109 protein-coding genes, 3 tRNA genes and 1 other RNA gene (2 of these 113 cut by a window edge) are annotated in these 111,382 nt (G+C 70.7%); 69 read left to right on the top strand and 44 right to left on the bottom strand.

Annotation, left to right across the window (positions count from 1 at the left end; translation table 11 throughout):
• Together ACFC1W_RS02380 and ACFC1W_RS02375 are read right to left on the bottom strand one after the other, a co-directional pair.
• Positions 1 to 3,306, bottom strand: partial view of a family 43 glycosylhydrolase gene (locus ACFC1W_RS02380; protein ID WP_375988186.1) — the 5' portion only. Its footprint begins 1,050 nt before the window's first position; the window shows 3,306 of its 4,356 coding nt (coding positions 1-3,306); it begins with the start codon at positions 3,304 to 3,306; its stop codon lies beyond the left edge, outside the window.
• 188 nt (positions 3,307 to 3,494) lie between these two features.
• A complete protein-coding gene (locus ACFC1W_RS02375) occupies positions 3,495 to 4,079 on the bottom strand; it encodes a Dps family protein (protein ID WP_375988183.1) in 585 nt (194 codons plus the stop codon).
• Positions 4,080 to 4,306: 227 nt separating this feature from the next.
• Between ACFC1W_RS02375 and ACFC1W_RS02370 the strand changes: the two genes are divergently transcribed.
• Both ACFC1W_RS02370 and ACFC1W_RS02365 read left to right on the top strand, forming a co-directional pair.
• The gene (locus ACFC1W_RS02370; RefSeq protein ID WP_375988180.1) at positions 4,307 to 4,867 is read left to right on the top strand and encodes an NYN domain-containing protein; all 561 of its coding nucleotides are present in this window, start codon (positions 4,307 to 4,309) and stop codon (positions 4,865 to 4,867) included.
• Positions 4,868 to 4,955: 88 nt separating this feature from the next.
• Complete coding sequence (locus ACFC1W_RS02365; RefSeq protein WP_375988177.1) at positions 4,956 to 5,429, top strand: VanZ family protein; 474 nt, start codon at positions 4,956 to 4,958, stop codon at positions 5,427 to 5,429.
• Positions 5,430 to 5,436: 7 nt separating this feature from the next.
• On the opposite strand, the gene ACFC1W_RS02360 is transcribed toward ACFC1W_RS02365, so the two are convergent.
• Positions 5,437 to 6,567, bottom strand: coding sequence for a sensor histidine kinase (locus ACFC1W_RS02360; RefSeq protein ID WP_375988174.1), 1,131 nt, complete (start codon positions 6,565 to 6,567; stop codon positions 5,437 to 5,439).
• The gene (locus ACFC1W_RS02355) at positions 6,554 to 7,231 is read right to left on the bottom strand and encodes a response regulator transcription factor (RefSeq protein ID WP_375988171.1); all 678 of its coding nucleotides are present in this window, start codon (positions 7,229 to 7,231) and stop codon (positions 6,554 to 6,556) included. The genes ACFC1W_RS02360 and ACFC1W_RS02355 overlap by 14 nt, the downstream gene beginning before the upstream one ends.
• A gap of 87 nt (positions 7,232 to 7,318) precedes the next feature.
• On the opposite strand from ACFC1W_RS02355, the gene ACFC1W_RS02350 reads away from it, so the two are divergent.
• Positions 7,319 to 7,912 (top strand): M15 family metallopeptidase, encoded by a 594-nt coding sequence (locus tag ACFC1W_RS02350; RefSeq protein ID WP_375988168.1) that lies wholly within the window; start codon positions 7,319 to 7,321, stop codon positions 7,910 to 7,912.
• A gap of 89 nt (positions 7,913 to 8,001) precedes the next feature.
• Here the strand turns inward: ACFC1W_RS02350 and ACFC1W_RS02345 are convergent, their stop codons facing one another.
• Positions 8,002 to 9,513, bottom strand: coding sequence for a SulP family inorganic anion transporter (locus ACFC1W_RS02345; protein WP_375988165.1), 1,512 nt, complete (start codon positions 9,511 to 9,513; stop codon positions 8,002 to 8,004).
• Between the two features lie 254 nt (positions 9,514 to 9,767).
• Here ACFC1W_RS02345 and ACFC1W_RS02340 point away from each other — a divergent pair, with 254 nt between their 5' ends.
• Together ACFC1W_RS02340 and ACFC1W_RS02335 are read left to right on the top strand one after the other, a co-directional pair.
• Positions 9,768 to 10,514, top strand: a complete 747-nt coding sequence (locus ACFC1W_RS02340) for a sulfurtransferase (RefSeq protein ID WP_375988162.1) — start codon at positions 9,768 to 9,770, stop codon at positions 10,512 to 10,514.
• Positions 10,515 to 10,528: 14 nt separating this feature from the next.
• Positions 10,529 to 10,921 (top strand): DUF3054 domain-containing protein, encoded by a 393-nt coding sequence (locus ACFC1W_RS02335; protein WP_375988159.1) that lies wholly within the window; start codon positions 10,529 to 10,531, stop codon positions 10,919 to 10,921.
• Positions 10,922 to 11,085: 164 nt separating this feature from the next.
• Here the strand turns inward: ACFC1W_RS02335 and ACFC1W_RS02330 are convergent, their stop codons facing one another.
• Genes ACFC1W_RS02330 through ACFC1W_RS02315 form a run of 4 tightly spaced genes read right to left on the bottom strand, consistent with a single transcriptional unit; the run spans position 11,086 to position 14,249 of the window.
• A complete protein-coding gene (locus ACFC1W_RS02330; protein WP_375988156.1) occupies positions 11,086 to 12,000 on the bottom strand; it encodes an ABC transporter substrate-binding protein in 915 nt (304 codons plus the stop codon).
• Between the two features lie 25 nt (positions 12,001 to 12,025).
• Positions 12,026 to 12,757, bottom strand: coding sequence for an ABC transporter permease (locus ACFC1W_RS02325; protein ID WP_375988153.1), 732 nt, complete (start codon positions 12,755 to 12,757; stop codon positions 12,026 to 12,028).
• Positions 12,754 to 13,428: an ABC transporter permease gene (locus ACFC1W_RS02320; protein ID WP_375988150.1), complete on the bottom strand. Its 675-nt coding sequence runs from the start codon at positions 13,426 to 13,428 to the stop codon at positions 12,754 to 12,756. Before ACFC1W_RS02320 ends, ACFC1W_RS02325 begins: the two co-directional genes overlap by 4 nt.
• Positions 13,425 to 14,249, bottom strand: a complete 825-nt coding sequence (locus ACFC1W_RS02315; RefSeq protein WP_375988147.1) for an ABC transporter ATP-binding protein — start codon at positions 14,247 to 14,249, stop codon at positions 13,425 to 13,427. Before ACFC1W_RS02315 ends, ACFC1W_RS02320 begins: the two co-directional genes overlap by 4 nt.
• A gap of 182 nt (positions 14,250 to 14,431) precedes the next feature.
• Between ACFC1W_RS02315 and ACFC1W_RS02310 the strand changes: the two genes are divergently transcribed.
• Entirely contained in the window at positions 14,432 to 15,868 is a 1,437-nt protein-coding gene (locus ACFC1W_RS02310) for a dihydrolipoyl dehydrogenase family protein (protein ID WP_375988144.1), read from the top strand.
• Here ACFC1W_RS02310 and ACFC1W_RS02305 read toward each other — a convergent pair.
• Positions 15,853 to 16,455 (bottom strand): flavodoxin family protein, encoded by a 603-nt coding sequence (locus ACFC1W_RS02305; RefSeq protein WP_375988141.1) that lies wholly within the window; start codon positions 16,453 to 16,455, stop codon positions 15,853 to 15,855. The genes ACFC1W_RS02310 and ACFC1W_RS02305 overlap by 16 nt on opposite strands.
• 112 nt (positions 16,456 to 16,567) lie before the next feature.
• Between ACFC1W_RS02305 and ACFC1W_RS02300 the strand changes: the two genes are divergently transcribed.
• From ACFC1W_RS02300 to ACFC1W_RS02290, 3 genes are read left to right on the top strand one after another with little or no spacing between them, the layout of a single operon-like run.
• The gene (locus ACFC1W_RS02300) at positions 16,568 to 17,068 is read left to right on the top strand and encodes a DUF427 domain-containing protein (RefSeq protein WP_375988138.1); all 501 of its coding nucleotides are present in this window, start codon (positions 16,568 to 16,570) and stop codon (positions 17,066 to 17,068) included.
• 34 nt (positions 17,069 to 17,102) lie between these two features.
• Entirely contained in the window at positions 17,103 to 17,717 is a 615-nt protein-coding gene (locus tag ACFC1W_RS02295) for a GyrI-like domain-containing protein (protein WP_375988135.1), read from the top strand.
• Positions 17,714 to 18,208, top strand: coding sequence for a metallophosphoesterase family protein (locus ACFC1W_RS02290; RefSeq protein ID WP_375988132.1), 495 nt, complete (start codon positions 17,714 to 17,716; stop codon positions 18,206 to 18,208). The genes ACFC1W_RS02295 and ACFC1W_RS02290 overlap by 4 nt, the downstream gene beginning before the upstream one ends.
• Positions 18,209 to 18,456: 248 nt before the next feature.
• On the opposite strand, the gene ACFC1W_RS02285 is transcribed toward ACFC1W_RS02290, so the two are convergent.
• On the bottom strand, positions 18,457 to 18,858 hold the full coding sequence (locus ACFC1W_RS02285; RefSeq protein ID WP_375988129.1) for a gamma-glutamylcyclotransferase: 402 nt from the start codon (positions 18,856 to 18,858) through the stop codon (positions 18,457 to 18,459).
• 144 nt (positions 18,859 to 19,002) lie between these two features.
• Between ACFC1W_RS02285 and ACFC1W_RS02280 the strand changes: the two genes are divergently transcribed.
• Positions 19,003 to 20,700 (top strand): molybdopterin-dependent oxidoreductase, encoded by a 1,698-nt coding sequence (locus tag ACFC1W_RS02280; protein ID WP_375988126.1) that lies wholly within the window; start codon positions 19,003 to 19,005, stop codon positions 20,698 to 20,700.
• A gap of 26 nt (positions 20,701 to 20,726) precedes the next feature.
• Here ACFC1W_RS02280 and ACFC1W_RS02275 read toward each other — a convergent pair whose 3' ends face one another.
• From ACFC1W_RS02275 to ACFC1W_RS02265, 3 genes are all read right to left on the bottom strand, one after another.
• Entirely contained in the window at positions 20,727 to 21,257 is a 531-nt protein-coding gene (locus tag ACFC1W_RS02275) for a hypothetical protein (protein ID WP_375988123.1), read from the bottom strand.
• A gap of 86 nt (positions 21,258 to 21,343) precedes the next feature.
• Positions 21,344 to 22,423: a DNA polymerase IV gene (locus ACFC1W_RS02270; RefSeq protein WP_375988120.1), complete on the bottom strand. Its 1,080-nt coding sequence runs from the start codon at positions 22,421 to 22,423 to the stop codon at positions 21,344 to 21,346.
• Between the two features lie 106 nt (positions 22,424 to 22,529).
• Positions 22,530 to 22,733 (bottom strand): cold-shock protein, encoded by a 204-nt coding sequence (locus tag ACFC1W_RS02265; protein ID WP_241111028.1) that lies wholly within the window; start codon positions 22,731 to 22,733, stop codon positions 22,530 to 22,532.
• Between the two features lie 386 nt (positions 22,734 to 23,119).
• On the opposite strand from ACFC1W_RS02265, the gene ACFC1W_RS02260 reads away from it, so the two are divergent.
• Both ACFC1W_RS02260 and ACFC1W_RS02255 read left to right on the top strand, forming a co-directional pair.
• Positions 23,120 to 23,689, top strand: a complete 570-nt coding sequence (locus ACFC1W_RS02260; protein WP_375988116.1) for a PadR family transcriptional regulator — start codon at positions 23,120 to 23,122, stop codon at positions 23,687 to 23,689.
• Between the two features lie 52 nt (positions 23,690 to 23,741).
• Positions 23,742 to 25,415: an ABC1 kinase family protein gene (locus tag ACFC1W_RS02255; RefSeq protein WP_375988113.1), complete on the top strand. Its 1,674-nt coding sequence runs from the start codon at positions 23,742 to 23,744 to the stop codon at positions 25,413 to 25,415.
• Here ACFC1W_RS02255 and ACFC1W_RS02250 read toward each other — a convergent pair.
• From ACFC1W_RS02250 to ACFC1W_RS02240, 3 genes are read right to left on the bottom strand one after another with little or no spacing between them, the layout of a single operon-like run.
• A complete protein-coding gene (locus ACFC1W_RS02250) occupies positions 25,412 to 26,032 on the bottom strand; it encodes an LON peptidase substrate-binding domain-containing protein (RefSeq protein ID WP_375988110.1) in 621 nt (206 codons plus the stop codon). The two genes, ACFC1W_RS02255 and ACFC1W_RS02250, sit on opposite strands and share 4 nt — an antisense overlap.
• 60 nt (positions 26,033 to 26,092) lie before the next feature.
• Positions 26,093 to 26,671: a DUF2510 domain-containing protein gene (locus tag ACFC1W_RS02245; protein WP_375988107.1), complete on the bottom strand. Its 579-nt coding sequence runs from the start codon at positions 26,669 to 26,671 to the stop codon at positions 26,093 to 26,095.
• A 49-nt stretch (positions 26,672 to 26,720) separates the two neighbouring features.
• On the bottom strand, positions 26,721 to 27,242 hold the full coding sequence (locus tag ACFC1W_RS02240; RefSeq protein ID WP_375988104.1) for a winged helix-turn-helix transcriptional regulator: 522 nt from the start codon (positions 27,240 to 27,242) through the stop codon (positions 26,721 to 26,723).
• 74 nt (positions 27,243 to 27,316) lie between these two features.
• Between ACFC1W_RS02240 and ACFC1W_RS02235 the strand changes: the two genes are divergently transcribed.
• Positions 27,317 to 27,928, top strand: a complete 612-nt coding sequence (locus ACFC1W_RS02235) for a dihydrofolate reductase family protein (protein ID WP_375988101.1) — start codon at positions 27,317 to 27,319, stop codon at positions 27,926 to 27,928.
• Between the two features lie 66 nt (positions 27,929 to 27,994).
• On the opposite strand, the gene msrA is transcribed toward ACFC1W_RS02235, so the two are convergent.
• Positions 27,995 to 28,549, bottom strand: a complete 555-nt coding sequence (gene msrA / locus ACFC1W_RS02230; RefSeq protein WP_375988098.1) for a peptide-methionine (S)-S-oxide reductase MsrA — start codon at positions 28,547 to 28,549, stop codon at positions 27,995 to 27,997.
• A gap of 204 nt (positions 28,550 to 28,753) precedes the next feature.
• Here msrA and ACFC1W_RS02225 point away from each other — a divergent pair, with 204 nt between their 5' ends.
• Positions 28,754 to 29,704: an NAD(P)-dependent alcohol dehydrogenase gene (locus tag ACFC1W_RS02225; RefSeq protein ID WP_375991374.1), complete on the top strand. Its 951-nt coding sequence runs from the start codon at positions 28,754 to 28,756 to the stop codon at positions 29,702 to 29,704.
• Between the two features lie 67 nt (positions 29,705 to 29,771).
• Here ACFC1W_RS02225 and msrB read toward each other — a convergent pair whose 3' ends face one another.
• Complete coding sequence (gene msrB, locus ACFC1W_RS02220) at positions 29,772 to 30,239, bottom strand: peptide-methionine (R)-S-oxide reductase MsrB (RefSeq protein WP_375988095.1); 468 nt, start codon at positions 30,237 to 30,239, stop codon at positions 29,772 to 29,774.
• Between the two features lie 127 nt (positions 30,240 to 30,366).
• Positions 30,367 to 30,516: a hypothetical protein gene (locus ACFC1W_RS02215; RefSeq protein ID WP_375988092.1), complete on the bottom strand. Its 150-nt coding sequence runs from the start codon at positions 30,514 to 30,516 to the stop codon at positions 30,367 to 30,369.
• Between the two features lie 104 nt (positions 30,517 to 30,620).
• Here ACFC1W_RS02215 and ACFC1W_RS02210 point away from each other — a divergent pair, with 104 nt between their 5' ends.
• Positions 30,621 to 31,442 (top strand): SDR family NAD(P)-dependent oxidoreductase, encoded by an 822-nt coding sequence (locus ACFC1W_RS02210; protein WP_375988089.1) that lies wholly within the window; start codon positions 30,621 to 30,623, stop codon positions 31,440 to 31,442.
• Positions 31,443 to 31,482: 40 nt separating this feature from the next.
• Positions 31,483 to 31,959, top strand: coding sequence for a hypothetical protein (locus ACFC1W_RS02205; protein ID WP_375988086.1), 477 nt, complete (start codon positions 31,483 to 31,485; stop codon positions 31,957 to 31,959).
• Between the two features lie 83 nt (positions 31,960 to 32,042).
• On the opposite strand, the gene ACFC1W_RS02200 is transcribed toward ACFC1W_RS02205, so the two are convergent.
• Both ACFC1W_RS02200 and ACFC1W_RS02195 read right to left on the bottom strand, forming a co-directional pair.
• Positions 32,043 to 33,314, bottom strand: coding sequence for a DUF222 domain-containing protein (locus tag ACFC1W_RS02200; RefSeq protein ID WP_375988083.1), 1,272 nt, complete (start codon positions 33,312 to 33,314; stop codon positions 32,043 to 32,045).
• A 148-nt stretch (positions 33,315 to 33,462) separates the two neighbouring features.
• Complete coding sequence (locus ACFC1W_RS02195) at positions 33,463 to 34,446, bottom strand: lytic transglycosylase domain-containing protein (protein ID WP_375988080.1); 984 nt, start codon at positions 34,444 to 34,446, stop codon at positions 33,463 to 33,465.
• Positions 34,447 to 34,623: 177 nt separating this feature from the next.
• Here ACFC1W_RS02195 and ACFC1W_RS02190 point away from each other — a divergent pair, with 177 nt between their 5' ends.
• The 4 genes from ACFC1W_RS02190 (at position 34,624) to ACFC1W_RS02175 (ending at position 37,379) form a co-directional block, all read left to right on the top strand.
• Positions 34,624 to 35,373: an NUDIX hydrolase gene (locus ACFC1W_RS02190; protein ID WP_375988077.1), complete on the top strand. Its 750-nt coding sequence runs from the start codon at positions 34,624 to 34,626 to the stop codon at positions 35,371 to 35,373.
• A gap of 22 nt (positions 35,374 to 35,395) precedes the next feature.
• On the top strand, positions 35,396 to 35,746 hold the full coding sequence (locus ACFC1W_RS02185) for a DUF2200 domain-containing protein (RefSeq protein ID WP_375988074.1): 351 nt from the start codon (positions 35,396 to 35,398) through the stop codon (positions 35,744 to 35,746).
• Entirely contained in the window at positions 35,746 to 36,840 is a 1,095-nt protein-coding gene (locus ACFC1W_RS02180; RefSeq protein WP_375988071.1) for a DNA glycosylase AlkZ-like family protein, read from the top strand. The genes ACFC1W_RS02185 and ACFC1W_RS02180 overlap by 1 nt, the downstream gene beginning before the upstream one ends.
• Positions 36,841 to 37,010: 170 nt before the next feature.
• Positions 37,011 to 37,379: a bleomycin resistance protein gene (locus tag ACFC1W_RS02175; protein WP_375988068.1), complete on the top strand. Its 369-nt coding sequence runs from the start codon at positions 37,011 to 37,013 to the stop codon at positions 37,377 to 37,379.
• Here the strand turns inward: ACFC1W_RS02175 and ACFC1W_RS02170 are convergent.
• Positions 37,376 to 38,407, bottom strand: coding sequence for an LLM class flavin-dependent oxidoreductase (locus ACFC1W_RS02170; protein WP_375988065.1), 1,032 nt, complete (start codon positions 38,405 to 38,407; stop codon positions 37,376 to 37,378). The two genes, ACFC1W_RS02175 and ACFC1W_RS02170, sit on opposite strands and share 4 nt — an antisense overlap.
• A 154-nt stretch (positions 38,408 to 38,561) precedes the next feature.
• On the opposite strand from ACFC1W_RS02170, the gene ACFC1W_RS02165 reads away from it, so the two are divergent.
• Both ACFC1W_RS02165 and ACFC1W_RS02160 read left to right on the top strand, forming a co-directional pair.
• On the top strand, positions 38,562 to 39,053 hold the full coding sequence (locus ACFC1W_RS02165; RefSeq protein ID WP_375988062.1) for a bifunctional nuclease family protein: 492 nt from the start codon (positions 38,562 to 38,564) through the stop codon (positions 39,051 to 39,053).
• Positions 39,054 to 39,145: 92 nt separating this feature from the next.
• Positions 39,146 to 39,559 (top strand): CBS domain-containing protein, encoded by a 414-nt coding sequence (locus ACFC1W_RS02160; protein WP_375988059.1) that lies wholly within the window; start codon positions 39,146 to 39,148, stop codon positions 39,557 to 39,559.
• 9 nt (positions 39,560 to 39,568) lie between these two features.
• Here the strand turns inward: ACFC1W_RS02160 and ACFC1W_RS02155 are convergent, their stop codons facing one another.
• Complete coding sequence (locus ACFC1W_RS02155; protein ID WP_375988056.1) at positions 39,569 to 39,691, bottom strand: hypothetical protein; 123 nt, start codon at positions 39,689 to 39,691, stop codon at positions 39,569 to 39,571.
• A gap of 101 nt (positions 39,692 to 39,792) precedes the next feature.
• Between ACFC1W_RS02155 and ACFC1W_RS02150 the strand changes: the two genes are divergently transcribed.
• From ACFC1W_RS02150 to ACFC1W_RS02130, 5 genes are all read left to right on the top strand, one after another.
• The gene (locus tag ACFC1W_RS02150) at positions 39,793 to 40,551 is read left to right on the top strand and encodes a hypothetical protein (protein ID WP_375988053.1); all 759 of its coding nucleotides are present in this window, start codon (positions 39,793 to 39,795) and stop codon (positions 40,549 to 40,551) included.
• The gene (locus tag ACFC1W_RS02145; RefSeq protein ID WP_375988050.1) at positions 40,529 to 40,942 is read left to right on the top strand and encodes a phage holin family protein; all 414 of its coding nucleotides are present in this window, start codon (positions 40,529 to 40,531) and stop codon (positions 40,940 to 40,942) included. The genes ACFC1W_RS02150 and ACFC1W_RS02145 overlap by 23 nt, the downstream gene beginning before the upstream one ends.
• Positions 40,939 to 41,514 (top strand): DUF3618 domain-containing protein, encoded by a 576-nt coding sequence (locus tag ACFC1W_RS02140; RefSeq protein ID WP_375988047.1) that lies wholly within the window; start codon positions 40,939 to 40,941, stop codon positions 41,512 to 41,514. The genes ACFC1W_RS02145 and ACFC1W_RS02140 overlap by 4 nt, the downstream gene beginning before the upstream one ends.
• Before the next feature lie 74 nt (positions 41,515 to 41,588).
• Positions 41,589 to 42,083: an SRPBCC family protein gene (locus ACFC1W_RS02135; RefSeq protein WP_375988044.1), complete on the top strand. Its 495-nt coding sequence runs from the start codon at positions 41,589 to 41,591 to the stop codon at positions 42,081 to 42,083.
• On the top strand, positions 42,080 to 43,564 hold the full coding sequence (locus ACFC1W_RS02130; protein WP_375988041.1) for a phytoene desaturase family protein: 1,485 nt from the start codon (positions 42,080 to 42,082) through the stop codon (positions 43,562 to 43,564). The genes ACFC1W_RS02135 and ACFC1W_RS02130 overlap by 4 nt, the downstream gene beginning before the upstream one ends.
• Positions 43,565 to 43,639: 75 nt before the next feature.
• On the opposite strand, the gene ACFC1W_RS02125 is transcribed toward ACFC1W_RS02130, so the two are convergent.
• The gene (locus ACFC1W_RS02125) at positions 43,640 to 44,128 is read right to left on the bottom strand and encodes a MarR family winged helix-turn-helix transcriptional regulator (protein ID WP_375988038.1); all 489 of its coding nucleotides are present in this window, start codon (positions 44,126 to 44,128) and stop codon (positions 43,640 to 43,642) included.
• 126 nt (positions 44,129 to 44,254) lie between these two features.
• Between ACFC1W_RS02125 and ACFC1W_RS02120 the strand changes: the two genes are divergently transcribed.
• The 4 genes from ACFC1W_RS02120 to ACFC1W_RS02105 all read left to right on the top strand — a co-directional run bounded on the left by ACFC1W_RS02120 (position 44,255) and on the right by ACFC1W_RS02105 (position 48,560).
• Complete coding sequence (locus ACFC1W_RS02120; protein ID WP_375988035.1) at positions 44,255 to 44,623, top strand: hypothetical protein; 369 nt, start codon at positions 44,255 to 44,257, stop codon at positions 44,621 to 44,623.
• Between the two features lie 138 nt (positions 44,624 to 44,761).
• The gene (locus ACFC1W_RS02115; RefSeq protein ID WP_375988032.1) at positions 44,762 to 45,937 is read left to right on the top strand and encodes an alcohol dehydrogenase catalytic domain-containing protein; all 1,176 of its coding nucleotides are present in this window, start codon (positions 44,762 to 44,764) and stop codon (positions 45,935 to 45,937) included.
• A 28-nt stretch (positions 45,938 to 45,965) separates the two neighbouring features.
• Positions 45,966 to 46,691 carry a DUF72 domain-containing protein gene (locus tag ACFC1W_RS02110; protein WP_375988029.1) on the top strand — a complete coding sequence of 242 codons (726 nt, stop codon included), beginning with the start codon at positions 45,966 to 45,968 and terminating at the stop codon, positions 46,689 to 46,691.
• A gap of 174 nt (positions 46,692 to 46,865) precedes the next feature.
• Positions 46,866 to 48,560 carry a hypothetical protein gene (locus ACFC1W_RS02105; RefSeq protein WP_375988026.1) on the top strand — a complete coding sequence of 565 codons (1,695 nt, stop codon included), beginning with the start codon at positions 46,866 to 46,868 and terminating at the stop codon, positions 48,558 to 48,560.
• Positions 48,561 to 48,679: 119 nt separating this feature from the next.
• On the opposite strand, the gene ACFC1W_RS02100 is transcribed toward ACFC1W_RS02105, so the two are convergent.
• The 3 genes from ACFC1W_RS02100 to ACFC1W_RS02090 form a co-directional block, all read right to left on the bottom strand.
• Positions 48,680 to 50,188, bottom strand: coding sequence for an alanine/glycine:cation symporter family protein (locus ACFC1W_RS02100; protein WP_375988023.1), 1,509 nt, complete (start codon positions 50,186 to 50,188; stop codon positions 48,680 to 48,682).
• 78 nt (positions 50,189 to 50,266) lie between these two features.
• The gene (locus ACFC1W_RS02095; protein ID WP_375988020.1) at positions 50,267 to 50,950 is read right to left on the bottom strand and encodes an aquaporin; all 684 of its coding nucleotides are present in this window, start codon (positions 50,948 to 50,950) and stop codon (positions 50,267 to 50,269) included.
• On the bottom strand, positions 50,947 to 51,291 hold the full coding sequence (locus ACFC1W_RS02090) for an ArsR/SmtB family transcription factor (RefSeq protein ID WP_375988017.1): 345 nt from the start codon (positions 51,289 to 51,291) through the stop codon (positions 50,947 to 50,949). Before ACFC1W_RS02090 ends, ACFC1W_RS02095 begins: the two co-directional genes overlap by 4 nt.
• 85 nt (positions 51,292 to 51,376) lie before the next feature.
• On the opposite strand from ACFC1W_RS02090, the gene ACFC1W_RS02085 reads away from it, so the two are divergent.
• From ACFC1W_RS02085 to ACFC1W_RS02070, 4 genes are all read left to right on the top strand, one after another.
• Positions 51,377 to 52,693, top strand: a complete 1,317-nt coding sequence (locus tag ACFC1W_RS02085; RefSeq protein ID WP_375988014.1) for an FAD-dependent oxidoreductase — start codon at positions 51,377 to 51,379, stop codon at positions 52,691 to 52,693.
• Between the two features lie 14 nt (positions 52,694 to 52,707).
• A complete protein-coding gene (locus ACFC1W_RS02080) occupies positions 52,708 to 53,202 on the top strand; it encodes a GNAT family N-acetyltransferase (RefSeq protein ID WP_375991372.1) in 495 nt (164 codons plus the stop codon).
• Positions 53,203 to 53,228: 26 nt separating this feature from the next.
• A complete protein-coding gene (locus ACFC1W_RS02075) occupies positions 53,229 to 54,107 on the top strand; it encodes a metalloregulator ArsR/SmtB family transcription factor (protein WP_375988011.1) in 879 nt (292 codons plus the stop codon).
• Between the two features lie 85 nt (positions 54,108 to 54,192).
• Positions 54,193 to 54,609, top strand: a complete 417-nt coding sequence (locus tag ACFC1W_RS02070; protein ID WP_375988008.1) for an arsenate reductase ArsC — start codon at positions 54,193 to 54,195, stop codon at positions 54,607 to 54,609.
• 115 nt (positions 54,610 to 54,724) lie between these two features.
• Here ACFC1W_RS02070 and ACFC1W_RS02065 read toward each other — a convergent pair.
• From ACFC1W_RS02065 to ACFC1W_RS02050, 4 genes are all read right to left on the bottom strand, one after another.
• A tRNA-Ser gene (locus ACFC1W_RS02065) sits at positions 54,725 to 54,812 on the bottom strand.
• A 26-nt stretch (positions 54,813 to 54,838) separates the two neighbouring features.
• Complete coding sequence (locus ACFC1W_RS02060) at positions 54,839 to 57,109, bottom strand: transglutaminaseTgpA domain-containing protein (protein WP_375988005.1); 2,271 nt, start codon at positions 57,107 to 57,109, stop codon at positions 54,839 to 54,841.
• Positions 57,096 to 58,343, bottom strand: coding sequence for a DUF58 domain-containing protein (locus tag ACFC1W_RS02055; protein ID WP_375988002.1), 1,248 nt, complete (start codon positions 58,341 to 58,343; stop codon positions 57,096 to 57,098). Before ACFC1W_RS02055 ends, ACFC1W_RS02060 begins: the two co-directional genes overlap by 14 nt.
• Before the next feature lie 7 nt (positions 58,344 to 58,350).
• Positions 58,351 to 59,364 (bottom strand): AAA family ATPase, encoded by a 1,014-nt coding sequence (locus ACFC1W_RS02050; protein WP_375988000.1) that lies wholly within the window; start codon positions 59,362 to 59,364, stop codon positions 58,351 to 58,353.
• 174 nt (positions 59,365 to 59,538) lie between these two features.
• Between ACFC1W_RS02050 and ACFC1W_RS02045 the strand changes: the two genes are divergently transcribed.
• The 11 genes from ACFC1W_RS02045 (at position 59,539) to ACFC1W_RS01995 (ending at position 73,960) form a co-directional block, all read left to right on the top strand.
• Complete coding sequence (locus tag ACFC1W_RS02045; RefSeq protein ID WP_375987997.1) at positions 59,539 to 60,000, top strand: hypothetical protein; 462 nt, start codon at positions 59,539 to 59,541, stop codon at positions 59,998 to 60,000.
• Complete coding sequence (locus tag ACFC1W_RS02040; RefSeq protein WP_375987994.1) at positions 59,997 to 61,637, top strand: DUF5671 domain-containing protein; 1,641 nt, start codon at positions 59,997 to 59,999, stop codon at positions 61,635 to 61,637. Before ACFC1W_RS02045 ends, ACFC1W_RS02040 begins: the two co-directional genes overlap by 4 nt.
• A gap of 46 nt (positions 61,638 to 61,683) precedes the next feature.
• Positions 61,684 to 61,780: signal recognition particle sRNA small type (gene ffs / locus ACFC1W_RS02035), an RNA gene on the top strand.
• Positions 61,781 to 61,857: 77 nt separating this feature from the next.
• Positions 61,858 to 63,990, top strand: a complete 2,133-nt coding sequence (pta, locus tag ACFC1W_RS02030) for a phosphate acetyltransferase (RefSeq protein WP_375987991.1) — start codon at positions 61,858 to 61,860, stop codon at positions 63,988 to 63,990.
• 2 nt (positions 63,991 to 63,992) lie between these two features.
• Positions 63,993 to 65,219 (top strand): acetate/propionate family kinase, encoded by a 1,227-nt coding sequence (locus ACFC1W_RS02025; RefSeq protein WP_375987988.1) that lies wholly within the window; start codon positions 63,993 to 63,995, stop codon positions 65,217 to 65,219.
• Positions 65,220 to 65,239: 20 nt separating this feature from the next.
• On the top strand, positions 65,240 to 66,013 hold the full coding sequence (locus ACFC1W_RS02020) for an HAD family hydrolase (RefSeq protein ID WP_375991370.1): 774 nt from the start codon (positions 65,240 to 65,242) through the stop codon (positions 66,011 to 66,013).
• On the top strand, positions 66,010 to 68,526 hold the full coding sequence (locus tag ACFC1W_RS02015) for a glycoside hydrolase family 65 protein (protein ID WP_375987985.1): 2,517 nt from the start codon (positions 66,010 to 66,012) through the stop codon (positions 68,524 to 68,526). Before ACFC1W_RS02020 ends, ACFC1W_RS02015 begins: the two co-directional genes overlap by 4 nt.
• A gap of 43 nt (positions 68,527 to 68,569) precedes the next feature.
• A complete protein-coding gene (locus tag ACFC1W_RS02010) occupies positions 68,570 to 70,855 on the top strand; it encodes a DNA polymerase III subunit gamma and tau (RefSeq protein ID WP_375987982.1) in 2,286 nt (761 codons plus the stop codon).
• Between the two features lie 3 nt (positions 70,856 to 70,858).
• Positions 70,859 to 71,452 carry a recombination mediator RecR gene (recR, locus tag ACFC1W_RS02005; RefSeq protein WP_375987979.1) on the top strand — a complete coding sequence of 198 codons (594 nt, stop codon included), beginning with the start codon at positions 70,859 to 70,861 and terminating at the stop codon, positions 71,450 to 71,452.
• Between the two features lie 141 nt (positions 71,453 to 71,593).
• A complete protein-coding gene (locus tag ACFC1W_RS02000; protein WP_375987976.1) occupies positions 71,594 to 72,550 on the top strand; it encodes a DMT family transporter in 957 nt (318 codons plus the stop codon).
• 123 nt (positions 72,551 to 72,673) lie between these two features.
• The gene (locus ACFC1W_RS01995; RefSeq protein WP_375987973.1) at positions 72,674 to 73,960 is read left to right on the top strand and encodes an aspartate kinase; all 1,287 of its coding nucleotides are present in this window, start codon (positions 72,674 to 72,676) and stop codon (positions 73,958 to 73,960) included.
• Between the two features lie 85 nt (positions 73,961 to 74,045).
• Here the strand turns inward: ACFC1W_RS01995 and ACFC1W_RS01990 are convergent, their stop codons facing one another.
• Positions 74,046 to 74,627 (bottom strand): TetR/AcrR family transcriptional regulator, encoded by a 582-nt coding sequence (locus ACFC1W_RS01990; RefSeq protein WP_375987970.1) that lies wholly within the window; start codon positions 74,625 to 74,627, stop codon positions 74,046 to 74,048.
• 72 nt (positions 74,628 to 74,699) lie between these two features.
• Here ACFC1W_RS01990 and ACFC1W_RS01985 point away from each other — a divergent pair, with 72 nt between their 5' ends.
• The 6 genes from ACFC1W_RS01985 (at position 74,700) to galE (ending at position 81,984) form a co-directional block, all read left to right on the top strand.
• Positions 74,700 to 75,266 (top strand): dihydrofolate reductase family protein, encoded by a 567-nt coding sequence (locus ACFC1W_RS01985; protein WP_375987967.1) that lies wholly within the window; start codon positions 74,700 to 74,702, stop codon positions 75,264 to 75,266.
• A 194-nt stretch (positions 75,267 to 75,460) separates the two neighbouring features.
• Entirely contained in the window at positions 75,461 to 76,531 is a 1,071-nt protein-coding gene (locus ACFC1W_RS01980; protein ID WP_375987964.1) for an aspartate-semialdehyde dehydrogenase, read from the top strand.
• Positions 76,532 to 76,681: 150 nt separating this feature from the next.
• Positions 76,682 to 78,157: a malate:quinone oxidoreductase gene (locus tag ACFC1W_RS01975; protein WP_375991367.1), complete on the top strand. Its 1,476-nt coding sequence runs from the start codon at positions 76,682 to 76,684 to the stop codon at positions 78,155 to 78,157.
• Positions 78,158 to 78,226: 69 nt separating this feature from the next.
• Positions 78,227 to 80,266: a DUF2207 domain-containing protein gene (locus tag ACFC1W_RS01970; protein WP_375987961.1), complete on the top strand. Its 2,040-nt coding sequence runs from the start codon at positions 78,227 to 78,229 to the stop codon at positions 80,264 to 80,266.
• A gap of 18 nt (positions 80,267 to 80,284) precedes the next feature.
• Positions 80,285 to 80,944: a thymidine kinase gene (locus tag ACFC1W_RS01965; protein ID WP_375987959.1), complete on the top strand. Its 660-nt coding sequence runs from the start codon at positions 80,285 to 80,287 to the stop codon at positions 80,942 to 80,944.
• A 20-nt stretch (positions 80,945 to 80,964) separates the two neighbouring features.
• The gene (gene galE / locus ACFC1W_RS01960; RefSeq protein ID WP_375987956.1) at positions 80,965 to 81,984 is read left to right on the top strand and encodes a UDP-glucose 4-epimerase GalE; all 1,020 of its coding nucleotides are present in this window, start codon (positions 80,965 to 80,967) and stop codon (positions 81,982 to 81,984) included.
• Positions 81,985 to 82,005: 21 nt separating this feature from the next.
• Here the strand turns inward: galE and ACFC1W_RS01955 are convergent, their stop codons facing one another.
• Entirely contained in the window at positions 82,006 to 82,857 is an 852-nt protein-coding gene (locus tag ACFC1W_RS01955) for a DUF1295 domain-containing protein (RefSeq protein WP_375987954.1), read from the bottom strand.
• 67 nt (positions 82,858 to 82,924) lie between these two features.
• Here ACFC1W_RS01955 and ACFC1W_RS01950 point away from each other — a divergent pair, with 67 nt between their 5' ends.
• Together ACFC1W_RS01950 and ACFC1W_RS01945 are read left to right on the top strand one after the other, a co-directional pair.
• Positions 82,925 to 83,632 (top strand): FadR/GntR family transcriptional regulator, encoded by a 708-nt coding sequence (locus ACFC1W_RS01950; RefSeq protein WP_375987951.1) that lies wholly within the window; start codon positions 82,925 to 82,927, stop codon positions 83,630 to 83,632.
• A gap of 36 nt (positions 83,633 to 83,668) precedes the next feature.
• Positions 83,669 to 85,030, top strand: a complete 1,362-nt coding sequence (locus ACFC1W_RS01945) for an alpha-hydroxy-acid oxidizing protein (protein WP_375987949.1) — start codon at positions 83,669 to 83,671, stop codon at positions 85,028 to 85,030.
• 46 nt (positions 85,031 to 85,076) lie between these two features.
• Here the strand turns inward: ACFC1W_RS01945 and ACFC1W_RS01940 are convergent, their stop codons facing one another.
• The 5 genes from ACFC1W_RS01940 to ACFC1W_RS01920 form a co-directional block, all read right to left on the bottom strand.
• Complete coding sequence (locus ACFC1W_RS01940; RefSeq protein ID WP_375987946.1) at positions 85,077 to 85,859, bottom strand: HAD-IIB family hydrolase; 783 nt, start codon at positions 85,857 to 85,859, stop codon at positions 85,077 to 85,079.
• A gap of 60 nt (positions 85,860 to 85,919) precedes the next feature.
• A tRNA-Pro gene (locus tag ACFC1W_RS01935) sits at positions 85,920 to 85,993 on the bottom strand.
• A gap of 18 nt (positions 85,994 to 86,011) precedes the next feature.
• Complete coding sequence (locus tag ACFC1W_RS01930; RefSeq protein WP_375987943.1) at positions 86,012 to 87,967, bottom strand: hypothetical protein; 1,956 nt, start codon at positions 87,965 to 87,967, stop codon at positions 86,012 to 86,014.
• Positions 87,968 to 88,130: 163 nt separating this feature from the next.
• Positions 88,131 to 89,072: a metallophosphoesterase gene (locus ACFC1W_RS01925; RefSeq protein ID WP_375987941.1), complete on the bottom strand. Its 942-nt coding sequence runs from the start codon at positions 89,070 to 89,072 to the stop codon at positions 88,131 to 88,133.
• Positions 89,072 to 91,837: a transglycosylase domain-containing protein gene (locus ACFC1W_RS01920; protein WP_375987938.1), complete on the bottom strand. Its 2,766-nt coding sequence runs from the start codon at positions 91,835 to 91,837 to the stop codon at positions 89,072 to 89,074. The genes ACFC1W_RS01925 and ACFC1W_RS01920 overlap by 1 nt, the downstream gene beginning before the upstream one ends.
• 111 nt (positions 91,838 to 91,948) lie before the next feature.
• Here ACFC1W_RS01920 and ACFC1W_RS01915 point away from each other — a divergent pair, with 111 nt between their 5' ends.
• Both ACFC1W_RS01915 and ACFC1W_RS01910 read left to right on the top strand, forming a co-directional pair.
• Positions 91,949 to 92,164, top strand: a complete 216-nt coding sequence (locus ACFC1W_RS01915) for a DUF4177 domain-containing protein (RefSeq protein WP_241111096.1) — start codon at positions 91,949 to 91,951, stop codon at positions 92,162 to 92,164.
• A 4-nt stretch (positions 92,165 to 92,168) separates the two neighbouring features.
• On the top strand, positions 92,169 to 92,636 hold the full coding sequence (locus tag ACFC1W_RS01910) for a RidA family protein (RefSeq protein WP_375987934.1): 468 nt from the start codon (positions 92,169 to 92,171) through the stop codon (positions 92,634 to 92,636).
• A 184-nt stretch (positions 92,637 to 92,820) separates the two neighbouring features.
• Here ACFC1W_RS01910 and acs read toward each other — a convergent pair whose 3' ends face one another.
• Positions 92,821 to 94,785, bottom strand: a complete 1,965-nt coding sequence (gene acs, locus ACFC1W_RS01905) for an acetate--CoA ligase (protein ID WP_375987931.1) — start codon at positions 94,783 to 94,785, stop codon at positions 92,821 to 92,823.
• 407 nt (positions 94,786 to 95,192) lie between these two features.
• Between acs and ACFC1W_RS01900 the strand changes: the two genes are divergently transcribed.
• From ACFC1W_RS01900 to ACFC1W_RS01860, 9 genes are all read left to right on the top strand, one after another.
• Entirely contained in the window at positions 95,193 to 96,269 is a 1,077-nt protein-coding gene (locus ACFC1W_RS01900; protein ID WP_375987928.1) for a TadA family conjugal transfer-associated ATPase, read from the top strand.
• A 164-nt stretch (positions 96,270 to 96,433) separates the two neighbouring features.
• Complete coding sequence (locus ACFC1W_RS01895) at positions 96,434 to 97,357, top strand: type II secretion system F family protein (RefSeq protein ID WP_375987925.1); 924 nt, start codon at positions 96,434 to 96,436, stop codon at positions 97,355 to 97,357.
• Between the two features lie 129 nt (positions 97,358 to 97,486).
• Complete coding sequence (locus ACFC1W_RS01890; protein WP_375987922.1) at positions 97,487 to 97,693, top strand: DUF4244 domain-containing protein; 207 nt, start codon at positions 97,487 to 97,489, stop codon at positions 97,691 to 97,693.
• Complete coding sequence (locus ACFC1W_RS01885) at positions 97,690 to 98,025, top strand: TadE family type IV pilus minor pilin (protein WP_375987919.1); 336 nt, start codon at positions 97,690 to 97,692, stop codon at positions 98,023 to 98,025. Before ACFC1W_RS01890 ends, ACFC1W_RS01885 begins: the two co-directional genes overlap by 4 nt.
• Entirely contained in the window at positions 98,025 to 98,342 is a 318-nt protein-coding gene (locus ACFC1W_RS01880; RefSeq protein WP_375987916.1) for a helicase, read from the top strand. Before ACFC1W_RS01885 ends, ACFC1W_RS01880 begins: the two co-directional genes overlap by 1 nt.
• Before the next feature lie 67 nt (positions 98,343 to 98,409).
• Entirely contained in the window at positions 98,410 to 101,112 is a 2,703-nt protein-coding gene (topA, locus tag ACFC1W_RS01875) for a type I DNA topoisomerase (protein ID WP_375987914.1), read from the top strand.
• Positions 101,109 to 101,744: a dTMP kinase gene (tmk, locus tag ACFC1W_RS01870; protein WP_375987912.1), complete on the top strand. Its 636-nt coding sequence runs from the start codon at positions 101,109 to 101,111 to the stop codon at positions 101,742 to 101,744. The genes topA and tmk overlap by 4 nt, the downstream gene beginning before the upstream one ends.
• A gap of 49 nt (positions 101,745 to 101,793) precedes the next feature.
• Positions 101,794 to 102,969 carry a DNA polymerase III subunit delta' gene (locus ACFC1W_RS01865; protein WP_375987909.1) on the top strand — a complete coding sequence of 392 codons (1,176 nt, stop codon included), beginning with the start codon at positions 101,794 to 101,796 and terminating at the stop codon, positions 102,967 to 102,969.
• A complete protein-coding gene (locus ACFC1W_RS01860; protein ID WP_375987906.1) occupies positions 102,966 to 104,519 on the top strand; it encodes an alpha/beta hydrolase in 1,554 nt (517 codons plus the stop codon). Before ACFC1W_RS01865 ends, ACFC1W_RS01860 begins: the two co-directional genes overlap by 4 nt.
• A gap of 24 nt (positions 104,520 to 104,543) precedes the next feature.
• On the opposite strand, the gene ACFC1W_RS01855 is transcribed toward ACFC1W_RS01860, so the two are convergent.
• From ACFC1W_RS01855 to ACFC1W_RS01845, 3 genes are all read right to left on the bottom strand, one after another.
• Positions 104,544 to 105,203: an ABC transporter permease subunit gene (locus tag ACFC1W_RS01855; RefSeq protein WP_241111108.1), complete on the bottom strand. Its 660-nt coding sequence runs from the start codon at positions 105,201 to 105,203 to the stop codon at positions 104,544 to 104,546.
• Positions 105,196 to 106,233 carry a methionine ABC transporter ATP-binding protein gene (locus ACFC1W_RS01850; protein ID WP_375987903.1) on the bottom strand — a complete coding sequence of 346 codons (1,038 nt, stop codon included), beginning with the start codon at positions 106,231 to 106,233 and terminating at the stop codon, positions 105,196 to 105,198. Before ACFC1W_RS01850 ends, ACFC1W_RS01855 begins: the two co-directional genes overlap by 8 nt.
• A 65-nt stretch (positions 106,234 to 106,298) precedes the next feature.
• A complete protein-coding gene (locus ACFC1W_RS01845; RefSeq protein WP_375987900.1) occupies positions 106,299 to 107,198 on the bottom strand; it encodes a MetQ/NlpA family ABC transporter substrate-binding protein in 900 nt (299 codons plus the stop codon).
• 217 nt (positions 107,199 to 107,415) lie between these two features.
• Here ACFC1W_RS01845 and ACFC1W_RS01840 point away from each other — a divergent pair.
• Positions 107,416 to 107,488: transfer RNA gene (locus ACFC1W_RS01840), tRNA-Thr, on the top strand.
• A gap of 62 nt (positions 107,489 to 107,550) precedes the next feature.
• Positions 107,551 to 107,946 (top strand): hypothetical protein, encoded by a 396-nt coding sequence (locus ACFC1W_RS01835; protein ID WP_375987897.1) that lies wholly within the window; start codon positions 107,551 to 107,553, stop codon positions 107,944 to 107,946.
• A gap of 25 nt (positions 107,947 to 107,971) precedes the next feature.
• Here the strand turns inward: ACFC1W_RS01835 and ACFC1W_RS01830 are convergent, their stop codons facing one another.
• Positions 107,972 to 108,937, bottom strand: a complete 966-nt coding sequence (locus ACFC1W_RS01830) for an EamA family transporter (protein WP_375987893.1) — start codon at positions 108,935 to 108,937, stop codon at positions 107,972 to 107,974.
• Between the two features lie 56 nt (positions 108,938 to 108,993).
• Between ACFC1W_RS01830 and ACFC1W_RS01825 the strand changes: the two genes are divergently transcribed.
• Positions 108,994 to 111,342: an MMPL family transporter gene (locus ACFC1W_RS01825; protein ID WP_375987890.1), complete on the top strand. Its 2,349-nt coding sequence runs from the start codon at positions 108,994 to 108,996 to the stop codon at positions 111,340 to 111,342.
• Positions 111,339 to 111,382, top strand: the 5' portion of a protein-coding gene (locus ACFC1W_RS01820; protein WP_375987887.1) for an isochorismatase family protein. 535 nt of this gene lie beyond the right edge of the window; only the first 44 of its 579 coding nucleotides appear in the window; its start codon is at positions 111,339 to 111,341; the stop codon falls past the right edge of the window. The genes ACFC1W_RS01825 and ACFC1W_RS01820 overlap by 4 nt, the downstream gene beginning before the upstream one ends.

The following is a 111,382-nucleotide window of genomic DNA, read 5'->3' as shown; positions in this document are numbered from 1 at the left end:
CTCGTCCGAGCGCTCCCAGTCGACGAGGTTCTTGGAGCTCCACACGTAGAAGTCCTTGCCGCCCCAGCCGGCGTAGCCGTCCGTCGTGGCGTAGATGTAGTACGTGTCGCCGAAGACCGCGATGTTCGGGTCCGCGTAGAGGCCGGGCAGCACGGGGCTGTTGACGACCCGCGCCTCGATCGTCCACGTGGTCGTCCCGCCGTCCGGCTCGGACAGCGTGTAGGTGACCGGGCTGCTCAGGTCGACCACGGTGCCCGACGCGGGCGAGATGGTGACGCCCGGTGCCGTGCTGAAGGTCGGCGCCAGCGCGGTGAGGTCGGTTCCCTTCACGACGGGGATCACGGCCGTATGCGCGGTGGAGTCGACGAAAGGCGTGACCTTGAGCTTCGACGGGTCGGACAGCGAGACCTCGAGCAGCTGGTCGGTGACGCCGGCGTTGGCGAGCACTTCGCCCGCCGACAGTGCCCGGTTGTAGACGCGCACGTTGTCGAACCAGCCCTGGAAGTACCCGTCCGCCGAGTAGAGCGACTTGCCGAGGTAGCCCACGAGGTTCTCGCCGAGGTCGGCCACCGTGGCACCGAGAGTCGCGTTCTCGCCGAGCTTGACGCCGTCGGAGTACACCGTCATCTTCGCGCCGTCGAACACGACATCGATCCGGTGCCACTGACCGCTGCTGACGGTTCCGGTGACGGCCGACTCGTTCTGCCACGACGTCTGCGTGATGGCGCTGCGCACGTCGCCGCCGCGGAGCCGCAGGAAGTAGTACTTGCTGGTGTCGGCGCCGAACGCGAAGGTGAAGAAGTTGCCGCTGGTCTTCTCGGACTTGACGTCCATCGACACGGTCATCGTGCTGCGGCCGTCGAAGAAGCCGGTCGGGAACGCGGCGAAGCCGTTCGCCGAGCCGTCCAGCTTGAGGGCCTGGCCCTGAACGGCGTCGGTCGCGACCGCGGCCGTGCCGCTCTTCGTCAGGTCGGCGTCGCCGACCGAGTCCGCCAGCGTCCCGTCGTCGAAGGTGTACTCGGCGATCGGCTGCTCCTGGGGCTCCTCCGGCTCCTCGGGGTCGACCGGCTCGTCGCCGTACGCCTCGAGCAGGCGCTCCTCCTCAGCGGCCGACAGACGCAGCACCGAGCCGTGGCGGAACCGCTGGTCGAACGAATACTGGTCGGCCCCGCTGCCTACGGTCAGCTGGCGGAACTGCAGGCTCTCGAGCGTGTCGGCGATGTGGCCGTAGTACCCGCTCTGGTCGCCCATCGCGGCCCAGCGGCCGTCGGGCAGCTGGTAGACGGTGAGGCCTTCCATCGAAGCGCGCAGACCGTGAGCGGATGCCTCGCCCCGCGCGATCTCGCGGGTCCAGGGGCCGTCGAGGCTGGGCGCCGTGTCGACGACCGTGTGCCAGTCGGAGGTGGAGAAGCGGTAGTAGGTGTCGCCCTCCTTCGCGATGGTGGAGTCGATGATGTTCGGCCCCGTGAGCCCGTCGCCCTTCTCGTTGAGCGACGTCCAGATCTCGGGCTCGGTGAACGTGACGAAGTCGCGGGTCTTCGTGAGGTACATGCGCAGCGCCCAGTCGGGGGTGCCGTCGTCGGTGCGGTCGCGGGCTGCCCAGTACACGTAGTACTCGCCGGTCGCCTCGTTGTAGGTCGCCTCGGGCGCCCACACGCAGCCGGCCTGGTCGAAGCCTGCGAACACGATGCGCTGGTCGCTCCAGTTCACGAGGTCGGTCGACTCCCACACCACCAGGTTCTGGCTGGCGTTGAGCTGGTCCCACCCGGAGCCGCCGGCGCCGCCGCCCTCGGCGTGCAGGTCGGTCCCGATGATCCAGTACTTGTCGCCGTCGGGAGAGCGCACGAGGTGCGGGTCGCGCACGCCGAGGTCGCCGCCCAGGTTGGCGAGGATCGGCTTGTTGTCGTTGAGCTTCGACCAGTGCAGGCCGTCCTCGCTGTAGCCGTAGAAGATCTTCTCGTAGCCGCCCTCGGCCGCGAAGTGCGTCCACAGGTAGCCGGCGGTGTAGTCGGTGTCGAGGTCGACGGGCGCGGCGGTCACGGTGACGGGGATGCTGCGGGTCGCGGTGGTGCCGGGAACGGTGGCGGTCAGCGTGACCGCGGTGTCGGCGGCGCCGCGCGTCACGACGCCGGCGGCGGTGCCCGCCTGCGCGCTCGTCGTGATGACGCCTGCGGGCGAGGCGCTCCAGGTGACGTCGCTGCCGTTGACGGTGCCCGACGTGGGCAGCGTGATGTTGCCGCGGATGTCGTCCGCATTCGGGATCACGATGGCGTCCAGGTCGGCCTGGGCGAGCTGGTCGCCACCGGGGAGGGGCAGCACGGTTGCCGTGAAGGTGCGCGTCGCGGATGCCGCACCGCGCGTGAGCGTGGCGGTCAGCGTGACCTCGGCCGGGGCCTCGCCGGCGGCGGGGCGGGTGACGGCGCCGGCGGCGGAGACGATCGCCGAGTCGCTGGACGCCCACGCGATCGCGGCGCCGTTCGCGCCCTTGGCCGGGAGCGTGAGGTTCGCGGTGACGCCGCTCAGGTCACCGAGCGACAGAGCCGCAGCATCCCGCTGGAGGCGCGTGTCGTCGCTCGGAACCAGAGCCGACACCTCCGACGCGCTCAGCGCGGCGTCGTAGATGCGCACATCGCGCAGGCTGCCGGCGAGGCGCTTGTCGGCGTCGTAGACCGACCTGCCGAGGTAGTTCGCGGTGGTCACGCCGCCGCCGATCGATCCCGGCGTGATCGTGACCCCGGTGTTCTGGGCGACCTGCACGCCGTCGAGGTACACGCGGGCCGTGTCGGTCGCGTCGTCCAGCGTGTAGGTGATCGTCTTCCACACGTCGCGCTCGAGGTTCGCGCTGCTGTTGGCGGTCTGCTCCGTGGACCAGTTGCCCGACGCGATCGAGGTCTTGTAGGTGTTGCCGGTCGAGTAGAGGTAGCCGTTGCCGACGCCGGCGGAATCGGTGTTGCCGAAGCCGTAGATGAAGTACGGCGTGCCCTGCGCGCCCCGCACGAGGACCTCGGCGCTGACGGTGATCGACGTGAGCCCGGCCAGCAGATTGTCGGGCAGCTTCACGTGGTCGTCTGCACCGTCGAGGCGTACCCCTTCGCCGCCGGTGAGGGCGGGAGAGCCCACGAACGTGCCGTCGCGCCCCGAGCCGCTCGCGTCGACCGCGATCGTTCCGGTCGTCTCGGTCAGCGGGTAGTGGGCCACGAGCGTCGTGGCGGCGACCGCCGGCTGAGTCGCGGCGATCACGCCGGTCAGGCCGAGGGCGATCGCCGTGAGGCTCGCGAGCGTGCGTCGGACAAGGGGCTGCTTCATCGCACATCCTTCGTTCGCCGCGTCGGCGCGGCGTGTGGGGAAGAGGTTCGTGCGATGTTAGCGCTCACCACGTGGATGAGGCAAGGATTGAGTTACCGCTCACACAGGCATCGTGCGGCGAACAGCGCCGGAAATAGCGCTGCCCACCGTCCCGGAGGAGAGTGGGCAGCGTCGAGCGCCTGATGTGGTCACCGCTTCGGCGTGCGGTTCTCCGCGCTCACCATCCACGAGAGCTGCTCCACGCGCTCAAGGATCGCGTGGAGGATGTCAGCACTGGTGGGGTCTTCCTCGTCGACGTCGTCGTGGACGTCGCGGCAGGTCATGGCGACGGCATCCAGTCGCTCGGTCATGAGGTCGACCACCTCGGTGGTCGCGATCTCGCCCTGGGGGAACTCGGGCAGTGTCGTGGTCTCGGCCACAACATCGCTGCGACCGTCGGGCAGGGCGTGCAGCGAGCGCATCCGCTCGGCGACGGTGTCGGCGAAGTCGCGGGCGGCCTCGATGATCTCGTCGAGCTGCAGGTGCGTGTCGCGGAAGTTGCGGCCCACGACGTTCCAGTGGGCCTGCTTGCCCTGGAGCGACAGCTCGATCAGATCGACGAGCACCTTCTGCAGGTTCTCGCTGAGGGCTTCGGAGGCCGTGAACCCGTGCTCCGCGTTCTGCTCCCTCGTCAGCTCGGCGCCGACTCCGCCCCGGGCCGTGCGCCGCTTGTTCTTGGAAGTCGCTGCGGCGGTCTTCGTCGGGGCGGTCTTCTTCGCGGTGGTCGTGGCCACGATGTCTCTCCTTCTCGTCGGGACTCTTCGAAGCTAATGAGCCTGTGCGCTGCACGCCTGGGGATTGCACTGCCCGAGACGACGTGCTACCCGCCGCGCGCGGGCGTCGTCGCGCCGGAGGCCGGCGCGCACGCAGGCTCGACCCGGCCACAGATGCAGCGGGTCGACCGCGCACGTAGGATCGTGCTCGGGTTTCCGACCGGTCGGGCCCGGTGAGGGGGCCCGCGGTGGGCGACGACGGACGGACGACCTGGATCCTGGTCGACGGCGAGAACATCGACGCGACGCTCGGGGGCTCGATCCTCGGTCGTCGGCCGCAGCCGGACGAGCGCCCGCGGTGGGACCGGCTCATGTCGTTCGCGTCGCGCACCTGGCGCCAGCCGGCCCGCGGACTGTTCTTCCTCAACGCGACGACCGGCATCCCGATGGCGTTCGTGCAGGCTCTGAAGGCGATGGACTACCAGGTCGTGCCGCTGTCGGGCGGGCCCGACGAGAAGGTCGTCGACATCGCGGTGCAGCGCACGCTGCGAGCGATCGTGGACCGCCCCGACGACGTCATGCTGGTGAGCCACGACGGCGACTTCCTCGATGACGTCGCCGCGCTGGTCGACGGCGAGCGGCGGGTCGGAGTGCTCGCGTTCACCGAGTTCCGCAACGCCGGATTCGCGACGCTGCCCGGCATCGAGAAGTTCGACCTCGAGTACGACGCCCGGGTGTTCGACGCGCCGCTGCCACGGGTGCGCGTCATCCCGATCGAGGAGTTCGACCCCGCGATGTTCCTGCGCTGACCGCAGCGGGCGCGGAGCATACGCTCCCGCAACATCGGTTCCGCTGGGCTGGACCTGTCGGCACGAGAGCCGGCGGGAAGCAGGAACAGTGTCGAACGTCTCTCCGGCCGCGCGCCTCCGCACGGCGCGCACGATCGCGGCGGCGCTCGCCGTCACGGCCGTCGGTGTGCTCACGCTCGCCCCGCGCTCGCTGGTGGCGCCGGCGCGCGGAGCGTTTCTGACCGCGGTGGAGGGGGCGTCTGCACCTCTGCTCGCCGGGCTCCTGTCCGGCGAGGCCGAGCGCGTGCTCAACACGATCTTGTTCGTGCCGCTCGGCGCGACCGTCGCGCTGCTCCTCGGGCGGCGGTGGTGGCCGCTCGCGATCCTCACCGGCTCAGCAGTGTCGGCGTGCGTCGAGTACGCCCAGCGGTCGATCCCGGGTCGCGTGCCCGACCCCGCGGACGTGCTGTGGAACACGGTCGGCGCGGCGATCGGCGTCGTCGTGGTGGCCGTCGGGCGGCTCATCGGCGGGGCGGTGCGCAGCCTCGGGGAAGCGGACCGAACGCGGCGTCCCGGGTCGTGACCTCGACTCAGCGCCGGTCCGCAGGGGGGCTCGGGAGCTCCACGCGCACATGCAGCCCTCCGCCGGGGCGGGCGCTGATGGCCAGCACCCCGTCGTGGGCGCGCACGACGGCCGCGACGATCGCGAGTCCGAGGCCGGCGCCGCGCTCCGCCTCGGCACCGCGTGCGCGTCCGGCGCCGCGGACGAACGGCTCGACGAGTGTGCCGGCCACGGCGGGATCGAGGACCGGCCCGGTGTTGGCGACGACCAGCTCGGCGGCCCGGGCGGTGCGACCCGTCGTCACCGAGACCCAGCCGCCCGGCTCGTTGTGGACGACGGCATTGCGCACGAGGTTCGCGGCGAGCCGCCCGAGTAGAGTGCGGTCGCCCAGCGCGGTCGCCGGCGAGAGCGACGTGTCGATGCGGATGCCGGCGGCCGCGGCATCCGCTGTCTCCTCGTCCACCGCCTCGGCGAGGAGCGACGCGAAGTCCACCGGTTCACGGGTCCAGGGTCCGCCGCGTCCGGCGCGCGCCAGCGCGAGCAGGGCCTCGGTCGTCGCGATCGCGCGGTCGTTGGTGTCGCCGACACGCCGGAGCACCTCGTCGACATCGCGGCCGTCGGGGTCGGCCTGTGCGACCTCGACGATCGTGCGGATGATGGCGTGCGGCGTGCGCAGCTCGTGCGAGGCGTTGGCGGCGAAGCGGCGCTCCTCGTCGAGCGTCTGCTGCACGCGGCCGAGCATCGCGTCGAAGGCGTCGGCGAGCTCGGTCAGCTCGTCGCGCGCGCCGGGCAGGTCGATGCGGTGGTCGAGCGACCCGTCGCGCGCGCGGCGGGCGGCGTCGGTGATGCGGTCGAGCGGCTTGAGCATGCGTCCCGCGAGCAGCCAGCCGCCCACGAGCCCGAATGCGGCGAGCCCGACGAGAGCCCACCACGCGTAGCGCACGAACACCTCGACGAGGTTGGTGCGGTTCGGCGCCCAGCCGCCGCCCACGACGTAGACGTTCCCCTCGGGCACGAAGCGCAGCAGCAGGAAGCCGACGGCGAACAGTGCCGCGCCCGCGACGATCAGGAAGCCGGCGTAGCTCAGCGTGAGCTTCACCCGCACCGACAGCCCGCGCGGACGCCCTGAGCGGGGAGCGGATGCCTCACCCCGCGGCATCCGTCACCCCACTCACCCGGTAGCCGACGCCGGGCACCGTCTCGATCACCCACGGCTCGCCCAGGCGCTTGCGCAGGGTCGAGATCGTGATGCGCACGGCGTTGGTGAAGGGGTCGGCGTTCTCGTCCCATGCGCGCTCGAGGAGGTCCTCGGCGCTGACCACCCCTCCCTGCGCGGTCAGCAGCACCTCCAGAACCGCGAACTGCTTGCGGGTGAGCGAGACGTAGCGCCCGTCGCGGTACACCTCGCGCCGGAACGGGTCGAGCCGCAGAGCACCTAACTCGAGGACCGGGGGAGTGGCCGCGGCCGGCCGTCGACCGAGCGCGCGAAGCCGCAGGACGAGTTCGCGCAGCGCGAAGGGTTTCGTGAGGTAGTCGTCGGCACCGCTCTCGAAGCCGGTCGCCTTGTCGTCCAGCCGGTCGGCCGCGGTCAGCATGAGCACGCGCGGACCCGCCGGCAGGGCCGCCAGGTGGCGGGCGATCTCGTCGCCGTTCGGGCCGGGGATGTCGCGGTCGAGCACGACCACGTCGTACGAGTTGACGGCGAGCAGCTCGAACGCGGTGTCACCGTCGCCCGCCAGGTCGGCGGCGATCGCCTCCAACCGGAGTCCGTCGCGGATGGCCTCGGCGAGGTACAGCTCGTCCTCGACGATCAGCACGCGCATGGCGACCAGCCTAGGTCGCCGCAGATATCGCGGGTGTATGCGAATCCGCGTACGCCGTCGCAACACGCGCCCGCGTGGGATGGTCGCATGTCACTCCTCACCGCATCCCCCGTGCGTCCGCCCGCTCGTCGCGGGCGCGCGTCCTTCGTCGCGACCGGCGTGATCGCTGCCGTGCTGCTCGCCGCTGCTGCCGTGACCGCGGCTTACCTGTGGAGTCCGGCGCAGGCGCTGTCCGCGCCGTTCGTGCCGAGTGCGGCCGCGGGCGAGCTCGCGTCCGCGGCCGCCATCGACGACGACTCGCTGCCCGCGATCGCCCACCTCGACCCGGACCTGCGCGACGCGGTGCGCGGGGCCGCCGCCGTCGCGGCGGCTGACGGGGTGACGTTCCAGATCACCGGCGGGTGGCGGAGCCGGGAGTACCAGCAGTGGCTGCTCGACGACGCCATCACGACGTACGGAAGTGAGGAGATCGCGCGGCAGTTCGTCGCCACCCCTGACCGCTCGCATCACGTGACCGGCCACGCCGTCGATGTCGGCCCACTCGATGCCCAGTTCTGGCTCATCGAGCACGGCGCCGGGTGGGGACTGTGCCAGATCTATGCCAACGAGCGCTGGCACTTCGAGATCGCGACCGACCCCGGCGGCGAATGCCCCGCGCTGCTTCCCGATGCGGAGGGGTGAGGCCGCGCCCGCGTGTTCGGACCGACCACCGCGACGACCACGCCGGCTCAGCGCCCGCGAGGTCGCGCTCAGTTGCCCGCGACGCCGGCTCAGCTGCCCGCGAGGCCGCCGCTCAGCCGGCGGTGGAAGGCGGTGGTCGCCTCGTTCATGCCGACCAGCTCGACGGTGGTGCCGCGCTGGTCGTACTTCGTGACGATCGCGTCCAGGGCGGCGACGGTCGAGGCATCCCACACGTGCGAACGCGTCATGTCGATGACCACATGCGACGGATCGGACGCGTACTCGAACTGCGTCGTCAGGTCGTTGCTCGACGCGAAGAAGAGCTCGCCGTCGACCCGGTAGCGGGCGACGTCGCCGTCGACGGTGCGGCTGACGGTCGTGAAGTGGGCCACGCGGCGAGCGAAGAGCACCATCGCCGCGAGCACGCCGGCGATGACGCCGACCGCGAGGTTGTGCGTCCACACCGTGAGCGCGACGGTCACGACCATCACGAGCGTCTCGCTCAGCGGCATCCGCTTCAGGGTGGAGGGGCGGATGCTGTGCCAGTCGAACGTCGCGACCGACACGGCGATCATCACGGCCACGAGCGCGGCCATCGGGATGATCGCGACGACATCGCCGAGCGCGACCACCAGGACGAGTACGAAGACGCCGGTCATGAACGTCGAGATGCGGGTGCGGGCGCCCGACGCCTTCACCCCGATCATGGTCTGACCGATCATCGCGCAGCCCCCGGTGCCGCCGAAGAACGCGGAGGCCAGGTTCGCCACCCCGAGCCCCCACGCCTCGCGGGTCTTGCGCGAGTGCGTGTCGGTGATGTCGTCCACGAGCTTCGCCGTCATCAGCGACTCGAGCAGGCCGACGAGGGCGACTGCGAACGCGTAGGGCGCGATGATCTGCAGCGTCTCCCACGTCAGGGGCACATTCGGGATCAGCAGCTCCGGCAGGCTGCGCGGCAGCTCGCCCTGATCGCCCACGTCCGGCACGGAGATGCCGAACACCACGACCGCGGCGGTCAGCAGCACCACCGTGACGAGCGGGGCGGGCACCGCGCGGGTGATGCGCGGCCACAGGACGAGGATGCCGAGCCCGACCGCGACGAGCACGTAGACCGCCCACGGCACGTCGATGAGCTGCGGCAGCTGCGACACGAAGATGAGGATCGCGAGCGCGTTGACGAAGCCGACCATGACGCTCCGGGGGATGAAGCGCATGAGCTTCGCGACGCCGAGCACGGCGAGAAGGATCTGCAGGATGCCCGCGAGGATGACGGTTGCGATGAAGTAGTCCATGCCGTACTCGCGCGAGACCGGCGCGATCACGAGGGCCACGGCGCCGGCGGCCGCCGTGATCATCGCCGGCCGGCCGCCCGTGAACGCGATGACGACGGCGAGCACGAAGGACGAGAAGAGGCCGACGCGAGGATCGACGCCCGCGACGACCGAGAAGGCGATGGCCTCGGGGATGAGCGCGATCGCGACGACGAGGCCGGCGAGCAGCTCGCGCGTGAGGATGCGCGGACTGCGCAGCGCCTGCAGCACCGTCGGTTGGATGCGGTAGCGGGACGGGCTGTCGGGCGTGGTGACGGGTGCAGCGGACATGGCTGGGCTCCGGGAATCGGGGGCGGGCGCTCTCCGTTGCGCGCGGGAACCGGGCAGAACCGGCGGGAGGGGCCGCGAGCGCGACGGGGCGAGTCTACCCGCGGGCCCGCGGTCGTATCGCTGCGCTCGGACGTGACTCTCCGCTGAGCGTCCAGGACGCGCCGTCGAGCACGGGTCGGGCGCGGCGTGTGGTGGACACTCAACGAGGGTGCGCCCGGATCGTGCGGCGCCGGGCGGAACGTAGGCTTGTGGCCGTGGCATCCGTCCTGAACATCTCGGCGTATCTGTTCACGCGGATCGACGACCGCGAGGCTCTGCGGCCGACGCTGCGCAGTCGCGCCCAGTCGGCCGGCCTCAAGGGCACGATCGTGCTCGCCGGAGAGGGCATCAATCTCTTCCTCGCAGGTGACCCCGACGCCGTCCGCGGGTTCGTCGACGACTTGCGCGCCGACCCGCGCTTCACGGCGCTGACGACCAAGGAGAGCTGGTCGGATGCCCCGCCGTTCCGACGCATGCTCGTCAAGCTCAAGCGGGAGATCATCCGCATGGATCACCCGGCCATCCGGCCCGAGTCGGGGCGCGCGCCGGCGGTCACGCCCGACACGCTGCGCCGCTGGCTCGACCAGGGGCACGACGACACCGGCCGCGAGGTGGTGCTGCTCGACACGCGCAACGCCTTCGAGGTCGACTACGGCACGTTCGCGGGCGCCGTCGACTGGCGCATAGAGCGCTTCACCGAGTTCCCGGGAGCCGCCGCCGCGCACCGTGGGGATCTTGCGGGCAAGACCGTCGTGAGCTTCTGCACCGGGGGGATCCGCTGCGAGAAGGCGGCGATCCATCTGCGCGAGAACGGCGTCGACGCGCGGCAGCTCGAGGGCGGCATCCTGGGCTACTTCGAGAACGTGGGCGGCGCCCACTGGAACGGCGAGTGCTTCGTCTTCGACGAGCGTGAGGCGCTCACGCCCGACCTGCGTCCGCGAACGACCGCGCCGGCGTCGTGATGCGCGAGGATCGGATGCCGCAGCCGGCGTGGCGCCTGGTCGCCGGCTCTTTCGCGCTCGACGTGATGCTCGTGGTGGCGTTCGCCGTCATCGGGCGTGCGAGCCACGGCGAGGACTGGCTGGTCGGCCTCGGCATCACCGCGTGGCCGTTCCTCGTGGGCCTGGTGGCCGGCTGGCTCATCACGCTCGCGTGGCGCGCCCCGGCGGCTCCGGTGCGCACCGGGCTCGGCGTCTGGGCGACGACGGTCGTCGGAGGGATGCTGCTGCGCGCGGCCTCCGGCCAGGGGACCGCGGTGGCGTTCATCGTGGTCGCCACCCTGACGCTCTGCCTGTTCCTCGTCGGATGGCGGGTGATCGCCGCGCTCGTGGCGCGCTCGCGGTCGCGCCGGCGGGCGACCGCGCGCTGACCCGCCCGCCGACGCGTCCTTCGCGCCGGACGGGGTGACCCGCCCGCCGACGCGTCCTCTGCCCCGGACGGGCAGGCGCCAGGCGCCCGGCGCCAGGTGGCACGTGCCAGGTGGCAGGCGGAAGGGCCGGGCGATATCCCGCCCGGCCCTTCCGCGTGGTCAGATCAGTCGAGCCCGTTCTCGGCGAGCCAGGCCGCCGCGATGTCGTCGGACGACATCTGGTCGACCGTCGACTGAACGTTGAGCGCGACCAGCCCCTCGGGGGTGAGAGCGGCGCTGACGGCGTTGATGACGTCGGCGATCTCGTCGGCGAGGTCGGCACTCACGACCGGCACGACGTTCGACGCCAGGAAGAGGCCCTCGGGGTCTTCGAGCGTGACGAGCTCCTGCGTCTCGATGAGCGGGTCGGCGCTGTACACGTTCGCGACCTGGATGTTGCCGGCGACGAGCTCGTCGACGGTGGTGTCGCCGGTCGCCTGGAACGCGACGGTCACGCCGTAGACCTCCTCGAGGCCGGACGGACCGTAGGGGCGCTCCTCGAGCTCGGGAGCGCCGCCGAGCACGAGGCCGTCGATGCCGGCCAGGTCCGCGATCGAGACGAGGTCGTTCTCCTCGGCGAAGGCCGCGGTCACGTTGTACGAGTCCTGGTCGGTCGCGGACGACTGGTCGAGCACGGTGATGCCCTCGGGCAGCGCCTCCTGCAGCGCGGCGTAGACGTCGTCCGACGTGGTGGCCGTCGTGTCGGGCTCGAAGAACTGCAGCAGATTGCCCGTGTACTCGGGGAACAGGTCGATCGATCCGTCCTCGATCGAAGGCATGTAGGCGTCGCGCTGCCCGATGTTGAAGTTGCGCTCGACCTCGAAGCCCGCGCCCTCGAGCGCCTGCGCATAGATCTCGGCGATGATCTCGTTCGAGTAGTACGCCTGCGAGCCGATGACGATCGGACCCGACGTGCCGGGCTCGTCGGTGGTGCCGTCGTCCCCCGTGAGGGGGTCGCTCGAGGCGCAGCCGGCCAGCGCGAGGGCGGCGATCGCCGTCGCGCTGAGGGCGAGCGCGAGGCGGGTGCGTGCTGTGGACATGTGGAACCTCCGGTTGTGGTGAGGGTCAGGCGGGCGTGCTCGCGACGGTTCGCGTGCGCGTCCCGGGGGATTGCTGAGGGGACTGGAGTCGTGCGGCCACGCCGTGCGGCACGACGAGGCGCTGCACGACGGCGAAGACGCCGTCGAGCGCCAGCGCGAGGGCGATGACGACGATCGAGGCGCCGAGGATCTGCGGGAAGTCCCGCAGCGGGATGCCCTGGATGATGTAGTAGCCGAGGCCGCCGAGGCCCACGTACGCGGCGATCGTCACGGTCGCGACGACCTGGAGGGTGGCGGTGCGGAGACCTCCGATGAGGAGCGGCAGCCCGAGCGGCACCTCGATCTTCCAGAGGATCTGCCAGGGCGTCATGCCCATCGCGCGGCCGGCGTCGATCACCGTGCGGTCGATCGCCTCGAAGCCCGCGTACGCGCCGGCGAGGATGGACGGGATCGCGAGGAGCACGAAGGCCGTGACCGCGGCCTCGGTCTTGAGCGAGACCCCGAGAACCAGGTAGAGCAGCACGATCAGGCCGAGCGACGGCAGTGCGCGGGCGGCGCCCGACAGGAACACCGCGATCTCGCGGCCCCGGCCGGTGTGGCCGATGATCCATCCGGCGGGGATCGCGATGACCGACGCGATGACGACCGACCCGAAGGTGAAGAGCAGATGCTGCATGATCGCGGTCGGCAGCGGCAGTCCGTTCGGCCACTCGGCCGGGGAGAAAATCCAGGCGAACGCCTCGAGGAAGAAGTTCACGCCGTCACCGCCCGCAGAGCGCGCTCGGCGCGGGTAGGCCGGCGCCGGTTCCAGGGCATGAGCAGCCGGCCCGCCACGACGAGCAGCAGGTCGATGAGCACCGCGATGACGACCACGGCCACGACACCGGCGAGCACCTCGGGGATGATGCGGCGCTGCGAGCCGTTCGTGAACAGGTAGCCGAGGTTCTGCACGCCGATGAGGATGCCGACGGTGGCCAGCGAGATGGTCGAGGAGGCCGTCACCCGGAGCCCCGCCAGCAGCACGGGCCCGGCGAGCGGGAAGTCGACCGTCCAGAAGCGCCGCCACGCGCCGAACCCGACGGCGACGGCCGCTTCACGCGTGACCGGGTCGACCGACGCCAGGCCGTCGGTCACCGAGCGCGTCATGATGGCGACCGCGTAGATCGTGAGCGCGACGACGAGGTTGGCCTCGGACAGGAGCGGGATGCCGAACGCGGCGGCGAGGACGGCGAAGAGCCCGAGCGACGGGATCGTGTAGAGCAGGCCGACGGTGGCGAGCGTGGGGCCGCGCACCGCGGTGTAGCGGAACGCCGCCCAGCCGATCGGCACCGAGATGACGAATCCGAGCACGATCGCGATCAGGCTCTGCCGCAGGTGGTCGAGCGACAGGCCCCAGATGAGGTCGATGTTGTCGAGCACCCAGCTCACGAGGCGCCCTCCACCAGCACCCCCTGCGTGCGGCCGGACTCGTCGACCACGACCGTGCCGCGCGGCGTCTCCTTGCGGCGCAGTGCCCTGGCGCCTTTCTCCGCCCCGATGAAGCTGGCCACGAAGTCGTCCGCCGGGTTCTCGATGATCTCGTCGGGGGTGCCGACCTGGGCGATGTGGGCACCCTCCTGCAGGATGACGACCTGATCGCCGAGCAGGAACGCCTCGTCGATATCGTGCGTCACGAACACGATCGTCTTGTCGAGCTCGCGCTGCAGCCGTAGCGTCTCTGCCTGCAGCTCTTTGCGCACGATCGGGTCGACCGCGCCGAACGGCTCGTCCATCAGCAGGATGTTCGGATCGACGGCGAGGCCGCGGGCCACGCCGACGCGCTGCTGCTGCCCGCCCGACAGCTGGCTCGGGTAGCGCTCCGCCAGAGTGCGGTCGAGGCCGACGACATCCATCAGCTCGAGCGCGCGCTCGTGCGCCGTCTTGCGCGGGACGCCGCTGAGCACGGGCACCGTCGCGATGTTGTCGATCACCGTGAAGTGGGGGAGGAGGCCCGCGTTCTGCAGCACGTAGCCGATGCCGCGCCGCAGCTTCACCGGGTCGCGGCCCGAGATCGGCTCGTCGTCGATGGCGATCACGCCGCTCGTCGGCTCGACGAGGCGGTTGATCATGCGCAGCAGCGTGGTCTTGCCGCACCCCGAGGATCCGACCAGCACGGTCGTCTTGTGCGCGGGCATGACGAGGCTGAAGTCGTCGACCGCCAGAGTGCCGTCGGCGAACCGCTTCGACACGGACCGGAACTCGATCGCCATGCTGTCCTTTCCGCGGGTTTCCCAGCCAACCACAGGTCTGCGACATCGGGGGCGGAACCCGCGAAGCGTGATCCGGCCGTTGTCCTCCGGTGTGTTCGGCGCCGAACGGGCGGCGGATGGGTGCCACCCGCGCATTCCGCGGACCCGGCCCGGTCGAGGCAGGGCGCCGCTAGCGTGGGCGCATGACCACTCGGGAGTTCGATCTGATCGTCATCGGTGCCGGACCCGTCGGCGAGAACGTCGCCGATCGTGCGAAGCAGGGCGGCCTCTCGGTCGTCGTCGTCGAGAGCGAGCTGGTGGGCGGGGAGTGCTCGTATTGGGCGTGCATGCCGTCGAAGACCCTGCTGCGCAGCGGGGCGGCTCTCCGCGCCGCGCGCGACGTCGACGGCGCGAAGCAGGCCGTCACCGGCGGCGTCGACGTCGCCGCGGCACTGCGTCGACGCGATGCGATCGTCTACGACTGGAACGACGCATCGCAGGTCGAGTGGCTGCAGAGCGCCGGCATCGAGCTGGTCCGTGGCCGTGGCCGCCTCACCGGCGAGCGCGCCGTGACGGTGGAAGCCGCCGATGGGACCACCGCCGACCTCGTCGCCACGCATGCCGTGGTCGTCTCGACCGGTTCGGCGGCGGTGCTCCCCGACATCCCGGGACTGGTGGATGCCGCGCCCTGGACCAGCCGTGACGCGACGGGCGTGCGCGACGTCCCCCCGTCGCTGGCGATCCTCGGCGGCGGCGTCGTGGGCAGTGAGATGGCGACCCTCTTCACATCGTTCGGCACGCAGGTCACCGTCATCGCCCGCTCGGGGCTGCTCGGCGGCATGGAGCCGTTCGCCGGCGAGGCCGTCGCTGCCGCCCTGCGCGAGGCCGGAGCCGACGTGCGCACCGGTGTCGAGGTCGACCGCGTCGCCCGCACCGACGGCGGAGACGTGGTTCTGAGCCTGTCGGACGGCTCGGAGGTGAGAGCGGCCGAGCTGCTGGTCGCCACCGGCCGGGTGCCGCGAACGGATGACATCGGCCTCGAGACGGTCGGCCTCGCCCCGGGCGAGTGGCTCGACGTCGACGACACGCTCCGCGTGCGCGGCGTCGACTGGCTCTACGGCGTCGGAGATGTCAATCACCGGGCCCTGCTCACACACCAGGGCAAGTACCAGGGCCGTGCCGCGGGGGACGTGATCGCCGCCCGCGCGCTCGGGCGCCACATCGACGATGCTCCCTGGGGAGCGCACGTCGCCACCGCCGACCACGACGCGGTTCCGCAGGTGACCTTCACCGACCCGGAGGTGGCGTCGGTCGGGCACACCGAGGCCTCCGCGCGGAGGGCAGGGCTCGGCATCCGGGTCGTCGACTACGACCTGTCGTGGATCTCCGGCGCGAGCACCCACGCCGACCACTATCGCGGCCGGGCGCGCGCCGTGATCGACACCGACCGCCACGTTCTCGTGGGCGCGACGTTCGTCGGCCCGGATGTCGCCGAGCTGCTCCACTCCGCCACGATCGCGATCGTGGGGGAGGTCCCGTTGCACCGCCTGTGGCACGCGGTCCCGTCGTATCCGACGGTGAGCGAGGTGTGGCTCCGCTGGCTCGAGGAGTACCGTCGCGACACTCAGGGCGCGGGGTAAGGCTGCTCGGCCAGCACCTTCGCGAGGTGCGCCGCGTGCCGCGCGAGCGTCTGGGTGGTGCTCGCGACCTTCTCGGGCGTCTCCGGGAGGTCCTTGTAGTCGGTCGTGTGCATCGCCTCGCCGTTCCAGTAGACGCCGCCCTGTGACGGGATGCTGAAGCCGACGTCGCCGAGGCCCTGATAGGCGTCCGCGATGATGGCGTGGGCTCCGTCCTCGTTGCCGACGACGGCCACGACCGCCACCTTGCCCGCCAGGATGGGCCTGCCCTCGTCATCCGTCTCCGACAGCTCCGCGTCGAGTCGCTCGAGGACCCGCTGCGCGACGCTCGACATGTGGCCCATCCAGGTCGGTGTCGCGAAGACCAGGATGTCGGCCGCCATGACCTTCTCACGGATGGCGGGCCATTCGTCGCCGTCGCCCATATCGGCCTCGACGCCGGGCTTGACGTCGAAGTCCACGACGCGGACGATCTCGCCCTCGACGCCGTGGGGCGCGAGGGCGTCGAGCACCTGCTGGGCGAGGAGGTCGCCGCTGGACTCCGAGGGAGAGGGCTTGAGTGTGCAGTTGAGCGCGAGCGCATGAAGCATGATGGTCCCTTCGTCGATCCGGGCAGGCTACGGGGGCCGCCCGCAGCTGCGTCAGGGTCTTGACGTTCTCCGATCGCGCCCCTACCCCCGCGGGCGCGCTTACGCTGGGGCGATGAGCCGTCATCCTGTTCCCGACCCCGTCGCGCCAGGCCAGGAGTCGGTGTGGGACTACCCGCGTCCTCCTCGGGTCGAGCAGGTCGACGCGCGCGTCGTGATCCGGCTGGGCGGCGAGGTGATCGTCGACACCGATGACGTGGTGCGCGTGCTCGAGACCAGCCACCCGCCCGTCTACTACCTGCCGATCGCGGCGTTCGCCGAGGGCGCGCTCGTGCCGGCGAGCGGCGGGTCGTTCTGCGAGTTCAAAGGCGGCGCGCGCTACTTCGATGTGCGGGGAGGGGATGCCGCGGCCCAGCGCGCCGCCTGGAACTACCCCGATCCGTCGCCGGGCTTCGATCTTCTCGCCGATCGCGTCGCGGTGTACGCCCGGCCGATGGACGCGTGCGAGGTCGACGGCGAGCTCGTCGAGCCGCAGCCGGGTGGGTTCTACGGCGGCTGGATCACCTCGACGGTGGCGGGACCCTTCAAGGGCGTGCCGGGGTCGATGGGCTGGTGACCGGGTCAGTGCCGACCGCTAGCCTGGTCGCGCCATGAAGACCGACCTCAAGAGAGAGCTCGCCGCCTACTCCGCCCGGCGGGGCGTGTTCGACGTCGTCGACCTGCCGCCGCTGCGTTACCTGATGATCGACGGCCACGGCGATCCGAACGCGCAGGCCTACGCCGATGCGGTGTCGACGCTCTTCCCCGTCGCCTACAAGCTCAAGTTCATGAGCAAGAGGGAACTCGACCGCGACTACGTCGTGATGCCGCTCGAGGCGCTGTGGTGGTCCGACGACATGACGACGTTCACGTCCGATCGCGACAAGTCGCGCTGGGACTGGACCGCGATGATCCTCGTTCCCGACTGGACGCCCGCCGATCACTTCGAGCGCGCCCTCGCGGCGGCTACCGGCGCCCCCGCGCTCGATCGGCTCCGGCTCGAGACGCTCGACGAAGGGCGCTGCGTGCAGACCCTCCACCTCGGCCCCTTCGACGAGGAGGGGCCGGTGCTGGCGCGCCTGCACGACGAGGTCATCCCTTCCCGGGGGCTGCGCATGACGGGCCGTCACCACGAGATCTATCTGAGCGACATCCGCCGCACCGACCCCGCGAAGCTCCGCACGATCCTGCGGCAGCCCGTGACCGATGCGGTGGGCGACGCGTGACGACGCGCCTCCTGCTCGTCTCCGACACGCACATCCCGGGCCGGGCGCGTCGGCTGCCCGATGCGCTCCTGCGCGCGGCGGATGCCGCCGACCTCGTCATCCACGCCGGCGACTGGGTCGCGGCATCCGTTCTCGACGATCTCGAGCAGCACGGCGAGGTGCTCGGCGTCTTCGGCAACAACGACGGGCCCGACCTCCGGGCGCGGCTGCCCGAGGTCGCCCGTCGGGACATCGAGGGCGTGCGGTTCGCGGTCGTGCACGAGACAGGCGATGCCCGGCGTCGTGAAGCGCGCATGGACGACACGTACCCCGACGCCGACGTGCTGGTGTTCGGGCACAGCCACATCCCCTGGGACACCGCGACGCCGCGCGGCCTGCGGTTGCTCAACCCGGGCTCGCCGACCGACCGTCGCCGCCAGCCCCACCCCACGATGATGACGGTCGTGGTGGACTCCGGCGCCCTGCGCGAGGTGGAGCTCGTCGTGCTCTGAGCGGGCGTCAGGTCTGGCTCTGAGCACGCTCGGTCCTCGCGGTCTGGCCGCTCGGCGGTCGCACGCACGAAGTCGCCGTGCGCTTGCGGTCGAACCGCGCCATCGTGCGGGCCGATGGAGCGGGGCGGCGCGATTCGGCGCGGCTCGGCGCGGTCGAGCGGCGGGGGTGGGATGCCTCGACCGCGCGACTCTGCGACGCGGGAGCAGGTCGGGCGACCATCAGGCGCGGTTGAACTGCGCGGCGGCGGCTAGTGGCGCTCGGCGGTTGCCCGCACGAAGTCGCCGTGCGCGATCTCCGGCCCGAGTCCCTGGGTGCGGTTCCACACCAGCACGAGCGCGTCGTGCTCGCCCGCGTCGGTCGCGACCGGCAGCCAGCGGGCGTCGTAGCCGTAGAGCAGTTCCTCGTCGACGATCACCCGGTTGACCGCGTCGCCCGGCTGCAGCGAGAGCAGCTCGCCGCGCACGAGCCCGTCGGCGTCGTCGTCGAGCACGAGCACGGGCCATTCGCCGCCGGCATCCCAGAACAGGCGCCCGCGCAGCGTGGCCGGACGTGATCTGATGACGTGCGCGCTGATCGCCTCCCACAGCGCCATCCCCGGTCGCAGGCTGCCGTAGACGAAGAGCGGCACGGCGGGCGGCGGGAAGGTCACGGCATCCACCGTAGTCAGATGAGCGGATGCCGCGCCCTGCGCGATCCGTCGCGCGCCGCGTCGCAATCCGTCCGGGTCGCCGCCCCGAACAAGCACGTCGGGGACGTCCCCGGGGATCGGGGATGACCCCGGGGAGGAGTGGCCATGCCGGACCGACGCCGTGCCGCGGGATTCATGGCGCTGAGCGCGCTCGCCGGTGTCGTGAGCGCGGGGGTCTTCCTGGCCGTCGCCGAGGTCGTGGCGCTCCTGGTCGCACGCGAGAGCAGCCCGATCCTGGCGGTCGGCTCATTCGTGATCGACGTCGTGCCGCAGCCGCTCAAGGAGCTCGCCATCTCGACGTTCGGCGCGTACGACAAGATCGCGCTTCTCGTCGGGCTGGGGCTCGCCGTCGTCATCGCCTCCGCTGTCGCCGGTGTGCTGCAGTTCCTCCGCCCGCCCCTCGGGGTGGTCGCGCTCGGCCTCGCGGCCGTACTGTCGACCGCTGCCATCGTCACGCGGCAGGGAGCGTCCGCCTGGGCCTGGCTGCCGCCGCTGCTCGGCGCGGGTGCGGGAGCTGCCGTGCTGGTGCTCGCCGTGGGACGCCTGCGTCGCTGGGCGGACGCGCGGGCGGACGCGCAGGCGGACGCGCAGGCGGACGCGCAGGCGACGGCGGCGGCGCACGGGCAGCTCGACTCGACCGAAAACGCGCGGGCGAGGGCGGCGGCGCACGGGCAGCTCGACTCGACCGAAGACGCGCGGCCGGAGGGCGAGGCCGCGGCGACCCGCTCTCCGCAGCTCGACCGCCGGCGCTTCTTCCAGATCGTCGGCGTGGCCGGAGCCGGCGCGCTGGTCGTCGGGATCGCGGCACGCGCGACGAACGTCGCCGTCACGTCCATCGCGTCCGTCCGCAGGGCGCTGCGACTGCCCGAGCCTCGGACGAAGGTGACCGTCCCCGAGGGTGCGGAGTTCGACATCCCCGGCCTTTCGCCTCTGTACACGCCGAACGCCGACTTCTACCGCGTCGACACCGCGCTGACGGTTCCCGCGCTCGATCCTGCGACGTGGCGCCTGCGGGTGGGTGGTCTCGTCGACGAGCCCGTCGAGCTGAGCTTCGACGACCTCGTCGCCATGGGCCTAGACGAGTACTCGATCACGCTGACGTGCGTCTCGAACGAGGTCGGCGGTGATCTGCTCGGGACGGCGAAGTGGCTCGGAGTGCCGGTGCGGGACGTGCTGGCGCTCGCCGGTCCGCGCGCCGGGGCCGACATGGTGCTGTCGCGCAGTGTCGACGGGTTCACCGCGAGCACCCCGCTCGAGGCGCTGACCGACGAGGGTCGCGACGCGATCCTCGCGGTCGGGATGAACGGCGAAGCCCTGCCGCTCGAGCACGGCTTCCCGGTGCGCATGGTCGTGCCGGGGCTCTACGGCTACGTGTCGGCGACGAAGTGGCTGACCGAGCTGAAGGTCACGACCTTCACCGCGGACGAGGCGTACTGGACGCCCCGCGGCTACAGCGCCCGAGCGCCGATCAAGTTCTCGTCGCGCCTCGACACTCCGCGCACCGGGCAACCCGTGGCCGCCGGCACGGTTGTGCTCGCCGGTGTCGCCTGGGCGCAGACCGTGGGCATCGAGCGCGTCGAGGTCAGGATCGACGACGGCGAGTGGCAGCAGGCGACGCTTTCATCGGCCGTCAACGACGACACCTGGGTGCAGTGGTTCCTCGAGTGGGACGCCGCGCCCGGCAACCACGACGTCGTGGTCCGCGCCGTCGATCGCGCCGGGCAGCTGCAGATCGAGGAGCGTGCCGCCATCGCACCTGATGGGTCGTCCGGCTGGCAGCGCACCCTCGTGCGCGTCGAGTAGCGAAGCGGATGCCGCCGCCCGGCGTGTCAGACGGAGAAGCCGTCGAGCAGGCGGAACATCAGCACGCTGAGCAGCAGCGACGACGCGACGAGGGCGACGATCGCGAGCGTCTTGCCTGTCGGGCGCTGGATCGCGATGACGAGCGCCGCGATCGCCACCACGAACGCCACCGTCACGAGGAGTCTGGTGGCGACCGCGAGCATGGCGACAGCCGACGGGTCGAGGCTGCCGGTGAGCCAGGAGCCGGCCGCCAGTGCGAGCGCGGTCAGCACGACCAACAGCATGGCGGCGGTGGAGGTGCCGTTCCGCGGCGACGAAGGATGGCCCGAGAAGGTCACCGCCGACGCCGGTACGTGCGCGTATGCCGTCGGGGTGCGGACGACGACGGGATCGAGCGGCTTCGCCAGGTCTGTCCATCGCACGCCGTCCCACCAGCGGGTGCGTCCCGTCTCGATGTCGTACAGCCAGCCAGGCGGCGGAACCTGCTCGCCGAAGTCGCGGTCGCTCATCGTCTCCCCAGTACGAATGATCATGATCTCCCCAGTGCGAATGATCATGGCGGTTCCCCAACCGCTCTGAACGGGAGACTAGCGGATGCCGTCGACGCGGCACCACCCGAGATCGCGACACCGCGGCTCGGTGCTCACCATCCGCTCCGGGTGGGCGTGTGGCCCTTCCTCGCGTCGTCGGGCATCTCCATCTCGGCGCGCACGCCGAGCAGTCGCAGCGGGCGACCGGGCTCGATGCGCTCGACGAGCCCGAGCACCTCGGCCACCACGGTCTCTCGGTCGAACGTCGCAGGGATCTTGTGCACGAACGTCTTGGTGAGGAACGGCGCGTAGCGCACCTTCAGGCCCACACCCACGACGGCGCGGCCCTCGGCGACGACGTCTTCGAGCACCTGCGCCGCCAGTTCGCGGGCGGCGTCCTCGATCTCGGCGGGCTCGACGATATTCTGCTGGAACGTGGTCTCGCGGCCATGGCCGCGCGCCACCCACGGCGAGTCGTCGACCACGGCGGAGCCGTCACCGCGTCCGAGCTGCCGGTACCACGGCCCCATCTTGGGGCCGAACTCCGCGGCGAGCACGGTTTCATCGGCGCGTGCGAGGTCGTCGACCGTGAGGATGCCGTGCGCCGCGAGCCGTTTGGAGATCTTGCTGCCGACGCCCCAGAGTTCGATCGTGGGGCGCGGGCCCATCACCTCCAGCCAGTTGTCTGCGGTGAGGCGGAAGGTTCCACGCGGCTTGCCGAAGTCGGTGGCGTTCTTGGCGCGCACGAGGGTGTCGCCGATGCCGACGCTGCAGTGCAGTGACGTGCGCGCGAGCACGGCGCGCTGGACGTCCTGCGCGTACGCCTCGGGGTCGTCGGTCGTGATGCCGACGAAGGCTTCGTCCCAGCCGAGCACCTGCACGACGGCGCCGGGCCGCTCACGCAGGGTGGCCATGACCTCGTCGGATGCCGCGATGTAGGCCGGCGCGTCGACGGGAAGGATGATCGCGTCGGGGACCTTGCGGGCGGCGATGCGCAGCGGCATGCCGGAGCCCACTCCGAACTCGCGCGCCTCATAGGACGCAGTGGAGACCACGGCGCGCTCGGAGGGATCGCCTCGGCCGCCGACGATGACCGGCTTGCCGGCGAGCTCGGGTCGCCGCAGCACCTCGACCGCAGCGATGAACTGGTCGAGGTCGACGTGCAGCACCCACGGGCGGTGCGGGTCGCTCATGCGCTCCAGTGTGGCGCGCACGTGCGACGTTCGGCGAGCCCCGATGTCGATCGGGCCCGCCTGGTCGGCCGGGACGCGTTTCGCGCGCCCCGGCGGACCGGTGGGATCAGAGCGGGCGGATGTTGGCGGCCTGCATGCCCTTGGGGCCGCGCTCCGCCTCGAACTCGACCTTCTGGTCTTCGCGGAGCTCCTTGTAGCCCTCGCCGGCGATCGCGCTGAAGTGCGCGAACAGGTCGGCGCCGCCGTCATCGGGAGCGATGAAGCCGAAGCCCTTTTCGGAGTTGAACCATTTCACGGTGCCAGTGGCCATCGTGTCTTTCCTTCTATTCTGCGGGCCGCCAGAGGCGACCGGTGTGCCGCGCCAACGTGTTCGGTGCGGACGTAGGGGTGGTGGGTCGCTCCCGACCGAAGCGGGGAGCAAGTGATGAGGCGAGCGCTGGGTGCTCGCGAACGGGGAGGCCATCGGACGACGAGGTCGGTCCGGGCGTCAGGCTGTTGCTGCTGCGCAGTGAGGCAGAGTGGAAAACGACGCATGACCCGAGTGGGCGTCTCACCCTAGCATGGCAATTCTCCCCGAGTCTGACGGTCGCCCCTCGGGCGTCCGTCGAATCAGCGCCGGGGCTGGCTTCATCGCACTCAGCGATATATCGTTGACTATCGCCGGTATGTCGGTGACGCCATTCCAAGGAGGTCGTCATGAGCGATTCGTTCACGGGAGATTGGTTCGGTCCGCGCGACCGCGGCGAGGGCGGATCCCGCCCGGGCGGTGGCCTGTTCGATGCGATGGACCAGCTGCGTGAGATGTTCGAGCAGCGCGTCGGTCCGCGCATGGGGCGCGGCGATGTCCGCACGGCGGTGCTCGCCGTGCTCTCCGAGCGCCCGATGCACGGCTACCAGATCATCTACGAGATCGAGGAGCGCAGCGGCGGCACCTGGAAGCCCAGCCCGGGCTCGGTGTACCCGACGCTGCAGCTGCTCGCCGATGAGGGTCTCATCACCGCCGAGGAAGCGAACGGCAAGAAGACGTACTCGCTGACCGAGGCGGGCCGCGCCGAGGCGGCGGCGGCCGAGGGCACCTCACCGCCGTGGGAGAGTTCGAGCCGGCGGGATGCCGCGCGCGCGACCGTGCTGCCGAAGGCCGGGGCGAAGCTCGCGCAGGCCGCAGCTCAGGTGGCGACGAGCGGATCGCCCGAGCAGGTGCAGCAGGCCGTCGAAGTGCTCGACGAGGCCCGGCGTAAGCTCTACTCCATCCTCGCCCAGGACTGACCGGATGCCGACCGACCGTCGGCCCGGATCGATCCCGATTCAGGGAGCACCGATGGCCGACGCCGGCAGTTCGCGCGCCCGCTACCGGCGCATCCTGCGGTTCGCCGCCCGCTACATGGTGCAGGCCTGGTGGTTCGAGCTGTTCCTGCCCCGGATCGGCCTCTCGCGCCTCGCCGCCCGCGGCCGAGCTGCCCGGCTGCAGCGGCTCGCCCGTCGCTTTCACGCCCTCGCGGTGTCGCTCGGCGGCCTCATGATCAAGGTCGGCCAGTTCATGTCGTCGCGCCTCGACGTGCTGCCCCCGGAGATCACGAAAGAACTCGAGGGGCTGCAGGACGAGGTGCCGCCCGTCGACTTCGCCGCGATCCGCGCCCTCGCCGAGGCGGAGCTGGGTGCTCCGCTCGAGTCCGTGTTCGCGTCGGTCGACCCGGTGCCGGTGGCTGCGGCATCCCTGGGTCAAGCGCACCGCGGGCGGCTGTCGCCCGCCGATGCGGCCGACGCGGGGTTCGTCGACGTCGTGGTCAAGGTGCAGCGCCCCGGCATCGAGAAGATCGTCGATGTCGACCTGGCGGCGCTGCGGCGGGTCGCGGGCTGGCTCGACCGCGTGAAGGTGGTCGCCGCGCACGTCGATCTGCCGGTGCTCATCGAGGAGTTCGCGGCGACGAGCCTGGAGGAGATCGACTACTTCCATGAGTCGCGCAACGCCGCCCGGTTCGCCGAGAACTTCGCCGACGACCCGCGGGTCCGCGTCCCGGAGATCGCGTGGGAGCGAACCACACGGCGAGTGCTGACGCTCGAAGACGTCACGGCCGTGAAGATCATCGACCTCGACGGCCTTCGTGCTGCCGGCATCGATCCCGCCGAGGTCGCGTCCGAGTTCGCGACCGTCATGTTCGACCAGCTCTTCCGCGACGGCTACTTCCATGCCGATCCTCACCCGGGCAACCTCTTCGTCACCCCGACACCCGACGGCGGGCGGCCGTGGCGGCTCACCTTCGTCGACTTCGGGATGATGGGCGAGGTGCCCGACCGGCTGAGGCGCGACCTGCAGGCTGTGATGATCGCCGTGGCGTCGCGCAACGGCAAGCAGCTGATCGACAGCATCCGCGATGTCGGCGTGCTGCTGCCGTCCGCCGACACGGCGGAACTCGAACGGGCGATGACGGCGCTGTTCGCCCGGTTCGGCGGAATGGGCTTCGCCGAGCTGCAGAAGGTGGATCCGCGCGAGTTCCAGGCCTTCGCCACGGAGTTCGGCGACGTCATCCGCTCGCTCCCGTTCCAGCTTCCCGAGAACTTCCTGCTGATCGTGCGCGCCGTATCGCTCACCTCGGGGGTGTGCAGCTCGCTCGAGCCGGACTTCAACATGTGGGATGCCGTCGAGCCCTACGCCGCGCAACTGGTGCGCGACGAGCGCGGAAACGTGGTGCAGGGCTTCGCGCGCGAGGCGGTCACGGTGGCGGGCATCGCCGCGCGGCTCCCTCGGCGGCTGGACGACATGGTGACACGACTGGAGGAGGGGCGGCTGACGGCGGACTCGCCGAAGGCGGAGCAGCGGATGCGCGCCCTGGAGCGCGTGGTGCGCCGCGCCGTGTCCGCCGTGCTCTTCGCCGGTCTCTTCATCGGCGGCGCAGTCCTGCGTCCCGACGAGCCGGTCGCGGGCACGACGCTGATGGTCGTCTCGGCGCTGCCGCTGCTGCACGCGGTGTTCTCGGGCTTCGGGCGGCGCTAGAAGTCCGGGTCCATCGGGGCGGTGAACAGCCCCTCGATGTCGAGCGTCAGGTCGATGGTCTCGCGTAGCAATCCACCCGCAGTGGTCGATTGCAGGAGGCGGTAGCGATCGAAGTCGCCCAGGGGCGCGATGGCCGCCAGCTGCCATGCCGATTCGATCGGGTCGTCGGAGAGCTCGACGTCGGGCTGCCATCGGGTGTCCCCTCGCTCCGCCGCACGCCCGAGGACGCGTCGGACGACGCGCTCCGCCTCGGTGCGAAGCGGAGCGAGCTCGTCGTTCCACGTCAGCCGGGGGAGGGGAGTGACATCGGCGGCGGGGTGCGGATCCTCGTCCAGCCAGCGGTCGACGGCGAACCGATCCGCTCCGACGGCGATGAGGTGAAGGTCGTCCGCGCCGACCTGGACCTGGGCGATCCGCGCCATTGTCCCGATCCTGTTGCGCTGGTCGCCGCCGCCGGCTTCGTGGCCACGCGCGATGAGGACCACGCCGAAGTGGGGGTCTTCCTCGTCGAGCAGCCGGCCGAGCATGACGAGGTAGCGCGGCTCGAAGATGCGCAGCACCAGCGGCGTGTGCGGGAAGAGCACCGAGCCGAGCGGGAACATCGGAACCGCGTCCATCGCAACAGTCAACCACCGCCCGGAAGGGCAGGGGCGGGGAGCGCGATCGTGGTCGGCGGCTCAGCGGTAGCGGTAGTGGTCCGAGACGGTGTTGATCCAGGTCGCGAAGCGGCCGGCCGCCGACTCCTGTCCGGCCGGGACGGTCGCGAGCCAGACCTCGCCGGCGACCTGGACGACGAGGTACAGCGCGGTGGGTGCGACGGCGCGCTTCAGCAGCCGGGGCGTGATGGGGCCGAACGGGCCGATCAGCGCGCGCGCGGTGGCCGGGGCCACGAGAGTGCCGCGCTTGAGCAGCTCAGCGCCGGAGACGCACGCGGCGCTCGCGCCCGCGACCGGCTGACTCGACGCGCCGAAGTGCATCCAGCGCCCGTCGACCGTGACGCCCGCCAGCGTCTCCTCCTCGCCGCTGAATCGCGCGGCATCCGTCCAGCGCGTGCCGTCCCACCAGCGCAGACGGCCGCGGCCGTCGTCGTACCAGCCCGGAGCGGACGCGGTGCTCACGGGCGGTGTCGCGTCGGTGTGCAGCTCGATGTCGCGCTCGCCCAGATCGATGAAGTGCGCGGTCCAGCGCGTGCCGTCCCACCAGCGCTGTCTGCCCGTGCCGTCGTCGTACCAGCCCGGCTCCGCCTGCGTCGCCATGCGTCGAGCGTACGGCGGCGGCGGATCAGGTGCGAGGCCGGGGACCGCGTCAGCGGGCTGCCGCGGATCCGGCGCCGCGCGTCGCCGCCACTTCGGCGAGGTACGCGGTTGTGAGCTCGTCGAGCACCGAGCGCGCTCCGGGCTTCGGAGTGGCGCCCAGGTGCCGCACGCGCAGCTCGTCCATGAACGCATCCCACATCTCGCTGCCGCCGCGCTCGAGCAGCTCGGCGCGGATGGACAGCTCGCGCGACGCCGGGCGGTGACGGCGGCCCCACGAGCCGAGGGCCGCCATGACCGGGACGAGCTGGATCGCGGGCTCGGTCAGCGAGTACACGACCTTCTGCTTGTGGGTCGGGTCGGGCGCGCGCGTCACGAGGCCGGCGTCGGTGAGGCGCTGCAGCCGGTCCGCGAGGATGTTCGACGCGATGCCCTCCTCCGAGCCGGTGAGCAGCTCGCGGAAGTGCCGACGGTTGCCGAACATCATGTCGCGCAGCACGAGCAGCGACCACTTGTCGCCGATCACCTCCACCGTGAGGTTGATCGGGCATCCGGAGCGCTGCGTGTCGGCCATACTGCTTGCATTCTACAACCAGACCAGGCTAAGGTGATGCACCAGTTGCAGATCGCAATCAGTTGGAGGTCGTCATGCAGCCAGTCATCGGCACCATGTCCATCTCGCTCGACGGCGTCGGCGCCGGGCGCAATCAGACCGAGGACCGCCCGTTCGGCGATGTCCCGGTCGGTGTCCTGCACCGCTGGATGTTCGAGGCGCCTGAAGAGAGCCGCCCCGAGATCGACCTCATCCTCGGTGCCGGGGCGTACGTGATGGGCCGCAACATGTTCGGCCCCGTCCGCGGTGAGTGGGATCGCGACTGGCGCGGGTGGTGGGGTCCGAATCCGCCGTACCACACCCCCGTCTTCGTGCTCACGCACCACCCACATGACCCCATCGAGATGGAGGGCGGCACCACGTTCCACTTCGTCACCGACGGGATCCACGCCGCGCTCGACCGTGCCCGCGACGCGGCCGGCGACCTGCCCGTCCACATCGCCGGCGGGGTCAGCACGCTCAACGCGTATCTGCGCGCCGGGCTCGTCGATGAGCTCCGGCTGCAGATCGCGCCATGCATCCTCGGCGAGGGCCTCCGCCCGTTCGAAGGACTGAGCGATCTCGCGCTCGAGCCGATCGCGGCCAGGGGAGTCCCACTCGCGACGCACGTGCGCTATCGGGTGCTGCGGTCGGGCCTCGAGGGCTGACGCCGGATGGTGAAGACAGCGGATGCCGCGACCCGTGGGGCCGCGGCATCCGCTGTTCTTCGCTCTTTACGCCGTCGCGTCAGCGCGCTTGGGCAGCACCCACCCGGCGCGCGGGAAGTGGCACGTGTACCCGTTCGGGTAAGTGATCAGGTAGTCCTGGTGCTCGGGCTCGGCCTCCCAGAACGGGCCTGCGGGCTCGATCGTCGTGACCGCCTTGCCGGGCCAGAGACCCGACGCGTCGACGTCGGCGATCGTCTCGCGCGCGACGTGCTCCTGCTCGGGCGAGAGGGGGAAGATCGCCGAACGGTAGCTCGTGCCGATGTCGTTGCCCTGACGGTTCAGCGTCGACGGGTCGTGGATCTGGAAGAAGAACGCCAGGATGTCGCGGTACGTCGTCTCGGTCGGGTCGAAGACGATCTCGACCGCCTCGGCGTGACCGGGGTGCTTGCGGTAGGTCGCGTGGTCGTTCTCCCCGCCGGTGTAGCCGACGCGCGTGTCGAGAACGCCCGGCTGGCGGCGGATGAGGTCCTCCATGCCCCAGAAACAGCCGCCGGCGAGGACGGCGGTCTCGGTGCCCGGGGTGCGCGTGATCTCTCCGGTGTCGAAAGGTCCGCTGGTCATGTGAAGCTCCTTCGTGGAGTGGTTCGTGGCCCGGAGACCAGTGTCTCAGGGATCCGACGGACGCGGCTGGCTGCGGCGTCATAGAGGGACAACGGGCGGGCGGTCGTTTTTGGTCCCGTCAGGCTGGGAGCCGGCCGTGAGTTCCGCCTGGTCGCAGGATCGCATCGTGGGTGCCCACGTCCCTAGAGTGGGCGGGTGCGGGCGATGGTCTACGAGCGATATGGCGGGCCCGAGCGGCTCGAGCTGCGGGAGGTGGCGCGGCCGGTTCCGTCGACGGGGCAGGTGCTCGTCGAGGTTGTCGCGACGGCGATCAATCTCTCCGACTGGGAAGGCCTGCGGGGGAGTCCGGGCTACGCGCGCATCGGCGGTCTGTTCCGGCCGAAGCGCACCGTGCTGGGCTCCGACATCGCGGGCAGAGTCGTGGCGGTGGGGGAAGGCGTGACGCGGTTCGCCGTCGGCGACGATGTGTTCGGCGACAATCTCGCGCTGCTGGGCGGTTTCGCCGAGTACTGCGTGGCGCCCGAGAGCGCGCTCTCACCGAAGCCGGTCGAGCTGTCGTTCGCAGAAGCCGCCACGATCCCGCAGGCGGGCGCGATCGCGGCGCAGGCCGCGGCTCTCGCCGCCCCGGGATCGCGGATGCTGGTGAACGGGGCCGGCGGCGGCTCGGGGTCGTTCCTGGTGCAGTTGGCGAGGTCCGCCGGAGTGCACGTCACGGCGGTCGACAACGCGGGCAAGCTCGGCTTCTTGCGGGCCCTCGGAGCGGACGAGGTCATCGACTACCGGCAGGCCGACTTCACGCGCACGGGGCCGTACGACCTCATCGTCGACCTGGTCGCCCGTCGCTCGATCTTCGCGTACCGGAGGGCGCTCGCCGCGGGCGGCCGCTGCGTCGTCGTCGGCGGGACCAGCCGCACCGTGCTGCGCATGGTCACGGTCGGCCCGCTGCTCGGGCGACTCACCGGGCGGCACCTCGGACTGCTCCTCGTGCGGCAGGGGCCGGCCGGGTTCGCGCCCGTGGCGGACCTCTGTGCCGAGGGGAGGATCGACATCCACATCGATCGGACGTTCCCGCTCGAGGAGGTCGGCGAGGCGCTCGCCTGGCACGGCGAAGGCCGCGCGAAGGGCAAGGTCGTCGTGATGGTCGGGAGCGAGTGAGGTTCGCCGCGGCGGCGAAGCCCGGCCGAGCTGGGCTGCCGGGCTTCGCGTGCGGCGTCGGTGTCCGTCAGCCGTTCGGGTCCTGCGCCCGCTCGAAGAGGTGCAGGTACTCCGCGTAGCCCTGCTCCGCGAGCTCGGCCACCGGGACGAATCTGAGCGCGGCGGAGTTCATGCAGTAGCGCAGGCCGCCGGCATCCCGCGGTCCGTCGTCGAAGACGTGGCCGAGGTGGCTGTCGGCGCCCGAGGACCTGGCCTCGGTGCGCGTCATCCACAGCGAGCGGTCGGTCTTCGTCGTCACGGCGTCGGGCTGGATGGGCCGCGTGAAGCTCGGCCAGCCGGTTCCGCTGTCGTACTTGTCGGTCGACGAGAAGAGCGGCTGACCCGAGACCACGTCGACGTAGATGCCGGGCTCGTGGTTGTTCCAGTAGGCATTGCGGAACGGCGGTTCGGTGGCGTCTCGCTGCGTCACCCGGTACTGGGTCTCGGTGAGCTGGCTGAGCGCCTCGGGGTTCTTGCTGTAGTCGGTGGGGTTCACGGTCGGGGCTTCCCTTCTGATCGTCGCTGGCTGCGACGTCATAGGAGTCAACGGATGCCGGCGTCGGATTGGTCCCGCGAACCTGGGAGCGCGCTAGGAGTTCGGCCGGACCAGATCGAGGCGCAGGTCAGGCCGGGGTGTCCTCGACCCGGTCCTCCTCGATCATCACCGGGGCGTCCTCGGCATCGAGCTCGTCGTCGATGTCGTCCGGCTCTGCGGCGTCGGTCGTGTCGGGCTCGGGGCCGGGTTCCTGGGGCGGGAGGGTGGCGTCTGTCATGCCTCGATCCCACGGGGACGCCGGGCCGCTGTGAAGAGGGTTGACGTGTCCGCCGGCCCGCGGCGATGCGCGGGTAGCCTGAACGCACGAGCGAAGGAGGCCGCGTGCCACGCACCATCGTCATCACCGGGGCCAGCGACGGGATCGGCGCAGCCGCGGCCCGGCAGCTGCACGAGGCGGGGGAGCGGGTGGTGGTCGTCGGTCGCAATCCCGGCAAGACGCAGCGGATCGCCGATGAGCTGAGCGTCGAGCACCATGTCGCCGACTTCGCCGATCTCGGTCAGGTGCGCGCGCTCGCCGCGGCCCTGCTCGAGACCTGCCCGAGGATCGACGTGCTTGCGAACAACGCGGGCGGCATCTTCGCCGAGCGGACGACGACGGTCGACGGCTTCGAGCAGACCTTCCAGGTCAATCACCTCGCCGGCTTCCTGCTGACGAATCTGCTGCTCGAGCGCTTGGCGGAGAGCGGCGCATCGGTCATCCAGACCTCGAGCGAGGCATCCCGCACCATGGCTCGATTCGACATCGACGACCTGCAGGCCGCGCGCCGCTACTCCGCGGGCGCCGCATACGGCAACGGCAAGCTGGAGAACGTGCTGTTCACGAAGGAGCTGCATCGCCGATACGGCGAAGCAGGCGTGAACGCCGTCGTGTTCCACCCCGGCGTGATCGGCAGCGGATTCGGGGGCACGGCGCGAGGCGCCGTCCGGTGGTTCTACACCAGCCGGCTCACGCGGCCGCTGCTCGACTCCAACGACGTCGGCGGGTCGCGCCTCACCTGGCTCGCGCTCGGCAAGCCCGGCGTCGACTGGCAGCCGGGTGCGTACTACGTCCGTAATCGCGTCTCGCGGACGAACCGTCTCGCCGACGATCCGGTGCTCGCAAAGCGGCTGTGGGACGACAGCGCCGCGATGGTGGGGCTGTAAAGGGGGCTCCTGGCGTGAGGCCGCTGGGTAGGGTCGGCGCATGGCAGCGACAACGGTCCCGGTCGGCGAAGGCGTCATCATGGGCTGGAACCCGGGCCTGTGGGACGAATGGCCGGAATCGTACGCCGCCGTCGTGGCGGGCGTCGCGCGCGGCGAGCCGTTCGTCACGCAGTGGTCGGTCGGGGCGCGTCGGAGCGTCGAACCGGGAACGGATGCCTGGCTGCTGCGTCAGGGCGGATCGTACGGGATCATCGGCCATGGCACGGTGCTCACCGACACCTACGAGGACGTGCACTTCGCCGATCCGCGCCGTATGGCCAACTTCGTCGATGTGGCGTTCGACTCGCTGGTGATCGAGGCCGACCGGATTCCGCGGGAACTGCTCGAGGTCGTCGTGCCCGAGATCGCCTGGCGATTCCAGTTCCGTTCGGGCAACCGGGTGCCGCGCGACGCCAACGCGCGGCTGCACGACCTGTGGCGCCACGCCGTGGGGCACGGCGAGGAAGGCCTCGGCTGATCGCGTGCTCTGAGGGTCGCGGAGGCGATCGTTGTTCGAGCCGCCGTGCTTCTGGCGCGCGCGGACCTTCCGGTCACCCGGACTCAGAAGGGCGCGTCGGCAGCCGCCGAAGGATGGAACATCGGATACCGGCGTTCAGGCTTCACGGTGTATTCACGCCCTGCGGGGGACGTCCACTCAACGGCGCCCCCGCTGTCGGGCACCTGTCTCACCCGCCACCCGCCGTGATGTTTGACCCGATGATGCCCGCGGCAGATCGGCGCGAGGTTGTCGAGGCCGGTCGCGCCACCGTCGACCCAGGCCAGGGTGTGATCGATCTCGCACCGGGACGCGGGCATTCCGCACCCGGGAGCCATGCAGCGATCGGCGCGCCACTTCACCAGCCTCGCCAGCGCCGCGGGAGGCCGGTACAGCTCGCGGCCGACCGACAGCACGGCACCGCTCTCGGGATGGGTGAGGATGCGCATCCAGCCACCGTCACCGCCGCACAGTTCACGCGCGCGCTGGAGCGGGATCGGTCCGACGCCTTCGACCGATGCCGGAGCCAGGCCGGCACCGTCTCGCTCGCGGTCGTCGGCTGCGAGCAGTGCCAAGGCGGGAACGGTCACGACCACACTCGCGCGGATTCCGCGCGCGTCCCCGGCGAGAGAAGCGGTGTCGCCGTCGATGAGGAGGTCGCACAGTACGTCGGTGCGCACCTGATCGAGACTGCGCGTCTCCTCGTCGCTCGTCATGATCGCCTTCGCCATAGCGGTCGCTCGCCCGAAGATCGCCTGCGCCTCGACAGCCGGAAGGTAGGCGTGCAGCCAGGCCATCGCATCCTCTGCGGGTTCGACGACGATCCGGCGACGCGCGAGCGCCTCCTCGTGTCGTTCGGCCAGCGTGACGGAGCGGACGGTGTCGATCAGCCGCCGCAGCTTGCGGCGGAACGAGCCGACCGGGTGATGCTCGGCGAGTCGAATCGCCTGCGGCACGAGTTCGCCCCGCAGTTCGGGTTCGACCTCTTCCATGAGGTCGACGAGGATCTCGGCGTGCCGCTCGGTCATCCGAGCGCCGCCGAGGGAATCGAGCACTGCCGGATAGCGCTCCACGAGTGCCGCTGCCTGGGCGATCATCTCGCCGGCGGCGTGCTCCGTGATGCGCAGACCGGCGGCGAGTTCGAGGCGAACCCCGCGCTCGATCACTTCGGTCAATGCGCGCCCATGCACGGCGGCGTCTTCGAGGGCCTCGCGGCGCATCGCGTTGACTTGCAGCAGCCGCTGCGCCGCGAAGACCGCCATCATGTCGGCGACTTCGACGACCCGGTCGAGCGCGTCCGGGATCGGCGCTCCCTCCCACTCGGCGTCGTCGTCCATGCCCTGAAACTACCGGCAACCTCGGACATTGGAACGATGAATAGCCCGCCTCTAGTGCAGTGGTACTCGAAACTATGCAAGGCAGTCCGCCCCCTCCTTCCCGGCTGGGGAGGAGGGGGCGGACGGCGTCAGAGCGTGCCGGGCCGGATCAGTACCAGCCGACCGACTGCGAGTGACCCCACGCGCCGCACGGGGTGCCGTAGCGACCCGAGATGTAGCCGAGGCCCCACGCGATCTGGGTGGCGGGGTTGGTCTGCCAGTCGGCGCCCGCGCTGCCCATCTTGCTGCCGGGCAGGGCCTGGGGGATTCCGTACGCGCCGCTGCTCGCGTTGTATGCGCGGTAGTTCCAGCCGGACTCCTTGTTCCAGAGCGACACGAGGCAGCCGAACTGGTCGTCGCCCCAGCCGTAGCGGCTGAGCATCGAGCGGGCCGTCGCCTGCGCGTCGGCCGGACTGGTGCCGCCGACGGCGCCGCCGGTGGCGAACACCGGCGCCGGAGCGGACGGCTGAGACTGCGACTGCTCGGCGGCCCGGGCAGCGGCGGCCTCAGCGGCCGCCTTCGCCGCAGCCTCGGCCTTCGCCTTCGCCTCAGCCTCCTGCTTGGCCTTGAGCGCCTTGGCGGCGTCGAGCTTGCCCCGCAGTTCGGCGACGCGCTCGTCGACGGCGTCGGCCAGGACGGTGACGTCCTCGATGATCGAGGGCAGCATCAGGGTCGGGAGTGCCTTGGCGCCGTCGAGCCGCTCGACCGCGGCCGCGAGCTCGGCGGTGTCGACGGTCGTCTCGGCGTCTCCGATGTCGAGCTTCGAGGCCGTGATGTCGGTCGTGACCTGCGATGCCGCGGCGATCGAGGCATCCGCCGACTCGACGGTGGCCCGCGCAGCGGAGAGCGCCTCCGATTCGGCCGGAGACGGGGCGGCGGCCAACGGCTCAGGCGCGGTGAACGAGGCGAGCGCGAAAGTGGGAGTCGAGCCGGATGCCTCGGCCAGGCTGGTCGGCGTCGTCACGGTCATCCCGGCGGCGACGATCATGCCGAGTGACAGTCCGGCGACGGCCAGGACGGGTCGGCGGCGGAGGCGTCGCGCGGCGGCGCGGGTGTTGCGGCGGGCGGAATGGGCTGACGTGATCGAACGCATGAAACCGGTTTCGTATGGGGCAGAGGCGTCGACAGCGCGACGCGAAAGGTCCGTTCGGGCGGACACAAGTCCCCGAGTCTGCCGAGGCACCCTGGACGGTTCCGGTGCGTTACCTGAACGTTACATGGGAGGCTCCGGGGCGACCGGAGGGTCGAAGACCGCGGCTAACCTGGACGAATGCCCGCCGAGCCGACCCCTGGAAGCGCCCGTTCGCAACTGGCCGCACTGGTCGCAGACGTCGCCGCCTCCGGCCCCGGTCATCAGGGATTTCGGCAGTTCGCCGGGCTCGAAACGATGCCGGATGCACGCCTCGCGGCGGTCCTCATCCTGTTCGGGATCCTCGACGGTCACCCCAGCGAGCACGACGCCGAGGCGCGGGCCGTCTCGCGCGACCTCGACGTGCTCCTCCTCTCGCGCGCATCGACGCTCCGCTCGCACGCCGGCCAGATCGCTTTCCCCGGCGGCCGCGTCGATCCCGCCGACGACGGGCCGATCGCAGCCGCCCTCCGCGAGGCACAGGAAGAGACCGGCATCGACCCTGCCGGCGTCGAGGTGCTCGGCGCCCTCGAGGACATCCCGCTCGCCTACTCGCAGCACCTCGTGACCCCCGTGCTCGGCTGGTGGCGGCATCCCTCACCCATCCGCGTCGTCGACGAGGCCGAATCCTCCGCGGTGTTCCGTGCCCCCGTCGCCGACCTGCTCGACCCCGCCCACCGCGGCTCCACCGTCATCCGCCGCGACGGCCAGGTGTGGCGCGGACCGGGGTTCCTCGTGCCGCACGCCGACGGGCACCACCTCGTGTGGGGCTTCACGGGCATGGTGCTCGAGGGACTGTTCGATCGCCTCGGCTGGACCGAGCCGTGGGATCGAAACCGGGAGCTGCCGCTCACCGGCCCAGGATTCGACGAATCCGAAGCGGCGTCCTGACACGAGGTCTACGCTGACCCACGTGCATCAGATCTACGACCTGAGCTTCGCCAGGCTCTATCCGCTCTACGTCGCGAAGGTCGAGCGGAAGGGGCGGACGACCGCCGAACTCGACGAGATCATTGAATGGCTCACGGGTTTCGACGAGTCCGAACTGCGCGGTCACATCGACGCCGGCACCCCTCTGGACGAGTTCTTCGGGGCAGCGCGCCTGAACCCGAGCGCCTCCCTCATCACCGGCGTCATCTGCGGGGTGCGCGTGGAAGAGATCGACGAGCCGCTCATGCAGCAGATCCGCTACCTCGACAAGCTCGTCGACGAGCTCGCGCGCGGCAAGGCGATGGAGAAGATCCTGCGGCAACCGGTCGCGTGATGACCGCCCGCGTCCTGACGAGAGATGAAGCGCGCCGCATCATCGTGCGCGCGCAGCTCCTCGATGCCGATCGGCCAGGAGACGTCGTCGAGGTCGCAGAGCAGCTCGGGTACATCAAGATCGACCCGACGGCGGTGATCACGCCCTGCGAGCACACCGTGCTGTGGTCGCGCATCGGATGGTCCTACGAGGCCGGGCAGCTGCAGAAGGCGGTCGAGATCGACCGGCTGCTGTTCGAGTTCGACGGCGCGTTCCGCCCCATCAGCCTGTTGCCGCTCATGCTTCCCGCCATGCGCACGTGGCCGCGACGCGAGAGCAGTCGGCAGTGGCTCGAGGCGAATGCGACCTTCCGGGCCGACGTCCTCGCCCGCCTGCGCGCCGAGGGGCCGCTGCTCACGAGCGACATCCCCGACACCGCCCAGGTGGATCGCGCTCCCGACGGCTGGTACGGCCGCAACCAGGTGCCGCACATGCTCGACTTCCTCACCCGGCAGGGCGAGGTGGCCATCGTCGGACGCGAAGGCAGGCACCGCCGCTGGGACCTGGCCGAGCGCGTGTACCCGGCGGACATGCCCGAGTACAGCGAGGGCGAGGCGGCCGAGCTGCTCGCCGAGCGCCGCCTGCAGGCGGCCGGACTCGCCAAGCAGAAGTCGCCGTGGTCCGTTGTCGGCATGGCCGGCGAGCCCGTGACCGTGGAGGGGAGCAAGTGGCGGTTCCGCGTGGACCCGGCAGCGCTCGCCGCCCTCGACGCCGGCGACGACGACGGCGGCCGCGTCGCGTTCCTCAATCCGTACGACAGCATGCTGTTCGACCGTCCGCGCCTGAGCGAGGTGTTCGAGTTCGACTACGTGCTGGAGCAGTTCAAGCCCGCCGCCCAGCGCAGGTACGGATACTTCGCGCACCCGATCCTGATGGGCGATCGATTCGTCGGGATGCTGGACGCCGAGGTCGACAGGAAGAGCGGCGTGCTGCAGGTCAACGCCGTCCACGAGTTCCTGCCGTTCGAGGCTGAGGAGCACGAGATGGTGCGGGCGGAACTCGACGAGCTCGCGGAGTGGCTCGGACTGCCGGTCACCGGCGTGCCCGAGCGATGAGCGCGCGACGGGGCGGCGCCCGGGGGCGGCGTCGGCGGGGCCGGATCTGGACTGCGCGGGAGGCGCCGGATGCCGCGGCCGCCGCGCGCGATCCGGTAAAGGTCAACCTGCTGCTGCGCGACTTCGTGCGGAGGGTGGGCGGCGGCGCGGTGACGTCGTAGGGTCTGGATATGGACAGGGCCGTTCCGAACCTCCCCTCCCGCGACTTCGACACCACTGCGGCGTTCTACGCCGGCTTCGGGTTCGAGGTGACCTATCGCGACGGCGGCTGGATGATCCTCGGCCGCAGCGGCATCGTGCTCGAGTTCTTCCTCGCCCCCGAGCACGACCCGTACGAGAGCTGGTTCATGACGAGCATCCGCGTGTCGGATCTCGACCGCCTCTACGCCGACGTCCGCGCGAGCGGTGTGCCGGAGAAGACGGTCGGCATCCCGCGGCTGATCCCGGTGTCGCTGCAGGAGTGGGGCCAGCGCGCCGGCTACCTGATCGACCCCGACGGCACGCAGCTCCACCTCATCGAGGACGACGGCTCGCGCTAGGGGCGCGTGCCCACCCAGCCGAGCGCCGGGGCGACCTGCGTCGCGAAGGTCTCGACGACCCGCAGGTTGAACTCGACGCCCAGCTGGCTCGGGATCGTGAGCATCAGGGTGTCCGCGGCCTGGATCGCGGCGTCGTCCTTCAGCTGCTCGATGAGCACGTCGGGCTCGGCGGCGTACGTCTTGCCGAACGTCGAGCGGATGCCGTCGATGACGCCGATCTGGTCGCCGTCCTGGCGTCCGCCGAAGTAGAGGTGGTCCTCCGCCGTGACGAGGGGGAAGATCGAGCGGCTCACCGACACGCGGGGCTCGCCGGTATGACCGGCCTCGCGCCAAGCTGCCCGGAACGCGTCGATCTGCTCCGCCTGCAGGATGTCGAAGGGGCGCCCGTCGGCCGAGGTCAGCAGTGTCGACGACATGAGGTTCACGCCGACCCGACCCGCCCACTCGGCCGAGTCACGGTTGCCCGCCCCCCACCACACGCGCGAACGCAGCCCGGGGGAGTGCGGCTCGATGCGCTGCAGCCCGGTCGCTCCGGTGCCGAACGGCGACGAGGCATCCCGCTCCGCCAATCCCTCGCCCTCGATGGCGCGCAGGAACAGGTCGAAGTGCTCGCGCGCGAGGTCCGCGCCGCGAGGGTCGTCGGACCCGGTGTAGCCGAACGCCTCGTAGCCGCGGACGACTGTCTCGGGTGAACCTCTGCTCACGCCGAGAGCGAGCCGGCCTCCGGAGATCAGATCGACGGATGCCGCTTCCTCGGCCAGGTACAGCGGGTTCTCGTAACGCATGTCGATGACCCCGGTGCCGACCTCGATGCGGTCGGTGCGGGCGGCGATCGCCGCGAGCAGCGGCATCGGCGACGACTGCTGGCGCGCGAAGTGGTGCACGCGGAAGTACGCGCCGTCGACGCCGAGATCGTCCATGCCCTGCGCCAGATCGATCGCCTGCAGCATCGAATCGGCCGCGGTGAGCTGACGGCCGCCGCCGAGGGGGCCGTAGTGACCGAAGGAGAGTGTTCCGAAGCGCTTCATGCTGCGTGCAACCGTACGCCCGCGACATCCATTCCGGTGAATGAATGGGCTTCGGTCCCGACCTGGGGTGGTGCCGATGCGTTCCGTCTCCACCGGCCGCGGGCGCCGCGACGTGCCTACGATGGCAGGAGCGGATGCGACGGGAGGCGAAGCGATGGTGCAGGTCCGTGTGGCGGGCGTCGCCCTCGACGCCACGGGGCAGCATGTTGTGCTGCTCAAGCCCATCGACGAGATCCCCGGCGACGGCCAGGTGCTCCCGATCTGGATCGGGCAGCTGGAGGCGACCTCGATCCTCGTCGCGATCGAGCAGGCGCCGGTGCCGCGCCCGCTCGCGCACGACCTCATGCGCTCGCTGATCGAGACGCTCGGTGCGGAGGTCACGCGCGTCGAGGTGACGCGCATCGACGACGGCACCTTCTACGCCGAGGTCACGCTGTCGACGGCGCTGGGTGACCGCGTCGTCGACGCCCGGCCCTCCGACGCCGTGGCGCTCGCCACCCGTGTTGGGGCGGGGATCTGGGTGGCCGACCAGGTGATGGAGGAGGCCGGCGTGCCCGACGTGCTCACCGAGTCCGACGCGGCGGAGAGCCTGGACGAGTTCAAGCGCTTCCTCGACGACGTCGAGCCCGAGGACTTCGAAGGCTGACTCTCCCCACGGTCGCTCCGCGACAGCCTGTCAAGCCCCTCCGTGCGCCCTCCCCCCTCGCCTAGATTCGGCGGCGGGGAGAGGAGTTTCACATGACCACTGCACGAGAGATCATGACGCCGGACCCGCGGTGCATCGGCGAGTCGGAGAGCCTGCAGGAGGCGGCACGACTGATGGCGGAACTGGATGTCGGCGCGCTGCCGATCTGCGGGGCGGACGGCAAGCTCCGGGGGATGCTCACCGACCGAGACATCGTCGTCAAGTGCGTCGCGCGCGGCGGCCGGCCCGCGATCGAGACCGCGGGCCTGCTCGCCGAGCGCACTCTGGTGCTGGCGAAGGCCGACGACGACATCCGCGACGTCTTGACGTCGATGGAGCGACACCAGGTGCGGCGAGTGCCCGTCCTGGACGGCCACGAGCTCGTCGGCATCATCAGCCAGGCGGACATCGCGCTGACGCTGTCGGCGACGCAGACGGGCGAGACCGTGGAGGCCATCTCCGAGTGACCCGGGCGGTCAGCCCTTCAGCCCGCCGGCGCTGATCCCCTGGATGATCTGCTTCTGCGCGACGAAGAAGATGAGGATCATCGGGATCGTCCCGCGTGCGCGCCTCGATTCATCGCCCGCGCGAAAGCACATGCGTTCTCATCGCACAACCCCCTCTGACGTGCGAGCGAGGTTGCTTTCAATGGAGGACCTCCACCGGCCCCGCGGTGGAGTTCGACGGGAAGGGAGACCCCATGTCACAGGGTTATGCAGCCGGAGGTGCCGACCCCTACGTCGCCGATTCCGGTCAGGAGTCGAGCACGGTGGACACGGCAAAGCACGAAGCGGGTGAGGTGAAGGATGCCGCGACCGGCGCTGTGAAGGATGTCGCCGCCACCGCAAAGCAGGAAGCCGGCGGAGTCGCCCGCGAGACGAAGCATCAGGCGCGAGCCCTTCTCGACCAGGGCCGCCAAGAGCTCCGTGACCAGGCGTCCAAGCAGCAGCAGCGCCTGGCATCCGGCCTCACCTCGGTCGGCGACCAGCTCGGATCGATGGCGGCGGGATCGCAGACGTCGGGCGTCGCGGCCGACCTGGTGCAGCAGGCATCCGACCGTGTCGGCGCCGTGGGATCGTGGTTCGCCGAACGCGACCCGGCCATGGTGCTCACCGAGGTCAAGGCGTTCGCGCGCCGTCGCCCCGGCGTGTTCATCACCGCGGGCGTCGTCGCCGGAATCGTGGTCGGACGTCTCGCGCGAGCGCTCACCTCGAACGCCGGCCAGGCGTCGGGCAACGGCTCGGGCTCTGGCTCGATGGGAACCGCACGACCGGCACTGCCGGCGTCCACCGGCTACGACGCCGCAGCCGGTCTCGGTGTCTCCGGCGGAGACGGTTCGACCGGCTCGCTGGGCATGACCGGTGCGACCGGTGCGGACGCGCCGATCTACTCGCAGTCGGCCGCGCGCTTCGACGGCACGGGGATGGAGGGCACCGATGAGCGATCAGACACCCTCTGAGCAGCGCGCCGCAACGGCGTCGCTCGGTGAGCTGCTCGGCGAGGTGACCCGTGACCTGTCGACGCTCATGCGCCAGGAGGTCGCGCTCGCCAAGGCGGAGTTGAAGGAGACGGCGACGACGATGGCGAAGGGTGCGGGGCTGCTCGGCGGCGCGGGATATGCCGCGGCGATGGCCGTGCTGTTCCTGTCGATCGCCGCCTGGGCGGGCCTCGCGAACCTCATCGGCGGCGGTTGGTCCGGGCTGGTCGTCGCGGTGGTGTGGGCCATCATCGCGGCCGTGCTCTACTCCGTCGGCCGCAAGCAGATGAAGCAGGTGAAGGGCGCCCCGCAGACCGTCGAGACGCTCGAGGAGATTCCGCAGGCATTCAAGAGAAACGAGGAGAACCGATGACTGATTCACCCGATGTGATCCGCGCCGACATCGAGCGGACGCGAGAAGAGCTGGGCGCCGACGTCGATGCGCTCGCCGACAAGGTGACGCCCTCCAAGATCGTGGGCCGCCAGACTGACAAGGTGCGCGGCGCCTTCGGCTCACTGCGTGACCGCGTGATGGGCGTCGCGGACGACGCCGGATCGTCGGCGTCCGACATGGCACACGACATGGCCCACGGTGCGGCGGGTGTCGCCCGCGACGTGAAGACGAAGGCGGAGGGGAACCCGTTGGCGGTGGGACTCATCGCCTTCGGTGTCGGGCTGGTCGCAGCATCCCTCATCCCTGCATCCGACCGTGAAAAGCAGCTCGCCGAATCCGTGAAGGAGCAGGCGCAGCCGCTCGTCGACCAGGTGAGCTCGGTCGCCAAAGAGGTCGCCTCCGACCTGAAGGAGCCGGCCCGACAGGCCGCCACCGCCGTCAAGGACAGCGCCCAGGGCGCATTCGACACGGTGAAGGGTGAGGCGACGGATCAAGCCGGCACGGTCGCCGACCGTGCGAAGGACGCGCGAGACACCGTCTCCGGCGTCTGAGACAAGCCGAGGTGGGTGCGGGGCGGACGTCGAGTCCGCTCCGCACCCGTCACCGCGACCCGGAGGAAGAACCGATGTCACGCAACGTGAGAGAACTGCGCTGCTCCCCGGAGGATGTGTTCCGGGTGCTGGGCGACGGCTGGCTGTATCCGTCGTGGGTGGTGGGGGCGTCACGCATGCGTGATGTCGACGACGCCTGGCCTGCCGCAGGGGCGGAGCTGCACCACTCGTTCGGCACATGGCCGTTGCTGATCGACGACAAGACGGTCGTCGAGGCGTGCGACCCGCCACATACGCTCGTACTTCGTGCGCGCGGCTGGCCGATCGGCGAGGCGCGCGTCACGATCGACGTCAAGCCTCGAGGCGACCGGAGCGTCGTGCGCATCCAGGAGGAGGCCGTCGCGGGCCCGGGCCGATTCGTGCCGGACTCGATCATGGACGTGCTGCTGCACTGGCGCAACACCGAGACCCTCCACCGGCTGGCGTACCTCGCCGAGGGCATCGCTGCCCGCACGCCGGCTGACACCACCGCCGAGCAGGAGATCGGCGCCGACGCCGCTTCGTCATGAGCGCAGCGGCCGTCGGCAGTACGGAGTGCGACGCCGTCGTGGTGGGCGCGGGCCCGAACGGTCTCGCCGCCGCCGTCACGCTCGCCCGCGCGGGCCTCAGCGTGCGCGTCTACGAGCGCGCGGACCAGGCGGGCGGCGGCGCGTCGACGCGCGAGCTGACGCTCCCCGGACACCGGCATGACGTGTGCTCGGCCGTGCACCCGATGGCCTTCGAGTCGCGGTTCTTCCGCGAGTTCGGCCTGCGGTCGCGCGTGCGCTTCGTCACCCCCGACCTGTCGTTCGCCCACCCGCTCGACGGGGGCAGGGCGGCGCTCGCGTACCGCGACCTTGCACGCACGCGCGACGACCTCGGCCGGGACGGACGAGCGTACGAACGTCTGATGCGTCCGCTGGCCGAGCGGGCGACGAGCGTCGCCGAGTTCACCGGGTCGTCGCTGCTCGGCATCCCGGCGGACATCCCGACCGCTGCCGCCTTCGGCGTGCGGGCGCTCGAGCAGGGCTCGCTCGCGTGGAGCGCCCGGTTCCGGGAGGATGCGGCGCCGGCGATGCTCACCGGAGTCGCGGCGCACACGATCCTGCCGCAGCCGAGCGTCGCCGCGGCGGGGGCGGGCCTCGCGCTCACCGCATACGCCCACGCCCGCGGCTGGCCGATCCCGGTCGGCGGCAGCCAGGCGATCGTCGACGCGCTGGTGGATGATCTGCGCGCCCACGGCGGGGAGGTGGTGCTGGATCACGAGGTGCGATCGCTGCGCGAGCTGCCCCGTGCCCGGGCCACGCTGCTCGACGTCACGCCCCGCGCGTTCCTCCGCATGGCGGCAGAGGCGATGCCGGTCGGCTACCGCCACGCCCTCGAGGCGTTCCGCTACGGCGGCGGCGTCGCGAAGATCGACTTCGCCCTGAGCGGCCCGGTGCCCTGGTCCCACGCCGAGGTGCGCCATGCCGGAACCGTGCACGTCGGAGGAACCCGGGCCGAGGTGGCGGAAGCCGAGAACGCGGTCAACGCCGGGAAGCTGCCCGATCGCCCGTATGTGCTCGTCTCGCAGCCCTCGGTGTTCGACGGGACGCGTGCGCCGGCCGGCCATCACACGCTCTGGACCTATACCCACGTGCCGGCGGGCAGCGTCGCCGATCGCCGCGAGGCGGTGATCGCGCAGATCGAGCGGTTCGCACCCGGGTTCCGCGACCTCATCCTCGCGACCAGCTCCCGAACCGCTCTGGACGTCGAACGCCACAACCCGAACTATCCGGGCGGCGACATCGCCGCGGGTGCGCCGACGCTCCGGCAGATCATCCGCCGGCCCGTGCTCACGCCCGACCCGTGGCGCACGCCGATTCCCGGGGTCTACCTCGCCGGCGCCTCGGCGGTCCCGGGGCCGGGCGTGCACGGCCTCGCAGGATGGTTCGCCGCCCGCAGCGCGCTGCGCCATGAGTTCGGCACGCGGATGCTGCCGGACCTCAGCCCGCGTGAGGAGAAGGCGTGAACGCCGAAGGACAGGTCGTCGTGATCACGGGGATGTTGCTCCTCACGGTCGGTGCCGCGAGGAGGCGAGCGTCGATCAGGGGCTGACGGTCGTCGCTGCGACTGTGGCGACCACCGCCGCGCGCACCTTCTCGAGGAAGGCGGCGATGACGCGCGCTTCCTGCGCCGGCAGCCGCGCCGCGAGGTCGCGAAGCTGAGTCGTCAGCGGGTCGAGGTGGTCCGGGTCGGCGGTCCGATCGAACGGCCGTACCAGCTTCTTCCGGCGGTCGCGAGGGTGAGGCTCGACGTGGACCATCCCGCGGGCGACCAGCCGGTCGATGAGCGCCGTGCCCGCAGCCGGCGAGAGGTGCACGGCGTTGGCCACCATCGTCGGAGTGACCTCGGCGCCGTCTACGCGCTCGAGGAGGAACCGCATCGCGGCGCGATCCGTCTCGGTGAGGCCGGACTCGTGCTGACGGCGCCGCGCCAGACGAGCCTCGGCGAGGCGGAGCTGCTCCAGCACCTCGGCGACGTCGGGTACGTCGTCGGGCGCTGTCTGCGCTGACTGCGCGATGTCCTGCGTCATGACATGCCCCAATCGTGTCCCGTCGATTATGCACCGTGACGTCGAATAGTTCAATGAGAGATATCTCACTACCTGAATATCCGGTATTGAAGTATCATGGAGCGCAACCGGAAGGATGGCCGAACCATGGCGCAACTCTTCTACGGCGCACAACCGGCGCCGATCGAGATCCCCGATCTCCTCCTCGCACACGTCAAGGTGGTCGTCGCCACGAAGCTGCGGCGGAACGAGTGCTTCATGATGTCGTGGGCTCACGCAGACGGGTCCGGTCGCTCGTCGATCTGGGTGCAGCCCTCTATACCTATGCGGTTCGTCTTCGAATCGGCCGAGGCCCCTCAGCTCGACCGGGAGTTGCTCGCATCGCTCGCCGTGGCCGCCAGCTCGAACAGCGGGCTCGTTCTTCACCTCGACGACCTCCGGCGGGAGGAGGCGGGTGCTCCCGCCGCAGCACCCACCCCGTCCGCTGACCCCGAGCGCGTGCTGACCGCGGCCTGACCAGCCGCCGGTGGGTCGGCGCCGCGCGGGATGTCAACCCCCGCGCGGTGAGTTCCCACGCGTGCACAGAATCGAGGGGTGCCCCACCTCGGGGATCTGCGAGCGACGCCCGCGGCGACGGGCCGAGAGGACGGAACCATGAAGGCGCTGACGTGGCAGGGACGACGCGAGGTCGCGGTCGAGGATGTGCCCGATCCGCGGATCGAGCAGCCCACCGACGTGATCGTCCGGATCACCTCGACGGCAATCTGCGGCTCCGACCTCCATCTCTACGAACTCTTCGGGCCGTTCATCGACAAGGGCGACGTGCTCGGCCATGAGCCGATGGGGATCGTGGTCGAGGTGGGCGACGACGTCTCGCAGCTCGCCGTCGGCGACCGCGTCGTCATCCCCTTCAACATCGCGTGCGGGCAGTGCTTCATGTGCGTGCGCGGACTGCAATCGCAGTGCGAGACCACACAAGTGCGCGAGTACGACAGCGGCGCCGCTCTGTTCGGCTACACCAAGCTCTACGGCCAGGTGCCCGGCGGTCAGGCCGAATACCTGCGTGTCCCGCTCGCCGACCATAACCACATCCGCGTCGGCGATGACCTTCCCGATGATCGCTACCTCTTCCTCAGCGACATCCTTCCCACGGCGTGGCAGGGGCTCCAGTACGCCCATGTCCCCGACGGTGGGACGGTGGCGGTCATGGGGCTGGGGCCGGTCGGCCAGTTCGTCGCCCGTGCCGGCGTGCACCTCGGCTACCGGGTGCTCGCCGTCGATCCGGTGCCCGAGCGCCGGGCGATGGCCGAGCGCCACGGCGCGTCGGCCTTCGACCTGACCGACGACATCGTGGCCGAGCTGCGCGATCTCACCGAGGGGCGGGGCGCTGACGCCGTCGTCGATGCGGTCGGTCTCGAAGCCCACGGCGATCCGATGATCGCGTTCGCCCAGCGCGCGGCGGGCATGCTGCCGGATCCACTCGCCCGGAAGGTGATGGACACCGCTGGCATGGACCGGCTCGCCGCCGTCTACGCTTCGATCGATCTCGTGCGCCGCGGCGGCACGGTGTCGATCAGCGGCGTCTATGCGGGTGACGCCGACATCCTGCCGATGAAGACCATGTTCGACAAGCAGATCTCGCTGCGCATGGGGCAGTGCAACGTGAAGCGGTGGGTGGATGCGCTCGTCCCGCTCGTCGAGGATCCGGCTGACCCGCTCGGGGTCATGGATCTGACGACGCATCGCGTGCCGCTGAGCGACGCGCCCCTCATGTACAAGACGTTCCAGAAGAAGGAGGACGGCTGCATCAAGGTCGTGCTCCAGCCGTGAGCGGGCACGCGGCATCCGGTTCCCCCTCATGGCACGCATCGGCACCTCGGGCTGGAGCTACGACCACTGGAACGACGTGCTCTACCCTCCGCGGCTGCCCGCCGGCGCACGGCTCGAGACGTATGTCCGGGAGTTCGACACCGTCGAGCTGAACGCCTCGTTCTACCGCTGGCCGCCGCCGACGCGGTTCGCGTCGTGGTGTGAGCGGCAGCCGCCCGGCTTCGAGATGGCGGTCAAGGCACCGCGCGGACTGACCCACGCGCGCCGGCTGCTGCATCCGGAAACGTGGATCGAACGCATCGAAGCCGGCCTGCACGAGCTGGGCGTTCGACGCGGTCCGCTCCTCGTCCAGCTGCACCCGTCGCACCAGCGCGACGACGCCCGTCTCGATTGGTTCCTGCGGCACCTGCCCGCGTGGGTGCGGCCGGTGGTCGAGTTCCGCCATGACTCGTGGGCGACGGAGGATGTCTTCCGGCTGCTCGAGCACCGGGGTGCGGGCTACTGCGTCATGAGCGGCGCACGGCTACCGTGCATCCTTCGGGCCACCGCCCCGATCGTGTACGTGCGGCTGCACGGACCGGATCAGGAGCACCTCTACGGCGGCTCCTACTCCGACGACGACCTGGCATGGTGGGCGGCGCGCATCCGGGAGTGGGAGGGATCGGGTCACACGGTCTACGCCTACTTCAACAACGACGGCGAGGGTCACGCGGTGCGCAACGCCCGCACTCTGCGCGGCATGCTGGGCACCTGACATCGGTGAAGCGGCCTCCCCGCTGCGGTCGCGCGCATCCGGAGCCCTTTGACCTCTGAGGCCTGTCACCTAAACTCCACTGGAGTATTTCCCCCCGAAGTACGGCGCTGTCTTCCCCCGGTACGACGCCGTATCCCCGATGCGGGCCCCCACCCGCCGTTCATCGGAGTGCCATTGGTCCGAGTTCAGCCGTCCACGCCCCCCGGCACGGCGCCCACGCGCGCCGCGGTCCGCGCGGCGCAGCAGAAGAAGCGCTCGCTGATCCTGGTGGGCGTGATCCTGCTCCTGGTCGTCGCCTTGGTCGCCGTGCTCGGCGTCATGTTCGTGCGCGGATTCCCCGGCGCGGCCGCACAGCAGCCCGCGTCCGAGGGCGCGTGCCTCCCCGCGTCGCTGCGCATCACCGCCGACCCGGCCGTCGCCCAGGCGCTGGAGTCGATCGTCACCGATCTCACTGGGACCCGTACCGACTGCCCCGACGTGTCGGTCCGGGCTGAGGATAGCGCGATCACCGCTGCAGCGATCACCGAGGGCACGGCGCCCGACTTCGACGTGTGGGTGCCCGACTCCGCGATGTGGCCCGCGCGGGCGACCGGCATGGCAGAGCTGCGGGAGGTGGATGCCGCGGACCTCGTCGTCAGCGGCACGGTGGCCAGCACGCCGGTGGTCTTCGCGACGACGGAGGACACCGCGACCGCGCTCGAGTCCGAGGGAGCCGGATTCGCGAGCCTCGCCGACGGAACGGTGTCGGCGGTCCTGCCGGACCCGTCGGCGGTGGCCGGCAGCTCGGCCGCCCTGCTCGCGCTGCAGACCGCGGTCGGTGGCGATGCACGGGTCTTCACGGCGCTCGCGCTCGGCCTCGAGCGGGGAGTCGTCGCGACGGCTGCAGACGCGCTCGCCGCGGCATCCGCTGCCACCACTCCGACCATCGCGGTGACGACCGAGCAGGCCCTCCTCGCGTATGGAACCGCCGCCGACGCTCCGCTTGTGCCGGTGTTCCCCGCTGATGTGAAGCCCGCCGTCAGCATGCCGCTCGTGACGCTCGGCGACGCGACGGTCGACACGCTCGAGGCCGTCGACGTGCTGTCCGAGGCGGTGGCCGGCGCATCGGAGCGGCTCGCCGAGTACGGACTGCGGGATGCCGCCGGCAACGCCACCGGTGCCACGGGCGGCGACGCCGCAGTGGTGGTGGCCGACCCCGCCGACGGCGCCAACCAGGCGGAGGCGCTGCGCACCTGGCAGATGCTCACCGCGCCGTCGCGCATGATCGCGCTCAACGACGTCTCGGGATCCATGAACCAGCCCGCGACCGCTGACATGCGCCGCATCGATCTGTTCGAGCAGGCCGCCGTCCGTGCCATCAACTCGCTCTCGGACGACTCCTCGATCGCGAACTGGGTGTTCTCCAGCCGTCGCATCGGCGGCCAGGACTGGCAGGAGATCGTGCCGTTCGGCGAGCTGGGCGACCCGGCGCACAAGCAGCGAATGATCGACTCGGCGAACGGTCTCGACAGCCTCGTCGGCGGGGGCACCGGCCTCTACGACAGCGTTCTGGCCGCCGTGACCTATCTGCGCGAGACGTACGTCGCGGGGCAGGTCAACCTCGTGCTGCTCAACACCGACGGCTTCAACGAGGACGACGAGGGTCTCGACCTGCCGGGTCTGCTCGTCGAGCTCGAGAAGTTGCGGGATCCGACGAAGCCGGTCGCGGTGATCGCGATCGGCTACGGTCCCGACACCGACCAGGCCGCGCTGGAGCAGATCGCCGCAGCCACGGACGGCGCGGCCTATCAGGCGCTCAAGCCGACCGACATCGGCACGGTGCTGATCGACGCGGTCACGCAGCGCGGCTGCCGCCCGAACTGCGGGTAGTGATCGAGCGGATGCCGCGACCGCAGGGTTGTGGTGTCAGCGGCGTCGCGCGGCCTGCGGTCTGGCGCGGTGCGGCGTGGCGCGGCGTGGCGGATGCGACGCAGCGCGGCGAGCGAGCCTCAGGCGCGCTGGTCGTCGTGGTGGAGATGGTCGCGGTGCTTCTCGGCCTGACGCTGCCTCGTCGGCAGGTCGAGCGGACCCGTGACGGTGCGCTCGTCCTCCCAGCACTCGATCCCCGTCACGCCGGGCAGAAGGTCGCGCGTGAAGACCGGATCCCTCCCCGCGCGGCGCTGGCGGGTGTAGTCACCGAGGAGCTTGAACGCGATCCCGGAGAGCAAGCCGATGGCGACGAGGTTCGTCAAGGCCATCAACCCCATCACGCCGTCGGCGAAGTTCCAGACCAGGTCGGCGCCGACGACCGAGCCGCCGAGCACCGCGACGACGACGAGGATGCGGTACACGGTGAGCACCCACGGCCGCGTGGTGATGAACTCGATGTTCGATTCTCCGTAGTAGTAGTTGCCGAGGATCGACGAGAACGCGAGCAGGAAGATGATGACGCTCAGCGCGATGCTCGACCAGCTGCCGAGCGTGCTCACCAGCGCGTCCTGGGTCAAGCCGATCCCTCGGGTGGCGTTACCCAGGTCGGGAACCGACACCAGGATGATGAATGCGGTGATCGAGCAGACGAGGAAGGTGTCGAAGTAGACGCCGAGCGTCTGCACGAGGCCCTGCTTCACGGGGTGGGTGACGGCGGCGCTCGCCCCGGCGTTCGGCGCGGAGCCGAGTCCTGCCTCGTTGGAGAACATCCCGCGCTTCACGCCCGTCAGCACGATGTACCCGAACGCGGCTCCCACCACCTCGTTGAATCCCCACGCCTGGGTGAAGATCTCCGCGAACACCGGGCCGATGCGATCGACGTGCAGCGCGACGACGACGATCCCGAGCAGGAGGTAGGCGAGCGCCATGATCGGGACCAGGAACTGGGTCACCGACGCGATGCGGCGCACACCCCCGAAGACGACGAGACCGGTGAGGACCGCGATGCCGAGGCCGACGCCCCACGGCAGCCATGCCGTGTCGGAGCCGACGGTCGCCGTGACCGTCGCCGAGATCGTGTTCGCCTGCAAGGAGCTGAAGGCGAAGGGGAAGCACACGATGAGGATGCTCGCGAACCAGACGCCCAGCCATCGCGCCTTCAAGCCGCGCTGCATGTAGTACGCGGGTCCGCCTCGGAAGCTGTCCTTGTCGCGCACCTTGAACAACTGTGCGAGCGATGACTCGATGAAACTCGACGCGCCGCCGATGAACGCCATCAGCCACATCCAGAACACCGCGCCAGGCCCGCCGACCGCGATGGCGGTGCCGACGCCGGCGATATTGCCGACTCCGACCCGGGACGCCGCAGAGATCGTGAACGCCTGGAATGCCGAGACCGACTGCGGCTCACCCGACTCGGTGCGCGGGGTCTTGTCGGTCAGGGTGCGGAGCATCTCGGGGATCAGCCGGAACTGCACGACGCCCGACCTGATCGTGAAGTAGATGCCGAGCAGCACCACGACCGGCAGCACGATCCAGGTCCAGAGATTGTCGCCCCACGTCAGCAACCATGCATTAACGGCTTCCATGCGCGTCAGTATGTCTTAGTCGCTCGCCCTTGCGCACGCATGGTTCGGTCGCGCCACGGGGTCGCGACCCGGCGAGCATCAGGCCTCGACGGTGACGCGCTTGCCGGTGATCGGGAACAGCGCGCGGACTGCGATCCAGCCCAGGGCCGCTCCGACGATCTGAGCGGCGATGAACGGGAGCGCTGACGCGGGCGAGATGCCGGCGAAGGTGTCGGTGAACATCCGCCCGATGGTGATGGCTGGGTTCGCGAAGCTCGACGATGACGTGAAGAAGTACGCCGCCCCGATGTACGCACCGACAGCGGGGGCCGCCAGGTGCGAGCGCCCGGTGCGCACCAGCGCGAAGATGACCACGATGAGGCCGGCTGTCGCCACCACTTCGCCGAGAAGGAGCGGCCACCCGGATCGCTGGGTCGTGCTCCAGGCAGCGGCGGGCTCGGCGAACATCAGGTTCGCGAGAATGGCGCCGGCGATGCATCCGATCACCTGGGCGGGGAGGTAGACCGCCGCGATCGACCACTTCTCGCGGTGGAGGGTGATGTCGGCGAGGGTGACGACCGGGTTGAAGTGAGCGCCCGAGATCGTCGCGAACACGAGGATGAGGACCGTGAGGCCCAGGGCGGTCGCGAACGCGTTCTCGAACAGCTGCAAGCCGGTGTCACCAGGGGAGAGCCGCTCTGCGGCGATTCCCGAACCGACCACCACGGTCGCCAGGCCTGCGCTCCCGAGGAACTCTCCCGCCGCGGCGCGTGCGCTGCTCACGAGGTGACGAAGAGCTGTGACACGCGATCGAGCGCTCCGGGCACGAGTGCGTAGTACGCCCAGGTGCCTCGCTTGCTGCGAGTGAGGAATCCGGCCTCGCTGAGCACCTTGAGGTGGTGCGACACCGTCGGCTGGCTCAGCCCGACGGGGTCGATGAGATCGCAGACGCACGCCTCCGCGCCGTCAGAGGCGGCGACGATCGAGAGCAGTCGCAGGCGCGTGGGGTCTGCAAGGGCCTTCATGGTGTGCGCCAGCTGCTCCGCGTCCTCCGGGGAGAGCGTCTCGCGCACGAGCGGCGTGCAACATGCGGCGGTCACATCGGTCACCTCGAGCGGGATCATGCATCGACAATAGTCAATATTGACAGCCATCGATAGGTGGGTGCAGACTGCGATATCGAAAGTCATCGATATACGGAGGCACCTCGTGACCCTGCTCGATCTCACCCCCCGCGTCGCTACGAGCGACCGCCTCTCGACTCTTCCTGTCGTCGTGATCGGAGCCGGCCCGATCGGCCTCGCCGCCGCTGCACATCTCATCGAGCGCGGCATCGACGTGGTCGTCCTCGAATCCGGCGACAGTATCGGCGCGAGCATCCGCTCGTGGGGCCACACGCGGCTGTTCTCGCCGTGGAAGCATCTGGTCGACCCTGTCGCCCGCCGCATGCTCGAAGCATCCGGGTGGGAGCTTCGCGACCCCGAGCGAGCGCCGACGGGCGCCGAGCTGGTGGAGTTCTACCTGGAGCCGCTGGCGGCCCTCGACCCGATGGCATCCGTGATCCGCACCGGCACCCGCGTCGTCGCCGTGACTCGCGAGGGGATGGACCGAACGCGTTCCCGCGCGCGCGCAGCCACGCCGTTCGTCCTCCGCGTCACGACGGACGACGGCATCGAGGAACTCTCGGCACGGGCGGTGATCGACGCATCCGGCACCTACTCGACGCCGAACCCGCTGTCCTCGAACGGGCTCGGGCTCCTCGGCTTCGACGAGATCGCGGACGCCGTCATGCCGGCTCTCCCAGACGTGCTCGGTCGCGACCGTGCGCAGTTCGCCGGGCGGCACACCACGGTGGTCGGTGCGGGCCACTCAGCGGCGAACGCCCTGCTGGGCCTTGCCGAGCTCGCGCGCCAGGAGCCGGGCACCACTGTGACCTGGTTGATCCGCAACGCCCAGGCCGTGCGGGTGTCCTCCTCTCCTGACGACGAGCTCGCCGACCGCGCCAAGCTCGGCAGCCGCGTCGACCAGGCCGTCGCCGCGGGAACGGTCACGGTGGTCGACGGGTTCGAGATCCTTCGTGCACGGCGCATCGACGGTCATGTCGAGCTGGTCGGTCACCGCCGCGGCGAGGTCGTCACGCACAAGACCGATCTCGTGGTCAACGCCACGGGATTCCGCCCCGACCTCGACATGCTGCGCGAGATCCGCCTGGAGCTGGACGACATCGTCGAAGCGCCCAAGCGACTGGCCCCCCTGATCGACCCGAACGTCCACTCCTGCGGCACCGTCGAGCCGCACGGCTTCCGCGAGCTCACGCACCCTGAGAACGGGTTCTTCATCGTCGGCATGAAGTCGTACGGCCGCGCCCCCACCTTCCTCCTCGCGACCGGGTACGAGCAGATTCGCTCGGTGGTCGCGTGGCTGGACGGCGACCTCGCCTCTGCCTCGCAGGTCGAGCTGGTGCTGCCGGCGACCGGCGTGTGCTCCACCGACCTTGCCGGCGCAGCAGGAGGCTGCTGCTCGTGACACAGATCCGGCCGATGGTTCCCGAGGACTGGACCGACGTCGAGCGGATCTACGCGCAAGGCATCGATGACGGCGAAGCGACATTCGAGACGACCACGCCGACGTGGGAGGCGTTCGATGCCGGCAAGCTCCCGTACGCACGGCTGGTGGCTCTCGGTGATGTCGGCGAGGTGCTCGGCTGGGCGGCGGCCTCCCCTGTCTCGACCCGCCCGGTGTACTCCGGGGTCGTCGAGCACTCGGTCTACATCGACCGCGATGCGCGTGGCGGCGGCATCGGGCGCGCTCTCCTCGACGCGTTCATCCAGGCGGCGGAGGACGCCGGTGTCTGGACGATCCAGTCCAGCGTCTTCCCCGAGAATGCCGCCAGCCTGCGCGTCCACGAGAGAGTGGGATTCCGAGTAGTGGGGCGTCGCGAACGGATAGCGCGATCCGGCCTCGGGCCGCACGCGGGCCGGTGGCGCGACACGGTGGTGATCGAACGCCGCAGCGAGCGCAACGGGACCGACTGAATCAGCCGGTCGATAGACTCCGATCTATGAGTTCTGACGGGTCGCGGGGGATGGCTGCACTGGCCGATCCGACCCGGGCGAAGATCCTCCGGCTCATCCGCGATTCCCCGGACGGCCGTCAGCTCGTCGGGCGACTGGCCGAGACCCTCGCCCTCCGGCAGCCCACCGTCAGTCATCACATGAAGGCTCTCCTCGCGGAGGGCATCGTCGTCCGCGAACCCGACGGGCGACGGGTCTGGTACTCGATCGCACCCGACCAAGCCGCGCGCGTCGACGCGCTCCTCGACAGCAGGCCCGCCGTCAGCCCTCCCGACCTCGAGCGCATCGTCGCCGACCTCTCGACGCGCTACCGCGGGACCTTCAGTCCTGAGACGGTCCGCGCACAGGTCTCCGAGAGCTACGAACTCCTCGCTGGGGCCGCCGCTCCACCTCTCATCGCCTCGCGGACGGCCGCGTTCGTCGCCACTCGGCTCGACGCGTTGAGCCGAGTCGCAGGTGATCGCCCTGACCGACCGGAGGTGCTGTTCGTCTGCGTGCAGAACGCCGGGCGCTCCCAACTGGCAGCGGGAATCCTCCGGCAGCTGGCCGGCGACCGTGTGACCGTCCGGACGGCGGGCTCCGCCCCCGGGCCGGAGGTGCGGTCGTCGATCGTCCATGCGCTCGACGAGATCGGCATCTCGATCGGCGGCGAGTTTCCGAAGCCCTTGACGGACGAGATGGTCCGCGCGGCGGACGTCGTCGTCACGATGGGCTGCGGCGACGCGTGCCCGGTCTATCCGGGCCGCCGGTACCTCGATTGGGATCTGGAGGACCCGGTCGGGAAGCCGGCGCCCGTCGTGCGCGGCATCCGAGACGACATCGAGCGACGCGTGCGCACCCTCCTGGACGAACTGCTCCCGACCTGACCGTTCATCTGCCGTTCACCCCCCCCGACCAATAGATCAGCATCTATGCTTCTTGAAGTGAGCGAGCGAGAGAAAGCGAGACCACGTGTCTGAGAAGCCCACCGTCCTGTTCGTCTGCGTCCACAACGCCGGCCGCTCCCAGATGGCCGCCGGCTACCTGCGCGCGCTCGGCGGCGACCGCATCGAGGTGCTGTCTGCGGGCTCGGCGCCGAAGAACGAGATCAACCCCGTAGCTGTCGCGGCGATGGCCGAAGAGGGCATCGACATCGCAGGGAACTCGCCGAAGGTGCTGACCGTGGAGGCCGTGCAGGAGTCCGACGTCGTCATCACCATGGGCTGCGGTGACGCGTGCCCCATCTTCCCGGGCAAGCGCTACGAGGACTGGGAGCTCGACGACCCTGCGGGGCAGGGAATCGAGGCGGTGCGACCCATCCGCGACGAGATCCGGCGCCGGATCGAGACACTGATCGGCGAGATCCTCCCGGATGGACGGGCGGCGTGAGTGTGTCCGTTGGCGGCGGCTAGGGGGACTCCGTCGCTTCGCTGCGCTCCTCCTCGAATCGCTCTGCCGGTCAACATGAGAAACGCGCCGCCCCTCCGGGACGGCGCGTTTCTCATGGCGGAGGATAGGGGATTCGAACCCCTGAGAGCTTTCACTCAACACGCTTTCCAAGCGTGCGCCATAGGCCACTAGGCGAATCCTCCATGGCCCCGGAGGGCCACAGGCCATCCTACCTGGTCGCGGGAGCGCCTCCTGCGTACACGCTCCCGGGCCGCACGATGAGCGATCGCGGGGCGATGACGGCCAGGATGCGACGCGCCGGAGGCGCCGCCGCCAGCAGCTGCGCGCGCACGGCGGTCGCAGCATCCATCGCCGCGTCTCCCATCCAGTAGTCCCGCCCGCCGGCGGGCGCATACGAGGCCCGCTCGATCGCGACCGCCAGCGTGTACATGTCGTCGGCGTCGGCGCCGTGCTGGTCGATGAGCCGCTGCGCGAACGCGCGCGGGGTCTCGCTGGCCGGCACGGCGATGCCGGCGTCGATCGCGGCATCCTGCACGATCATCCACGCCGCTGCGGCGTCGCCGCCCCGGGCCGCGAGCGTGAGCTGCCGGCGCCGCAGCTCGCGTGCCAGGAACGGCAGGGCGAGCACGAACAGGATCAGCAGCACGACGCCGAGCATCGGCAGCGGGTTCGCGGTGCCGAGCGGAGTGCCGGGCAGGGCCTCGTCGCGCGGGTCGAGAGGGCCGTTGGGTCCCTGCTCGGAGCTCGGCGTCGGCGAGGGCGCCGCGCCGGGGGTGGCGGAGTTCGGATCGTCGGTGTCGCCCGGCAGCGACGCGGCGGGGGAGAAGGATGTCGGCACGCCGAGTCCTGCGGTCGGCTCGAACGGGATCCACCCGGCGTTGTCGAAGTACACCTCCGGCCACGCGTGCAGCAGTGAGCTCGACACCGAGTAGACGACCTGGTCGTCGACGGAGTCGGTGGTCGCGACGCCGGGCAGGTACCCGATCACGATGCGCGTCGGCATGTGGAGGGTGCGGGCCATGAGTGCGAACGCCGACGCGAAGTGGATGCAGTAGCCCTGTCGCCGCTCGAGGAACTCGGCGACCGCTTCGGCGCCGCTGCCGTCGAAGCCCTCTTCGACCGGGGCTTCGAGCGAGTAGCGGAACTCGCCGCCGCGGAACCAGCGCTGCATCGCGATGAGGCGGTCGTAGTCGTTCGTGGCGCCCGCGGTCACCTCAGCGGCCAGCTCTGTGACGATCGCGGGTGTCTCCGGCGGCACCTGAGTGGTCTCGTCGCGAAGCTCGGGTCCGCCCGCGTTGTACGACCGGATCTGCTCGAGCGTCGGACGCGCCTGGTTCGAGACGACCGTGTACGCCTGGCCCTGCGTCGTCCCCGACTGCGAGATGACGGTGCGGTTGTAGGGGACGGCCGCCCAGCGTCCGTCGAGGCCGGTGACCTCGACCGCCGGGTAGGGGACAGGCAGCCACACCGAGGCGAGGCTCATCACCTCGACGTCGGTCGTGTACTCCGCCAGCCGCACGTCTTCGGCCACGCTCACCGTGCCCAGGCCGAACTCGCTGTCGAGGGGAACGGTGCGCACGCGGTCCGGCTCCCACACGCCGCCCTCGAACCGCGACAGCGTCGTCGCCCGAAGGTACGGCGGCGACGGTGCGTTCGAGCGCACACGCAGCACCTCGATCTGCTCCGGCCGGCGGAGGTCGTCACCGAGTTGCAGCGTCGCGTCGATCCCGGGCCCGCCGCCGAGGCCGGTGCCCGCGCGCATGAGGGGCTGGGGCAGGAGCGGCGTCGCGACGACGGTGACCACGACCGCGATCGCACCGATCCCGAGCGCCGTCGCCGGCACACCGGCGGTGCGTTCGGCGTCGCGTTCGAGCGGGCGCTCACGCGACCGGGTCTCGGCCCGGATGAGGAAGAGGATCGCGACGGCGAGGAACACGAAGGCGACCACATCGACTTCGCGCGGCACCGCGATCGCCGGGATGAGCGAGACCGCGACGATCCCGATCGACGCCAGCAGCGGCATCCGCGCGGTGAGCACGACGTGATCGACGATGATCGTGAGCAGGCCCATGGAGCCGACGATGAGGAAGGCGAGCGGGGCGGTGTCTTCGAGCGGCGCGGCGCCGAGGATGATCTCGTCCATCGCGTCGTCGAACAGAGGCGGCACCGCGCGGATCGTCTCGGGGGTCGGGATGACCCACAGCAGGGCCGTGTCGCGCAGGAAGACCGCGGTCATCATGGCTACCCAGACGCCCGCCTCGATGAGGCTCACGGCGACGGCCGGCAGGCGGAGACGCCGGGCGCCGTAGCCGGCGGTGAGCACGAGGGTCGCGATGACGACCGAGCCGAGCAGCCAGCCGCCCGGCTTGACGACACCGATGACCGGCATGAGCGCGGCCAGCAGCGCCACCAGCAGGGAGAGGGTGAGCAGCCGCTCGCCGCCGCGCCGTGTGCGCGGGGAGTCGTCAGAGGACGGCATGGCTCACTCCTCGCCCGACCGCGTTGCCCCACGCCGCCGCGAGATCGCCGTCCGGGTCGATCGCCGCGACCCGCCAGCCGTGGTCGGCCGCCCGGTCGAGCGCGTCTCCGAGCGGTCCGACCGCGAGCACCATCGGCAGCGTGCTGTGGTGCGCGACCGGTGCGATCGCGTCTGCGTCGGACGGATCGAACCGCCCCACGATGAGGATGACGGGTCCGGTCATGACGCCGGCGAACAGCCGGGTGAGCCGGGCGAGGCTGTCGTCCCGGCGCGCCGTGAGGGTCGCGAAGTGGCTGAGGAGCGCTTCGACCTCGACCATGTCGCCGCCGTCGATCCGCTCGGCCAGGACGGTGCCGTCGGAGTCGAGCACCTCGACCGCGTAGCCGTCGTGCACCAGGCGCGCCACCGCTGACACGCATGCCGACACCGCCATCTCGAACCCGGGGTCCGTGCCCGGTGCCTGCATCGCCTCGGCCGCCCAGCGCAGCACGCCCCGGTCGAGGACGACGCTCGCCTCGGGCGTCGACTCCTGCTCCTCCTGCCTCACCATGAGCTCGTCGCGGTGGGCCGTCGCGCGCCAGTGGATGCGGCGCATCGAGTCACCGGGGATGTACGGCCGGGCGACGAGGTTGTCGGCCCCCTGGCCCAGCTGGTTCGTCGTGGTGTGCAGCGTGCCGCCGGTCTCGCCGGCGAAGTCGGTCAGGGGCGGCAGGTCGATCAGCGCGGGGGCGACCGTCACCGCCGTGCGCTCGCCGAACAGCGTGCGGCGCCGCGCGAGTCCGAACGGGTCGGTCGAGCGCACCGAGAGCGGTCCGATGGCGTGCACACCGCGCTTCACGCCGGTGACCGTGTACGACAGGTCGACCACCCGCTCGCCGCCGCGCAGCCCCGATCCGAGCGCGGGGAACACGCCCTCCGACCGGCCACGCAGTCCCTTCGGGAGTGCATCGTGCCACGTGCCGGGCGGGGTGGGCACCGCAGTGCGCACGCCCACGCGGACGGAGACGGTCGACGTGCGGCCGACGGTGACGACGTCGGGCGTGAACGACCGCGTCACGACATCGGTGCGCCGGGTGAGGTAGAGCGACGCGATGCTCGCGCCGGCCACCGCCAGCAGCAGGATGCCGAAGTACATGAGCTCCGTGATGCCGAACTCGTTCGCCATCACGAAGCACGTGATCGCCAGGATGATCGCTCCGGTGCCTCGCACCGTCAGCGGCCACAGGCGTCTCATCGCGGACTCACTGACGCGGCGCGATGGGGACGCGCACGCTCGAGGCGATGCGCTCCAGAATCGTCGTGATGGCGTCGGCTGCCCCGCGCGCACGCGCGCCGCCGGCCGAGCGGGTCGGGATGAGACGGTGCGCGAACACCGGCGCGAGCAGGGCCGTGATGTCGTCGGGGATGACGAACCCGCGTCCGTCGAGCGCCGCCCACACCTTGGCCGCCCTCACGAGCTGCAGGGTCGCCCGGGGGCTCGCGCCGAGCCGCAGGTCGGAATGGGTGCGTGTTGCGTGCGCCAGGGCGACCGCGTAATCCTCGATGGGGGGAGCGACGTGCACCGCGCGCGCCCACGAGATGAGCTCCGTCACCTGGTCGGCCGAGACGACCGCCGACAGCTGGTCGAGGGGGTTCAGCGTGTCGCGCTGGCGCAGCATGAGCGCCTCGGACCGCTCATCGGGGTAGCCCATCGAGATGCGCATCATGAAGCGATCGCGCTGGGCCTCGGGAAGCGCATACGTGCCTTCCATCTCGAGCGGGTTCTGCGTCGCCACGACGAGGAACGGCTCGGGCACGTAGTGCGTGCGCCCGTCGACCGTCACCTGGCGCTCCTCCATGGCCTCGAGCAGCGCGGACTGGGTCTTGGGGGACGACCGGTTGATCTCGTCGGCAATGACGATGTTCGCGAAGATCGCCCCCTGCTTGAACTCGAACTCCCGCTCGACGGGATTGAACACGCTCACGCCGGTCACGTCGCCGGGCAGCAGATCGGGAGTGAACTGGATGCGGCGCACTGTCGCGTCGACGGAAGCGGCCAGGGCCCGCGCGAGCATGGTCTTGCCGACGCCCGGCACGTCCTCGATGAGGAGGTGCCCCTCGGCCAGGAGGCACACCAGCGCGCTGCGCACCGCTTCCGGCTTGCCGTCGATCACGCTGCCCACGCCGCCGAGGATCGCGTCCGTCGTGCGGGCGAAGTCCTCTGCCGTCAGCGCCCCGCGCGCACGCGCCTGCTCCGTCATCGCGGTATCGACCATCGCAGACTCCTGTCGCGCCCTGGAACGAGCGTGTCGGGTGGTGCGGGCATCCTCGCCCCGCGACCGATCCTAACCGCGGGGAAATGGGAGCGGTATGGCCGCCGCTGGGAGAACGCTGGGCGCGGGACCGCCCTCCTGCTGTGCCGCGGAGCGCCCCGGTGCCATGATGTGGCCATGACCGACTACGACAAGCGCACGCGCGGCGTGCTGATCGCCCTGCTCGGCGGTGTCGCCCTGGTGATCGTGATCGCGCTGATCGCGGTCTTCACTCGCGGCGGAACCGCGACCCTCGATCCGGAGAGCCCCGAGGGCGTCGTGCAGCAGTACAGCCAGGCGGTGATCGAGGGCGACACGCGGGCGGCGATCGAGCTGCTCATCCCCGAGATCGCCGAGGACTGCCGCCGCACCGGCGGGGGTGACGGCGATCACCGCGTCACGCTGACCGAGACGACTGTGGACAGCGACTCCGCGCGCGTCGAGGTGGTCATCGCGACGGTGTACGGGTCGGGCCCGCTCGGCCCCGACGAGTACGAGAGCGACGGCGTCTTCCAGCTCGAGCAGGTCGGTGGTCAGTGGCTGATCGCGACCACCCCGTGGGAGCTCACGGTGTGCGACCAGAGCGGAGCCGGTCTGTGACCGCCCCGGCCGCATCCGGCGCGCCGGCCGCGCCGGGCCGCGCGCAGGGGGTCGTGCGCCGGGTCATCGTCTTCGTCATCCTGTTCGCGCTCGTCACCGTCGCCGCGATCGGGCTGAGCGGCCTGCTCGAGCGCGCGATCGGCGGCACGATCACCCTGGCCGGAGGCCCCGCAGCCCTCGCCCAGTCGCTGGCCTTCACCTTCATCGGCGCGCCCCTGGCCGGACTGCTGTGGTGGTGGGAACGGCGCCGGCTGCTCGATTCGGATGACCGGGCGTCGCTCGCGTGGTCGCTCTACCTCGCGGCGATGTCCACCACGGCGCTCGTCACCGCGACGGTCGCCCTCAGCTCCGCCGCCGCGGCGGGCATCGACGGGGTGTGGCGCCCGGGCAGCCTCGCGACCGGCGTGGTGTGGACGGGTGTGTGGCTCTGGCACCGATCGCAGCGGCGCAGCGCGCGGCTGTCGCCCGCGCGACTGCCCGACCTCAGCGCGATCCTCGGCTGGGTGTACGGCGTCGGAGTCTTCGCGACCGGCGCGATCGCGGCGCTGGCCGCCCTCGTCGGGGAAGCGCTCGCCCCGGTGGCGGTGCCGCTGGCGAGCTCGCAGCAATGGTGGGTGCCGCTGCTTCAGTCACTCGTGTGGACCGCGCTCGGAGGGTTGGTGTGGTGGTGGCACTGGCGGCGTGAGGGTGCGCGCACCGCGCCCGGAGCCTTCGCCGGCGTCGCGCTGGTGATCGTGGTGGGTGCGGCCGCCGCGGTGACGCTCTTCGCGATCGGCACGGTGCTCTTCGTGCTGCTGCGACTGGTGCTCGACACCGCACCGGCCGCCGAGGCGATCGCGCCACTGGACCGCGCGATCGCCGCTGCCCTTGTCGGCGGCATCGTCTGGGTGATCCACGCGCGAGTCGTCGCCCTCCGTGCCGACGCGACGCGCCGCGGCGCCCGGCTCGTCGTCTCGGCCGTCGCGCTCATCGGCGCGGCGAGCGGATTCGGGGTCGTCGTCAACGCGCTTCTGGCTGCGCTGACGCCGACGCTGGCGGGCGACAACGCCCGCACGCTGCTGCTCGGCGGTCTCAGTGCGCTCGTGATCGGTCTGCCGGTGTGGTGGCTCGCCTGGCGGCCCGGGCGGGCGGTGCCGGTCGAAGATGCCGCGTCGACGGCGCGACGGGTGTACCTGGTTGCGGTGTTCGGGGCCAGCGCGATCACCGCCATCGTGACGCTGCTCATCATCGGCTACCGGCTCTTCGAGTTCGTGCTCGACCCGGGCGGCGCTGGGGGACTCATCGAGCGGATCCGCGGGCCGGTCGGCCTTCTGGCGGCCACCGCGATCGTGTTCGCGTACCACTTCGCCGTCTGGCGACGCGACCGCGCCCTCGCTCAGGAGGCGGCGCCCGAGCGGCCTCGCACGGTGGGTCGCATCGTGCTCATCGCAGCCGCCGCCCCCGCCGACATCGGCGAGCATGTCAAGGCCGCGACTGCGGCATCCGTCGTCCTCTGGCAGGCGACCGACGGAGCCGGGCCGGTCGACGACGCCTGGGTCGCGCGCCTCCCGGCCGCACTCGAGGGGGTCTCGGCCCCCCGAGCGCTGGTCATCGCCGAGCCTGACGGGGGAGTGCGGGTGATCCCGCTCGCCGGGTGACCGGCGGTCGAGGTCACGCCCCGCCGCGCGACCGGGTTAGACTGGTGTCAGCTCTCCGCGAGGCGGCATCCAGGCCAACTCCCCCAGGACGGAAACGTAGCAAGGGTAACCAGGCTCTGCCGGGTTCGCGGAGAGTCTTACTTTTCCGGCTCTTCCCGGGGGATCCGCGTGCAGCGGCGCACGCGCCCCGCGTGAGGCCCGTCGCCCATAGGCTTGTCGCGTGGCGCAGAGCATCTTCATCACGTCAGCAGAAGGCCACTCCGGCAAATCGACCGTCGCGTTGGGTGTTCTCGACGCGCTGAGTCACGCGACCCCCCGCGTCGGCGTCTTCCGGGCGATCGCCCGCTCCACCGCCGAGCCCGATTACGTCCTCGAGATGCTGCTCGACCATGACGGGGTCCAGCTGCCGTATGAGGACTGCATCGGAGTCACCTACGACGATGTGCGTCAGAATCCGGATGCCGCGCTCGCGACGATCGTCGAACGCTACAAGGCGGTCGAAGCGCAGTGCGACGCGGTCGTGATCCTCGGCAGCGACTACACCGACGTGGGCAGCCCGGCCGAGCTCGGCTACAACGCGCGCATCGCCGCGAACCTCGGCGCGCCCGTCCTCCTCGTGCTGGGCGGGCGATCGGCGCAGACCCAGACGCGTCCCGAGCAGCTCGGCTCGTCGCTCCCGCGCACCGCGGCCGAGATGGGCAAGATCGCCGACCTCGCGCTCGCCGAGCTCGCCCACGGCCGTGCGGAGCTCTTCGCCGTCGTGGCCAACCGCGCCGAGCAGTCCGAGGCCGAGGCGACGATCGCGGCGATCCGGCGGTCGGTCGAGACCGCGCTCGGCCCGGGCAAGCGCGTGCCCGTGTGGGCGATCCCCGAGGACCGGTTCCTCGTCGCCCCCTCGATGCGCGGCATCATGCGCTCCGTCGGCGGCGAGCTGCTCGCCGGCGACCCGGAGCGCCTCACGCGCGAGGCGCTCGCCGTCGTGGTCGCGGGCATGTCGATGGTCAACGTCCTGCCGCGCCTGCTCGACGGAGCGGTCCTGGTCATCGCGGCCGACCGCACCGAGGTGCTGCTCGCCGCACTCCTCGCGAACGCGTCGGGCACCTTCCCCTCCATCTCGGGCATCGTGCTCAACGGCGGATTCGACCTGCCCGAGCCGGTCATGCGCCTGCTCGACGGACTCGGATCCAACGTGCCGATCGTGACGACCGAGCTCGGCACCTACGAGACGGCCGCGCGCATCATGAGCACCCGGGGCCGGCTGGCCGCCGACTCGCAGCGCCGCTACGACACCGCCCTCGCGCTCTTCGAGCAGAGCGTCGACACCGACGAGCTGCTCGAGGCGTTCGGCGTCGCGCGGGCGACGGTCGTCACGCCGCTCATGTTCGAGTTCCAGCTCATCGAGCGCGCCCGCGCCCAGCGCAAGCGCATCGTGCTCCCCGAGGGCGACGACGACCGCGTGCTGCGCGCGGCGGCCACGGTGCTCAAGCGGGGCATCGCCGACCTCACGATCCTGGGCGAGCCCTTCGAGGTGCGCGCCCGTGCGGTCGAGCTCGGCATCGACATCCAGGCGGCGGAGGTGCTCTCGCCGCTCGACGCCGTGCACGTCCACAAGTTCGCCGCGGAGTACGCCCGGCTGCGCGCCCACAAGGGGGTCACGGTCGCGCAGGCGGCCGACACCGTGACGGACGTCTCGTACTTCGGCACGATGATGGTGCACCTCGGTCTGGCCGACGGCATGGTCTCGGGCGCAGCGCACACGACCGCGCACACGATCCGGCCCGCCTTCGAGATCATCAAGACCACGCCGGGGGTCTCGGTGGTCTCGAGCGTGTTCCTGATGGCGCTCGCGGACCGCGTGCTCGTCTACGGCGACTGCGCCGTGATCCCCGATCCGACGTCGGAGCAGCTCGCCGACATCGCGATCTCATCGGCGGCGACTGCGGCGCAGTTCGGGATCGAGCCGCGCATCGCGATGCTGTCGTACTCGACGGGGGAGTCGGGCTCGGGCGCAGAGGTCGAGAAGGTGCGGGATGCCACGGCCATCGTCCGCTCGCGGGCTCCCGAGCTCCTCGTCGAGGGGCCTATCCAGTACGACGCGGCCGCAGACGCCGCCGTCGCGGCGGCCAAGATGCCGGGTTCCGATGTGGCGGGCCGCGCCACGGTGTTCATCTTCCCCGACCTCAATACGGGCAACAACACCTACAAGGCGGTTCAGCGCTCCGCCGGAGCCGTGGCGATCGGGCCGGTGCTGCAGGGCCTGAACAAGCCCATCAACGACCTGTCGCGCGGCGCGCTCGTCGACGACATCGTCAATACGATCGCGATCACCGCGATCCAGGCCCAGGGGGAGTGAGCATGTCTCCGGTGCTGGTCGTCAACTCCGGCTCGTCGTCGTTCAAGTATCAGCTCATCGACATCGACACCGAGACGACGCTCGCGTCGGGCCTCGTCGAGCGGATCGGCGAGCCGACCGGGCGCGCCACGCACACCGTCGTCGCGCCGCCGACCGACGGGCCGGCGCCGACGATGCTGAACGCGACGCACACGCGCGAGCTGCCGATCCCCGACCACACCGCGGGCTTCCGCGTCATGCTCGACGCGTTCGCCTCCGACGGACCCTCGCTCGACGAGCACGCGCCGATCGCGGTCGGTCACCGTGTCGTCCACGGGGGTGCGCGGTTCTTCGAGCCGACCCTGATCACGCCGCTCGTCGAGATCAACATCGACGAGCTCTCCGTGCTTGCCCCGCTCCACAATCCCGCGAACCTCGCCGGCATCACGGCGGCGAAGGACGCGTTCCCCGACGTCCCGCACGTCGCGGTCTTCGACACCGCCTTCCATCAGACGCTCGAGCCGCACGTCTACACGTATGCGATCGACGCCCGGCTCGCGGCATCCCACCGCATCCGGCGCTACGGGTTCCACGGCACCTCCCACAAGTTCGTGAGCGAGGCGGCGGCGGCGTTCCTCGGCCGGCCGCTCGCCGACCTGCGGCAGATCGTGTTCCACCTCGGCAACGGCGCATCCGTCACGGCGGTCGACGGTGGACGCTCGGTCGAGACCTCGATGGGCTTCACGCCGCTCGAGGGGCTCGTGATGGGCACCCGGTCGGGTGACATCGACCCGGCGGTGCTGTTCCACCTCGCCCGTCGCGACGGGCTGTCGATCGACGACCTCGACGACCTGCTCAACAAGCGCAGCGGCATGCTCGGCCTTGCCGGGTCGTCCGACCTGCGCGACATCCGCGCCGCCGTCGAGCGCGGCGACCCGCAGGCGATCCTCGCGTACGAGGTGTACGTCCACCGGCTGCGCGCGTACGCGGGTGCGTATCTGGCGCAGCTCGGCGGCGTGGACGTCATCTCGTTCACCGCGGGGGTGGGCGAGAACGCCCCGCTCGTGCGGGCCGCGGCGCTCGAGACGCTCGGCTTCGCCGGGATCGAGGTGGACCACGAGCGCAACCAGGCGCCGGGCCGCGGCATCCGGATCATCTCGACGGATGCCTCGGCCGTGACCGTCCTCGTCGTGCCGACCGACGAGGAGCTCGAGATCGCCCGACAGACCGTGAGCGTGGCGCGGGGCTGACCCGCCCTCGCTACCCTTGACTGGTGTCCACCGAAGCCTTGCCCGACCTGTCCGCCTACGACGCCGTGCTCTTCGACCTGGACGGCGTGCTGACCCCGACCGCCGAAGTCCACATGCACGCATGGCAGACCATGTTCGAGGCGCTGTTCGCCGCCTGGGACATCACGCCCCCGTACACCGAACGCGACTACTTCGACCACCTCGACGGCAAGAAGCGCTACGACGGCGTCGCGAGCCTGCTGCGCTCGCGCGACGTCGAGGTGCCGTGGGGTGACCCGTCCGATCCCGTGACGGCCGACACCGTGTGCGGCATCGGGAATCGCAAGAACGTGGTGTTCGAGACGGTCCTGCGCGACGAGGGCATCGCCCCCTACCCTGGCTCCCTCGCCCTGCTCGACGCGCTCGCCGCGGCCGGCACCCCGGTCGCCGTCGTGTCGAGTTCGAAGAACGCCGAGGAGGTGCTCGCCGTCGCCGGCATCCGCGACCGGTTCGCCGTCGTGATGGACGGCGTGATCGCCGAGCGCGACCACCTCGCCTCCAAGCCCGCTCCCGACGTCTTCGTCGAGGCCGCGCGCATGCTGGACGTCGACCCTGCGCGCAGCGCCGCCGTCGAGGACGCCCTCAGCGGCGTGGCCTCGGCTGCGGCGGGCGGGTTCTCGCTCGTCGTGGGCGTCGACCGCGGTGCAGGAGAGCAAGCCCTGACGGATGCCGGAGCCCACGTCGTCGTCGACGACCTGGCCGAGCTCGTCCCCGCCGTCGCCACCCCGACCCGCCCCGAGGAGACCACGCCATGATGGATCGCGACCGGTTCCCCGTCGACCCCTGGCGCCTCGTCGAGACGGTGTGCGATTTCGAGGACAGCGGTGTCACCGAGACGCTGTTCGCGGTCGGCAACGGCTACCTCGGCATGCGCGGCAACCACCCCGAGGGGCGTCAGTCGCACGAGGACGGCACGTTCATCAACGGCTTCCACGAGACGTTCCCCATCCGCCACGCCGAGCAGGCGTACGGATTCGCCGAGGTCGGGCAGACGATCGTCAACGCCCCCGACGCGAAGGTGATGCGGGTCTACGTCGACGACGAGCCGCTGTCGCTCGACGTCGCCGACGTGCGCGAGTACGAGCGCGTGCTCGACATGCGCGACGGCGTGCTGCGCCGTCATGTGCTGTGGACGACGCCGTCGGGCAAGGACGTGCGCATCGAGTACTCCCGGCTGGTGTCGTTCGAGGAGAAGCACCTGTCGGTCATGACGGTGGACGTGACGGTCCTGAACGCCGACGCGCCGGTCACCGTCAGCTGTCAGCTGATCAATCGTCAGGACGGCGAGGACGTCTACGGCGGCACCCCGACCGCGCCCAAGAAGGCGGGCTTCGACCCGCGAAAGGCGGAGCGCATCCAGGAGCGCGTGCTGCAGCCGCAGGAGTACTGGCAGGACGGCCTGCGGTCGGCGCTGTCGTACCGCGTGACCGAGTCCGGCATGACGCTCGCCGTCGTCGCCGACCACCTGGTCGAGACCGACAACCCGTACTCGGCACGCACACTCATCGAGCCCGACATCGCGAAGAACGTGTTCCGGGTGCAGGCGAAGGCCGGCGTCCCGATCCGCGTGACCAAGCTCGTGAGCTACCACACGTCGCGCGGCGTCCCGGCGCGCGAACTCGTCGACCGCTGCCGTCGCACCCTCGACCGGGCCCTCACCCTGGGCGTGGACACGGTGGCGACCCAGCAGCGCGAGTGGCTCGACGGGTTCTGGGAGCGTTCCGACGTGAAGATCGGCGGGCACGATGACCTTCAGCAGGCGACGCGCTGGTGCCTGTTCCAGCTCGCGCAGGCGTCGGCGCGCGCCGACGGCCAGGGCGTGCCCGCGAAGGGGATGACCGGCTCCGGGTACAGCGGTCACTACTTCTGGGACACCGAGATCTACGTGCTGCCGTTCCTCGCATACACGACGCCGCTGTGGGCGCGCAACGCCCTGCGCATGCGCTACCTCATGCTGCCGGCGGCCCGCAAGCGCGCGTTCCAGCTGAACGAGCACGGCGCGCTGTTCCCGTGGCGGACGATCAACGGCGAAGAGGCGTCCGCGTACTACGCCGCGGGCACGGCGCAGTACCACATCAACGCCGACGTCTCGTATGCGCTGGCCAAGTACATCCGTGCCACGGACGACACCGAGTTCCTCTACCGCGAGGGCGTCGACATCGCCGTCGAGACGGCGCGACTGTGGGCGACGCTCGGCTTCTGGCGCACTGTCGAAGGTGCGGGCGAGGAGACCTTCCACATCCACGGCGTGACGGGTCCCGACGAGTACACGACGGTCGTCAACGACAACCTGTTCACGAACGTCATGGCCCGCTTCAACCTGCGCTTCGCCGCGCGCACCGTGCGCGAGATGGCCGAGGTCGACGGCGAGGTGTACCGGCGGATGGCCGACCGCCTCGGACTCGACCCCGCCGAGCCCGAGGGGTGGGAACGTGCCGCCGAGGCGATGCACATCCCGTTCAGCCCGGATCTCGGCATCCACCCCCAGGACCATGTCTTCCTGGAGCGCGAGATCTGGGACCTCGAGAACACGCCGCCCGACAAGCGGCCGCTGCTGCTGCACTTCCACCCGCTGGTCATCTATCGCTACCAGGTGCTCAAGCAGGCCGACGTCGTGCTGGCGCTGTTCCTGCAGGGCAACCACTTCTCCGACGAGGACAAGCTCGCCGACTTCGAGTACTACGACCCGCTGACCACGGGCGACTCGACCCTGTCGGCGGTGGTGCAGGCGATCCTGGCCGCAGAGGTCGGCTACCAGGACCTCGCGCTCGAGTACTTCCGGCAGTCGATCTTCGTCGACCTCGCCGACCTGCATCACAACGCGGCGGACGGCGTGCACGTGGCGTCGGCCGGCGGCGTGTGGACGGCGCTGGTGTCGGGCTTCGGCGGCATGCGCGACCACTTCGGCGAGCTGTCGTTCGACCCCCGCCTGCCCGCCGACTGGCCCGAGCTGTCGTTCGTGCTGCACTGGCACGGCACCCGGCTGCAGATCACCATCACGCGCGACGAGCTGCGCGTCGCGGCATCCGATGGTGATCCCGTCGGATTCAGCGTGCGGGGGACGGGGTACGTCGTCGGAGCCGGCGAAGAGGTGTCCGTGCGGCTCGAGGGGCAGGGCCCGGTGATCCCCGGCAGGCCCACCCTGGGCGAGCTGACCGAGGTGCAGCGCGAGGACGGCTCGTACCTGTCGGCGTCTGTGCCGACGGTGACAGCGTCGATCCCGATCGTCATCGGCGCGGCCGACATCGAGGAGGGCGCCGACGCGTGAGGACGCCCGCTTCGATGTCGTCGCCACGCCGTAGGCTGTCCTCGTGACCACCGCCCTCTATCGCCGCTACCGACCCGAGTCGTTCGGCGAGATGATCGGCCAGTCGCAGGTCACCGAGCCGCTCATGACCGCGCTGCGCGGTGATCGCGTCGGGCACGCCTATCTCTTCTCGGGTCCGCGCGGCTGCGGCAAGACCACGTCTGCGCGCATCCTCGCCCGGTGCCTCAACTGCGCACAGGGGCCCACCGACACCCCGTGCGGCACCTGCGACAGCTGCGTCGAGCTGGGTCGCGGCGGCGGCGGGTCCCTCGACGTCGTCGAGATCGACGCGGCGAGCCACAACGGCGTCGACGACGCCCGTGACCTCCGCGAGCGGGCCGTCTTCGCCCCGGCGCGCGACCGCTTCAAGATCTTCATCCTCGACGAGGCGCACATGGTGACGCCGCAGGGCTTCAACGCTCTGCTCAAGCTCGTCGAAGAGCCGCCCGACCACGTCAAGTTCATCTTCGCCACGACCGAGCCCGAGAAGGTCATCGGCACGATCCGCTCGCGCACGCACCACTACCCGTTCCGGCTGGTGCCGCCGGGGGCCATGCTGTCGTACGTCGAAGAGCTGTGCGGGCAGGAAGGCGTCGAGGTCGAGCAGGGTGTGCTGCCGCTCGTGGTCCGCGCCGGCGGCGGCTCGCCGCGAGACACGCTGTCGCTGCTCGACCAGCTGATCGCAGGTTCCGAAGAGGGCAAGGTCCGCTACGAGCGTGCCGTGGCCCTCCTCGGCTACACGCATGCCGAGCTGCTCGACGAGGTGGTCGACGCGTTCGCCGCAGGCGACGCGCAGGCCGCGTTCTCCGCCGTCGACCGCGTCGTGCAGACGGGGCAGGATCCCCGCCGGTTCGTCGACGATCTGCTCGAGCGGCTGCGTGACCTCATCGTCGTCGACGCGACGGGCGATGGCGCGGCCGCGGTGCTGCGCGGAGTCTCCGCCGAAGACCTCGAGCGCATGAAGGGCCAGGCCGCCTCCTTCGGCACCGTGCGTCTCTCGCGCACGGCTGACCTCGTCATCGCCACGCTCGACGACATGACCGGCGCCACCTCGCCGCGCCTGCAGCTCGAACTCATGGTCGCGCGAGTGCTGGCCAGGGGAGCGGATGCCGCGGCCCCGACGGCGGCCGTCGGCGCGCCCGCCGCTGCTGCTTCCGCGCCGGCCGCCGCAGTTCCCTCGGCCGCGGCGCCTGCTCCCGCGCCCGCCGCTCCCGCGGCCACCGCTTCCGCTGTTCCCGCGGCCACCGCTCCCGCGGCCACCGCTCCCGCGGCAGCGTCCGCACCGACGGTGACGACGACGGCCCGCGGGACCGATGCGGTGATGGCGCCGTCCGCACCCCCCGCGTCCGCACCCCCCGCGTCCGCTGCAGCCGCCTCCGCAGCCGCGCCCGACCCGACCCTCGCGCCTGAGTCCGCCGCAGCCGTGCCGACGCCCGCCGCGGCCCCCCCGGCGCCGACTCCGGCTGCCGCGACCCCGCCCGAGCCGGTCGCCGCGCCGGCGCCGGCACCTGACGCGCCCGTCACGCTCGAGCGCATGCGCGCTGCGTGGCCGCAGGTGCTCGGCCGGCTCGAAGACATCAGCCGCACGTCGTGGCTGCTCGCCTCGAATGCCGAGGTCGCCGGTCTCGACGATGACGTGCTCACCCTCGCCTTCGCCAGCCAGTCCGACGTCGCCAAGTTCAAGCAGCGGGCGGCGGGCGGCGGGCCGAGCGAAGACCTGCGTCAGGCGATCCTGGCGGTGCTCGGCATCCGGGTGAAGTATCTGGCCAAGCACGACGGCGGCGATTCGGCGCCGCGCGGGCAGGGGTCAGCCCCGGCCGCCCCGCCCGCCTCCTCCCGTCCCGCTCCGGCACGTGCCGCCGCGCCGGCGGCCGCCGCTCCGGTCACCGAATGGGCCGTGGCCCCGATCCCGACCGACGCCGACGCGCCGCCGCCCGACCCGGGTCCGCCGGCGGCGTTATCCGCCGGGCAGTTCGCGGTCGACGACGAGCCCGAAGACGCCGCCGCACGGTCGCGCATCGCGACGCTGGCTCCGGTCCGCGAGGGCGAGGTGCTCCGCGCCGCCGACGTCGAGCCGTCGATCGAGCCTGACGACGACGAAGAGGAAGACGTCCCGACGGATGCCGCGGCCGACGTCCCGGTTCCGCCGGTCGTCGCACCGCCGCTGCCCCCGGTGGTGGCGACGCGCAACGACGGCGTCCAGCGCTATGGCGAAGCGGTGGTGCGCCAGATGCTCGGCGCGACGTTCGTGCGCGAAGAGCCCTACGAGCCGCCGACGAGGTTCAGCTAGCCCATGTACGACGGGATCGTCCAAGACCTCATCGATGAATTCGGCCGCCTGCCGGGCATCGGCCCCAAGTCGGCGCAGCGCATCGCGTTCCACATCCTGCAGACCCCGAACTTCGATGTGTCGCACCTTGCGCAGCTGCTCGCCGAGGTGCGCGACAAGGTGCGCTTCTGCGAGGTGTGCGGCAACGTCTCCGAGCAGGACCGCTGCTCGATCTGCCGCGACCCGCGACGCAACCTCAGCCTCATCTGCGTCGTCGAAGACGCGAAGGACGTGGCGGCCATCGAGCGCACCCGTGAGTTCCGTGGTCTCTACCACGTGCTCGGCGGCGCGATCAGCCCGATCGCCGGCATCGGCCCCGATGACCTGCGCATCACCCAGCTGATGCAGCGCCTCGCCGACGGCACCGTGCAGGAGGTCATCCTGGCGACGAACCCCAACCTCGAGGGCGAGGCCACGGCGACCTACCTCAGTCGCCTGCTGAACACCCTCGAGATCAGCGTCACGCGCCTGGCGTCGGGCCTGCCCGTCGGTGGCGACCTCGAGTACGCCGACGAGGTCACGCTCGGCCGCGCCTTCGAGGGCCGGCGCTCGGTCTGAGGCCTGGGGGCGTTCTTCACGCACCTCAGCGGCCGGGTGCGCCGGGCGACGATCGGTATCCGAAGTCCGCGGTACGTTGGCAGTCGCGTGCGTCGCGGTGCGGCCGGGCACCCTGCACTCTGGAGCGATGAAAGAGGCGACGTGAACGGCACCATTCAGCGATTCGACGCCCGGGCGTGGGTGCTCTTCGCGATCATGGCGGTGGTCTGGGGCGTCCCGTACCTGTTCATCAAGGTCGCGGTCGACTCGTACTCGCCCGCGGCGGTGGTCGCGGGCCGAACGCTCGTCGGCGCGCTCATCCTGCTCCCGTTCGCCCTGCGTCAGAAGGCGTTGCGCCCCGCGTGGTCGAAGATCGGCTGGGTGCTCGCCTTCGGCGCGATCGAGATGGCCGGTCCGTTCCTGCTGCTCGGCCACGCCGAGCAGACCCTCCCGTCCGGATTGACCGGCCTCCTCGTGGCAACGGTGCCGCTGTTCGCCGCGCTGATCGCGTTCGGCGGCGGAGACCGCTCGGTGCTGAAGCCCGCCCGGGCGATCGGGCTCGTCGTCGGCTTCGCCGGCGTCGCCGTGATCGTCGCCGGGCCCGGGCTGGCGATCGAGGGCGGAGGAGGGCTGCTCGCCGTCGGCGAGATCCTGCTCGTCGCGATCCTCTACGCGATCGCCCCGTTCATCATCGCGCTCAAGCTGAAAGACGTGCCGGCGCTCGGAACGATCACCCTCGCCCTGTTCGCGGTCGGCGTCTTCTACCTGCCGATCGGAATGCTCACACAGCACGAAGTGCCGACGATCGACGCCACGCTCGCGCTCATCGCCCTCGGCGTCGTGTGCACGGCTGTCGCGTTCATCGTGTTCTTCGCTCTCATCGCGCGCGTCGGTCCGGTGCGCGCCCCGCTGTTCACCTACGTGAACCCTGTGGTGGCGATCCTCCTCGGCACGATCATCCTCGGCGAGAGCCTGACGCTGGGACTGCTCCTCGGATTCCCGCTCGTGATCCTCGGATGCTGGCTCGCCGCCACCGGCGGCACCATCCGCCCCCGCGACCGTGAACCCGAACCCGAGGTCGAGGCCGAGGCCGAGCTGCCTCCCGTCGCGCCCGGCTGACCGGCTCACCCGTCACATGGCCGGTCCGGAATCGGCGCGTCCGTAAGATGGAGGCTCGGGTGCGGCATCCGATCGCTCCTGTCAGGCTTGTGTGCCGCACGGCGGCACTTCGGGGAGTTCCACGTGGCGCTGATCGTCCAGAAGTACGGCGGGTCGTCGGTCGCGGATGCCGAGAGCATCAAGCGCGTCGCCAAGCGCATCGTCGATGCGCGTCGTGCCGGGCACGACGTCGTCGTCGCGGTGAGCGCCATGGGCGACACCACCGACGAGCTGCTCGACCTGGCGGCGCAGGTGGCGCCGATCCCGGCTCCGCGTGAACTCGACATGCTGCTCTCCAGCGGCGAGCGCATCTCGATGGCGCTGCTGGCGATGGCGATCCACTCAATGGGCTTCGAGGCGCGGTCGTTCACCGGCTCGCAGGCCGGCATGATCACGACGGCCGACCACGGATCGGCTCGCATCGTCGACGTCACCCCGATCCGCCTCCGCGAAGCGCTCGACGAGGGCGCGATCGTCATCGTGGCCGGCTTCCAGGGCTTCAACCGCGACACCCGCGACATCACCACGCTCGGCCGCGGCGGCTCCGACACCACGGCCGTCGCCCTCGCCGCGGCGCTCGACGCCGACGTGTGCGAGATCTACAGCGACGTCGACGGCATCTTCACGGCCGACCCGCGGGTCGTGCCGAAGGCCCGCAAGCTCGGCGTCGTCTCGGCGGAGGAGATGCTGGAGCTCGCCGCCAACGGTGCGAAGGTGCTGTACATCCGCGCCGTCGAGTACGCCCGCCGTCACGGCGTCCTGATCCACGCGCGTTCGACGTTCAGCTCGAGCGTCGGCACCTACGTTCTCGGCCCGGGGATGACGCTCCCCGACGGCGCAAAGGGAGAAGACATGGAAGAGCCGATCGTCGCCGGAGTCGCGACCGACCTGAGCCAGGCCAAGATCACGGTCATCGGCGTGCCCGACGTGCCGGGAAAGGCCGCCGAGATCTTCAAGGTGATCGCCAAGTCCGGCGCCAACGTCGACATGATCGTGCAGAACGTGTCGGCGGCGGCGACGGGTCGCACCGACATCTCCTTCACGCTTCCCAAGACCGACGCGGCCACCGCGCTGAAGGCGCTCGCCGGCGACCAAGCCGAGATCGGGTTCGAGAGCCTGGTGCACGACGACCAGATCGGCAAGCTGTCGGTCGTCGGCGCCGGCATGCGCACGCACTCGGGCGTGTCCGCGACGCTCTTCGAGGCGCTCAGCGTCTCGGGCATCAACATCGAGATGATCTCGACGTCCGAGATCCGCATCTCCGTGGTCGTGCGCGGCGATGATCTCTCCGAAGCCGCGCGCGTGGTGCACACCGCGTACGGTCTCGACGGCGACATCGAGGCCGTCGTCCACGCCGGCACCGGCCGCTGACGCCGCTGCCGGAGCATCCGTCGCCGCAGCCTGTGCCCCTGAACGGTGAGCCGGCCGGTGTCCTGAAGACCGGCCGGCAGAGCGATCAGCTGCGCTCGGACTCGCCGAGGAGCCCCGCGACGAGTGCGTCGACGACGTCGTCGGTGGGACGATCGGGATCGATCGACACGGTCAGCCGATCGAAGATGAGCCCTTCGATCGCGTAGTGGAACAGGGCGATCTCGAACTCGTCGCCGGGCAGCCCCGCGGCCCGGTTGAACGCCACATCGGCGGCGAAGCCGGCGCGCATCCACGTGCCGAGCGCGGCGGCGATCGACGGGGAGCGGGCGCCCTCGAGGCGGAGCGTGAACAGCGCGAGGGTGACCTCGCGGTCGTCGGTCAGGCGCCGCACGATGTCGCGCGTGTAATCGGCGAACAGCGTGCGGTCGGGCGTGCGATCGGCCCATGCCTCCTGCATGGCGGGGTCGGGCGCGAGCCGCTCCCCGATCCGGTCGACGAGCGCGCCGACGAGGTCGTCGCGACTGCGGAAGTAGTTGGACGCGGTGCCGACGGGAACCCCGGCGCGCGCATCCACCGCCCGATGCGTGAGCCCGCGCATCCCTTCCGCCGCCAGCACTGCGATTCCCGCGTCGGCCAGCCTGCGCCGACGATCGTCGTTCCGAGCCATGGCGGAAGACTAGCGCAACCACGACAGATGTCGTAGTCTTCAATCACTACAGCTGTCGTGAAAGAAGGCATGATGCGAGAACTGATCTACTACGTCGCGGTGTCGCTCGATGGGCGCATCGCATCGCCGACCGGCGCGTTCGATGCCTTTCCGGTCACCGGCGACCACTTCGACGTCATCTATGAGGAGTGGGCCGACACCGTGCCCGCAGCGGCGTACGACGCGCTCGGGCTGTCCGGTCCGCGCGGACGCTTCTCGACGGTCCTGATGGGCTGGAACACGTATGCCGCAGGCTTCGAGTTCACCGATGATCCGTATCCGCACCTCGATCAGATCGTGTTCTCGCGCAGCCACTCGGCGAGCGACACCACGAGCGTGCGGGTCACCGCGGACGACCCGCGCGAAGTCGTCGCCGACCTCAAGTCGCAGGACGGATCCGACATCTGGCTGTGCGGCGGGGGCGACCTCGCCGCACAGCTCATGGGCCAGATCGATCGGCTGGTGCTCAAGGTGAACCCGTTCGTCTTCGGTGACGGCATCCCGCTCTTCGCGGGGGAGTGCGACCCGATGCCGTTCGACCTCGTCGCCACACGCAACTTCGCCTCCGGCGTCCTCATCAACGAGTACAACCGCCGGTGAGCCTCGCCGCCGCGCCGCCGCGCCGTCGCGCCGGCGCCCGCCCAGGGTGGGATGGCGGAAATCGCGCGATCCTCGTCGGTCGCGGGCGGTAACACCGGGGCGACCGCGTCGGAGCGGCCGGTAGAATCGCCGAAACGCCAGCGCAGGTGTGCCCTTCTGGGCCGCGCGCGGCCCGCGACATCCAAGGATCCCTCATGACCCGCATCTCCGATTCAGGACTCTCCGTCGCCGTCGTCGGCGCCACCGGCCAGGTCGGCACCGTGATGCGCGAGATCCTCGTCGAGCGTGACTTCCCGATCCGCGAGCTGCGCCTGTTCGCGACGGCCCGCTCCGCCGGCACGGCCGTCGAGTTCAAGGGCGAGACCGTCATCATCGAGGATGTCGCCACCGCCGACCCCTCGGGCATCGACATCGCGCTCTTCTCGGCCGGCGCCACGGGCAGCCGCGCGCACGCCCCGCGCTTCGCGGAGGCCGGTGCCCTCGTGATCGACAACTCGAGTGCCTGGCGCATGGACCCCGAGGTGCCGCTCGTCGTCAGCGAGGTCAACCCCCACGCGATCGCCGAGGCCAAGAAGGGCATCGTCGCCAACCCCAACTGCACCACGATGGCCGCGATGCCGGTGCTCAAGGTGCTCCACACCGAGGCCGGCCTCGAGCGCCTGATCGTGTCGACGTACCAGGCCGTCAGCGGCTCGGGTCTCGCGGGCGCGCAGGAGCTCCTCGGCCAGGTCGAGGGCGTGCTCGCGCAGGGCCACACGCTCGACCTCGTGCACGACGGTGCGGCGGTCGACTTCCCGCAGCCCGAGAAGTACGTCGCCCCGATCGCCTTCGACGTCATCCCGCTCGCCGGCAACCTCGTCGACGACGGCCTGAACGAGACCGACGAGGAGAAGAAGCTCCGCAACGAGAGCCGCAAGATCCTCGAGCTGCCCGACCTCCGCGTCGCGGGCACGTGTGTGCGCGTGCCGGTCTTCACCGGGCACTCGCTGAGCATCCACGCCGAGTTCGCCCGCGACATCACGCCCGAGCGGGCGCGCGAGGTGCTGGCGTCGGCGCCGGGCGTCGTGCTCGAGGAGGTCCCCACCCCGCTGCAGGCGGCCGGCAACGACCCGAGCTACGTGGGTCGGATCCGCGCCGATCAGTCCGCGGCCGAAGGCAAGGGACTCGTGCTGTTCATCTCGAACGACAACCTGCGCAAGGGGGCCGCCCTCAACGCCGTGCAGATCGCCGAGGTGGTCGCGGCGTCACTCGGTGCGAAGGCCTGAGCCGCGGCATCCGCTCGCTTGATGGTCGCGCAAGAACAGCCGTTCTTTCGCTGTGAGAGCCCGTCCGCGGTCGGTGGTCCTTTCGGCGCGAACTAGAATCGTCGGGTGACCGAAACGCCCGACGCCCTCCCCAGCCCCGACGACAGCGACATGCCCGAAGGCACTGTCGACGTTCTGCTGATCGGTGGCGGGATCATGAGCGCGACGCTCGGCACCCTCCTGCAGGAGCTGCAGCCGACGTGGAAGATCGCGGTCTTCGAACGGCTCCACGACGTTGCGCTCGAGAGCTCGAATGCGTGGAACAACGCCGGCACCGGCCACGCCGCGCTGTGCGAGCTGAACTACACGCCAGAGGGCAAGGACGGCTCGGTCGACCCCGCGAAGGCGATCGCCATCAACGAGCAGTTCCAGCAGAGCCGTCAGTTCTGGTCGAAGCTCGTCGATGAGGGTGTGCTGGATGCGCCGTCGACGTTCATCAACTCCACGCCGCACATGACGTTCGTCCGCGGCGAGAAGGACGTCGCCTTCCTCAGGAAGCGCTACGAGGTGCTTCGCGAGCAGCCCCTGTTCGCCGGCATCGAGTACAGCGAGGACTCCCGCGTCATCAACTCCTGGGCGCCGCTTCTGATGCAGAAGCGCCGCAAGGGCGAGCCGTTCGCGGCGACGCGCGTGCCGGCCGGCACCGACGTCGACTTCGGTGCCCTGACGCGCCAGCTGTTCGACCACCTCGCCGAGAACGGCGCCGACGTGCGCACGAACACCGAGGTGCGTCGCCTCAAGCGCCTCGGCGACGGTTCGTGGCGCGTGAAGTACCGCCGCTCGATCGGCCGCACCCCGGGCGAGATCCGTGCGAAGTTCGTCTTCGTCGGCGCGGGCGGCTGGGCGCTCAAGCTGCTGCAGCGGTCGGGCATCCCGGAGATCTCGGGCTACGGCGTCTTCCCGATCGGCGGCCAGTTCCTCAAGACCACCAACCCGGCACTCGTCGCGCAGCACAAGGCGAAGGTGTACTCGCAGGCGCCGGTGGGCGCGCCGCCGATGTCGGTGCCGCACCTCGACACGCGCGTCGTCGACGGCGAGGCATCCCTCCTCTTCGGGCCGTTCGCCACCTTCAGCCCCAAGTTCCTCAAGAACGGCTCGCTGTTCGACATCGTCGGCCAGGTGCGTCCGGGAAACATCGGACCGATGCTGAAGGTCGCGTGGGACAACCCGTCGCTCATCACGTACCTGGTCGGCGAACTGGTGAAGGACCACGCCAAGAAGGTCGACAGCCTGCGCACGTTCGTGCCCACCGCCAAGGACGAGGACTGGGAGCTCATTCAGGCCGGCCAGCGTGCTCAGGTCATGAAGAAGGATCCCGAGAAGGGCGGCGTGCTGCAGTTCGGCACCGAGGTCATCACCGGCGCCGACGGCTCGATCGCCGGCCTGCTGGGCGCGTCGCCGGGCGCGTCGACGGCGGTGTCGATCATGCTCGGCCTGCTGAAGACGTGCTTCCCCGACCGGATCGACGGCTGGGAGCCGCGCCTGCGCGAGCTCATCCCGAGCTTCGGTGAGACCCTCAACGCCCGTCCCGACGCCGCCGAAGAGGTGCTCAGCGAGACCGCCGAAGCGCTCGCGCTCACCGCCTAGTCATCCGCCCGCCCCGCGAGCGCGCGTCCTGACGCGGGCGACCGAGCCTGCTGCCCCTATCGTGGGGACATGGGGCATCGGGGACGCCTGACGTCGACGACGGTCGCGCTGACGATCATCGTCGTGGGCGCCGTCCTCGCCGCAGTGCTCGCGCTGGTCGTGACCCGTCCGGCAGGTGAGCCTGCCGCAGTGGCCGGACGCGGGGGCGAGCGCGGTGCGGAGGCGGCCTTCCGCGCCCAGGCGGCCGGTTCGGTCGACGACTTCACCTTCGACTCGTTCGAGGCCGACTACTGGCTCGCCCGCGCCGCCGACGGAAACAGCAGGCTCGTGACGACCGAGACGATCGTCGCCCGGTTCCCCGAGTTCGACCAGAACAAGGGCATCGTGCGGGCGCTGCCCCGCACGGGCAGCGGTGTCGACCTCGGCACCGCCGTGCTGGACGTCACCGCCGCCGACGGAGCCCCGATCCCGTGGTGGACGGAAGGCGACGAGGACTGGGTCTACGTGCTCACCGGCGACGACGACTACGTGCGCGGCGCGCAGACCTACGTGATCACCTACCTGCAGCACGACGTCGTGCTGCGTTACGACGACACCGACGCCGACGAGTTCTATTGGGACACCGTGGGCACCGACCACGCGCAGCCCTTCGGCGAGGTGAGGGCGCGGGTGCACATCGCCGGGGACGCGGCATCCGGTCTCCTCGAGGGTCGTGCCTTCTGCTACACCGGACCGGCCGGATCGACCGAGCAGTGCGACATGGCCGGCCCGACGCCCGACACCGGCTGGCCCGACGTCGCGTCGCTGTGGCTCGAACTGCCCATGACGGACGAATCGGATGCCGCGGCCGTCGCCTTCACGGCCGCCGACCAGAACCTCGGGCCGGACGAGAACGTCACCCTGGCCATCGGGTTCGCGCAGGGCACGTTCGCCGCGCCGTCGCCGCCTCCGCCCCCGCCGTACCCGTGGTGGCAGTGGATCCTCCCCGCACTCGCCCTGCTGGCCGGTGTCGGTGGGCTCCTGTTCATCCTGGTGGTCGGCGTCGCGGCACGGCGCAATCCCGATGACTCGCCCGTCGTGGTGCAGTACGCACCGCCACCCGACGAGTCGGTCACGCTGTCGGCGGGCGTCCTCGACGTGCCCGAGCGCGCGCTCGCCGCCCACGTCGTCGACCTCGCGGTGCGCGACAAGATCGAGATCCGTGCGACCGGCGACCGCGACGACCCCGAGGACTTCCACCTCGTGCTGATCGAGCGCGAGGGGCTCCAGCAGGACGACCGTCGCGTGATCGACACGCTGTTCGGCAAAGGGGCCGCCGCCGGCGCCGACGTCGATCTCGGAGCGTTCGCTCGCAAGCCACCCAGTCGCGCGGTCACGTATGTGCGTCGCATCGACACGTTCACCACCCAGCGCGGCTATCGCGCACCGCTGCCGTCCTGGATCAAGACGGTCCGGGGCGCCGTGCAGACCAGCGGGCTGGTGCTCGCGCTGCTGCTCATCTTCGTCGGAGACGGCTCGTGGGAGGTGCTCGCGCCGCTCGGCGCCGCAGGCACCCTCATCTACATCGCCGCCATTGCCAGCGGATTCTTCGCCGGCTTCGCGCTGCCGCTCTTCTCGACGCCGAGCACGGTGCTCACGCGCGCCGGCGGCACGCACCGCACCTACCTCGACGGGATCCGTGCCTACCTGCGCCTGGCGGAAGAGGATCGCCTGCGGGCGGCCCAGTCGCCGCAGACCGCCGATCTCGTCTCCGCGGGGGTGCGCCCCTACGGCGACGCGCCCAACGTGCCGGGTGCCGACGTCGTGAACGTGTACGAGCGTCTCCTCCCGTACGCGGTGCTCTTCGGCATGGACCGCGAGTGGGTCGCGGTCATCCGCAATGCGGCGCCGGTCGCCGTCGGCGCCGTGCCGCTGTTCGACGCGGTGACGTCGCACGCGCTGTCGGATGCCTCGCGGTCGATCGGCCGGCTGGCGGCCACCCCCGTCTCCAGCGGGCGCTCGAGCGGCGTCCGCTCGTCGTCGGGGTCGAGCTGGTCGTCGTCGGGCGGCTCGTCGGGTGGCGGGTTCTCGGGCGGCGGCGGTGGCGGCGGCGGATTCGGCGGTCGCTGACTTCCGTAGACTCGCCGGGTGGCAAAACTGTACTTCCGCTACGGCGCGATGAACTCCGGCAAGTCGACGTCGCTGTTGCAGGCCGCCTACAACTATGAGGAGCGCGGTCAGCACGTCCTGCTCGCCAAGCCCGAGATCGACACCAAGGGCGCCGACCAGATCGACAGCCGATTGGGAGTCAAGCGCACGGTCGACTTCCTGATCACCCCTGACGCCGACCTGAGGGCACTGTTCGCCGAGTACCGGGCGAAGGTGCGGGCACGGGCCGAGGACGCCCTCATCCCGGAGTCGACCGCGACCGGCGCAGCCCCCGATGTCGCGTGCCTGCTCATCGACGAAGCGCAATTCCTCACCCCGGCTCAGGTGGACGATCTGCTGCGCATCGTGGTGCTCGATCGGATTCCGGTCCTGGCATACGGCATCCGCACCGACTTCCAGACGCAGGCGTTCCCGGGCTCGCGCCGGCTGCTCGAGCTCGCCCACAGTCTCGAAGAGCTCAAGACGATCTGCCGGTGCGGCCGGAAGGCGCTGTTCAACGCGCGTCTCGTCGGCGGGTGCTTCGTCTTCGACGGCGATCAGGTCGCGATCGACGAGCTGTCGGCCGACCGTGTGACGTACGAGTCGATGTGCGCGGAGTGCTACCTGCGGGAGTCCGGGGGGCGCATCGCGGGCTCGTGACTCCCGCGTAGGCTGGGTTCATGCGCGCACTTCTCGCCGGCGGCGCCGGTTATGTCGGGGCCCACACGGCCGTCGCCCTGCTCGAGGCCGGCCACGAGGTCGTCCTCCTCGATGATCTGAGCAACGCCTCCGCTGCCGCCGCCGACCGCGTGGCGCAGATCACGGGTCGTGCGGCGCCGCTCGTGGTGGGAGACGCCGCCGACGACGACGTGCTCGCCTCCGTCTTCGACGCGCACGGCCCGTTCGACGCGATCGTGCACCTGGCGGCGTTCAAGGCCGTCGGAGAGTCGACGCAGAAGCCGCTCGAGTACTACGACAACAATCTCAACACGACGTTCGCCCTGCTGCGTGTGGGCATCGCGCGCGGCATCCGCTCGTTCCTCTTCTCGAGCACCGGAACGGTCTACTCCGACCCGGCCGACCTGCCGTTCACCGAGGAGTCGAAGACGAGCGTCGACCTCTCGAACGCGTACAGCAAGTCCAAGCGCATGAACGAGGTGGTGCTCGCCGACGTCGCGCGGGTGAACCCCGACCTCGACGTGACGGTGCTGCGCTACTTCAACCCGGTCGGCGCGCACCCGAGCGGGCTCATCGGCGAGGACCCCAAGGGTATCCCGAACAACCTCATGCCGTACGTCCAGCGTGTGGCGATCGGCGACCTGGACCGCGTCGGCGTGTTCGGCACCGACTACGACACGCCTGACGGCACCGGGCTGCGCGACTACATCCACGTCGTCGACCTGGCCGAGGGGCACGTCGCCGCCCTCGAGAAGGGCGCGCCCGGCTACGCGGTGTACAACCTCGGCACGGGGGAGCCCGTCAGTGTGCTGCAGCTCATCGCGTCGTTCGAGAAGGCCGTGGGGCGCGAGTTCCGCAAGGAGATGCTCGCCCGTCGCCCCGGCGACGTCGCCGCGACCTACTGCGACCCGTCGAAGGCCGAGCGCGAGCTCGGCTGGAAGGCCAAGCTCACCATCGACGACGCATCGCGCGACGCGTGGAAATGGCAGTCGCAGAACCCGCGGGGGTTCGAGGGCGACTGACGCTCGAGGGCTGTCGGAACGTCAGGCCGTCTTGGGTGCCTCCGACGTGCCGCGCCGCCGCGCGGGAAGCGGGATGAGCATCGACGTCGAGCGCTTGTAGTCGGCGTACGCGGGATACTTCGACGCCGTGATGGACTCGGTGAAGATCGTCGAGCCGATGAAGAGGACGGTCAGCAGCGCGGCGCCCGCGATCGTCCAGTTGAGCGCTCCGCCCCACACACCAAGCCCCGCCGCGACGGCCGCCGTCGCGCCGATCGCGTAGAACGCCCACCACTGCGCCTGCTCGAAGAAGAAGTTGGGGTGGCGGCTGTAGGTGAACATGCCCGTGGTGAGGAAGCCGGGCTCGAGCGTGCCGCCGGCAGCCTTCTTGGCCCGGTGGAACTCCCACTGCTGCTGGTCCGCGACGAACTCGCCGACCAGGAACGCGGCGAAGAGCGCGGCGAACGCGGCATCCCATCCCGTGAAGGGGAGTGGATGCTGGAACGCGACGTACGCGGGAAGCGTGATGAGCACGAGCAGCGCGTTCTGGTACAGCACGATGAAGAGCAGGTTGAAGACCTGGAACTGCCAGGGCTTCATGCGGCCGCGCAGGATCGCCCAGCGGTAGTCCTCCATGCCGGTGTAGCCGCCCTTGCGGGCGAAGTTGAACGTGAGGCGCGCACCCCACGCCGTGACGAGCACGGCCATGACGATGAGGCGGGTGGGATCGACGCCCGCGGCGATGCCGGCGACCGCGAAGATCCAGACGTACACGACCGGGACGACCGACCACAGGCGGTCGACCCACGAGGTGTCCTTCGTGATGAGGGACGCGATCCAGCAGAAGGCGCAGGCCACGCCCGCGACGATGATGACGAGGAGGAGCGGATCCATGCGGTCAGGGTAGCGCTTGAACGTGGTCGGACCACAGGTTAGTGTGGTCTGACCATAGGAGGCGACCGTGACCGAGACCCGCGCATGGCAGCTTGTGCTCGAACGCATCGAGACCGATCTGCTCGACGGCAGACTCCGACCCGGCGATCGCCTCCCTCCCGAGCGGGAACTCGCGACGACGCTGGGCGTCGGGCGCTCGAGTGTGCGCGAGGCGCTGCGGGTGCTCGAGGTCATGGGGCTCATCCGCACCGGGACGGGCTCCGGCCCTTCGTCGGGCGCGATCATCATCGCCACGCCCCGGGGTGGTATGTCGGCGCTGCTGCGCCTGCAGGTGGCGGCACAGGGCTTCCCGCTCGACGACGTCGTGCGCACGCGCCTCGTGCTCGAGTCCGCCGTCGTCGAGACGCTCGCCTCCGACCCGGCGCGCGACACGAGCGCTGCGCGCGCCGTAGTCGACGCCATGGACGCCGGCGACCTCACCCCCGCCGAGTTCCTCGCGCTGGATGCGCAGCTGCACCTCGCGCTTGCCGAGGCATCCGGCAACGTCGTCATCGCCGCGATGATGGCGGGCCTGCGGACGGCGATCGAGTCGTACGTGCAGGCGGGGGCGGAGCAGATCTCGGAGTGGGACGCCGCGGCCGCGCGGCTGCGCACCGAGCATCGCGCGATCATCGACGCGATCGACGCGGGCGACGCGGGCGCGGCCGGCAGCCTCCTCCACGACCACATCACCGGGTACTACGCCGACGCCGGTCTCGCCCGCGTCAGCGACTGACGTCGTCACCCCGCGACCCAGATGGAAGGCACCCCCATGGTTCAGCGTCAGCTCCCGAATCCCATCGAGCTGCTCGAGTTGATGCAGTTCAAGAAGCCGGAGCTCAATGGGCGTACGCGTCGGCTGCAGTCGGCGTTGACGATCTATGACCTGCGTGCGATCGCGAAGCGGCGTACGCCGAAGGCGGCGTTCGACTACACCGACGGGGCGGCGGAGGGGGAGCTGTCGCTGGCGCGGGCGCGGCAGGCGTTCGAGGACGTCGAGTTCCATCCGGGGGTGCTGCGTCCGGTACCTGAACTGGACACGTCGGTGGAGGTCCTGGGGGGCCCGAGTGCGTTGCCGTTCGGTATCGCACCGACCGGGTTCACCCGGTTGATGCAGACCGAGGGCGAGGTGGCGGGGGCGGCGGCGGCGGGGACTGCCGGGATCCCGTTCACGCTGTCGACGCTCGGCACCACGTCGATCGAAGGGGTGAAGGCGGCCAACCCGGACGGGCGGAACTGGTTCCAGCTGTACGTGATGCGCGACCGGGAGATCTCGTATGCGCTGGCGCAGCGGGCGGCGGCATCCGGGTTCGACACTCTGCTGTTCACGGTGGACACGCCCGTGGCGGGGGCGCGGCTGCGTGACAAGCGCAACGGGTTCTCGATTCCGCCGCAGCTCACCGTCGGCACGATCGTGAACGCGATCCCGCGGCCGTGGTGGTGGTTCGACTTCCTCACGACGCCGAAGCTGGAGTTCGCGTCGCTGTCGTCGACCGGTGGCACGGTGGGGGAGCTGCTCGACGCCGCGATGGACCCGACGATCAGCTACGACGACCTCGCGGTGATCCGTGACCTGTGGCCGGGCAAGATCGTCGTCAAGGGGGTGCAGACCGTCGAGGACTCGGTGCGGCTCGTCGACGCGGGGGTGGACGGCATCGTGCTGTCCAACCACGGCGGCCGTCAGCTGGACCGCGCGCCGATCCCGTTCCACCTCCTCCCGAAGGTCGTGAAGGAGGTCGGCGAGGACGCCACCGTGATGATCGACACCGGCATCATGAACGGCGCCGACATCGTCGCGTCCATCGCGCTCGGAGCGAAGTTCACCCTCATCGGCCGCGCCTACCTCTACGGGCTCATGGCCGGCGGCCGGCAGGGCGTCGACCGCACCATCGCGATCCTGCGCAGCGAGATCGAACGCACCATGAAACTCCTCGGCGTCGCCACCCTCGCCGAGCTCCAACCCCGCCACATCACGCAACTGCAGCGGCTGATTCCCGTCGGCTCGCCGTCCGTGCCGGCCCGCACGCCGCGGACGACCCAGGCGGCGGCCAAGACAACCGCACGGGTGAGTGCGGCGAACGGGTCACGCGCGGCGAACCCTGCGCCGCCCGACATCGAGGTCACCGGCGGCTGAGGATCACGGCGGCGGGCCAGCGCTGCTCGTCTAGCCTCGTACTCCGTCAGAGGGTCGGGCGCTCGGGGAGGGTCGGGATGAGCGCCTCGAGGAACCTCGCGGTGTCTTCCCAGCCGTCGACCGCATGGCACGTCACGCCCATCGCGAGCACGGGGTAGTCGTTGCCGTCGGGGTCGAGCCGATCGCCGACGAAGAGCATGTCGTCGAGCGAGATGCCCGTCTGCTCGGACAACTGGCGCATACCGTACGCCTTGTCGATGCCGCGGTGGGTGATGTCGACCGACGTCGAGCCGCCGGAGCGCACCTCGAGGTCGGGGATGCGTTCGGCGACGGCAGCGCGCAGGAGGCTCTTCTTCTCGCCGGTGGGGTCCCACGCCGTCTTGGCGTGCAGCGGCGCGCGCTGGCCGAGCGCCGAGAAGGTGATCTGCGAGCCGCGGTCCTCGAGGATGTCCCCCCAGGTCTCGGCCTCCCAGAGTCCGAGACGGCGCGCCTCGCCCTCGACGGCCGCGAGCGCGCGCGTCTTCTGGTCATCGGTCAGGCTGTGCGCGTAGACCGTCGTCACGCCGTCCTCGGTGAGGCGGTAGTACTGCGTTCCGCAGGTGGGCAGCAGGTGCAGTCGCGAGATCGCAGTGGGGGAGGCATCCGGAAGCCGGTCGACGACCTGTGTCGTGAACTGCGCGAGCTGACCACCCGAGATGATCGCGACCTCGACCCGCTCCGCGAGCGCGACGAGCAGTTCGCCGATGCGCGGGTCGATCTGGCTCTTGGAGGGGGCCAGGGTGTCGTCGAGGTCGAAGGCAACGAGGAGCGGCGAGCTTCCTTCGGTCACGTCGGTCTCCTTGCTGGACTCATGGAAGAGGCTCCGCCTTCCGGCGGAGCCTCTTGTCGGTCGGGGTGACAGGATTTGAACCTGCGGCCTCTTCGTCCCGAACGAAGCGCGCTACCAAGCTGCGCCACACCCCGATTTCCAACCCCCCGAGTCTACCCGATGGCGGAGGGTGCTCCGAACCGCCGTCGTCGAGGATACGCGAACGCGGTCGCCCCCAGGGTGAGTGCGGTGACTCCGGCAGCCGCGATCGTGCGGAGCGTATCGGGCTGCATCCCCGTCAGCGCGAGGCCCGGGCCGCCCGACGGCGTCGCCGGCGGCGACGCGGGCGGGGGAGCGGTCACCGGGGGGACGAGCGTCGGGGTGGGGGTCGGTTCCGGGGTGGGCGTGGGTTGCGGCGTGGCCGTCGCTTCCGGGGTCGGCGTGGGCTCGGGAGTGGGCTGCGGTGTGGGCGTCGGCGCCGGGACGATGGTCGAGGTCTCGTCGGGGATGCCGCAGGCGCCGAGGTGGACGACCGCTCCCTGGGCGTCGAGCGCCCGCTCCTGCCAGTAGTAGGTGCCCGCGGCGGCGATCGGTGGTGAGGTCACGGTGACCTCTCCCGGCGCGGTGACGCGCTGAAGCGGGGATTCCCACACCAGCCGCTCATCCGCGCACGTCTCGCCCGCCGCCACCCCTTCCTGGGCTCGATAGAGCGCCGAACCGACGTCGAGCCCCTCCGGCGGCAGCGGATCGCCCACGATGATCGTGTCGCTCACCGTTTCGCCTGCCGACGCCGATGCCTGGGCGCGCGAAGAGACATCCGGCACCATCGTCATCTGGGTGGCGACGCCGAACCGCTCCTCCCACAGGTAGTCCTTCGGCAGCCGCAGCGCGTGGGCGTCGGGCTGAGCAGAGGCGGCGATCCTCCACACGGCGACATAGAAGCCCGGTTCGTCCGCCCTCCACGTGGACGTCACGCGGTGGGCCTTCCGCGGCCCGACCGACGGGTCCGTGACGAGCTCGAGCTCGCCCACGGGCTCCGCGGAGGCAGGCGCTCTTGCGCCCTCCTTCGGCTCCGCCCGGGTGCGGTAGACGGTGGCCGTCGCCCGCAGCGGCAGATACGACCCGCGCGCGGTGCGCGGCCACTCGCCGTCGGCGACGCGGACGGTGACGTCGTCGATGAACGGCCCGCCCGCGATGTAGGCAGCGATCACCTGGGTCGAGATGACCGGGGAGAAGCCGGATGCGCGCGGCGCGGCATCCCTCCCCGTCACCGTGACAGACACGCGCCCGCCCGGTCCAGCGGTGTCCTGTCCGCCGGACGTGGTGAAGTGCCGGACGGCGGCAGCGATGCCGGCCTCGAACCGCCCCGACCCCGTCACGGTGTGCGGACGGCCCGGCTTGCCCGCCGCGGAGCGGACCGCATACGCGACGTCCGGCTTGGCGCCGGTCAGGGTGGCGGCACCGGTCTGGGCGAACACAGCGCCCTTCAGTGTGAGCGTGCCCCGCGCAGCGCTCGCCGGGGTGCGCACGGTCACGGTCCCGCGGGTCGGGTCGGCGGGGTCGGTCGTGAACGCGAGCTCCCCGCGCGGCGCAGGCGGCACGCGCACGCGGCGTGCCTCTTCGTAGTACGCGACGGCACGCTTCTGGATCTCGGCGTTGTGGCGAGGCGACAGGGCCGAGAACGTCCAGTTGACGGCACCGGCGAGCGAGTCCCCGCGATACCCGTAGTGGTGCAGTGCGGCATCCCAGTCGGCGATCGCCTTCACCGCCCATGCGACTGACGCGGCCTGCACCGGATCGTCGGTCTGACCGTAGACGGTGACGAGGTGGTTGATGCCCGCGAGCTGCTGGGGGCTCGGACCGCGCACGGACGTGCGCACGCCGAGGTCGGTGGTCGGCCCGGTCGGCGCCGGAGCGCCGGGCAGGATGCAGTACGTGTGGACGCCGCCGACCATCATCGAACCGTGCCAGCCGTACGCCGACACGGGCTGCCAGGAGCCGAACCCGGCTCCGCGCGACGCCGCCTGCGCCGGGCTCGCCGGCAGGAGCACCATCGCCGCGATCACGGCCACGATGAGAGCCAGGGTGAGCGGGGCACCGCGCAAGCGGGCGAGCGGGACGTGGTCCATGTCGACTCCCTTTTTCGAGACGTCGACGATCCTCCGCGCTGACGGCACCGTGCGATCGGCCACTGGGCGTCACTGTGGTGAAGCAGGCGCTCCGAGAGGCTGGGGAGGAGGCGGCATTGTGTGCCGCGCCCGACCGGGCCGGAGCGCCTGACCGGGCCGAGCGTCAGCCTGCGGCGGTGAGGGTGATGAGGGAGGCCTCGGGCCGGCACGCGAAGCGCACCGGAGCGTAGATGGAGTGGCCGAGGCCGGCGCTCACGTTGAGCGGGACGGTGCGATCGAGCCGCGTCCATTCGCTGAGCCCGCGCGCCTGTCGCAGCGGGATGTCGCAGTTGGCGACGAGCGCCGCGGGGGAGCCCGGGATGCGCACCTGCCCGCCGTGCGTGTGCCCGGCGAAGATCATGTCGGCGCCGAGGTCGACGAAGTCGTCGAGCACGCGGCGGTAGGGGGCGTGCGTGACGCCGATCATCGGCACGGTGGAGTCTTCGTCGCGCAGCCCCTCGATCAGCTCGGGGAGCACGTCCAGGCGATCCCAGCCGCGATGGGCATCACTGACTCCGAAGGCGTCGATCCGCCGGCCGGCGACGTCGAGCGAGCCGACCGAGTTGTTGAGGTCGAGCCAGCCGAGCTCGTCTGCCAGGTAACCGTCGAGCGCCTCGTTGTCGAGCGGCTCCTCCGGCGCATTCACCCCGCTCGTGGAGGGACCGACGAGGTACTTGAACGGGTTGCGCGGCGAGGGTGCGATGTGGTCGTTCGATCCATGCACGAACGCGCCGGGGATGCCTCGCAGCGGGTCGAACGCGGCGCGCAGTCCGCGCAACCCGTCCTCATGGCCGATGTTGTCACCCGTGTTGATGACGAGGTCGGGTTCCAGGTCGACGAGGGCGGCCATCCAGCGCTGCTTGCGACGCTGCCACGGCGCCATGTGCGCGTCGGACAGATGCAGCACACGCAGCGGGACGGAGCCGGCTGGAAGGATCGGCACCTCGTGGAACCGCACGGTGAAGAGATATCGCTCGATGGCGATGCCCCAGATCGCCGCCGCCACGCCGACCGCCCCCACTGCGCCGAGCGCGGTGAGGGCGGTGCGTGGAGCGCGGGGCGACACTAGTCGTTCCCGCGACCGCTCTTGCAGTCGGGGGCGCCGTAGTTCACGCTGATCGACGAGTTGCGGTTGATCACGCTTCCGGCCTTCGGGTCGGTGTTGATCACACGACCCCCTCCGCCCGCGTCGGCGTCGGTCTTGCATCGACCGGCCTGCACGTTGCCGAATCCGGACTGGCGCAGCTCTGCGATCGCTCTGTCGAGACTCATGCCGCTCACATCGGGCACGCTGATGCCCTGTCCATTGCTGGGGCTGATCGTGACGGTGGTTCCGCCCGCCACCTTGCCGGGGCCGGGGTTCTGTTCCGCGACCAGGCCCTTCTGGACATCGGAGCTGACCGCCTTGCCGACGACCGCATCGAACCCGGCATCCCTCAGCTTGGCGGTGGCCTCGTCGACCGTCATGCCGCGCACGTCGGGCAGATCGGTGAGCACGAAGCGCGTCAGCTCGGCGTCCGCCTGGGCGAACTGGCCGCCACCGTAGGCGGCGTTCGCGGCGGACTGGGTGCGCTTGACGAGCTGGTACCGGACGTCGGACAGGCGATTCCCGTTCGGCCACGAATGGAAGACGTCACCGCCGCCGTCGGCGTTGCCGACCCACGCGAGGGTGGCGACCTTGGTGCTCGACTCGACGAGCCAGGTCTGGATCTCCTCGTGCGTCCCGGTCTTGCCGATGAGCGGCGTGCCGTCGTAGGGATTGCCGCCGGCGCCGGTACCGCCGTTCATGACGCCCTGCAGGGCGTAGGCGGCCGTCGCCGCGACCTTCGGCTCGAGCACCGGGGTGCAGCTGCGCTCCGGTTTCGGCAGATCGTTCCCGTCCGCGTCGGTCACACGGTCGATCGCCTGCGGCTGGCAGTAGACGCCGTTGTTGGCGACCGTGGCGTACGCGCCGGCCATCGCCAGCGGCGAGACCGGGTTCGTGCCGATGACCGAGTTCAGGTTGGTCATGGCGACCTCGTTGCCGTTCGCCTGCGTCACGCCCATGCGAGTCGCGACCTTCTTGATGTCGCAGAGGTCGAGCTTCTCGGCCATCGCGAAGAAGCCGGTGTTGGTGGACTGTGCGGTGAACCGCATCGGCGTGGACACCATGCCGCCCTGGCCGCCGAAGTTCTTCACGATGACGTTGCCCTCGTTGTACCAGTCGCCCTCGCACGAGTTCGTCATCTTCTTGAAGACGCGCGTCGTGCCGTTGAGCGTCTCGTTGACCGAGTGGCCCTTCTCGAGCCAGTCGATCAGCGTGAAGAGCTTGAACGTCGATCCGGCGGGGAAGCCTCCCGATCGGCCGTACGTGGTGTCGCCGGCGAAGACCAGAGAGGCGTAGTTGGGATCGCCGGCGACCGAGGCGTCCTCGCTGAACTTCGTGTTCTGGGCGATCGCCAGGATGCGACCCGTCGTCGCCTCCACGCTGACCACGGTCGATCCCAGGCGGCCCTTCGAGGGGACGGTGCGACCGGTGGGCATGTCGAAGGAGGACGGGACCAGCTCGCCCATCGCGCTCTGCGCGGCAGACTGCACGCGCGAGTCGAGGGTCGTGTAGACGTTCAGCCCGCCCCGGGACAGGAGTTCCCGTCGCTCTTCCTCGGTCTCGCCGAACGCGGGGTCGTTGAGGATGACGTACTTGACGTACTGGCAGAAGTACGCGGCACCGCCGGCCGCCTGGCAGCCGGGTTTGGTGGGCTTGATCGCCGGCGTGATCGGCCAGGCCGCGGCTTCGACGTACTGCTCGCGCGTGATCTTGCCGTCGTCCAGCATGCGGCTCAGCACGTACAGCTGGCGCACCTTGGTCGAGGTGTAGCCGTCGGCGGCGGCGAGGCGCTGCTCTTCGGTGATCTCACCCGACTTCACGAGGGCGTCGAGCACGCGGATGTTCGCGCCCTCGTCGATGACGCCGTCGGGCGCCTTGTTGAAGGCGGTGCCGTCCGATCCGAAGATCGACCCGCCGGGCTTGTCGATGCGGTAGTTGTTCGGGTTCTGCACCATGCCCGCGAGCGTCGCCGCCTGCGCGATGGTCAGCTTCGCCGCGGTGGTGCTGAAGTAGTACCGAGCGGCAGCCTCGACGCCGTACGTCGTGCCGCCGAAGTTGGCGATGTTGAAGTAGCCGAGGAGGATCTCCTCCTTCGAGTACTTCTGCTCGAGGGCGATCGCGTAGCGCATCTCCTGCAGCTTGCGCATGTAGCCTTCGTCGTCCTTCGCGGTGGTCGCGGCGACCCAGCAGTCCTGAAGGGCCTGCTCCCGCGTGATCTGGACGATCTCGCCGTTCTCGTCTTCTTCCTCGTGCGCTTCGGCGTTCTGCTCGCACTTCTGGATGAGGACGTTCTTGACGTACTGCTGGCTGATCGTCGATCCACCCTGCGTCTCGCCGCCGCCCTGCGCGTTCGACAGGATGGCGCGGGTGGTGCCGATGAGGTCGACGCCGCCGTGCTGGAAGTACCGCGGGTCCTCACTGGAGAGGATGGCGTCGTACATGACGGGGGAGACCTGGTCGTACGTGACCGGCGTGCGGTCCTGCTCGAGGAACTTGGCCAGCAGAACGGGCTTCTTGGTCTCGGGATCGGTCGCATAGAAGTTGCTGGGCAGCATCAGATCATCGATCTCGAGGACGCTGGGGAGATTGTCGAACATCGTGATGGCGCTGGTCGCAGCGGCACCCGACAGAGCGATCGCGGGGGTCACCGTAGCGGCGACCAGAACACCCGCGACTGCGCTGAGGCCGACGACGCCCGTGATCCCACCGAGCACACCGCTAGCCGTTCGTTTGTTATCAGGCATAGGGTTGATCGTAAGGGAATTACCTGGGCGATTCCCTGACGGACGTGCGCCCACGCGGGTGTTTCCCAGTCTTCACCAGCCCGTTTCCGCTCGCCGACTCGAGGAGCCGCGATGACGACGTGGGAGTATCTCACCACGCCCCTTCTGATCCATAACACCGCCGCGATCCTCAACAACTGGGGCAAGCAGGGCTGGGAGCTCGTGCAGATCGTGCCGGGCCCCGAAGGAGGCCTCGTGGCGTATCTCAAGCGTCCGGTCGGCGGTGGCGCCCAGAATTCCGGACTGGATGCCGCGGCCCAGGCATCCCAGCAGTTCGAGGGGAACTGATCCCATGACCGTCTCCCAGAAGCTCGCCGACCTCGGCATCGATCTCCCCGACGTCGTGCCGCCGGTCGCCGCGTATGTGCCCGCCAAGGCGCACGGCGACCTCGTCTTCACCGCCGGCCAGCTGCCGATGGTCTCGGGCGCGCTGCCCGCGACCGGCAAGGTCGGCGACGGGCACGGCCTCGTGCCCGCAGGCGACGCGAAGGGCTATGCGCGCCAGTGCGCCCTCAACGCCATCGCCGCAGCCGCTGCCGCGGTCGGCGGGGTGGATCGCCTCACCGGAGTCGTGAAAGTCACCGGGTTCGTGGCATCCGTCCCCGAGTTCACCGGCCAGCCGGGCGTCATCAACGGCGCGAGCGAGCTGCTCGGCGAGGTCTTCGGCGAGGCCGGCCGCCACGCGCGGTCCGCGGTGGGAGTGCCGGTGCTGCCGCTCGACGCGCCTGTCGAGGTCGAGGTCGTCTTCTCCTTCGCCTGACCCGTCCCGCGAGACGTCGCTTCCGCGCCGAGACTGCGCGCGCTGGGCGCCGTCTCGGCGCGGAAATGCAGTCTCGCGAGGAAGGGACACCGGCGGGCGCGGCCGGGAGCGGCGAGAGCGGCGGCGGGACCGTCCGGATAGCCCTCGAGGGCGTGCCGGGCGAGTTCGCGCCGCCGCTCGCGCATCACCTGACCTGGGCGGAGATGACGCTCATCACGGCGGTGTCGGCAAGGGTCGTGGTGTCGCCGACCTCGCGGCCTTCGGCGACGTCGCGCAGCAGGCGGCGCATGATCTTGCCCGACCTGGTCTTCGGCAGCTCGCCGACGATGTAGACGTCGCGGGGGCGGGCGATCGGCCCGATCTGCTCGCCGACCCACTGGCGCAGGGTCTGCGCGAGACCGTCCGGAGCGTGCGCGGACAGGTACGACTGCTTGATGATCACGAACGCCACGACCGCCTGTCCGGTCGTCTCGTCGGAGGCGCCGACGACCGCCGCCTCGGCGACCGCCTCGTTGCCGACCAGCGCCGACTCGATCTCGGTCGTCGACAGGCGGTGGCCCGACACATTCATCACGTCGTCGACTCGGCCGAGCAGCCACACGTCGCCGTCGTCGTCGAGACGGGCGCCGTCGCCGGCGAAGTAGAAGCCCTGCTTCTGGAACTTGTCCCAATAGGTCTCCACGAAGCGCTCCGGGTCGCCCCAGATTCCGCGCAGCATCGAGGGCCACGGCTCGGTGAGCACGAGCAGCCCGCCGTTGCCGTTGCCGACGTGCGAGCCGTCCTCGTCGACGACGTCGATCGAGATGCCGGGGAGCGGCACCTGCGCAGAGCCCGGCTTGGTCTCGGTGACGCCCGGGAGCGCCGAGATCATGGCCGCGCCGGTCTCGGTCTGCCACCACGTGTCGACGATCGGAGCGGTCTTGCCGCCGATGATCTTGCGGTACCACATCCACGCCTCGGGGTTGATCGGCTCGCCCACCGAGCCGAGCAGACGCAGCGACGACAGGTCGAACTGCTTCGGCACCGAGCGGCCGATCTTCATGAAGGAGCGGATGGCCGTCGGCGCGGTGTAGAGGATGGTGACGCCGTACTTCTGCACGATCTCCCACCAGCGGCCGGGATGCGGGGTGTCGGGGGTTCCTTCGTACAGCACCTGCGTGGCGCCGTTGGCGAGCGGTCCGTACGTGACATAGGTGTGGCCGGTGACCCAGCCGATGTCGGCCGTGCACCAGAACACGTCGGTCTCGGGGTGGATGTCGTGCACGACCCGGTTCGTGAACGCTGCCTGCGTGAGGTAGCCGCCGGACGTGTGCAGGATGCCCTTCGGCTTCCCGGTCGTGCCCGAGGTGTAGAGGATGAACAGCGGGTTCTCCGACGGGAACGGCTGCGCCTCGTGCTCGCCGGACGCCTGCGGCACGACGTCGTGCCACCACAGGTCGCGGCCGTCGGTCCAGTCCACGTCGTTGCCGCCGCGCTTGACGACGAGCACGTGCTCGACGGTCTCCTGCACCCCCTGACCGCGGTCGGCGAGGGCGAGGTCCACCGCGGGCTTCAGCGCCGAGACCTTGCCCTTGCGGTAGCCGCCGTCGGCCGTGATGACGAGCTTGGCGCCGGCGTCGTCGATGCGCGCCCGCAGGCTGTCGGCCGAGAAGCCGCCGAACACGACGGAGTGGATCGCGCCGATGCGCGCCACCGCGAGCATGGCGGCGACGGCCTCGGGGATCATCGGCATGTAGATGGCGACGCGGTCGCCGTGCCCGATGCCGAGCCCTTCGAGCACGTTCGCGAGGCGCTTGACCTCATCGGTGAGCTCGGCGTAGGTGACGCGGCGGTCGTCGCCGGGCTCGCCCTCCCAGAGCAGGGCGATGCGGTCACCGTTGCCTGCCTCGACGTGACGGTCGAGGCAGTTGTACGCGACGTTGAGCTCGCCGTCGCCGAACCACTCGGCGAACGGCGGATTCGACCAGTCGAGGACCTTCGTGAAGGGGGTGTGCCAGTGCAGCTCGCGCGCCTGGTCCGCCCAGAAGCCCTCGCGGTCCGCGGAGGCCCGCTCGTAGAGGTCTGCGGTGGCGACGGCGTTCGCGGCGAAGTCCTCGGACGGCGCGAACCGGCGGTCCTCGTTCAGCAGGTGGTCGATCTGGCTGCTCATTGAGCACGCTCCTTTGCGCGAGTGGGCGATGCCGGGACTCCGGCGAGTCTGACGAGAAATGTAGTTCCGGTGCCGCGGAGTGACTACCCCCGTTAGTAGGGGCCGCGAATTTTTCGACTCGACCGATATATGAGTGAGAAGGCTCTCATCAACTGTTTTGCACGGACCCCTTCCTCACATATGCTGTCCCACGGCCGAACATCGATTCTGGCATTGCGGCACCCCCATCACCCCCCGAAGTGGTGTGTCGCGCGTGGCGGCATCCCATTCCCCCCATGGGATGCCGCCCCTGTTTTCGGTGACAGATCGCCCGCGGCGCCTCCTCCCCAGCCGCTGCGCCGGAGCGCTCGTCCCCGGAGCGAGGGCAGAGGCGTTCCCGCCGGGCAGGGCGCTCCTACCGTCGAGGCATGACCGAGCCCTTCGTCGTCCGCCCGCGGAGCACCGCGGCGCCCGTTCTGGAACGCGTCGTCCCGGCGCGGGCGATGGAAGCGGTGTCGACTGCGCCCTGGGTGCCGGACGCGCCGGCCGGCCGGGTGCGGGTGAGGCCGCGGCATCCGTCGCTCGAGCCGCTCGCCGGCCACCTCGACGATCCGGACGTCACCGATCTGTTCGTCAACGGTGCGTCGGGGCTGTTCGTCGACCGAGGTGCCGGCCCCATCCGGGATTCCGCCTGGCATGCCGATGAAGAAGAGGTGCGCGGACTCGCCGTTGCGCTCATCGGGCTGGGCGACCGTCACATCGATGACGCGACGCCGTGCGTCGACGTGCGGCTCGAGGGCGGGATCCGCATCCACGCGGTTCTGCCGCCGGTCGCCGCCGACGGCACGGTCCTGTCGATCCGCGTGCCGAGGCTCGACCGGCCGAGCCTCGACGACCTCCACACCGCCGGGATGTTCGGCGACGAGGCGCGCGCACGACTCGACGAGCTGATCGCGCGCCGCGAGAACATCCTGGTGACAGGCGCTGCGGGCGCCGGCAAGACGACCCTGCTCGCGAGCCTGCTGAGCGCTGCCCCGCCGAACGAGCGCATCGTCACGATCGAAGACGTCGCCGAGCTGCGGGTCGACCATCCGCACCACGTCCGGCTGGAGGCGCGGCAGGCGAACCTCGAAGGGGCCGGGGCGATCGGTCTCGCGCGGCTCGTGCGCGAGGCGCTGCGGATGCGTCCCGACCGGCTCGTCGTCGGGGAGTGCCGGGGAGAAGAGGTGCGCGAGCTGCTGTCGGCGCTGAACACCGGCCACGATGGCGGTGCCGGCACCCTCCACGCGAACGGTCTCCACGATGTGCCCGCGCGACTTGAGGCCCTCGGTGCCCTCGCCGGGCTCGACGACCACGCGGTCGCGCGCCAGGTCGCGAGCGCGATCGGGTTCGTGCTGCACGTCGAGCGGTCGGGCAGCGGGCGCCACCTGACGGGCATCGGACGCCCGCGGGTCGACTCTGCGGGCCGGCTGATGATCGAGGAGGTCGCATGGGACGCACGGTGAGTTCACGGGGCGGTGGTGCCAAGGTGGTGTCGCCTCGGCCTGCGGGACCGACGCGACCGGCGGGACCGGCGGGTCCGGCGGGTCCGGCGGGACCGACGCGACCGGCGGGATCGGCGGGTCCGGCGGGATCGGCGGGTCCGGCGGGACCGGCGGGTTCGGATGCTGTGCCCCCTGTCTCGCCCGACGCCGGCTGCGCCGTCGCCGAGACGGTGCTGCGACTGGCCGTACTGCTGCAGGCGGGACTCTCGCCGGCGCGGGCCTGGGCGCATCTGGCCGACGCCGGCGACTCGGCAGCGGCTCGCGTCGTCCGAGGCTGCGAGAAGCGGATGCCGCTGGCCGACGCCATCGCGCGGGCCGCGCCGCCGCGTCCCCGGCCGAAGACGCGGCGGCGCGAGCCGGCGCATGATCCTTGGCCCGAGGTCGCCGCGGCCTGGCGAGTGGCGACCACGGTGGGCGCGCCGCTCGCGGAGAGCCTGCGCGGCCTGGCCACCGCGCTGCGCGACGCGCAGGAGGCGAGCGACGACGTGCGCGTCGCCCTCGCCGAGCCTGCGGGTACCGCCCGGCTCATGGGGTGGCTGCCGCTCGTGGCCGTCGCCCTCGGCGCGGCGCTCGGATTCGACACCCTCGGGACGCTGCTCGGTCGGCCGCTGGGTGTCGCGTGTCTGCTCGGCGGTGGCGTCCTCATCATCGCCGCCCGCTGCTGGAGCGCCCACCTCGTGCGCCGGGCCCGCGACGACGCCGGCATTCCCGGCCTCGACGCCGAGCTGTTCGCGATCGCGCTGAGCGGCGGCGTCTCCATCGAACGGGCGACGGCAATCGTCGCCGACGCCGGAGGGAGGGGAGCGGATGCGTCGACCGCCGCCGCCCTCGCTCTGTCGCGCTCAGCGGGAGTGCCGGCGGTCGAACTGCTGCGATCGACGGCGGCACTCGCTCGTCACCGGTCGCGCATCGACGGCCGGCTGCGCGCAGCGCGGCTGTCGGCGCGCCTCCTCCTCCCGCTCGGAGTGTGCACGCTCCCCGCCTTTCTTCTCCTCGGCGTCGCGCCGATGCTCCTCAGCGTCATGTCGACCATGCCCGCCGCGTTCTGATGCCTGGCCACCAGTGCCGGCATCGAGCCGGCACGCGAAGCCGACGCGACGACACCCGCCCGTGCCCGCCGCCCGCCCCGACGGCACCCGCCCGTGCCCACCCCACGCACACCCACGACAGGAGACCTCATGACCGTTCCTCTTCTCACCGCCCGCCGCGCCGCGAAGCTCTTCGCCGACACGCATGCCGACGACACCGGCGCGGCCACCGCCGAGTACGCGATCGCCACGATGGCGGCCGTGGCCTTCGCCGGACTGCTGGTCGTGATCATGCGCAGCGACGAGGTGCGCGGCATCCTCACCGACCTCATCCGCCGCGCGCTCACGGTCGCGTGATCCGCCGCAGACCCGGCGACGATCGCGGGTCGGTCGTCGCCGAGTTCGCGGTCGCGCTGCCGGCGGTCATCGTCGTGCTGGTCGTCGGCGTCGGCGTCCTGGCGGCAGGTGCACGGCAGGTGCGACTGCAGGACGCCGTCGCCGACGCGGCCCGTCTCGCGGCGCGGGGCGAGCCGGCCGACCGCGTGCGCGCCGCGGTCGCGTCGGTCGCCCCCGGAGCCACGTCCTCGGTCGAGCCGCGCGGCGACCTCGTGTGCGTGACCGGCACGGTCGCCACAGCGCTTCCTCTCACGCTCGCCGCAACGAGCTGCGCGCTCGCCGGCGGTCTCTGATGCCGGGCACCGCGGCGACGGCCGGCCTGATCGGTGCCGCAGCGGCGATCATGCTGGGGCTGGCGTCTGTCGCATCGGCAGCGGTCGTCGGGCAGCGGGTCGCCGGCGCGGCCGACGCCGCCGCGCTCGCCGCAGCGGATGCCGCCTCCGGTGCGGCGACCGGCGTGCCGTGCGACCGCGCGGCCGAGCTGGCCGCGGCTGTCGGCGTCGCGCTCGACGCCTGCGACCTGGACGGACTGGTGGCCACCGTCACCGTCTCGGTCCGATTCGGCGTCCTCCGGGCCGGTGCGTCGGCGCGCGCGGGTCCGCCGCCCTGACCACGACTCACAGCGACCACTCCGGGAACTGGCGTGTATGGTTTGCGACGAAGAAAGGACGCCCCCGTTGGCAGAAGGCAAGAAGCTCGTCATCGTCGAGTCTCCGACGAAGATGAAGTCGATCCAGGGTTACCTCGGCGATGGTTACGAGGTGCTCAGCTCGGTCGGGCACATCCGCGATCTCGCGGACAAGAAGGACATCCCGGCCGACAAGAAGCAGGCGTACGGCAAGTACTCCATCGACGTCGACAACGGCTTCGACCCCTATTACGTCGAGAGCGATCGGGGCCGCAAGACGGTCGCCGAGCTCAAGCGCGCGCTGAAGGGGGCGGACGAGCTCCTGCTCGCCACCGATGAAGACCGCGAGGGCGAAGCCATCGCGTGGCACCTGCTCGAGACCTTGAAGCCGAAGGTCCCGGTCAAGCGCATGGTCTTCCACGAGATCACCGAGGACGCGATCCAGGCCGCGGTGCAGAACACCCGCGAGCTCGATCTCGCGCTCGTCGACGCGCAGGAGACCCGGCGCATCCTCGACCGTCTCTACGGCTGGGACGTCAGCCCCGTGCTCTGGTTCAAGGTGCAGCAGGGGACATCGGCCGGACGCGTGCAGTCCGCCGCGACCCGCATGGTCGTCGAGCGTGAGCGCGAGCGGATGGCGTTCGTCTCGGCCTCCTACTGGGACATCGAGACGCAGGCCGTGAAGGACGCAGAGTCCTTCGCCGCTCGCCTCGCCCGCGTCGACGGCGCCGGCCTCGCGCGCGGCACCGACTTCGACGACCGTGGCCAGCTGAAGAAGGCCGTCGTCGTCCTCGATGAAGAGGCCGCCCGCGAGCTCGCCGCCGCGATCGAGGCTGCGGCCGAGGCATCCGTCTCCGCTGTCGAGGCCAAGCCGGGCACCCGCAGCCCGCGTGCGCCCTTCACCACGTCGACCCTCCAGCAGGAGGCCGGCCGGAAGCTCTCGATGAGCGCCAAGCACGCGATGAGCGTCGCTCAGCGTCTCTACGAGAAGGGCTTCATCACTTATATGCGCACCGACTCGACGGCGCTCAGCACGCAGGCCGTGCAGGCGGCGCGCGAGCAGGCCGTCGCGATGTACGGCGAGAAGGCCGTGCCGCTCAACCCGCGGACGTACGCGAGCAAGAGCAAGAACGCGCAGGAGGCCCACGAGGCGATCCGCCCCTCGGGCGACACCTTCCGCACACCTGCGTCGGTCGCCTCCGAGCTCGACCGCGACGAGCTGCGCCTGTACGACCTCATCTGGAAGCGCACCATGGCCAGCCAGATGTCGGACGCGAAGTACGAGACCACCACGGTCACGCTCGCCGTCGACGCCGGCGGACGCCGTGCCGAGTTCACCGCGTCGGGCACCGTGTACACCTTCAAGGGCTTCCTCGAGGCGTACGAAGAGGGCAAGGACGAGAAGCGCGGCGATGCCGACAAGGCCGACGACCAGGCGCTGCCCGCGCTCGCGGTCGGTGACGTGCTGCGCCTGAAGGACGTCGAGCCCAAGGGTCACTCCACCAGCCCCAAGCCCCGCTACACCGAGGCGAGCCTCGTCAAGGCGCTGGAGGAGAAGGGGATCGGCCGTCCGTCGACGTTCGCGAGCATCATCGACGTGATCCTCAACCGCGGCTACGTCACCAAGCGCGGCCAGGCGCTGATCCCGAGCTGGCTGGCGTTCAGCGTCGTGCGGCTGCTGGAGCAGCACTTCGCCGACCTCGTCGATTACGACTTCACCGCGGCCCTGGAAGACGACCTCGACGCCATCGCCCGCGGCGAGCAGAAGCGCGAGGACTGGCTGAAGCAGTTCTACTTCGGCTCGGAAGAGCAGGTCGGTCTGCGCAACATCGTCGACAACCTCGGCGAGATCGACGCGCGCGCCCTCAACTCCACGCCCATCGGCGACGTGGCCACGCTCCGCTTCGGCAAGTACGGTCCGTACCTCGAGGTCGCCAACGCCGAGCAGCCCGACGGTGAACCCCGTCGCGTGAACATCCCCGAAGACCTGGCCCCCGACGAGCTCACGCCCGCCAAGGCGCAGGAGCTCATCGACGCCCCCGTGGCGGGCGACCGCGTGCTCGGTGAGAACCCCGCGAACGGCAAGCTCGTCATCGTGAAGGACGGACGCTTCGGCCCGTACGTGCAGGAGGCCGACCCGCCCGCGGCTGAGGAGGTCGACGAGGCCACCGGCGAGATCGTCGCGGCGCCCGAGCCCGAGTCGGCGCCGAAGAAGCGCGGCGCGAAGAAGGAGGCGGCGCCCAAGCCGCGCACCGCCTCGCTGTTCAAGTCGATGTCGGTCGACACGATCGACCTCGAGACCGCGCTGCGCCTGCTCGAGCTGCCGCGCGTCGTCGGGGTCGACCCCGAGTCCGGAGCCGAGATCACCGCCCAGAACGGCCGGTACGGTCCGTACCTCAAGAAGGGCACCGACTCGCGGACGCTGCAGAGTGAGCAGCAGATCTTCGACATCACGCTCGACGAGGCGCTCGCCGTCTACGCGCAGCCGAAGTACGGCGCCCGCGGCGCGAGCAGCGCGCTGAAGGAGTTCGAGAACGACCCGGTCAGCGAGAAGCCGATCAAGGTGAAGGACGGCCGGTTCGGCCCGTACGTCACCGACGGCGTGACGAACGTCACCATCCCGCGCGGCCAGACGCCCGACGACATCACCTATGAGATCGCCGTGCAGATGCTCGCCGACAAGCGCGCGAAGGGACCGGCGCCCAAGCGCACCACCCGCAAGGCGACCAAGAAGGCCCCGGCGAAGAAGTGACCGCTGCAGGGCACCCCGGACTCTTCATCACGTTCGAGGGCGGGGACGGCGCGGGCAAGACCACGCAGGCGTCGCTGCTGGAGAAGTGGCTGACGGATGCCGGGCACGCGGTCGTGCGCACGCGCGAACCGGGAGGAACCGAGGTCGGCACGCTCATCCGCGACATCGTGCTCCACCACCGGGGCGAGGTCGCGCCGCGCGCCGAGGCGCTGCTCTACGCCGCCGACCGCGCGCACCACGTCGAGACCGTGGTGCGCCCCGCACTCGAGCGCGGCGACGTCGTCATCCAGGACCGCTACCTCGACTCGTCCATCGCCTACCAGGGCGCCGGCCGGGTGCTCGGCCGCGACGAGGTGCGCGACCTGTCGCTGTGGGCGACGGCCGGGCTGCTGCCCGACCTCACCGTGCTCCTCGACCTCGACCCTACGGTCGCCCGGCAGCGCCTCGATGCCGACGACAAGCCCTTCGACCGGCTGGAGGCGGAGCGCGAGACCTTCCACGTGCGCGTGCGCGAAGAGTTCCTTGCCCTCGCGGCCGCCGAGCCCGGCCGGTTCCTCGTGCTCGACGCGACGCTTCCGGCCGCCGAGCTGACGGCGGCCGTGCGCGACCGCGTCGCCGGACTGCTGGGCTGACCGGGCTGGCCGGGCGGCACCGTCGTTCCCCGCGACTAGGCTGACGAGCATGGAATCCACGGCGGGCACGGCGCCCTCGAGCGCCCTCGCAGAGGTTCCCTGGGGAGCCGTCTGGGGGCAGGACGCCGCGGTCGAGACCCTGCAGGAAGCGGCATCCGACCCCGCCTCGCTCACCCACGCCTGGCTGATCACCGGCCCGCCCGGCTCGGGCCGTTCGACGCTCGCCTACGCGTTCGCCGCGGCCCTCATCGCCGAGCCCGGCGACGAGAACGCGATGCGCCAGGTGCTCGCCGGCACCCACCCCGATCTCACGGCGCTGCGCACCGAGGGCGTGATCATCTCGATCAAAGACGCCCGCGCGCTCGTCGAGCGGTCGTACTTCTCGCCCTCGCTCGGCCGCTACCGCGTGATCGTGATGGAAGACGCCGACCGCATGGCCGAGCGCACCTCGAACGTGTTGCTCAAGGCGCTCGAAGAGCCGCCCGAGCGCACCGTGTGGGTGCTCTGCGCTCCGAGCGACGCCGACCTGCTGCCGACGATCCGCTCCCGCGTGCGCACGCTGCGCCTGCGCGAGCCCGGCATCTCCGACGTCGCGCGCCTCATCGTCGAGCGCACCGGAGTCGACAGCGCGACGGCCGAGCAGTCCGCCCGGCACGCGCAGCGTCACATCGGCATGGCGCAGCGATTGGCGACGGATGCCGCGGCCCGCGCCCGCCGCGACGACACGCTGCGCGCCGTCCTGCGCGTGCGCGGAGTCGGCGACGCGGTCGAGGTCGCCGGCCGCATCGTGCAGGCCGCGACCGAAGACGCCAAGGCCCTCACCGCCGAGCGCGACGAGGCCGAGCGCACCACGCTGCTGCGCACGCTCGGCATCGCCGAAGGCGCCGCCGTGCCGCCGGCCGTCCGCTCGCAGCTCTCGGCGCTCGAAGACGACCAGAAGCGCCGGGCGACGCGCAGTCTGCGCGACGGCATCGACCGGGTGCTCACCGACCTCGAGTCGATGTTCCGCGACGTGCTGATGCTGCAGTTCGGGCGCGACGCCGACCTCATCAACCGCGAGCTCGAGCCCGACCTGCGGTCGCTCGCGAGCGCCTGGTCCGTCGACCGCACGCTCACCGTCGTCGACCGCATCGGCGTGACGCGCGAGAACGTCGAGCTCAACGCTGCGCCCACGCTCGCCCTCGAGAGCATGCTCGTGACTGTCGCGAGCGGAAGGACCCCGTGAACACTCCTCGCCGCGCTCGCCGCGTCATCGCCATCGTCGCCGGCCTGGCGGCGGCATCCCTCGCCCTGAGCGGGTGCCTGTACGCGATGATCCCCGACACCTCGGCTCCGCCGTCGACCGAGAGCCCTGCTCCCGACACCGAGGGCGTGGCAGCCGACCTGCTGCCCTATTACGGGCAGGAGCTCGACTGGAGCACGTGCGGCGACGGGTTCGACTGCACCACGGTCACTGCCCCGCTGGACTGGGAGGACCCGTCCGCCGGCGAGATCGAGCTGTCGGTCATCCGCAGCCGTGCGACCGGCGGCGAGGCCATCGGCTCGCTGCTGACCAACCCGGGCGGCCCGGGCGCCAGCGGCGTCGGCCTCATCCGCGACTCGCTCGCCTACGCCGTCGGCGAGCCGGTGCGCGAGCAATTCGACGTCATCGGCTTCGACCCGCGCGGCGTGGGCGAGTCCACCGCGGTCCGCTGCTTCGACGCTCCCGAGATGGACGCGTACCTGTTCGAGATCCCCGAGAACGAGCGGGGGACGGATGCCTGGGCCGAAGAGCTGCGCGAGCGTCATGCGGCGTTCGCCGACGCGTGCGACGCCAACAGTGACGGCATCATCCCGTTCATCACGACCGAGAACAGCGCGCGCGACATGGACCTGCTGCGCGCGGTGCTCGGCGACCGCGAGCTGAACTACCTCGGCTACAGCTACGGCACCTTCCTGGGCGCGACGTACGCGAAGCTGTTCCCCGAGAAGGTCGGCCGTCTCGTGCTCGACGGCGCGGTCGATCCGGCGATCTCGAACCTCGAGGTCGACATCGTGCAGGGGATCGGCTTCGAGTCGGCACTGCGGGCGTACATGGCCGACTGTCTCGAGGGCAGCGACTGCCCGTTCCGGGGCACCGTCGACGGGGCGATGGCCGATCTCGGCACGCTGCTCGCGGGGGTCGATCGCGACCCGCTCCCGGCGGCCGATGGTCGCGAGCTCGGCGCCGACTCCCTGATGACCGGCATCGTCGCGGCGCTCTATGCCGAGGAGAGCTGGCCGTACCTGTCGCTCGCCCTGCAGGGTGCGCTCGAGGGCGACCCCGAGACCGCCTTCCTCCTCGCCGACTTCTACTACGACCGTGAGGGCGGCGAGTACCTGAGCAACCAGACCGAGGCGTTCCGCACGTACAACTGCATGGACTACCCCACCGAGGCGACCCCGGACGAGATCGCCGCGGCCCGCGCGCGGCTCGCCGAGGAGGCCCCCACGGTCGCGCCGTACTGGTTCGGTGCGAACCCGTGCGACGACTGGCCGTACCCGCCCACGGGCGTCCGCGAGCCCATCGCCGCCGAGGGCGCCGCGCCCATCCTGGTGGTCGGCACCACGAACGACCCCGCCACGCCCTACGAGTGGTCGGTGTCGCTGGCCGACCAGCTGGCGTCCGGCGTGCTCATCACCCGTGAGGGCGAGGGCCACACGGGGTACAACAAGGGCAACCTCTGTGTCGACGAGGCCGTCGAGGCGTACCTGCTCGAGGGCACGGTCCCGCAGGGCGACGTCACCTGCGACTGACCGGGCGCCCGGGCATCCGCTCGGCTATCGGCGCAGCACCCGGCGGGCCAGGGCGTTCCCCAGGAACTGCACGCCCTGCACGATGATGATGATGACCACCACGGCAGCCCACGTGACCCACGGGTTGAACTGCTTGAAGCCGTACACGATCGCGAAGTCGCCGAGCCCGCCGGCTGCGACCGCGCCCGCCATCGCCGTCATGTCGACGAGGGCCACCACGATGAACGTGTAGCCGAGGATGAGCGGCCCCAGCGATTCACGCGGAATGAGCCGGAAGAGGATCCGCGACCGGCTGGCACCCGCAGCGCGGGCGGCCTCGATCACACCGGGACGCACGGTGAGCAGGTTCTGCTCGACGATGCGGCTGATGGCGAAGAGCGACGCGATCGAGATCACGAACACGCCGAAGTTGGTGCCGATCCCGGGGATGCCGACGCTGCGGGCGAGCGGCTGCAGCGCGGTGAGCAGGATCACGAACGGGATCGGGCGGACCGTGTTGACGATCACGTTCAGGGTGCCGAACACGGCGCGGTTCGGGAACAGGCTGCCCGCACGGGTGGCGTAGAGGGCGACGCCGAGCACGAGACCGCCGAAGCCGCCCAGCACGAGGCTGACGGTGACCATATAGAGCGTCTCGGCGGTGGCTGCCCAGAGTTCGGGGAGGAGGTCGATGAGCCTATCCACGGACGTCCTCCTCGATGAGCGCCGCGAACGCCGACGCTGCGGCGATCGCGGCGTCGACGGCTGCCGGCTCTCCGTTGAGCGACAGAGTCAGATGCCCGAACACCCGGCCGCGGATGTCGTTGATCCCCCCGTGGATGAGCTCGAAGCGCACGCCGTGCGCGGAGAGCGCGGCGAACACGTCGGCCTGCGTGACGTCGCCGTCGCGCACGGTGAAGGTGACGATGCGGCCGGGGTGGCGGTCGCGGAGGGTGCGCAGCTGCGCACCGACGGGGACGTCCTCGATGATGCTCGAGACGAACCGGCGGGTGGAGGGATGCTGCGGCGCCGAGAGCACGTCGAAGACCTCGCCGCTCTCGATGACGCGCCCTGCCTCCATCACGACGACGCGGTCGGCCAGGGTGCGGATGACGTCCATCTCGTGCGTGATCACGAGGATCGTGATCCCCAGCTCGCGGTTGACGCGCTGGAGGAGCCCGAGCACCTCCTGCGTCGTGTCGGGATCGAGCGCGCTGGTCGCCTCGTCGGCGAGCAGGATGCGCGGGCTCGTCGCCAGGGCGCGGGCGATGCCGACGCGCTGCTTCTGCCCGCCCGACAGCTGCTCGGGGTGGTTGCGCGCCTTGTCGGCCAGGCCGACGAAGGCGAGGAGCTCGTCGACCCGCGCGGAGATCTCGGCGCGTGGCCGCCCCGCGATCTCGAGGGGGTAGGCGACGTTCTTGGCGACCGTGCGGGAGTCGAAGAGGTTGAACTGCTGGAAGATCATGCCGATGTCGCCGCGGAGCTCCCGCAGTTCGCGCTCACGCAGCCGCGTCACGTCGCGGCCGTCGATCGTGACGGTACCGCTCGTCGGCGTCTCCAGTGCGTTCACGAGGCGCAGCACGGTGCTCTTGCCGGCGCCGGAGTATCCGATGATGCCGCACACCTCGCCTGCAGCGATCTCGAGGTCGACGGCGTCGACGGCGGTCACGGGCGGGGCGTCCTTGCCCGGGGGTCGGAATGTCTTGGAGACGCCGCTCAGTCGGATGAGGCTCATGGTTCTTCCTGGAGACGTGCGTGTGCGGCCCGCTCGCATCGAACGGGTCGCACGACGCGACGGGTCTACTGGTTGGCGCGGATGTCTTCCTCGACGTCGCGGAGCGACGTCACGAGGTCCTCGGCGGGGGTGTCGAGCAGCACCGCGGTGCCGCCCGAAGCCTCCTGCACGCCGTCGAGCACGTCCTGCGTGGTCTGGTAGATCTCGACGAGCTTGAGATAGGTCTGGTTGTCGGCGTCCTCGGCGCGCGCGGCGAAGATGTTCACGTACGGGAGGGCGTTCGGGTCGGACGGGTCGTCGACCGCGATCGCGTCCTCGAAGCTGAGGCCCGCGTCGGCGACGAAGTCGTTGTTGATGATCGCCGCGGCGACGTCGGGCAGCGACGTGGCCGTCAGGGCGGCATCCAGCGCCTCGACCTTCACCTTCGACGACGGCTCGACGTCGGCGACGGTCGAGAAGATCGATCCGCCGTCCTTCAGCTCGATGAGGCCGGCCGACTGCAGCACGAGCAGGCCGCGGGCCTGGTTGCTCTCATCGTTGGGCACAGCCACCGTGGCGCCTGCGGGGATGTCCTCGACCGAGTCGTACTGCGTCGAGTACAGGCCGAGCGGGTAGATGGCCGTCGCGCCGATGGGCTGCAGATCGTCGTCGCCGGCCACGTTGTAGGTCGCGAGGTAGATCACGTGCTGGAACTGGTTCAGGTCCAGCTCGCCGGCCGAGAGCGCGGGGTTCGGCTGCGTGTACTCGCTGAAGTCGACGAGCTCGACCTCGATGCCCTCGGCGGCCGCCGCCTCCTTGTAGGTCTCCCAGTAGGGGTCGCCGGCGCCCACGACGCCGATGCGGACGATCTCGTCGGTGCCCGCGTCGCCTGCGCCACCGGTCTCGGCGCTCGCGCCGGCGCAGCCGGCGAGGAGGAGGGCGAGAGGCAGGGCCGCGGCGGCTGCGATCGTGATCTTCTTGGACATGTGTGCTCCTGTGCGTCAAAGCCGCGACGGGGGTGGACCACAAGCACGATCGGCGGACCGCGCTCGCTGCGTCGCGGTACGCCATCGACGGTACGTCGGCCCCCATCGGGGGCCGAATCGCGCCGTAACACGTCGACACCCGCCGGCCTGGGGCGTGTTCGCGAGCGCCCTCCGGCTCCTGTAAGATCGTTGATCGTGCATCGCGCAAGCGAAGCGCGCCACCTTAGCTCAGTCGGCAGAGCGATTCACTCGTAATGAATAGGTCAAGGGTTCGATTCCCTTAGGTGGCTCACACGGGAGAGGCCCGCTTCTGGCGGGCCTTCTTCGTACCCTCACCACGCGAAGAGGACCGATGGACGCCACGATCGACGCCGTCGCTGAGATCTTCTCCTGGGTGGGCTTCGGGCTGGGGGCGGTCGTGGCCGGCGTCGCGCTGGTGATGTACCTCTTCGACGGCACCTGGCTGCCCACCCGCGGCGTGCTCGACGACGGTGAGCACGGCCGCGTGGTGCGCTGGTTCGACGAGGACGGCGGCGTCAACGAGGCGCGACTCACCCATGAACAGGAGCGGGCGCTGGCCGGCAAGAGCATGGCCGACATCTACTACCGACGCGGCGGTCGCGGGCGAATGCGCCTGACCCAGGGCTCGCCCGCGGTGCGGGCGGTCGCCTATCTCTCGCTGGGCCTGCTCGGCGTCGGCATCGTGGCGCTCGCGACGTCGATGATCCTGCTGTTCACCCGAGGCTGAGCCCGGCACGAAGTCCCGCCCCGCGTCAGCCGAGCGCGAGCATCCCGCCCGCGACGAGTGCCAGGGCGAGCCCGAGCCACTGCACCCCGGCGACGCGCTCGCGCAGCACCAGTGCGGCGAGCAGGATCGTGCCCGCCGGGTACAGCGCGGTCAGCGCCGACACGATCGAGAGGTCTCCTTCGCGCAGCGCCACCAGCATGAGGGCGTTGGCGGCGGCATCCACCACTCCGCACACGATGGCCAGCCACCACGCCCGCGCGAGGGAAGACGTCGGCGGGGATACGGTGGTCGCCGATGTCGACGCGTGCTCGAGGTCGGCGTGACCGCTGGGGGTGACGCCGATGACCGGTGCGGACGGAGTGAGGACGGATGCCGCGGGCAGCCCACGGCGCACGGCGACGACCGCCATCGCCGCGACGATCGCGAGGGTCAGCACGGCCGAGGTGGCGCGGCTCATCACAAGCGGCACGAGCCCGCTGCCGGCGGAGGTCTGGTCGACGACGATGAGGAATCCTCCTATCGCCGCGCCTGCGCCGACGGCCATGACCAGCCCGCGTGTGCTCGGACGCACGACCTTCTCGCCCGGGATGAAGCCCACGAGCACCACGGCGACGAGAGCCACGCCGAGCCCGGCGTAGGCGACGGGGGACAGCGTCTCGCCGTCGACGAGCAGGCCCCACAGCATCGGTGCGATCGCCGAGACCACCGCGGTCAGTGGCGACAGGATGCTCATCGGCCCGATCGCGAGGCACGCGTACAACAGGACCACGGCCAGGACACCGAACACGCCCGCCAGTGCACCCCACGCGAGATCGGCTGAACGCCAGGCTCCGCCGAGCAGCGGCTGCGCGATCACGAGGGCGGCCAGCCCTGAGAGGGCGGCGATCGCGGTCACCGCGATGGAGCGGAGGCGCTTCGCGGCGAGGCCTCCGCAGAAGTCCGCGGCACCGTAGATGAGGGCGCCGAGAAGGGCGAGGACGGCCGAGATCATCGAATTCAGCATAGAGATGGTCGCCGGCATCCAATTTCACTAGATAAACTAGCGATATGTCGACCTCTCAGCGCACCGACCGACAGCCCACGCGGTGGCTGCGCGTCGGCATCCCTGCCTTTCTCGTCCTCGTCTGGCTCGTCGTGGGATCGCTCGGCGGTCCGTACTTCGGGAAGGTCGACGAGGTGTCGAGCAACGACCGCTCGTCGTTCCTCCCCGAGAGCGCCGACGCGACACAGGTGAACGAGCGCCTGCCCGAGTTCCTCGGCGGCGACAGCATCCCGGCGGTCGTGGTCGTGACGGGGGAGGGCGACCTCAGTGAGGACCAGTTCGCCGACGTCCAGACCCTCGCCGACGACATCGCCGCGCTCGACGGTGTGCTGGAGGACGTCTCGCCGCCCATTCCGTCGGAGGACGGCGAAGCGGCGCAGATCTTCGTCCCGATCGACGCGGAGGGAGAGGTCGGCGAGATCGTCGCCGAGATCCGCGCGCTGGTCGCGGAAGACCTTCCCGACGGCATGGAGGGGTGGGTGACGGGCCCGGCGGGCTTCACCGCCGACCTCGTCGAGGGCTTCCTCGGCATCGACGGGCTGCTGCTGGCCGTCGCGCTCATCGCGGTCTTCATCATCCTCGTGATCGTCTACCGCTCGCCGGTGCTGCCCATCCTCGTGCTGATGACCTCGGTGTTCGCCCTGTGCGTCGCGCTGCTCACCGTGTGGTGGCTCGCGAAGGCCGGCATCGTCGTGCTGAACGGTCAGGTGCAGGGCATCCTGTTCATCCTCGTCATCGGCGCCGCCACCGACTACGCCCTGCTGTACGTCGCCCGGTTCCGCGAGGCGGTGGCCGAAGGCAGGAAGCGGTGGGATGCCGTCCTCACGGCGTGGAAGGGCGCGTTCGAGCCGATTCTCGCCTCCGGCGGCACCGTGATCGCGGGCCTCCTGTGCCTGTTGCTGTCCGACCTCGCGACCAACCGCGCCCTCGGACCGATCGCCTCCATCGGCATCGCGTTCTCGGTCCTCTCGGCTCTGACGTTCCTGCCGGCGCTGCTCGCCCTGGTGGGCCGGGCGGCCTTCTGGCCCTTCATCCCGCAGGAGCCGATCGCCACGATCCCCGACGACCTGACCCAGCCGGTCAAGGGGGTGTGGCCGCGCCAGGCGCGCTTCATCTCCCGCCACCCGCGTGCCGTCTGGATCGTCAGCACGCTGGTGCTGCTGGTCGGCGCGTTCGGCCTCACCCAGCTCAAGGCCGACGGCGTGCCGTCGAGCGATCTGGTGCTGGGGACGTCGGAGGCCCGTGACGGCCAGGACGTGCTCGCCGAGCACTTCCCGGCGGGCTCGGGCAGCCCGATGTACGTCATCGTGCCCGAGGAAGACCTCGCCGAGACCGTCGAGACCCTGGAGGCGGCGGACGGCATCGAGTCCGTGGCCGTGGCATCCGACGATTCGCCCACCGGTCAGGCGGCGGTCGAGGTCGAGAACGGCGAGCCGGTGTTCACCGCCGTCGGCCCGCCCGGAACCCCCGCGCCCGAACCGACTGTCGCGGACGGCGACGTGCTCGTGATCGGCACCCTCACCGACGCCGCCGACTCCATCGCGGCCGAGGACGCCGTGCGCGAGATCCGCACCGACCTCGACGAGGCCCTGGGCGCGGGCACCGCGCTCGTCGGCGGCGAGACGGCGACCGACATCGACTCGAACGACACGTCGATCCGCGACCGCACCGTCATCATCCCGGTGATCCTCGTGGTGATCCTGCTGATCCTCATGCTGCTGCTGCGCTCGATCCTGGCGCCGGTCATCCTCATCGCGACGGTCATCCTGTCGTTCGCGACGGCCCTCGGCGTGAGCGCGCTCGTCTTCAACGGCCTGTTCGACTTCCCCGGAGCCGATCCCGCGGTGCCGCTCTACGGCTTCGTGTTCCTGGTCGCGCTCGGCGTCGACTACAACATCTTCCTGATGTCGAGGGTCCGCGAGGAGTCCCTCGCGCATGGCACGCGGCCGGGAATCCTGCGTGGGCTCGTCGCCACGGGCGGCGTGATCACGTCGGCGGGACTGGTGCTCGCGGCGACGTTCGCCGCGCTCGGCGTCATCCCGATCCTCTTCCTGGCGCAGATCGCGTTCATCGTCGCGTTCGGCGTGCTGCTCGACACGTTCGTCGTGCGGTCGCTGCTCGTGCCGGCTCTGTCGTATGACATCGGCCGCGCGATCTGGTGGCCGTCGAAGCTCTGGCGGAACGGCCCGGAGAAGCGCGAGCGGATGCCGCAGCCCGAACTCGTCGGAGCGGCGACGGCCGGCACCGGGGGATCGGCCGACGAGGCCGTGCCCGCCGAGACCTCGGCGGAGGTGCTCGCCGAGGATGGTCACCCGCTGACGCGCGAGGAGTACCGGCGTACGCTCGAGCCATGAGCAAAGCGCTGTTCATCGTCGATGTCCAGAACGATTTCAC

It is taken from the genome of Microbacterium sp. NPDC056003 (genome assembly GCF_042274785.1).
Lineage (GTDB): Bacteria > Actinomycetota > Actinomycetes > Actinomycetales > Microbacteriaceae > Microbacterium.
Note: the sequence above shows the minus strand (reverse complement) of the source record. Positions and strands in the feature narration are given on the sequence as shown.

Bases quoted from the DNA above. Each gene is read 5' to 3' on its own strand.
- ACFC1W_RS02360 (WP_375988174.1), bottom strand. From the start codon at position 6,567: ATGCCGCGGGGTGAGGCATCCGCTCCCCGCTCAGGGCGTCCGCGCGGG.
- ACFC1W_RS02355 (WP_375988171.1), bottom strand. From the start codon at position 7,231: ATGCGCGTGCTGATCGTCGAGGACGAGCTGTACCTCGCCGAGGCCATC.
- ACFC1W_RS02350 (WP_375988168.1), top strand. From the start codon at position 7,319: ATGTCACTCCTCACCGCATCCCCCGTGCGTCCGCCCGCTCGTCGCGGG.
- ACFC1W_RS02345 (WP_375988165.1), bottom strand. From the start codon at position 9,513: ATGTCCGCTGCACCCGTCACCACGCCCGACAGCCCGTCCCGCTACCGC.
- ACFC1W_RS02335 (WP_375988159.1), top strand. From the start codon at position 10,529: ATGCCGCAGCCGGCGTGGCGCCTGGTCGCCGGCTCTTTCGCGCTCGAC.
- ACFC1W_RS02330 (WP_375988156.1), bottom strand. From the start codon at position 12,000: ATGTCCACAGCACGCACCCGCCTCGCGCTCGCCCTCAGCGCGACGGCG.
- ACFC1W_RS02315 (WP_375988147.1), bottom strand. From the start codon at position 14,249: ATGGCGATCGAGTTCCGGTCCGTGTCGAAGCGGTTCGCCGACGGCACT.
- ACFC1W_RS02310 (WP_375988144.1), top strand. From the start codon at position 14,432: ATGACCACTCGGGAGTTCGATCTGATCGTCATCGGTGCCGGACCCGTC.
- ACFC1W_RS02305 (WP_375988141.1), bottom strand. From the start codon at position 16,455: ATGCTTCATGCGCTCGCGCTCAACTGCACACTCAAGCCCTCTCCCTCG.
- ACFC1W_RS02300 (WP_375988138.1), top strand. From the start codon at position 16,568: ATGAGCCGTCATCCTGTTCCCGACCCCGTCGCGCCAGGCCAGGAGTCG.
- ACFC1W_RS02295 (WP_375988135.1), top strand. From the start codon at position 17,103: ATGAAGACCGACCTCAAGAGAGAGCTCGCCGCCTACTCCGCCCGGCGG.
- ACFC1W_RS02280 (WP_375988126.1), top strand. From the start codon at position 19,003: ATGCCGGACCGACGCCGTGCCGCGGGATTCATGGCGCTGAGCGCGCTC.
- ACFC1W_RS02275 (WP_375988123.1), bottom strand. From the start codon at position 21,257: ATGATCATTCGCACTGGGGAGATCATGATCATTCGTACTGGGGAGACG.
- ACFC1W_RS02270 (WP_375988120.1), bottom strand. From the start codon at position 22,423: ATGAGCGACCCGCACCGCCCGTGGGTGCTGCACGTCGACCTCGACCAG.
- ACFC1W_RS02265 (WP_241111028.1), bottom strand. From the start codon at position 22,733: ATGGCCACTGGCACCGTGAAATGGTTCAACTCCGAAAAGGGCTTCGGC.
- ACFC1W_RS02260 (WP_375988116.1), top strand. From the start codon at position 23,120: ATGAGCGATTCGTTCACGGGAGATTGGTTCGGTCCGCGCGACCGCGGC.
- ACFC1W_RS02255 (WP_375988113.1), top strand. From the start codon at position 23,742: ATGGCCGACGCCGGCAGTTCGCGCGCCCGCTACCGGCGCATCCTGCGG.
- ACFC1W_RS02250 (WP_375988110.1), bottom strand. From the start codon at position 26,032: ATGGACGCGGTTCCGATGTTCCCGCTCGGCTCGGTGCTCTTCCCGCAC.
- ACFC1W_RS02245 (WP_375988107.1), bottom strand. From the start codon at position 26,671: ATGGCGACGCAGGCGGAGCCGGGCTGGTACGACGACGGCACGGGCAGA.
- ACFC1W_RS02240 (WP_375988104.1), bottom strand. From the start codon at position 27,242: ATGGCCGACACGCAGCGCTCCGGATGCCCGATCAACCTCACGGTGGAG.
- ACFC1W_RS02235 (WP_375988101.1), top strand. From the start codon at position 27,317: ATGCAGCCAGTCATCGGCACCATGTCCATCTCGCTCGACGGCGTCGGC.
- msrA (WP_375988098.1), bottom strand. From the start codon at position 28,549: ATGACCAGCGGACCTTTCGACACCGGAGAGATCACGCGCACCCCGGGC.
- ACFC1W_RS02225 (WP_375991374.1), top strand. From the start codon at position 28,754: ATGGTCTACGAGCGATATGGCGGGCCCGAGCGGCTCGAGCTGCGGGAG.
- ACFC1W_RS02215 (WP_375988092.1), bottom strand. From the start codon at position 30,516: ATGACAGACGCCACCCTCCCGCCCCAGGAACCCGGCCCCGAGCCCGAC.
- ACFC1W_RS02205 (WP_375988086.1), top strand. From the start codon at position 31,483: ATGGCAGCGACAACGGTCCCGGTCGGCGAAGGCGTCATCATGGGCTGG.
- ACFC1W_RS02200 (WP_375988083.1), bottom strand. From the start codon at position 33,314: ATGGACGACGACGCCGAGTGGGAGGGAGCGCCGATCCCGGACGCGCTC.
- ACFC1W_RS02195 (WP_375988080.1), bottom strand. From the start codon at position 34,446: ATGCGTTCGATCACGTCAGCCCATTCCGCCCGCCGCAACACCCGCGCC.
- ACFC1W_RS02190 (WP_375988077.1), top strand. From the start codon at position 34,624: ATGCCCGCCGAGCCGACCCCTGGAAGCGCCCGTTCGCAACTGGCCGCA.
- ACFC1W_RS02180 (WP_375988071.1), top strand. From the start codon at position 35,746: ATGACCGCCCGCGTCCTGACGAGAGATGAAGCGCGCCGCATCATCGTG.
- ACFC1W_RS02175 (WP_375988068.1), top strand. From the start codon at position 37,011: ATGGACAGGGCCGTTCCGAACCTCCCCTCCCGCGACTTCGACACCACT.
- ACFC1W_RS02170 (WP_375988065.1), bottom strand. From the start codon at position 38,407: ATGAAGCGCTTCGGAACACTCTCCTTCGGTCACTACGGCCCCCTCGGC.
- ACFC1W_RS02165 (WP_375988062.1), top strand. From the start codon at position 38,562: ATGGTGCAGGTCCGTGTGGCGGGCGTCGCCCTCGACGCCACGGGGCAG.
- ACFC1W_RS02160 (WP_375988059.1), top strand. From the start codon at position 39,146: ATGACCACTGCACGAGAGATCATGACGCCGGACCCGCGGTGCATCGGC.
- ACFC1W_RS02155 (WP_375988056.1), bottom strand. From the start codon at position 39,691: ATGTGCTTTCGCGCGGGCGATGAATCGAGGCGCGCACGCGGGACGATC.
- ACFC1W_RS02150 (WP_375988053.1), top strand. From the start codon at position 39,793: ATGTCACAGGGTTATGCAGCCGGAGGTGCCGACCCCTACGTCGCCGAT.
- ACFC1W_RS02145 (WP_375988050.1), top strand. From the start codon at position 40,529: ATGAGCGATCAGACACCCTCTGAGCAGCGCGCCGCAACGGCGTCGCTC.
- ACFC1W_RS02140 (WP_375988047.1), top strand. From the start codon at position 40,939: ATGACTGATTCACCCGATGTGATCCGCGCCGACATCGAGCGGACGCGA.
- ACFC1W_RS02135 (WP_375988044.1), top strand. From the start codon at position 41,589: ATGTCACGCAACGTGAGAGAACTGCGCTGCTCCCCGGAGGATGTGTTC.
- ACFC1W_RS02130 (WP_375988041.1), top strand. From the start codon at position 42,080: ATGAGCGCAGCGGCCGTCGGCAGTACGGAGTGCGACGCCGTCGTGGTG.
- ACFC1W_RS02125 (WP_375988038.1), bottom strand. From the start codon at position 44,128: ATGACGCAGGACATCGCGCAGTCAGCGCAGACAGCGCCCGACGACGTA.
- ACFC1W_RS02120 (WP_375988035.1), top strand. From the start codon at position 44,255: ATGGCGCAACTCTTCTACGGCGCACAACCGGCGCCGATCGAGATCCCC.
- ACFC1W_RS02115 (WP_375988032.1), top strand. From the start codon at position 44,762: ATGAAGGCGCTGACGTGGCAGGGACGACGCGAGGTCGCGGTCGAGGAT.
- ACFC1W_RS02110 (WP_375988029.1), top strand. From the start codon at position 45,966: ATGGCACGCATCGGCACCTCGGGCTGGAGCTACGACCACTGGAACGAC.
- ACFC1W_RS02100 (WP_375988023.1), bottom strand. From the start codon at position 50,188: ATGGAAGCCGTTAATGCATGGTTGCTGACGTGGGGCGACAATCTCTGG.
- ACFC1W_RS02090 (WP_375988017.1), bottom strand. From the start codon at position 51,291: ATGATCCCGCTCGAGGTGACCGATGTGACCGCCGCATGTTGCACGCCG.
- ACFC1W_RS02080 (WP_375991372.1), top strand. From the start codon at position 52,708: ATGGTTCCCGAGGACTGGACCGACGTCGAGCGGATCTACGCGCAAGGC.
- ACFC1W_RS02075 (WP_375988011.1), top strand. From the start codon at position 53,229: ATGAGTTCTGACGGGTCGCGGGGGATGGCTGCACTGGCCGATCCGACC.
- ACFC1W_RS02060 (WP_375988005.1), bottom strand. From the start codon at position 57,109: ATGCCGTCCTCTGACGACTCCCCGCGCACACGGCGCGGCGGCGAGCGG.
- ACFC1W_RS02055 (WP_375988002.1), bottom strand. From the start codon at position 58,343: ATGAGACGCCTGTGGCCGCTGACGGTGCGAGGCACCGGAGCGATCATC.
- ACFC1W_RS02050 (WP_375988000.1), bottom strand. From the start codon at position 59,364: ATGGTCGATACCGCGATGACGGAGCAGGCGCGTGCGCGCGGGGCGCTG.
- ACFC1W_RS02045 (WP_375987997.1), top strand. From the start codon at position 59,539: ATGACCGACTACGACAAGCGCACGCGCGGCGTGCTGATCGCCCTGCTC.
- ACFC1W_RS02025 (WP_375987988.1), top strand. From the start codon at position 63,993: ATGTCTCCGGTGCTGGTCGTCAACTCCGGCTCGTCGTCGTTCAAGTAT.
- ACFC1W_RS02015 (WP_375987985.1), top strand. From the start codon at position 66,010: ATGATGGATCGCGACCGGTTCCCCGTCGACCCCTGGCGCCTCGTCGAG.
- recR (WP_375987979.1), top strand. From the start codon at position 70,859: ATGTACGACGGGATCGTCCAAGACCTCATCGATGAATTCGGCCGCCTG.
- ACFC1W_RS01990 (WP_375987970.1), bottom strand. From the start codon at position 74,627: ATGGCTCGGAACGACGATCGTCGGCGCAGGCTGGCCGACGCGGGAATC.
- ACFC1W_RS01985 (WP_375987967.1), top strand. From the start codon at position 74,700: ATGCGAGAACTGATCTACTACGTCGCGGTGTCGCTCGATGGGCGCATC.
- ACFC1W_RS01980 (WP_375987964.1), top strand. From the start codon at position 75,461: ATGACCCGCATCTCCGATTCAGGACTCTCCGTCGCCGTCGTCGGCGCC.
- ACFC1W_RS01975 (WP_375991367.1), top strand. From the start codon at position 76,682: ATGCCCGAAGGCACTGTCGACGTTCTGCTGATCGGTGGCGGGATCATG.
- ACFC1W_RS01970 (WP_375987961.1), top strand. From the start codon at position 78,227: ATGGGGCATCGGGGACGCCTGACGTCGACGACGGTCGCGCTGACGATC.
- galE (WP_375987956.1), top strand. From the start codon at position 80,965: ATGCGCGCACTTCTCGCCGGCGGCGCCGGTTATGTCGGGGCCCACACG.
- ACFC1W_RS01955 (WP_375987954.1), bottom strand. From the start codon at position 82,857: ATGGATCCGCTCCTCCTCGTCATCATCGTCGCGGGCGTGGCCTGCGCC.
- ACFC1W_RS01945 (WP_375987949.1), top strand. From the start codon at position 83,669: ATGGTTCAGCGTCAGCTCCCGAATCCCATCGAGCTGCTCGAGTTGATG.
- ACFC1W_RS01930 (WP_375987943.1), bottom strand. From the start codon at position 87,967: ATGGACCACGTCCCGCTCGCCCGCTTGCGCGGTGCCCCGCTCACCCTG.
- ACFC1W_RS01920 (WP_375987938.1), bottom strand. From the start codon at position 91,837: ATGCCTGATAACAAACGAACGGCTAGCGGTGTGCTCGGTGGGATCACG.
- ACFC1W_RS01915 (WP_241111096.1), top strand. From the start codon at position 91,949: ATGACGACGTGGGAGTATCTCACCACGCCCCTTCTGATCCATAACACC.
- ACFC1W_RS01910 (WP_375987934.1), top strand. From the start codon at position 92,169: ATGACCGTCTCCCAGAAGCTCGCCGACCTCGGCATCGATCTCCCCGAC.
- acs (WP_375987931.1), bottom strand. From the start codon at position 94,785: ATGAGCAGCCAGATCGACCACCTGCTGAACGAGGACCGCCGGTTCGCG.
- ACFC1W_RS01900 (WP_375987928.1), top strand. From the start codon at position 95,193: ATGACCGAGCCCTTCGTCGTCCGCCCGCGGAGCACCGCGGCGCCCGTT.
- ACFC1W_RS01890 (WP_375987922.1), top strand. From the start codon at position 97,487: ATGACCGTTCCTCTTCTCACCGCCCGCCGCGCCGCGAAGCTCTTCGCC.
- ACFC1W_RS01880 (WP_375987916.1), top strand. From the start codon at position 98,025: ATGCCGGGCACCGCGGCGACGGCCGGCCTGATCGGTGCCGCAGCGGCG.
- ACFC1W_RS01865 (WP_375987909.1), top strand. From the start codon at position 101,794: ATGGAATCCACGGCGGGCACGGCGCCCTCGAGCGCCCTCGCAGAGGTT.
- ACFC1W_RS01850 (WP_375987903.1), bottom strand. From the start codon at position 106,233: ATGAGCCTCATCCGACTGAGCGGCGTCTCCAAGACATTCCGACCCCCG.
- ACFC1W_RS01845 (WP_375987900.1), bottom strand. From the start codon at position 107,198: ATGTCCAAGAAGATCACGATCGCAGCCGCCGCGGCCCTGCCTCTCGCC.
- ACFC1W_RS01835 (WP_375987897.1), top strand. From the start codon at position 107,551: ATGGACGCCACGATCGACGCCGTCGCTGAGATCTTCTCCTGGGTGGGC.
- ACFC1W_RS01830 (WP_375987893.1), bottom strand. From the start codon at position 108,937: ATGATCTCGGCCGTCCTCGCCCTTCTCGGCGCCCTCATCTACGGTGCC.
- ACFC1W_RS01825 (WP_375987890.1), top strand. From the start codon at position 108,994: ATGTCGACCTCTCAGCGCACCGACCGACAGCCCACGCGGTGGCTGCGC.